The organism is bacterium (Candidatus Blackallbacteria) CG13_big_fil_rev_8_21_14_2_50_49_14, assembly GCA_002783405.1.
GTDB lineage: Bacteria > Cyanobacteriota > Sericytochromatia > UBA7694 > UBA7694.
This window is the reverse complement of record PFGG01000041.1, coordinates 57,672-173,014: the sequence shown is the minus strand read 5'-3', so window position 1 is coordinate 173,014 and position 115,343 is coordinate 57,672. Positions and strand designations below refer to the sequence as shown.

The 115,343-nt window shown below is 47.6% G+C and carries 99 protein-coding genes and 1 riboswitch (2 of these 100 cut by a window edge); of the genes, 60 read left to right on the top strand and 39 right to left on the bottom strand.

Annotated elements, in window-relative coordinates:
- A protein-coding gene (locus COW20_10090; GenBank protein ID PIW48427.1) for a hypothetical protein crosses the window boundary here: on the top strand, window positions 1-472 show its 3' portion. It extends 896 nt beyond the left edge of the window; only the last 472 of its 1,368 coding nucleotides appear in the window; its start codon lies off the left edge, out of view; the stop codon is at window positions 470-472.
- A gap of 103 nt (window positions 473-575) precedes the next feature.
- Here COW20_10090 and COW20_10085 read toward each other — a convergent pair whose 3' ends face one another.
- Window positions 576-1,607 (bottom strand): adenosine kinase, encoded by a 1,032-nt coding sequence (locus COW20_10085; GenBank protein ID PIW48426.1) that lies wholly within the window; start codon window positions 1,605-1,607, stop codon window positions 576-578.
- A 298-nt stretch (window positions 1,608-1,905) separates the two neighbouring features.
- On the opposite strand from COW20_10085, the gene COW20_10080 reads away from it, so the two are divergent.
- Both COW20_10080 and COW20_10075 read left to right on the top strand, forming a co-directional pair.
- Window positions 1,906-3,678, top strand: coding sequence for a hypothetical protein (locus COW20_10080; protein PIW48425.1), 1,773 nt, complete (start codon window positions 1,906-1,908; stop codon window positions 3,676-3,678).
- A gap of 119 nt (window positions 3,679-3,797) precedes the next feature.
- Window positions 3,798-5,183, top strand: a complete 1,386-nt coding sequence (locus COW20_10075; GenBank protein ID PIW48424.1) for a hypothetical protein — start codon at window positions 3,798-3,800, stop codon at window positions 5,181-5,183.
- Here the strand turns inward: COW20_10075 and COW20_10070 are convergent.
- A complete protein-coding gene (locus COW20_10070; GenBank protein PIW48423.1) occupies window positions 5,180-6,259 on the bottom strand; it encodes a hypothetical protein in 1,080 nt (359 codons plus the stop codon). The two genes, COW20_10075 and COW20_10070, sit on opposite strands and share 4 nt — an antisense overlap.
- A gap of 272 nt (window positions 6,260-6,531) precedes the next feature.
- Between COW20_10070 and COW20_10065 the strand changes: the two genes are divergently transcribed.
- The 5 genes from COW20_10065 (at window position 6,532) to COW20_10045 (ending at window position 12,819) form a co-directional block, all read left to right on the top strand.
- Entirely contained in the window at window positions 6,532-7,914 is a 1,383-nt protein-coding gene (locus COW20_10065; protein PIW48422.1) for a DUF512 domain-containing protein, read from the top strand.
- A complete protein-coding gene (locus tag COW20_10060; GenBank protein PIW48421.1) occupies window positions 7,904-8,674 on the top strand; it encodes a hypothetical protein in 771 nt (256 codons plus the stop codon). The genes COW20_10065 and COW20_10060 overlap by 11 nt, the downstream gene beginning before the upstream one ends.
- Window positions 8,671-9,114 (top strand): DNA mismatch repair protein MutT, encoded by a 444-nt coding sequence (locus COW20_10055; protein PIW48420.1) that lies wholly within the window; start codon window positions 8,671-8,673, stop codon window positions 9,112-9,114. Before COW20_10060 ends, COW20_10055 begins: the two co-directional genes overlap by 4 nt.
- Window positions 9,115-9,229: 115 nt before the next feature.
- Window positions 9,230-10,828 carry an acetyl-CoA carboxylase carboxyltransferase subunit gene (locus tag COW20_10050; protein PIW48419.1) on the top strand — a complete coding sequence of 533 codons (1,599 nt, stop codon included), beginning with the start codon at window positions 9,230-9,232 and terminating at the stop codon, window positions 10,826-10,828.
- Window positions 10,825-12,819: a 3-methylcrotonyl-CoA carboxylase gene (locus COW20_10045; protein PIW48418.1), complete on the top strand. Its 1,995-nt coding sequence runs from the start codon at window positions 10,825-10,827 to the stop codon at window positions 12,817-12,819. Before COW20_10050 ends, COW20_10045 begins: the two co-directional genes overlap by 4 nt.
- Here COW20_10045 and COW20_10040 read toward each other — a convergent pair.
- Both COW20_10040 and COW20_10035 read right to left on the bottom strand, forming a co-directional pair.
- The gene (locus tag COW20_10040) at window positions 12,776-13,585 is read right to left on the bottom strand and encodes a hypothetical protein (GenBank protein ID PIW48417.1); all 810 of its coding nucleotides are present in this window, start codon (window positions 13,583-13,585) and stop codon (window positions 12,776-12,778) included. The two genes, COW20_10045 and COW20_10040, sit on opposite strands and share 44 nt — an antisense overlap.
- On the bottom strand, window positions 13,582-14,862 hold the full coding sequence (locus COW20_10035) for a hypothetical protein (protein PIW48416.1): 1,281 nt from the start codon (window positions 14,860-14,862) through the stop codon (window positions 13,582-13,584). The genes COW20_10040 and COW20_10035 overlap by 4 nt, the downstream gene beginning before the upstream one ends.
- 229 nt (window positions 14,863-15,091) lie before the next feature.
- On the opposite strand from COW20_10035, the gene COW20_10030 reads away from it, so the two are divergent.
- Together COW20_10030 and COW20_10025 are read left to right on the top strand one after the other, a co-directional pair.
- On the top strand, window positions 15,092-19,120 hold the full coding sequence (locus COW20_10030) for a hypothetical protein (protein ID PIW48415.1): 4,029 nt from the start codon (window positions 15,092-15,094) through the stop codon (window positions 19,118-19,120).
- 321 nt (window positions 19,121-19,441) lie between these two features.
- Window positions 19,442-19,801 (top strand): septal ring lytic transglycosylase RlpA family lipoprotein, encoded by a 360-nt coding sequence (locus COW20_10025; GenBank protein ID PIW48466.1) that lies wholly within the window; start codon window positions 19,442-19,444, stop codon window positions 19,799-19,801.
- Here COW20_10025 and COW20_10020 read toward each other — a convergent pair.
- Both COW20_10020 and hutG read right to left on the bottom strand, forming a co-directional pair.
- Window positions 19,798-20,496, bottom strand: a complete 699-nt coding sequence (locus COW20_10020) for a hypothetical protein (protein PIW48414.1) — start codon at window positions 20,494-20,496, stop codon at window positions 19,798-19,800. The two genes, COW20_10025 and COW20_10020, sit on opposite strands and share 4 nt — an antisense overlap.
- Before the next feature lie 44 nt (window positions 20,497-20,540).
- Window positions 20,541-21,338, bottom strand: a complete 798-nt coding sequence (gene hutG / locus COW20_10015) for an N-formylglutamate deformylase (GenBank protein ID PIW48413.1) — start codon at window positions 21,336-21,338, stop codon at window positions 20,541-20,543.
- A 265-nt stretch (window positions 21,339-21,603) separates the two neighbouring features.
- Here hutG and galE point away from each other — a divergent pair, with 265 nt between their 5' ends.
- Complete coding sequence (gene galE, locus COW20_10010) at window positions 21,604-22,614, top strand: UDP-glucose 4-epimerase GalE (GenBank protein PIW48412.1); 1,011 nt, start codon at window positions 21,604-21,606, stop codon at window positions 22,612-22,614.
- A gap of 3 nt (window positions 22,615-22,617) precedes the next feature.
- Here the strand turns inward: galE and COW20_10005 are convergent, their stop codons facing one another.
- Window positions 22,618-22,812 (bottom strand): hypothetical protein, encoded by a 195-nt coding sequence (locus COW20_10005; protein ID PIW48411.1) that lies wholly within the window; start codon window positions 22,810-22,812, stop codon window positions 22,618-22,620.
- 6 nt (window positions 22,813-22,818) lie between these two features.
- On the bottom strand, window positions 22,819-23,439 hold the full coding sequence (locus COW20_10000) for a guanylate kinase (protein ID PIW48465.1): 621 nt from the start codon (window positions 23,437-23,439) through the stop codon (window positions 22,819-22,821).
- A gap of 174 nt (window positions 23,440-23,613) precedes the next feature.
- Here COW20_10000 and ybeY point away from each other — a divergent pair, with 174 nt between their 5' ends.
- The 9 genes from ybeY (at window position 23,614) to COW20_09955 (ending at window position 31,304) form a co-directional block, all read left to right on the top strand.
- Window positions 23,614-24,081, top strand: coding sequence for an rRNA maturation RNase YbeY (gene ybeY / locus COW20_09995; GenBank protein ID PIW48410.1), 468 nt, complete (start codon window positions 23,614-23,616; stop codon window positions 24,079-24,081).
- A complete protein-coding gene (locus tag COW20_09990) occupies window positions 24,071-25,144 on the top strand; it encodes a mannose-1-phosphate guanylyltransferase (protein ID PIW48409.1) in 1,074 nt (357 codons plus the stop codon). Before ybeY ends, COW20_09990 begins: the two co-directional genes overlap by 11 nt.
- A gap of 40 nt (window positions 25,145-25,184) precedes the next feature.
- Window positions 25,185-26,549, top strand: a complete 1,365-nt coding sequence (locus COW20_09985) for an amine oxidase (protein PIW48408.1) — start codon at window positions 25,185-25,187, stop codon at window positions 26,547-26,549.
- Window positions 26,550-26,559: 10 nt separating this feature from the next.
- Window positions 26,560-26,787, top strand: coding sequence for a hypothetical protein (locus COW20_09980; protein ID PIW48407.1), 228 nt, complete (start codon window positions 26,560-26,562; stop codon window positions 26,785-26,787).
- Between the two features lie 135 nt (window positions 26,788-26,922).
- Window positions 26,923-27,498 (top strand): hypothetical protein, encoded by a 576-nt coding sequence (locus COW20_09975; protein PIW48406.1) that lies wholly within the window; start codon window positions 26,923-26,925, stop codon window positions 27,496-27,498.
- A gap of 265 nt (window positions 27,499-27,763) precedes the next feature.
- Window positions 27,764-27,838: riboswitch (cyclic di-GMP riboswitch) on the top strand.
- 29 nt (window positions 27,839-27,867) lie between these two features.
- Entirely contained in the window at window positions 27,868-29,331 is a 1,464-nt protein-coding gene (locus COW20_09970) for a hypothetical protein (protein PIW48405.1), read from the top strand.
- An 88-nt stretch (window positions 29,332-29,419) separates the two neighbouring features.
- On the top strand, window positions 29,420-29,953 hold the full coding sequence (locus tag COW20_09965; protein PIW48404.1) for a hypothetical protein: 534 nt from the start codon (window positions 29,420-29,422) through the stop codon (window positions 29,951-29,953).
- A gap of 19 nt (window positions 29,954-29,972) precedes the next feature.
- The gene (locus COW20_09960) at window positions 29,973-30,758 is read left to right on the top strand and encodes an ABC transporter substrate-binding protein (GenBank protein PIW48403.1); all 786 of its coding nucleotides are present in this window, start codon (window positions 29,973-29,975) and stop codon (window positions 30,756-30,758) included.
- A 12-nt stretch (window positions 30,759-30,770) separates the two neighbouring features.
- Complete coding sequence (locus tag COW20_09955) at window positions 30,771-31,304, top strand: hypothetical protein (protein ID PIW48402.1); 534 nt, start codon at window positions 30,771-30,773, stop codon at window positions 31,302-31,304.
- An 8-nt stretch (window positions 31,305-31,312) separates the two neighbouring features.
- Here the strand turns inward: COW20_09955 and COW20_09950 are convergent, their stop codons facing one another.
- A complete protein-coding gene (locus COW20_09950) occupies window positions 31,313-31,702 on the bottom strand; it encodes a hypothetical protein (protein PIW48401.1) in 390 nt (129 codons plus the stop codon).
- An 88-nt stretch (window positions 31,703-31,790) separates the two neighbouring features.
- On the opposite strand from COW20_09950, the gene COW20_09945 reads away from it, so the two are divergent.
- The 5 genes from COW20_09945 to COW20_09925 all read left to right on the top strand — a co-directional run bounded on the left by COW20_09945 (window position 31,791) and on the right by COW20_09925 (window position 39,768).
- Entirely contained in the window at window positions 31,791-33,710 is a 1,920-nt protein-coding gene (locus COW20_09945) for a hypothetical protein (protein PIW48400.1), read from the top strand.
- An 80-nt stretch (window positions 33,711-33,790) separates the two neighbouring features.
- A complete protein-coding gene (locus tag COW20_09940; GenBank protein ID PIW48399.1) occupies window positions 33,791-35,518 on the top strand; it encodes a hypothetical protein in 1,728 nt (575 codons plus the stop codon).
- A 53-nt stretch (window positions 35,519-35,571) separates the two neighbouring features.
- Window positions 35,572-36,351, top strand: coding sequence for a hypothetical protein (locus COW20_09935; GenBank protein PIW48398.1), 780 nt, complete (start codon window positions 35,572-35,574; stop codon window positions 36,349-36,351).
- 126 nt (window positions 36,352-36,477) lie between these two features.
- The gene (locus tag COW20_09930) at window positions 36,478-38,592 is read left to right on the top strand and encodes a hypothetical protein (protein PIW48397.1); all 2,115 of its coding nucleotides are present in this window, start codon (window positions 36,478-36,480) and stop codon (window positions 38,590-38,592) included.
- Window positions 38,593-38,601: 9 nt separating this feature from the next.
- Window positions 38,602-39,768, top strand: a complete 1,167-nt coding sequence (locus COW20_09925) for a hypothetical protein (protein ID PIW48396.1) — start codon at window positions 38,602-38,604, stop codon at window positions 39,766-39,768.
- Here COW20_09925 and COW20_09920 read toward each other — a convergent pair.
- The gene (locus tag COW20_09920) at window positions 39,741-40,325 is read right to left on the bottom strand and encodes an esterase (GenBank protein ID PIW48395.1); all 585 of its coding nucleotides are present in this window, start codon (window positions 40,323-40,325) and stop codon (window positions 39,741-39,743) included. The genes COW20_09925 and COW20_09920 overlap by 28 nt on opposite strands.
- A gap of 198 nt (window positions 40,326-40,523) precedes the next feature.
- On the opposite strand from COW20_09920, the gene COW20_09915 reads away from it, so the two are divergent.
- Window positions 40,524-41,039, top strand: a complete 516-nt coding sequence (locus COW20_09915) for a hypothetical protein (GenBank protein ID PIW48394.1) — start codon at window positions 40,524-40,526, stop codon at window positions 41,037-41,039.
- A 52-nt stretch (window positions 41,040-41,091) separates the two neighbouring features.
- On the opposite strand, the gene COW20_09910 is transcribed toward COW20_09915, so the two are convergent.
- Window positions 41,092-41,796, bottom strand: coding sequence for a hypothetical protein (locus COW20_09910; GenBank protein PIW48393.1), 705 nt, complete (start codon window positions 41,794-41,796; stop codon window positions 41,092-41,094).
- A gap of 299 nt (window positions 41,797-42,095) precedes the next feature.
- Between COW20_09910 and COW20_09905 the strand changes: the two genes are divergently transcribed.
- The 3 genes from COW20_09905 to COW20_09895 all read left to right on the top strand — a co-directional run bounded on the left by COW20_09905 (window position 42,096) and on the right by COW20_09895 (window position 44,745).
- On the top strand, window positions 42,096-43,271 hold the full coding sequence (locus COW20_09905; protein ID PIW48392.1) for a hypothetical protein: 1,176 nt from the start codon (window positions 42,096-42,098) through the stop codon (window positions 43,269-43,271).
- Between the two features lie 101 nt (window positions 43,272-43,372).
- Complete coding sequence (locus COW20_09900; protein ID PIW48391.1) at window positions 43,373-44,272, top strand: hypothetical protein; 900 nt, start codon at window positions 43,373-43,375, stop codon at window positions 44,270-44,272.
- Window positions 44,269-44,745, top strand: coding sequence for a GNAT family N-acetyltransferase (locus COW20_09895; protein ID PIW48390.1), 477 nt, complete (start codon window positions 44,269-44,271; stop codon window positions 44,743-44,745). The genes COW20_09900 and COW20_09895 overlap by 4 nt, the downstream gene beginning before the upstream one ends.
- A 132-nt stretch (window positions 44,746-44,877) precedes the next feature.
- Here the strand turns inward: COW20_09895 and COW20_09890 are convergent, their stop codons facing one another.
- From COW20_09890 to COW20_09865, 6 genes are all read right to left on the bottom strand, one after another.
- Complete coding sequence (locus COW20_09890; protein PIW48389.1) at window positions 44,878-45,660, bottom strand: hypothetical protein; 783 nt, start codon at window positions 45,658-45,660, stop codon at window positions 44,878-44,880.
- Window positions 45,638-45,904, bottom strand: a complete 267-nt coding sequence (locus COW20_09885) for a hypothetical protein (GenBank protein ID PIW48388.1) — start codon at window positions 45,902-45,904, stop codon at window positions 45,638-45,640. The genes COW20_09890 and COW20_09885 overlap by 23 nt, the downstream gene beginning before the upstream one ends.
- Window positions 45,904-46,494 carry a hypothetical protein gene (locus COW20_09880; protein ID PIW48387.1) on the bottom strand — a complete coding sequence of 197 codons (591 nt, stop codon included), beginning with the start codon at window positions 46,492-46,494 and terminating at the stop codon, window positions 45,904-45,906. The genes COW20_09885 and COW20_09880 overlap by 1 nt, the downstream gene beginning before the upstream one ends.
- Before the next feature lie 81 nt (window positions 46,495-46,575).
- Window positions 46,576-47,976, bottom strand: coding sequence for a hypothetical protein (locus COW20_09875; GenBank protein ID PIW48386.1), 1,401 nt, complete (start codon window positions 47,974-47,976; stop codon window positions 46,576-46,578).
- 97 nt (window positions 47,977-48,073) lie between these two features.
- Window positions 48,074-49,078 carry a hypothetical protein gene (locus COW20_09870; GenBank protein PIW48385.1) on the bottom strand — a complete coding sequence of 335 codons (1,005 nt, stop codon included), beginning with the start codon at window positions 49,076-49,078 and terminating at the stop codon, window positions 48,074-48,076.
- A gap of 73 nt (window positions 49,079-49,151) precedes the next feature.
- On the bottom strand, window positions 49,152-51,803 hold the full coding sequence (locus COW20_09865; protein PIW48384.1) for a hypothetical protein: 2,652 nt from the start codon (window positions 51,801-51,803) through the stop codon (window positions 49,152-49,154).
- A gap of 180 nt (window positions 51,804-51,983) precedes the next feature.
- Here COW20_09865 and COW20_09860 point away from each other — a divergent pair, with 180 nt between their 5' ends.
- Window positions 51,984-53,105 (top strand): hypothetical protein, encoded by a 1,122-nt coding sequence (locus tag COW20_09860; protein PIW48383.1) that lies wholly within the window; start codon window positions 51,984-51,986, stop codon window positions 53,103-53,105.
- 51 nt (window positions 53,106-53,156) lie between these two features.
- Window positions 53,157-54,281: a tRNA guanosine(34) transglycosylase Tgt gene (locus COW20_09855; protein PIW48382.1), complete on the top strand. Its 1,125-nt coding sequence runs from the start codon at window positions 53,157-53,159 to the stop codon at window positions 54,279-54,281.
- Here COW20_09855 and COW20_09850 read toward each other — a convergent pair.
- Genes COW20_09850 through rsgA form a run of 3 tightly spaced genes read right to left on the bottom strand, consistent with a single transcriptional unit; the run spans window position 54,258 to window position 56,472 of the window.
- Window positions 54,258-54,812 carry a hypothetical protein gene (locus tag COW20_09850; protein PIW48381.1) on the bottom strand — a complete coding sequence of 185 codons (555 nt, stop codon included), beginning with the start codon at window positions 54,810-54,812 and terminating at the stop codon, window positions 54,258-54,260. The two genes, COW20_09855 and COW20_09850, sit on opposite strands and share 24 nt — an antisense overlap.
- Entirely contained in the window at window positions 54,812-55,363 is a 552-nt protein-coding gene (locus COW20_09845) for a hypothetical protein (protein ID PIW48380.1), read from the bottom strand. The genes COW20_09850 and COW20_09845 overlap by 1 nt, the downstream gene beginning before the upstream one ends.
- A gap of 32 nt (window positions 55,364-55,395) precedes the next feature.
- Window positions 55,396-56,472 carry a ribosome small subunit-dependent GTPase A gene (rsgA, locus tag COW20_09840; protein PIW48379.1) on the bottom strand — a complete coding sequence of 359 codons (1,077 nt, stop codon included), beginning with the start codon at window positions 56,470-56,472 and terminating at the stop codon, window positions 55,396-55,398.
- Window positions 56,473-56,744: 272 nt separating this feature from the next.
- Here rsgA and COW20_09835 point away from each other — a divergent pair, with 272 nt between their 5' ends.
- Entirely contained in the window at window positions 56,745-57,677 is a 933-nt protein-coding gene (locus COW20_09835) for a beta-aspartyl-peptidase (protein ID PIW48378.1), read from the top strand.
- 102 nt (window positions 57,678-57,779) lie between these two features.
- Here the strand turns inward: COW20_09835 and COW20_09830 are convergent, their stop codons facing one another.
- A complete protein-coding gene (locus COW20_09830) occupies window positions 57,780-59,195 on the bottom strand; it encodes a hypothetical protein (protein ID PIW48377.1) in 1,416 nt (471 codons plus the stop codon).
- Between the two features lie 126 nt (window positions 59,196-59,321).
- Between COW20_09830 and COW20_09825 the strand changes: the two genes are divergently transcribed.
- From COW20_09825 to COW20_09805, 5 genes are all read left to right on the top strand, one after another.
- The gene (locus tag COW20_09825; GenBank protein PIW48376.1) at window positions 59,322-60,398 is read left to right on the top strand and encodes a hypothetical protein; all 1,077 of its coding nucleotides are present in this window, start codon (window positions 59,322-59,324) and stop codon (window positions 60,396-60,398) included.
- A 231-nt stretch (window positions 60,399-60,629) separates the two neighbouring features.
- Window positions 60,630-61,238: a hypothetical protein gene (locus COW20_09820; protein ID PIW48375.1), complete on the top strand. Its 609-nt coding sequence runs from the start codon at window positions 60,630-60,632 to the stop codon at window positions 61,236-61,238.
- Window positions 61,239-61,421: 183 nt separating this feature from the next.
- Entirely contained in the window at window positions 61,422-63,002 is a 1,581-nt protein-coding gene (locus COW20_09815) for an ATPase (GenBank protein ID PIW48464.1), read from the top strand.
- Window positions 63,003-63,059: 57 nt separating this feature from the next.
- Window positions 63,060-64,307: a hypothetical protein gene (locus tag COW20_09810; GenBank protein PIW48374.1), complete on the top strand. Its 1,248-nt coding sequence runs from the start codon at window positions 63,060-63,062 to the stop codon at window positions 64,305-64,307.
- Between the two features lie 155 nt (window positions 64,308-64,462).
- Window positions 64,463-64,801, top strand: coding sequence for a hypothetical protein (locus COW20_09805; protein ID PIW48463.1), 339 nt, complete (start codon window positions 64,463-64,465; stop codon window positions 64,799-64,801).
- A 47-nt stretch (window positions 64,802-64,848) separates the two neighbouring features.
- On the opposite strand, the gene COW20_09800 is transcribed toward COW20_09805, so the two are convergent.
- Window positions 64,849-65,364: a hypothetical protein gene (locus COW20_09800; protein PIW48373.1), complete on the bottom strand. Its 516-nt coding sequence runs from the start codon at window positions 65,362-65,364 to the stop codon at window positions 64,849-64,851.
- A gap of 69 nt (window positions 65,365-65,433) precedes the next feature.
- On the opposite strand from COW20_09800, the gene COW20_09795 reads away from it, so the two are divergent.
- The 6 genes from COW20_09795 to COW20_09770 all read left to right on the top strand — a co-directional run bounded on the left by COW20_09795 (window position 65,434) and on the right by COW20_09770 (window position 76,573).
- Window positions 65,434-66,177: a hypothetical protein gene (locus COW20_09795; GenBank protein ID PIW48372.1), complete on the top strand. Its 744-nt coding sequence runs from the start codon at window positions 65,434-65,436 to the stop codon at window positions 66,175-66,177.
- Window positions 66,178-66,258: 81 nt separating this feature from the next.
- On the top strand, window positions 66,259-66,462 hold the full coding sequence (locus COW20_09790; GenBank protein ID PIW48371.1) for a hypothetical protein: 204 nt from the start codon (window positions 66,259-66,261) through the stop codon (window positions 66,460-66,462).
- 56 nt (window positions 66,463-66,518) lie between these two features.
- Window positions 66,519-68,228, top strand: a complete 1,710-nt coding sequence (ggt, locus tag COW20_09785; protein PIW48370.1) for a gamma-glutamyltransferase — start codon at window positions 66,519-66,521, stop codon at window positions 68,226-68,228.
- A 90-nt stretch (window positions 68,229-68,318) separates the two neighbouring features.
- Window positions 68,319-69,443, top strand: coding sequence for a hypothetical protein (locus tag COW20_09780; protein ID PIW48369.1), 1,125 nt, complete (start codon window positions 68,319-68,321; stop codon window positions 69,441-69,443).
- On the top strand, window positions 69,440-71,065 hold the full coding sequence (locus COW20_09775; protein PIW48368.1) for a hypothetical protein: 1,626 nt from the start codon (window positions 69,440-69,442) through the stop codon (window positions 71,063-71,065). The genes COW20_09780 and COW20_09775 overlap by 4 nt, the downstream gene beginning before the upstream one ends.
- Window positions 71,066-71,119: 54 nt before the next feature.
- Window positions 71,120-76,573 carry a beta-ketoacyl synthase gene (locus tag COW20_09770; protein PIW48367.1) on the top strand — a complete coding sequence of 1,818 codons (5,454 nt, stop codon included), beginning with the start codon at window positions 71,120-71,122 and terminating at the stop codon, window positions 76,571-76,573.
- Here COW20_09770 and COW20_09765 read toward each other — a convergent pair.
- Window positions 76,568-78,904, bottom strand: coding sequence for a hypothetical protein (locus tag COW20_09765; protein ID PIW48366.1), 2,337 nt, complete (start codon window positions 78,902-78,904; stop codon window positions 76,568-76,570). The two genes, COW20_09770 and COW20_09765, sit on opposite strands and share 6 nt — an antisense overlap.
- A 251-nt stretch (window positions 78,905-79,155) precedes the next feature.
- Here COW20_09765 and COW20_09760 point away from each other — a divergent pair, with 251 nt between their 5' ends.
- Window positions 79,156-80,160: an alcohol dehydrogenase gene (locus COW20_09760; GenBank protein PIW48365.1), complete on the top strand. Its 1,005-nt coding sequence runs from the start codon at window positions 79,156-79,158 to the stop codon at window positions 80,158-80,160.
- 79 nt (window positions 80,161-80,239) lie between these two features.
- On the opposite strand, the gene COW20_09755 is transcribed toward COW20_09760, so the two are convergent.
- The 3 genes from COW20_09755 to COW20_09745 all read right to left on the bottom strand — a co-directional run bounded on the left by COW20_09755 (window position 80,240) and on the right by COW20_09745 (window position 84,678).
- Window positions 80,240-82,768, bottom strand: coding sequence for a leucine--tRNA ligase (locus tag COW20_09755; GenBank protein PIW48364.1), 2,529 nt, complete (start codon window positions 82,766-82,768; stop codon window positions 80,240-80,242).
- Between the two features lie 151 nt (window positions 82,769-82,919).
- Entirely contained in the window at window positions 82,920-83,453 is a 534-nt protein-coding gene (locus tag COW20_09750; GenBank protein ID PIW48363.1) for a hypothetical protein, read from the bottom strand.
- Complete coding sequence (locus COW20_09745) at window positions 83,446-84,678, bottom strand: hypothetical protein (GenBank protein ID PIW48362.1); 1,233 nt, start codon at window positions 84,676-84,678, stop codon at window positions 83,446-83,448. Before COW20_09745 ends, COW20_09750 begins: the two co-directional genes overlap by 8 nt.
- Window positions 84,679-84,815: 137 nt before the next feature.
- Between COW20_09745 and COW20_09740 the strand changes: the two genes are divergently transcribed.
- Window positions 84,816-85,580 (top strand): hypothetical protein, encoded by a 765-nt coding sequence (locus tag COW20_09740; GenBank protein PIW48361.1) that lies wholly within the window; start codon window positions 84,816-84,818, stop codon window positions 85,578-85,580.
- Here the strand turns inward: COW20_09740 and COW20_09735 are convergent.
- From COW20_09735 to COW20_09710, 6 genes are all read right to left on the bottom strand, one after another.
- The gene (locus tag COW20_09735; protein ID PIW48360.1) at window positions 85,577-86,152 is read right to left on the bottom strand and encodes a chloramphenicol phosphotransferase; all 576 of its coding nucleotides are present in this window, start codon (window positions 86,150-86,152) and stop codon (window positions 85,577-85,579) included. The two genes, COW20_09740 and COW20_09735, sit on opposite strands and share 4 nt — an antisense overlap.
- Window positions 86,153-86,210: 58 nt before the next feature.
- Window positions 86,211-86,723, bottom strand: coding sequence for a cytidine deaminase (locus COW20_09730; protein PIW48359.1), 513 nt, complete (start codon window positions 86,721-86,723; stop codon window positions 86,211-86,213).
- Between the two features lie 77 nt (window positions 86,724-86,800).
- Complete coding sequence (gene rocF, locus COW20_09725) at window positions 86,801-87,718, bottom strand: arginase (GenBank protein PIW48358.1); 918 nt, start codon at window positions 87,716-87,718, stop codon at window positions 86,801-86,803.
- 210 nt (window positions 87,719-87,928) lie between these two features.
- Window positions 87,929-89,038 carry an aminotransferase gene (locus tag COW20_09720; protein PIW48357.1) on the bottom strand — a complete coding sequence of 370 codons (1,110 nt, stop codon included), beginning with the start codon at window positions 89,036-89,038 and terminating at the stop codon, window positions 87,929-87,931.
- Between the two features lie 75 nt (window positions 89,039-89,113).
- Window positions 89,114-89,443 carry an iron-sulfur cluster assembly accessory protein gene (locus tag COW20_09715; protein PIW48462.1) on the bottom strand — a complete coding sequence of 110 codons (330 nt, stop codon included), beginning with the start codon at window positions 89,441-89,443 and terminating at the stop codon, window positions 89,114-89,116.
- 123 nt (window positions 89,444-89,566) lie between these two features.
- A complete protein-coding gene (locus COW20_09710; protein ID PIW48356.1) occupies window positions 89,567-90,559 on the bottom strand; it encodes a hypothetical protein in 993 nt (330 codons plus the stop codon).
- A 153-nt stretch (window positions 90,560-90,712) separates the two neighbouring features.
- Between COW20_09710 and COW20_09705 the strand changes: the two genes are divergently transcribed.
- The gene (locus tag COW20_09705; GenBank protein ID PIW48355.1) at window positions 90,713-91,918 is read left to right on the top strand and encodes a cystathionine beta-lyase; all 1,206 of its coding nucleotides are present in this window, start codon (window positions 90,713-90,715) and stop codon (window positions 91,916-91,918) included.
- 52 nt (window positions 91,919-91,970) lie between these two features.
- Here COW20_09705 and COW20_09700 read toward each other — a convergent pair whose 3' ends face one another.
- Entirely contained in the window at window positions 91,971-92,504 is a 534-nt protein-coding gene (locus COW20_09700) for a hypothetical protein (protein PIW48354.1), read from the bottom strand.
- A 74-nt stretch (window positions 92,505-92,578) separates the two neighbouring features.
- Entirely contained in the window at window positions 92,579-93,826 is a 1,248-nt protein-coding gene (locus COW20_09695) for a hypothetical protein (GenBank protein PIW48353.1), read from the bottom strand.
- Window positions 93,827-94,189: 363 nt separating this feature from the next.
- On the opposite strand from COW20_09695, the gene COW20_09690 reads away from it, so the two are divergent.
- Entirely contained in the window at window positions 94,190-97,003 is a 2,814-nt protein-coding gene (locus tag COW20_09690; protein ID PIW48352.1) for a hypothetical protein, read from the top strand.
- 15 nt (window positions 97,004-97,018) lie between these two features.
- Here COW20_09690 and COW20_09685 read toward each other — a convergent pair whose 3' ends face one another.
- On the bottom strand, window positions 97,019-98,362 hold the full coding sequence (locus COW20_09685; GenBank protein ID PIW48351.1) for a hypothetical protein: 1,344 nt from the start codon (window positions 98,360-98,362) through the stop codon (window positions 97,019-97,021).
- 261 nt (window positions 98,363-98,623) lie between these two features.
- Between COW20_09685 and COW20_09680 the strand changes: the two genes are divergently transcribed.
- From COW20_09680 to COW20_09670, 3 genes are read left to right on the top strand one after another with little or no spacing between them, the layout of a single operon-like run.
- The gene (locus COW20_09680; protein ID PIW48350.1) at window positions 98,624-99,007 is read left to right on the top strand and encodes a hypothetical protein; all 384 of its coding nucleotides are present in this window, start codon (window positions 98,624-98,626) and stop codon (window positions 99,005-99,007) included.
- A gap of 20 nt (window positions 99,008-99,027) precedes the next feature.
- Complete coding sequence (locus tag COW20_09675) at window positions 99,028-99,825, top strand: hypothetical protein (protein ID PIW48349.1); 798 nt, start codon at window positions 99,028-99,030, stop codon at window positions 99,823-99,825.
- A 6-nt stretch (window positions 99,826-99,831) separates the two neighbouring features.
- A complete protein-coding gene (locus COW20_09670; GenBank protein ID PIW48348.1) occupies window positions 99,832-100,731 on the top strand; it encodes a choline kinase in 900 nt (299 codons plus the stop codon).
- On the opposite strand, the gene COW20_09665 is transcribed toward COW20_09670, so the two are convergent.
- Window positions 100,728-102,035: a histidine--tRNA ligase gene (locus tag COW20_09665; protein PIW48347.1), complete on the bottom strand. Its 1,308-nt coding sequence runs from the start codon at window positions 102,033-102,035 to the stop codon at window positions 100,728-100,730. The two genes, COW20_09670 and COW20_09665, sit on opposite strands and share 4 nt — an antisense overlap.
- A gap of 35 nt (window positions 102,036-102,070) precedes the next feature.
- Here COW20_09665 and nadD point away from each other — a divergent pair, with 35 nt between their 5' ends.
- The 4 genes from nadD (at window position 102,071) to COW20_09645 (ending at window position 106,347) form a co-directional block, all read left to right on the top strand.
- The gene (gene nadD, locus COW20_09660) at window positions 102,071-102,712 is read left to right on the top strand and encodes a nicotinate (nicotinamide) nucleotide adenylyltransferase (protein PIW48346.1); all 642 of its coding nucleotides are present in this window, start codon (window positions 102,071-102,073) and stop codon (window positions 102,710-102,712) included.
- Window positions 102,713-102,742: 30 nt separating this feature from the next.
- Window positions 102,743-104,500, top strand: coding sequence for a hypothetical protein (locus COW20_09655; protein ID PIW48345.1), 1,758 nt, complete (start codon window positions 102,743-102,745; stop codon window positions 104,498-104,500).
- A 127-nt stretch (window positions 104,501-104,627) separates the two neighbouring features.
- Window positions 104,628-105,920 (top strand): hypothetical protein, encoded by a 1,293-nt coding sequence (locus COW20_09650; protein PIW48344.1) that lies wholly within the window; start codon window positions 104,628-104,630, stop codon window positions 105,918-105,920.
- Between the two features lie 67 nt (window positions 105,921-105,987).
- Window positions 105,988-106,347 carry a hypothetical protein gene (locus tag COW20_09645; protein PIW48343.1) on the top strand — a complete coding sequence of 120 codons (360 nt, stop codon included), beginning with the start codon at window positions 105,988-105,990 and terminating at the stop codon, window positions 106,345-106,347.
- 103 nt (window positions 106,348-106,450) lie between these two features.
- Here the strand turns inward: COW20_09645 and COW20_09640 are convergent, their stop codons facing one another.
- Entirely contained in the window at window positions 106,451-106,867 is a 417-nt protein-coding gene (locus tag COW20_09640; GenBank protein PIW48342.1) for a hypothetical protein, read from the bottom strand.
- 158 nt (window positions 106,868-107,025) lie between these two features.
- Between COW20_09640 and COW20_09635 the strand changes: the two genes are divergently transcribed.
- From COW20_09635 to COW20_09610, 6 genes are all read left to right on the top strand, one after another.
- The gene (locus COW20_09635; GenBank protein ID PIW48341.1) at window positions 107,026-107,454 is read left to right on the top strand and encodes a PadR family transcriptional regulator; all 429 of its coding nucleotides are present in this window, start codon (window positions 107,026-107,028) and stop codon (window positions 107,452-107,454) included.
- A complete protein-coding gene (locus COW20_09630; GenBank protein ID PIW48340.1) occupies window positions 107,291-108,475 on the top strand; it encodes a hypothetical protein in 1,185 nt (394 codons plus the stop codon). Before COW20_09635 ends, COW20_09630 begins: the two co-directional genes overlap by 164 nt.
- A 163-nt stretch (window positions 108,476-108,638) precedes the next feature.
- Window positions 108,639-110,630 (top strand): methionine--tRNA ligase, encoded by a 1,992-nt coding sequence (locus COW20_09625; GenBank protein ID PIW48339.1) that lies wholly within the window; start codon window positions 108,639-108,641, stop codon window positions 110,628-110,630.
- A 26-nt stretch (window positions 110,631-110,656) separates the two neighbouring features.
- Entirely contained in the window at window positions 110,657-111,247 is a 591-nt protein-coding gene (locus COW20_09620) for a hypothetical protein (GenBank protein PIW48338.1), read from the top strand.
- Entirely contained in the window at window positions 111,244-112,593 is a 1,350-nt protein-coding gene (locus tag COW20_09615) for a phosphoglucosamine mutase (GenBank protein ID PIW48337.1), read from the top strand. The genes COW20_09620 and COW20_09615 overlap by 4 nt, the downstream gene beginning before the upstream one ends.
- A gap of 2 nt (window positions 112,594-112,595) precedes the next feature.
- Window positions 112,596-113,567: a hypothetical protein gene (locus COW20_09610; protein PIW48336.1), complete on the top strand. Its 972-nt coding sequence runs from the start codon at window positions 112,596-112,598 to the stop codon at window positions 113,565-113,567.
- Window positions 113,568-113,574: 7 nt separating this feature from the next.
- Here COW20_09610 and COW20_09605 read toward each other — a convergent pair whose 3' ends face one another.
- Entirely contained in the window at window positions 113,575-114,642 is a 1,068-nt protein-coding gene (locus COW20_09605) for a hypothetical protein (protein ID PIW48335.1), read from the bottom strand.
- Window positions 114,643-114,704: 62 nt separating this feature from the next.
- Window positions 114,705-115,343: the 3' portion of a UDP-N-acetylglucosamine 1-carboxyvinyltransferase gene (gene murA / locus COW20_09600; GenBank protein PIW48334.1), read on the bottom strand. 666 nt of this gene lie beyond the right edge of the window; 639 of the gene's 1,305 nt are visible here — the last part of the coding sequence; the start codon falls outside the window, past its right edge; the stop codon is at window positions 114,705-114,707.

Here is a 115,343-nt window from a genome sequence, read left to right as displayed (position 1 = left end):
GGCCATTCAAGCGTTTGTTTTAAATGGGGGCAAACTGGTGGTTTTGGGCGAATGGGCCGGATTTGGTGGTTTTGATGCTCAAGCTGTCAATTTGCTTTTGGCCCCTTATGGCCTGAGCATGGGTGCGGATAGCTTGCGAGATTCTGGTTCAGGTTATTTAACGGTGGATCAATTCACGCCCCATGCCATTACCCAATCCATCGCGCAGCTCAAATTCTATCAATCAGGGAGTGTCCAGACCACGACCTCTCCCTCAGCTGAAATTCTGGCCCGTTCAAGCAAAAACAGTTTTCGTATTCTCGACAATACGGGTTCATTTGGGGTGGTGCTAAGCGCACTCTATGGTGCAGGCAAGGTCGTCCTGGTAGGGGATAGCTCAATCTTCAGCAGTGAAGATTCAGATGGCAATGGCATTCCGAATTTAAAAGAAGCTGATAATTTACGCCTGGCCAAACAAATTCTGGCCTGGTAAACGCTTTTGTTCAGGCAGAAACCCGTTTCAACTTAAATTTTACCGATAAAAAAGCCCTGAAGTTCAGGGCTTTTCTGCAATATTAACTGATTAAAACGAAGAATTAAGCCTGACTATGAGCCAAAACATGTGCTGAAGTTTTCAGTTCCGCCAAATGGGCCTGGGCTAAATCCAGCAGGTTTTCAGGAATTTTGGCACCTACATTTTGAATTACCGTTTCAGCACAAAATGTAGCCAACTGTCCACATTCCTGCAAAGTTAGCTGGTTCAGATAGCCACAGAGAAACCCACCGGCATACATATCACCTGCAGCAGTGGTATCAACAACCGCGACCTTATTCGAGGGGATGAAAACCTTTTCTTCGCGGTTTTTCAGCCAAGAACCTTTTGAACCACATTTTAAAACCACAATTTCACAGAGTTCGCCCAAGGTTTCAAGACTGCCTTCAAGGTCTTTGCCTGTCAGCATGCTGGCTTCTTTTAAATTTGAAAAAACGATATCTACATATTCATCTAAAATATTCAGAAAGGTTTCACGGTGGCGTTCTACACAAAAAGGGTCAGAAAGATCAAAAGCGATTTTGGTATGGTTTTGTTTTGCGATTCGCAAAGCATGGTTGACGGCTTCAATTTGATTGTTCGTGTCCCATTGATAGCCTGTTACCACCAATATTTCTGAGTTTGCAATATCTGCTTCCGGAATGTCCTGGGTGGTATAACAACGGCTCATGCCCAAACAGGTATTCATGGTGCGTTCCCCATCAGGTGAAATCAAAACGATGGAGGTTCCTGTGCTTCCCATCGAGGCTTTACGGATATTGTTGACAATGCCCAATTCCTGCATCCGTTCGAGGTAGAGTTCGCCATTTTGATCATTGCCGACCATACCGGCCTGACTGACTTTTTGACCCAAGACAGCCAAAGTACGCATCATATTGGCTCCTGAACCACCCATTTCATAGGTCTTTTCACGGTTTTGAAATTTATTCAGGATTTTCTGCTGTGCTTCTTCATCCATCAAGTGCATCATGCCTTTGGCCAAACCCAATTCATCGAGTTCATGGTCATTGACTTTGATCACGATATCTTTCAAAACATTGCATAGGGCCAGTGCATTCAATTCTTTGGTCATCATGAGAAGGGTTTACTCTCGTCAGTCATTTGTTGATACAGGCTCAAAGATCTTTGAGAAGAGTCAATTGTATCACTTACACATTTTACCCCGACTTTTATTGAAATGTGATTTCTTTCCAGTCCGAAACAGAAAAAATGAGATAGTTCTTTCGCTTCATGGCACAAAAGCAAAGGATTTTTCTTCCTTCAATTTAGTTTTTTACCTGTATTTTAGGGGCGAGACTTTGAAAGAAGCGAACCAAAAGCGAAAAATAAAGCTATACTAAACGCAGATAAGCTTGTATTTTATGGAGTTTTGTATGGAATTCCCGTCTTTTCCGTCCTTGCCCAAACTTCCCAGTCTGACTGAAATCAAGGCCCAAGCAGCAGGATTGCTTGAAAATGCGCAATCCTACGTAAGCGGGGAAACACCCCAAGCCGAAGCCCCACCCGCAGAAAATCCGCCCCCCCCCACAACAGAAGTAGATCTCAAACCCAATCTGCAACAAACAGCCGATTTTGAACCGGGCAGCTTTCAAATGCCCAAACGTCAGGAGCCCGGTGTCGTGGAGATTGTTCAACGGGTTCAAAGGCTTGAACAACCCAGCGCAACAGAAGATCTAAGCTCAATTTCACGCTATTTTGAAAGCCAAAACCAATTGGATACCACGGATCCCAAAGCCTTTTTATTGGAAACCGCAGCTGGATATGCCGATTATCTGCCTGTGAGTCTCCAGAAACCCTTGGCACAGGAACTGGAAAGCACCTACCATCAAGCTGTCGAAAATGATCTGAGCTATGTCTTGGATCAGAATTCAGGCGGAAAATTCTCTGAACTCAGTTCAGAACAACAACACCGCGCCCTTGAGATACTGGCATCAAAAGGTGCACTTGATGCGCTCAGCCCCGAAATCCAAGGGGCAGGCGGGGGAACCGCTCAATCAGGCACTGCAGCAGGAGAAAAAGGGCATTATGTTAACAGTCCCATCAGCTCCTTCAGCCAATTGATTCGCGAGGGCAAACTCGACGACAGGCTTTTAGAGGCACTCGAGAAACTGAACACGGGAGAGAACCTGGATCCTGCCCTGAAAAGCCAATCCGAGGAATTGTTTAACAGCGCCCTGCAAAATATTGCTTTCCCTGAAAAGATCAGCCAGCACAGCAAAGGAACCTGTGCTGCCACACGGGTTGAGGCCCTCCTGGCAATGGACAATCCTGCGGCCTACCTGGACACTGTCAGAAAATTGGCAAGCCCCTCTGCACGTGCTCGTATCGATTCAGCCTTTCTGCAGAGGGTCTCCGGCACTGAAACAGGTGATCAAAGTGGTCGTTCTGTTGCCAGCCGTCTGATTCAGCCCGCTCTGATGGAGTATGCCAATGGCAGCCAGCTCGACTACGATAACCAGGCCGATGCACACCAAGCCAAAAGCAGTTTTTTGCCCTCCCCAAGAAATGGAGCGGGTGGCTTGACCGTTCCTGAAACCCTGCATTTAATTGAAGGTGTTTTTGGCAAAGAGCGAATTGACAGTGTCCATTCCATTTACACGGATCCCCCAGAAACGCGTGAACAGGTCCTGAAAGCCACTGAACGGATGGTCTCAGAAGGCAAAACCCCCTTGCTGGTAGACCTCGATTGGGGAGACAGTGCCACAGGGGGGGATGGCGGACATGCCCTGCTTTTGAGCAAATTGGATTCAAAACAGGCCTATTTTATGAACCCCTGGGGAGAACTCGATTCGATGCCCAGAGCAGAATTCGATGCGCGTTTACGGGCTGGAATTGCCTTAAAAAAACCGCCCACTTTGCCTCCCAGAGCGCAATCCACAAGCAGTTATTCAGAATTGGCTCCCGAACGCTATCTGAGAAAGGATCAGCAAGATCTGCGGGCCTTTCAATCTGAGCTTGGGCAACGTGCAGAGTCGATCCAGGACCCGCAACTCAAAGCTGAAGTAAAAGCCTATTTAGCCAAGTTATCCACCCAAGAAGAATTCATGGAATTCGCGCCCACCTTGATCGATTATGTCATGGTTCAAAATGCGGGTGAAAACAGCGAGGTTGAACGTGAAGTGCTTGAATCAGCCTTGGGAAGCTAAGTTGACAGAACTCAATTTAAAAATTAGCAAAATAATAAACAAAGCTTAAATCTGAGTGCTTCAGAACACTCTGTTTTTCTAAGATATAGGGTATATTGAAACCCAAGCGTAGAGGAATTATGAACCTGATTCAAACCATCTCCTGTTCTCTGATTTCAACCCTTTTGATCACGGGTTGTGCCAATTCACCCTTGTCTGCCACAAACCTCAAACCGCTGCCTGCTGTTTTTCAGGCACAGAGCCAGAGCATCAGCCAAGCAGGAGCCTATCAAAATTTTAAACTTCAACCGCTCTTGCCTGTAGGCAAAGAACCCCGCCGTGCCGTCAAATTGACCTATATGATGGCTGACGATGAAGGCCATCAAAGCCCTTGGTCGCAGCAAATGCTTGAAATGATGGACGATCTTCCGCAAAACCAGGTCTACAATCTCGTTTTTCGGGATGGCAATCAAATGGGAGACAGCCGTCTCTATTATCTTCAGGCCGCAGACAATGCTCCCAAAACGGTCAGAGCTCCTCAAAGCGTACTCGCTCCGGGTGTCGGCGAAGTACAGTCGAATAACCCTGCGGTTTTCTCAGAAGTACTCAAATGGAGCCTGGATCATTATCCTGCCCAATACAAATATCTTCAGATTTATACCCATGGCGCAGGTCTGATGGGGATCGGCACAGATAAGGTACAAACCACTCCCCAAGGGCAACTCTTGCCCGCTTCGCAACAACAGAAAACCCTTTCCCCCCCTCAGCTTAACCAAGCCATGCGCCAGGCCTTACGGGGTCGAAAATTGGATCTAGTCTATTTCAGAGCTTGTTTAATGGGCAATTTGGAAGCCCTCTATGAATTGGAGGGAACGGTGAATTACGCTCTGGCTTCAGAGGATGTTTCCTATTCGGTTGAAAACTCCAATCTCACCATGACCCGCAGTTTTGACGAAATGGCGGGTCAGGGAATCGCCCCACGTGAAATTGCCCGTCAACTGTCGATTCAAGCCCTCGCTAAGAATGGGGGCAAAGCCATGGGTTATACCACTTTGGCAGCCTTTGATCTCAATCAGATGCGGGAATTAAAAACGGCGGTCAACCAATTGGCTTTGACCTTAATCGCCAAAATGCCTGCTTTGGGCAGCCAAATCCGGGCAGCCTACCTGTCCGTTCCGGGATTCAAAGAAAACAATGAAGGCTATTATTTACGGGATTTTTATGCCTTTGGCTCAGCGCTGCTGGAACAGGTCAATGATGCCCAAATTGAGGCTGCCGTGCTCAATGCCCGCCGCGCCCAAGAAAAAGTCACCCTGCACGCCCGCGACAGTTTTGGTGCGAAAGCCAATGGCCTCTCGATTCTGATGCCACCCGGTCAAACCCTGACGGATGAAAAGTATCGCAGCTATTTGGGTAAAAACTACCAAGGGCTGCGCTTTGGCAGAGAAAGTGCTTGGGATGAATTTTTAATGTCACTTTCAGATTTCATGCGCGCCACCCCCATGCCACAATTCGATCAAGATTAGACGGTGCTCAAAGGGCCACTGTAATACATATCAGAAAAAGCATCCTCTGAAAGCGCTTCAGATTTGACAGATTCTACCTCTTGCATCAAATCGGCTTTGATTTTAGCGCGGATAGCATCTGCCTGATCTGGCGTGAGCAGCCCGTCCTGAATTAAGCGGGTTTCAAATTTTTGTAGCGGATCCCAATCTTTGACCTGTTCCAGGATCTGGCCCGAAGGATTGCTCGAAGAGGAGTGGTGGCGACCGCGTTCACTGCGCAACTCAAGCAAAAAGGGTTTTCGTTCTCTGCGAATATAGTCAATGGCCGTTTTAGACGCAGCATATACAGACAGAAGATCGGTACCATCCACCAATTTCCAACCGGGTTTGGGACTGTCGAGAAACTGCACTTCAGTCGGCATTGCAGGGCTGAAGCTTTCAACATATTTCAGCAAATCAGGATCTTCTGGGCGGGAAGAAGTTGCAACTTTGCAGGCCAGCCCCCAAGCACTTTGACAGGGAGCAGCCGACCCTTGCTGATAGGGCGTATGAATGCCTGCCCCATTGTTACTGACCAATATCAAAACGGGAAGCTCACGCAGTGAAATTTCCTGCATCATGACCCAAAAATCTGCTTCAGCGCACATGGCGTCTCCCAGATGAACCACCGTTAAAACGGGGGCCTGGCTGTGCATTTTTTGAATCAATGCAGAGGCGAAGCCTTTTCCAGCCTCAACCGTTACGCAGGAAGAGACTGGCATGATATTGAAATCGGGTTCAGAAAAATGATTCACCATCTGCCGCCCCTTTGAAAAAGGGTCAGTTTCAGTCATTGCAGCCTGTTGCATGATCGAACGGGGGGGAACACCCATGCCCAAAACCAGCGGAAGTGAGCGGTAATAGGCTGAGAGAATATCATAATCAATTCCCGAGCCAGAGCGCATTTGAAGTCCCACCGTCACCAAAGGTTCTTCAAAAGTAGAACCGATATAAAAGGGATTGCCCAAATGACGGGTCTGAGCCAAAATATCGTCCAAACTGCGGCACAGAACCATTTTTTCGTAAATATTCAAAAGGGTAGGGGCATCGGCACTCATGGCATTCCTCCGGGTACTTCAGACTTGCGATCGCTGGTGAAAGACCCTTCCAGTCTACCTGATTTTTTTGACAGCCGGAATTCAAATGCTTCAGGCACAAACTGATTTTGAGCCTCACCGGGTCAGTCCTTACTTCAAACCCAACGGAGGCTCAACAGACTCAGAGATTCGCATCTGGCTGAAAGGCTTTTCCGACATCCCATCCCGCTCCCCCAAACGCCTCAAAGCAGTGTAAACTGAGAATTAATCCTGACTGATACCGAGCAACCCAGATGCCCAGACGCCACCGATATACTCCCAAACCCTTTCCCGTTCGTATAACCCCAAATACCCTTGCAGACCAGGCAGGTATTGCCACAGGCGATATTCTCCTACGCATCAATGATGAAGAAGTGGGTGATTTCCTCTCATTTTTTGACCAGACTTCTGACGAAGAACTGGTACTTGAGCTGCGCAGAGCAACGGATGGTTTGGTATACCAAACTCAGATTCTACGGGAATATGGCGAGCCTCTGGGCATGATTCCCAGTCCAGAACCGCTAGAAGATATCGTTGAATGCGAAAACCGTTGTGTTTTTTGTTTTATCCACCAACAGCCCAAAGGCTTACGCCGAACGCTGTTTATTCGGGATGATGATTTCCGTTATTCCTTTATTCAGGGAAACTTCATTACCCTCACCAATTTATCGCCTTCTGATTGGCACAGAATTTATGCAGAACAACTCAGTCCCCTCAATGTATCTGTACATTCGATGAGCCCCAGCGTGCGGCGTAAAATAATTGTCAATTCTCGGGCCGGGCGCATTCGACAACAATTGGAAAGCCTGTTTGAACATGGGATTGAAGTGCATACTCAAATCGTGCTCTGTCCAGGTTATAACGACGGCAAAGACCTGGATCATACCCTGGAAAAACTGATTGCCTATTATCCACACGTTTTAAGCGTTTCGGTCGTGCCCTTGGGCATGACCGATTACCGTACACATTTGCCGCAACTGCCCCCGGTTTCTCCCCAAATGGCCTTAGAGATCATGGCCCAGGTCAAACCCTGGCAAGAAAAAGCGAAAAAATTGCACGGGGATCCTTTGATTCGTCTGGGCGATGAATTCTATTGGATGACGAACCAACCCTATCCGCCCTTTGAACATTACGGCAGTTTTGAACAGATGGAAGATGGAGTCGGGGGGGCCCGCCGTTTTATCGATCAATTTCATCTCAACCAACATCAACTGCCCAAAAGTTTAAAGAAAAAACATCGCATTACGATCATGACAGGCCAAATTGGTGCAGATATTATCGCGCCCCTGCTCAAAGAAGCTGAGCAACAGGTTAAAAATCTGAGCTTTCAACTCTTGCGCTGTCGCAGTCGCTTTTGGGGAGCCGGAATCACGGTTTCAGGTCTCCTAATGGCGCAAGATTTACTCGCCGAAGCAGCAGGTGCTGAGTTGGGAGATGAAATCTGGATTCCAGAAGTGATGGTCAGAAATGAAGAAAAGCGCTTCTTAGATGATATGACCCTGACCGAGTTTCAAGCCTTAATCAGAAAGCCTGTACACGCTATCCCTGAGCGGGCAGAAGAATTGATTCGGGCAATTCGTTTACTGAACCGTCGTGCCCCTGTCAAACCGGAGCTGATCGTCACCCGTGCCGATTAAACTGCTTTCCCTGGCGGGTTTTTATTTCAATTGCCTGAAGGCCTATTTCAGGCCGGGCTACCGTTGGAATCTGGCAACCCCCTGGAGTTTTTTCAGCCGCATGTTGATATATTTCAGCAATTGGTGCTATTTTCTCTTTCTCAACAGCTCAGAATTACTTATGCATTTGGGTCACCCTGCGCTGCTGGCCAGTGAAAAGCTCTTGGCGCGAATTTATCTGTATCCCAGTCAATTCTGGATCGCCCTTACCGAAGGAGTCAAAATTACCGGGCCAGAAACCCTCTACCGCCTGACCTATGGAGAGACCTCATGGTTTGGGATTGGTGCTTCACTCAAAAATATTGAAGCCAGACCGGATGATATCTTTTATGATTTGGGCTGCGGCACGGGTCGGAATGTCTTCTTTGCCCAGGCCGAATATGGCATGAAAGCAGTAGGGGTCGACCTGATCGCCCCCTTTATCAGCAATGCGCAAAGTGTCGTGCAAAAACTCGGCTTAAAAAATATTGAATTTAGACACCAGAATATTTTTGATACAGATTTGCACGAGGCCAGTATTGTTTATGTAACGGCCAACTGTTTGGATCAGGAATGGCTGGAGCGTCTGATTCTCAAATTGAGAGAACTGCCCGCAGAGGCCCGTGTGATTTCGACTGCGCGCCCGATCCCCAGCCCAGAGTTAAAACTGCTCTTTACCCAAAAACAATTCTTTTCATGGGGGCTCGATACGGTGTATTATCACCGTAAGGAGAGCATATGAACGAAAAAATTCCATGTTTTGGCGAAAACTTGCCCCATCTGCCGCTGGTCAAACGTCCAGGGGCCTATGCGCTGATTCTCAACTCAGTGGGTTGTCTTGCCGTTTTGAAACTTCCCGAAGGCTGGTATCTTCCAGGCGGGGGGCAGGAGGGCAAAGAAGGGCTCGAATCTTGTCTTGAACGTGAAGTTCAAGAAGAAACAGGCTATGGCATTGAAATGCTTTGGTACCTCGGACAAGCGGGCCAATATCTGGTGGGACGGGATCGGGTACTGTTTAAATTGGGACATTTTTTTCTGGCTGAATTTAATACAGAAAAGCAAGCAGCGGGCGAAGATCAACATGAATTGCATTGGCTCTCGCTTCCCGATGCGATTGCAAAGCTCAAACATCCTTACCAGGCCTGGGCCGTTGAGAAATTATCGGCGCTGATGGGGGCCTGACCCCCTCTGGGATTTCGAACCTTTTTCTGTTAAAATCAGAGGCATGCACGTTCAAGCTCAAGCATTTTCACATGTCCCCCTGAGAAAACGATTTTCCGGGGAAGATACATAAACCATGCGAACACTCAGCAGTCACCCCCGAAAAAACAGTGAAGCCTACCAAAACAATCAAGAAGCCTGGCAGGAAATTCTCTTCACCTTTCAAGACTATCAAAACCAAGCGCTTTGGCAGGGTGATGAAAAATATTTGAATCGCCACCGCCAACAGGGCAAACTCACAGCACGTGAACGGGTAGAAGGGCTTCTCGATCCAGACAGCTATTTCCTTGAACTCATGCCCCTTGCTGGCCTCAATCAGGCCCAAAGCACGGTGGGGGCCTCCATGGTTGCAGGAATAGGGCGGGTTTCTGGCCGCGACTGCGCGATCAACGCCAGTGTCCCCACCATCCGAGGCGGAGCCATGAACGCCGTCACGGTTCAAAAAGGGTTGAGACTGGATCAAATTGCAGAAGAAAACAAATTGCCTCTGCTCTATCTGATTGAATCTGCAGGTGCAGATTTGACCCACCAGGCTGAAATATTCAATGCGGGCGGTGCTGCGTTTCGCAATATTGCCAGACGCTCCCGCCAGGGCATTCCCAGTATTTCTATCGTTTTTGGCTCCTGCACAGCGGGGGGTGCCTATATTCCGGGCATGTCAGATTTGGTCATTATGGTGCGCAATCAGGCCAAGGCCTTTTTGGCAGGGCCGCCCCTGGTGCGCATGGCCACAGGCGAAAAGGTAGATGAAGAAAGCCTGGGGGGAGCCGAAATGCATGCCCGACAATCGGGCCTTGCTGATGCGATTGCCAACTCAGAGCAGGAAGCTTTGCTTTTGGCACGCGAAGCGGTCGAAACCCTGTTTTTTCAAAATACAGCGTTCTCTCCTCCCCAGCCTGCTGCCCCCCCTCTATTTCCGATAGAAGAACTGCTCGGCTTGATCCCACCCGACCCTCGAAAGCCCTATGATATTCGCGAACTCTTGGCACGTATCCTTGACGGATCGGCATTCGCAGAATTTAAGCCCGAGTACGGCGAAACCCTGGTGACAGGCTTTGGCACAATCTATGGCTATCCGGTCGGCATTCTAGCCAATAATGGGGTTTTGTTTTCACAATCTGCGGAAAAAGGCGTTCACTTTATTCAGCTCTGCAACCAACGAAAAATTCCGTTGCTCTTTTTTCAAAACATCACAGGTTTCATGGTGGGCCGTGAATATGAAGCCGGGGGCATTATTAAAAATGGCGCTAAGCTGATCAATGCCATCTCAAACAGCCAGGTACCCGCAATTACATTTTTGGTAGGGGCTTCCTATGGGGCTGGCAACTATGGCATGTGCGGCCGCTCCTATCAACCCCGCTTCTTATTTGCCTGGCCCCATGCCCGTATCGCTGTCATGGGCCCCGAACAACTGGCAGGAGTCATGACTTCAGTGCAAAGAGAAGCTGCGCTCAAGGCCGGAAAAAACCTGGATGAAAAGAAACTGGCCCAGATGGGAGAACGCCTTCATCAACAGGTGCTTGAAGAATCCAGTATCTGGTACGCTACTTCCCGGATTTGGGATGATGGGGTGGTGCATCCCTGTGATACCCGGCATGTGCTGGGAATTACGCTTTCAACCGTTTATCAGGCAGGCATTGAAGGCAGCGAAGCCTATGGGGTATTCAGAATGTGAGCAAAGCCTTTCAACGCGTGCTGATCGCCAACCGGGGGGAAATTGCCTGTCGCATTATTCGGGCCTGTCAGAGCCTGGGGCTTGAAACCCTTGCGGTTTACTCAGAAGCCGATCGCGAAGCTCCCCACGTAAGCCAGGCAGATCGGGCCTTTTGTATCGGGCCCGCTCCAGCATCCGCATCCTATTTGAACATTCCCCGACTGCTTGAAATCGCAAAGCAGGCGGGAGCAGAGGCCCTGCATCCAGGCTATGGTTTTCTCGCCGAGAACCCCCATTTCGCAAACGCCTGTGCGCAAGCGGGGCTGGTCTTTATTGGCCCTTCTGTGGCAGTACTTGAAAGCATGGGCGCAAAGACAGCAGCGCGGGAAAAAGCCCTCGAAGCAGGCTTGCCTGTGGTACCTGGTTTTGCATTGACGGGGCTTTCTCCTGAGGCGATATCAACTCAGGCAGAGGCCTTGGGGTATCCCCTGCTGGTCAAGGCCGTCGGCGGAGGAGGGGGCAGGGGCATGCGCCTGGTGAAAGGCCCTGAACAGCTTGAAAACGCTTTACAGTCTGCTGCCCAGGAAGCCCAAAAATCTTTTTCAGATGCCAGAATTTATCTCGAAAAATACCTTCACCCCGTTCGCCATATTGAATTTCAAATTCTTGGGGATCAAAGCGGTCAGGTCATTCATTTGGGGGAAAGAGAATGTTCGATTCAGAGACGATACCAGAAAATCATCGAAGAAGCCCCTGCCCCTCATTTTCATCCCAAATTAAGAGAAGCCATGGGTGAATCCGCACTGAAACTCGCCCGTTTACTACACTATGTGGGGGCTGGCACGATCGAGTTTATCCTCGATTCTGAAGATCACTATTATTTTTTAGAGGTCAATCCGCGTATTCAGGTTGAACACCCGGTCACGGAGGCCATCACAGGCTTGGATCTGGTGCAATGGCAAATCCGTCTGGCCCAAGGTGAGCCTCTGCCTTTGAGCCAGGCTGAAGTTCAACTGAAGGGCCATGCCCTGGAGGTCAGAATTTGTGCAGAAGATGCACAAGCAGATTTCTGCCCCGCAACGGGCCAGATGAAAGTTTGGGAATTGCCTGGTCAGCTTCGGATTGAAAATGGCATTCAAGCCGGACAAGTCATCAGTTCTTGGTATGATTCTTTGCTGGCAAAAATGATCAGCCACGCAGACAATCGAGAGCAAGCCCTTGCTCAAATGAAAGCAGCCCTGCGCAAAACAAGGGCTTTGGGTGTTTCAACCAATCTTCAATTTTTGGAGGCAGTCTGCTCTGATCCTGAGTTTCAGAGCGGGAACCTGCATACACGCTGGCTGGAAAGCAAGACCTTCCCCTCCCGCTTACCCGAAGCCCTTTGGATGGCAGCCTTGATCTGGCGATTGAATTCACGCCTGCTCTCCCCCCTGCACCTCCTGGGTCTGCCCAAAGGCTGGCGCAATTTGAAAGGAGCGGCTCAACACGAATTTTTTCGCTACCATGAAAAAGAAATTGCACTTACTTACCGCGATCTGGGCAACCAGCGCATGGAATATTTGAAAGATCAAAGCACTGAAATCTTCGAAATTTTAGGTTTTGACTCAGAAACGCTCACTTTCGAATATCAGAATGAGAGGTTTCATGTCCGCTATTGTTTTCAGGATCAGAGACTGTGGCTCTACCACCCCAGTTGGGGCAATTTAAGCCTCGAACCTCTGGCACGCCTGCGCGTCCAGCCCCCGCAGACGAAAGATACCCAAGATTTTCACGCCCAAATGCCGGGACGGGTTTTGAAAATCGTGGCTGAAATTGGCAAAGTGGTGAATGAAGGCGAGACACTCTTGATCCTTGAGTCCATGAAAATGGAAACCGCCCTCCTGGCACCCGGCTCAGGAAAAATAATTCAATGTTTTGTAGACGCAGATTCACCTGTCACACGCGGTCAAAAGCTCTTGCTCTTTCAACTCAATTCAGAGGACGAAGCGTCTCCCGTATCCCCTCAGGGCTGATATCCATGACCACATAATGCGAATAGGCCCCTCCTTGGGGGGAATAATACAAGGGCATGCGGTAAAGCGGCGCACCAGCCCCCCCTGAGATCAGCCAATGCACCCCATCCTGAATCAACTGATCGTAAATATGGATATGCCCCATAAACACATAATTCACGTGGTGACGGGTAACGACCTCACGCAAGCGATTGGCACCTTCGGAAAAGGCATAAAACCAAATCAAATTCTGCGGTGGATAATGCATCAGTAAAAACTTATAGCGCCGGGGACGTTGTAATACCTGATCTAGCCATTGAATTTGCTCGGGTTTGAGAGCAGCATTTGCATTATTTAAGATTACAAAGCGATCCGGGCCAACATCAAAATAAAAATCTGGGTTGCCAAAATAGCTGCGATACCATTTTTCTCCCCCCTGGTAAATTTCATGATTCCCCATCGCCGCAAAGATCGGGAAAGGCGCGCGGTCTAAAAGCTTGAGCAGGTTCAAATATTCCTGCTTCTGCCCCAAGGCCACAAAATCTCCAGAATGCAACATAAAGTCAGGGTGTTCTTTGGCTGCCTGTTGGAGAATTTGAGCCAAAATTCGATTGCCGTCCCGGTTATCACCCGCCACTACAAAACGGTATGAAGATCCAGGTTGCTTCTGCTTTTTAAGTTGATGATTCAGGCGAACTACGCCCTGCTGGTGCCTTCCAGCTGGAAGTTTTCCTGCCTGAAGGCAAAGACACAGCAAACCTAACAGAAAGCAATTCAGAACTTTCAAGTCTGCGCTTCCAAAACAGGGAGCAAATGATGCCCAAAATCAAGCGAAAGGGCTATTTGCATAAACTCAATCGCATCAAGATCTGAAATTCTATTGATTTTATGCTTTTCTGGCCAATCTCTTCGTTGACCGTAACGTCCTTCTACCAGATTCACGGCCTGGGTCAAATCTTTCAGTTCGATGGGTTTTCCTTTGCGATAGGCATAATAGCTTGCCAAGACCTGAATCATCACAAGGTGCAGACTGAGTTGAAAAAAAGCTTGAAAAAAGCTCAGTTTTTGTTGAAACAAATCCCCATAGGGCAAAGTAATCATTTTTCGAAGCAAATAGTTCTTGATAAAATCATTGAAAAGTAGCAACTCTGGGTCGCCGAGCTCAGGCCAGGGCAAATGCGCATGATAAAGCGCTTGAGCATAATTGAGAATAGGGGTAAAACTGGGCTCAATCAATTTAAAAAACCAGGCAAGAGCAGTTTTTTGATCTGATTGAGAGGGCCCTACCATCAAGGGGATTTCGCTGATTCGCCTTTGTTCTCGGTAAAGCCGTATCAGCTCAGTTTCTTGAATCTCTGCTAAGTTTCGCTCGGAAAAATAGCTCAAACTGAAATTTAAACTGCGTAAATTTTGCAAAGGCGTATTTTGAGGCAGGTTCAGGACATCCAGACACAATCCCAGCCAGAGCAGATTGACTTTTTTTGAGAAACCAGCCCCCTCAAGGGGAGAGGCTTGAGAGTCTGCTCTTTCTCGCTGGGTTTCTTTGGTTTCAAAATAGGCAAAGAAATCATGGTTTTGAGAGATCAATGCCGGTGAAGTCTGGCAAGAGGCCAATAAATAATCTGCACCATATTTCTGAGCCACACGAAGGCTGGTTCTCGGATAGGTTCTGCAGACATTCGACAAGGCACTCGGCCCGTATTCACTGTGAATAAAACACTGGTTATTTTCCTGCAGAAAAATACAGCGGTTGCTCTGTGCTTGGCGACGGATATCTGCATACTGCACATCACTGTCTAAATGAAGCTTCACAAAGGGACGTTTAAACTTTCCCGATGGATGCTCGTCAAAATGCTGATACCAACGCTCGTAATAGTCGCGGTCAATCAGAATTCGCCAGGGCAGAGTACAGCAAACCCCACATTGAGAGCACGTAAAGCGGTCGATATCTCCCGACCTGAGCACAACACTTGCATTGTCTGGCCAAGCTTCAATGAAATTCTGAAAAAATAAAAAATAGGGCTCGGTCACAGGCACCATTTCAGTTGGAAAAATTTCGCCCAAATTGATTAGACCTCAAAAGAACTTGATACCACTGAGATTCAGTATACCTGTATGTGGGAATATAATCAGAAGTGTAAGGGCCTTTGTCTGGGGAGCCATAGCAGTTAACTCAAGAATACGTAATAATTAAATAAATTAAATAGGTGTGTACTATTGATGAGGGGTAGGGTGTTTTGATTTGGAAGACCTAGACAGACTTTTACTGCAATTAAGGCATCCTGGTGCAAATATGCGCGAGAGTGCTGCGCTTGAACTGGCCCTGATGGGAGATGCTCGGGCATTAACCCCTCTGCTTGATGCCCTCAACGACAGAGATCCGGATGTTCGCCGAACAGTGATACAGGCCTTGGCAGGCATACAAACCCCTGAAGCCATGGTTGGGATTTTTGCACTCTTGCAAGATTCAGACCCCCAAGTCGTTCAAGCTGCCTATGACGCAATCGTAAAGTATGGGCAAAGTGCTGTCCCCTTTCTCTTGGAACAATTGAAAAACAGCGATTGGTTGGTTCGCCGCTCTGCCCTTGAAGTCCTTCAATCACTCAAAAAATATTGTCCCCTTGAAGAGATCCTCGAGCAACTTAATGCCCCGGAATGGGAAATTCGAGAGTCTGCAGCACGTTATCTCGGGGGCTTAAGAGATGATTACTCCACTATCGGCGGGGAACGCGACAATCGCGCAAACGCAGCCCTGCTCAATCTCATGCTGAAGGATCCTGATCGAGAAGTAAAAATGGCAGCCTGCAAAGGTCTGGGAAATTCCGGTGACATGCATGCTGTAGAGCCACTTTTGCTCATGCTACGTCAATCTGAAGACGAAATTCTTCAAATGGCTGCAGCAGAGGGACTGGCTCTCTTGGGAGGAATGGTGTCTTCAGCATTGATCAGACAGTCGCTTCAAGATCATCGGCCCAAAGTAAGAGCGTTAGGCGCACAAATTCTCGGCCATGTGCGCGCTGAATCAGCGCTTGCCCCCCTGATGGAATTGCTTCATGACGAAGATAAGGCTGTGCGACTGGCGGCAGCTCTTGCCTTAAGCCAAATTCAACCTGAAGAAGCGCTTTGGGTACTGCTCTACCATGTCTTTTTACATGAGCCAGAAATCAGTCCTGAAGCTGTGATTGAGTTGGGTCAAAGGGAAGATCGCAGAGCTATTCCCTATTTATTGGATGAAATCGTTCGGGTTCCAGCCAGTACTTGGCAAGACAGAATTATAATCGCACTGGGTGAATTGGGAGACATGGAAACCATTCTGCCTTTGGCTGCTTATTTGCGAGCAGAAGAGCCAGAAATCAGAACAGCAGCCGCTCAAGCCTTGGGCAGAATTGGGCATTTATTGGCTCTGGACTATCTCCAAATTTGTCTGGGCGATAGCGATGCTCAGGTTCTTTTACAGGTATTGGATTCCTTGCAAAGACTTGAACCAGCTCAAGAAATCTGGGTTCTCTTACTCAGTGCCCTCTCCCCTGACTTTGAAGAGCGTCTGGAGGCACTTCAAAGCCTCCCTGAAACTTTAGATGAACGCTTGAAACTCTTTTTAATCAATCGTTTACACCAGGAAGATCATTTCGAAGTAAAAAAATATCTTTTGCAACTCTTTCAAAAACACCCAGAATGGTTAGCGCTTCACGATTGGCTAGCGGATTTGGTGGCCTGCGAAAATTTAGAGATGAGACAGGCCTATTTAAAAATTATCAATCTCTATCCAGATCCTGAACCCGAGCCCTGTTTAAAGGTTTTATTGGGCTTAATCGAGGATCGAGAAGAATCGATTCGTCAAGCAGCATGTGAGATCATTCCACGTTTTGGAACACTTGCGGTTGAACCCTTGCTCGAAAAAATGGCACATGAGATCTGGTTTGTAAGAACTTCAGCAATACAAACATTGGGTAAAATTGGAGACATCGAAGCCCTTAAACCCTTATTAACGGCACTTGAAGACCGTGACCGGGATGTACGAAAAGAGGCCGTTCTGGCTTTGGGCAAAATCGGGGATATGCAAGCTGTTGAGCCCTTGGTCTTTGCACTTGAAAACGGCTTTCGCGATGTGCGCGCCGCAGCAGCACAGGCTTTAGGGGAATTGGGAGATCTCTATGCCACTGAAGGTTTGCAGATTGCATTGGTAGAAGACGAAGCTCAAGAAGTCAGGGCAGCAGCGGCTCTGTCCCTTGCCCACTTGGGAGATACCGGAAATTTAGAGGATCTTCTCGAAGCCCTGAAAGACGACGATGACGAGCATGTTCGCGCATCAGTTGCCACTGCCTTGGGAATCCTTTCAGATTCAAGAGCACTCAAAGGCCTGTGTCGGGCACTTGAGGATGAATCTCTGGAAGTCGGTCTGGCCGCAATCAAAGCTTTGGGTTTACTGGCACACCCGGATTCTTTGACTCCCTTGCTGGAAACACTTGAATTTGGTACGCGCGATTTACGTGCAGCAACAGCAGAAGCACTGGGCTGTCTTGGATTGTCAGAAGCCATCCCTGCACTGGCAGAGGCCTTAAACGATGAAGCACAGGCCGTGCGCTTATCTGCAGCAGCGGCATTGGGACAAATTCGCGACCTGTCAGCCCTCGAGCCGCTCTTGAACAATCTGAATATTTCAGATCCTCAACTGGCCGAAGTCACGGTTCAAGCGCTCATAAACCTCGGTTCAGAGGCGATTCAACACCTATTGGAGCAAGTAAATACGCTGACGCCAGAAGTGATTCCTCAATTGATTGCATGCTTAGAACCCTATATCGGTAGCTTTGATCCTTTGCCTGTAATGGAGAAATGGCAGACGCTTCCACTTGAGATTCAAATCAAAGCGCTTAAAAAGCTGGTTGTCTGGCAGGACAATCGCTTGATTCCCCCCTTGATTTCTCAATTACATCGCAGCGAGAACTTTGATTTTCGCAGCATGATTTTTGAGGTCTTAAAACATTTGCATTCCTATTCAGAACTAGAAGATCTGCTTCAAAATTGGGATCAGGATATTCGCAGTCTGACCGTTAAAAGCTTGGCCCATATGGGTGAAAAAGGACTGCTCAGTTTACTTAAAGCCTTTGACAGCAGTGATGAATCCTTGCGTTTGTTAATCTTGCAAATTTCAGCCGAAATCCTTGATCCGCGCATTTTAGCACTTTTACATAAATCTCTTTATTTACCCCATTTGGGATTGTTACAGGCAACGGTTCAAGCGCTTTTTTCTCACGGAGAATCCGCAGTTCCCATCCTGCGTGAGGCCCTTGATCATCCCGAAAGAAGTATTCGCCAAATGGCAGCTCGATCGCTCTTAAAACTGGAACCAGAAAACCCGATCTGGCTCTATTTAGTGGGCATGAACAGCCAGTCTCAGGAACAAAGGGTTCGCTCATCGCTCTCTTTACAGGAATTCCTCCTGCCAGAATCTGTCTCGGCCTTACTCCGTGCAATTTCAGATGAAAGTAAACAAGTGCGTAAACAGGCTATCCTTTCACTTGGACAACTCAAAGCAAAACAATCCCACGCATTGATTCTTGAAGCCTTAAAAGACTGGCACCGGGATGTGCGTGAAGCGGCTGTTGAAGCTTTGGGAAACCTTCAGGATCAAAATGATACAGAAAAGCTCAAAGAAATGTTACAGGATCCTGATATTCGGGTTCGGCAAGCCTGTTTAAGAGCCTTGGCACAATTTCACGAATTTGACCCTATCCACGAAACCTTGTCAGACCCCTATCCTGAGGTGCGGCAGGCAGCATTGGAGGTTTTGGGAACGTATCAACGCCAGGAAAGTTCCCCCCAAATTCTTGAGCTGCTGATGAAAGATTCTGAAAGTTCAGTTCGCGCCCAAGCGGCCAGCAGTTTGGGAATTTTTGCCAGCGGTAAAAATAGTGAAGCCTTGATCCAGGCCCTTGAAGATCCTGCGCTTGAAGTTCGTTGGGCTGCAACTGAAGCACTTGGCAGCTTAAAAGACCCCCAAGCGATTGAACCTCTGATGCAAATCCTGACAGCCAGCAGTGAAGATTATCTTGTCGATATTCGTTTACAGCAACTGGCTATCACAGCACTGGGTAAAATGAGGGCTCAAAAATCCTTGCCGATCATTATCAAACTTGCCCATTCCCCCAGTTGGGGGGACAGCGAACTTCGCGGTCTCGCACTGGCTGCATTGATAGAGATCGATCCAAATCAAGCGGATTTGGTCATTCAAGAGCTCTTGCAATCTTCTGATAGTCAAGCGCTAACGGTCGCTCAAAAAGCATTCCAAACACTGAAAAATTCAGAATACGTAAAAGCCTGAATACCGATCTTGATTTCATGTCGATTGCTGTTCATGTTTTGAAAATTCTTCAAATCACGCTGATCAGTGGGTTGACATACTCATGTGTATGATTGTATACTAACGTTTCAATTACCATTTGTCAGTTCGACAATACCTCGCTTTTGCAGCAAAGCCAAGGGAAAAAGGTGAGGAGAACTTGATTTTCTCATATTTTAAACTTTCTACGACCCTTGGGCACCATCCATTTCCCTAACGGAAACGCGATGCTCAAAATGACTTCAAAGGGTATCTTGTAAAATGAACATACTGAAAACCGGCAAAAATTTTTCAGGTCAAAGAATGCTTTTACCCTTGGTTTGCTTCGTTTTTCTTTGCTCAGCGCTTCCCTCAGTAGCTCGTAAACAGTCTCCTTCTATGGAAGGATTTGCCTCCTATTACAATGCCCGTTTTCATGGGCGCTGTTGTACAGCTTCGGGTGAAAAGGTAAACATCTATTCAATGACAGCTGCGCATCGTACGCTGCCCTTGGGTTCGGTTGTACGCGTTACCAACCTGCGAAATCACAAATCTGTTGTCGTGCGCATCAATGACCGTGGGCCCTATGGCGGTGGCAGAATTATTGATCTTTCAGTTTCAGCATTTAAAAAAATTGCCCTAACCCACAAAGGACTGATCAAGGTGAGGCTCCAGGTCCTTTAAGCTCGTAACCAATGTTTTCTTAAGTGGCTTTCGATTTCTTCCTGAAAAATCCAAATCAGCACACTCAGCCCCCCCAATAGACCTCCCCCCCAATAAACCCAGAGGGGATCTGATTCAAATTGTGTTCCGGCCAGGCACAACAATACCAAACCAGGCAAACGCCCCAAAAGACTGGCCCAAAATAAATCTTTAAGGGGCAAACGCGTTAATCCAGCCAATAAGCAAAGCGCATCATCAGGAAAGGCTGGCAAAAGAAAAATCAGGAAATACGTCATCACCCCTCCTTTTTCAAGCAAAGGCAGCCAGTTATTCAGAAGTTTTTGGGGAAGAAATTTTCTCAGCAGCTTGCCCCCCAAACGTCCGAGCAACATGGTCAAGAGCGAACCCAGGCCCAAGCCCAGACTTGAAAAGAGCAAGCCTTTCCAAAAGCCAAACAAAGCCCCCCCCATCAAGCCCATTAATTGTCCAGGAATCGGAGCAATTACGACCTGCAGGGCCTGTAGCAGGATAAATGCGCCCATCCCCGTGGGCCCTTGAAAAAAGGATTGCAGGGTATTGAATGAGGCATGAAAATTTCCACGAATCAATTCTTGCAAAAAGATTTGAAAAGCCTTGGGTAGCATGGGCAAAACAAATTGTCCTGCCCATGAAAAAACCAACATGATCCCCAAAGCCAACCCCAATAAAGGGATCACAGACCTGAATTTCTGCAGAATCCTACGCCAAAACCATTGCCAATTCAAGAATTCAGCCAATCCAATGCTGACTGCACAACCTTTTTTAATACGGGGATAATCTCCTCGGCTTGGTCCGCTTTCCAAGTTAAGCGTTGGGGGTCAAGATAAGTCGCTTGCGATAATTCAAGTTGAAGCGTATAGATCTGCTCTGGCACCTGATGGTAGGCACGGGTAATATAGCCCCCTTTAAACCGGCCATTTAAAACCCACGAATAGCCCGAGTTTTCAGCAATATTGACCATTCGCGCCTCCAGATCTGAGCTACAGCTTTGCCCTGATTGCGTTCCAAAATTCAAATCTGGCAATTTTCCAGAAAAAAATCTTGGCACCTCAGCAGCAATCGAATGAGCCTCAAAAATCAAAACTTTTCCAAATTCTTGGTGCAAGCGTCGAACTTCCAATTGAAGCGCTTGGTGGTAGGGTTTCCAATAGGTATCAATTCGGGATTGAATTTCTTGATCGTCGGGTTCCTGGCCCGATAAATAGATTGGCCCAGAATCAAAGCGATCCACAGGACAGAGCGAAGTCGTATCTTGTCCTGGATATAAATTGGCATTATCGGCGGGCCTGTTGAGATCGATGACATAACGTGAAAAATGGGGATTGAGCATCCCAATTCCCATTTCTGCAGCAAAAGCATAAAGTCTATCGAGAAACCAATCTGTATCTGGGCTGCTTTGTGCTGCTTGCGTCATCCTTGAACGTAAAGGCTCAGGAATGGCAAATCCATTGTGCGGCATGCTGATCAGCAAAGGAGTATTGCTGGGGTGCAAAGTATAAATGGGCTGAATCACACACATTCTCCTGTCAGTTCAAGACTGATTTGCTTCACTTAAAATAACACAGGGCATGGCTTTTTTCCATCCTCGCCACAAGCTACAAATCGTCTCCTTTCTCCAAAAGCACAAGTGCTTAACCAAATAAAGCGAATAACACATCACCTCACAGCGAAAACCTGCAAGCAACCGTCGCAAGAACAGGCTGCCTGTAAACAAGAGCCTGTGTTATACTTTCCCAATCCAAACAGTTACTACAGAATCTAGCTCATCGAGGAATGCAGGAGAGATGACAGGCATCGCAGTCATGGGTGGGGCCGGATATATCGGTTCTCATGTCGTTAAATACCTGCAAAAACAAGGTTTAGCCCCCCTAATTTACGATAATCTGAGTGGAGGACATGCCCCTCTCAATCCAAACAGCCCTTTTATTGAAGGGGATATTGGCGATTCTGAAAAACTTTCCTATGTGTTTAAAAAATATGCCATCAGTGCCGTCATGAATTTTGCAGGCTTAATCGCGGTGGGAGAATCGGTTAGCTCACCTGATCGCTATTACCAAAACAATGTACTCAAAACCCTCTCACTTTTAGATTCAGTCATTTCAGCGGGAATTCAGAACTTCATTTTCTCATCGACCTGTGCCATCTATGGAACCCCCCAATTTTTGCCTTTGACAGAAGCCCATCCCTTTCTGCCCTTAAGCCCTTATGGCAGAACCAAATTGGCAATTGAAATGGCGCTCGCAGATTATGCCCATGCCTTTCAAAATTTCAACTACGTGTCTCTTCGCTATTTTAACGCCGCAGGTGCAGATCCTGAGGGTGAATTGGGCGAGTGCCACGAACCTGAAACGCATTTGATACCGATTATTTTCGAAGCCATCTCCGGAAAAAGGGAACAGGTCTTTATTCATGGAACAGACTACGATACCCATGATGGCACCTGTATCCGCGATTATATTCATGTCTGGGATTTAGCCCAAGCACATCTTCGTGCCTTAAAATTTTTACGCGAAAAAAAGACAAGCGCTTGCTTTAACCTTGGAAATGGTCATGGATTTTCAGTGAAAGAAGTGATTGCAAGTATTGAAAAAGTGACTGGCCGAGAGGTTCCACTTGTTGAAGGCCCCCCTCGAGAAGGAGACCCCCCTGTATTGGTGGGCTCATCAGAAAAGGCCATGCAAATTTTGGGCTGGAAACCTCAATTTTCCAGGCTGGAAGATATTCTCTCCACAGCCTGGTTGTGGCACAAAAAAAACAATGGCCAATCAACTCTTCCTTTAAAAGAAAAGGGTTAGAGCCTAGCTCTCTTGAGCGCGTTGATTGCGATTTTTACGCATAGCTTCACGAATAGCGGCATGGTTAGATGCCAACGCTGGATTGGGGTCATGCGCCATAATTATTTTGGCCTGCTGAGCCACTGTATTGACCAAATGATAACGGTTTTCGTCACCTTGGCCAGATCTGCCGTTTGACCCTGAATTCGGAGTAGACATGCTTTCCTATTCTCCCGTGGAAGTGGTAATGATTCGCTGACGTTCCGCATCAATAATGCTCGAAACAGCAATGACTGCCTCTTCGAGCTGATCATTGATCACGTAATAATCATAGTCTGGTAAATAGCCCATTTCTTCATTTGCCCTGTTCAGGCGTGCCTGAATGGCAGATTCGGACTCGGTACTGCGCTGACGCAAACGTGACTCCAGATTAGACCAAGTAGGGGGGATTACAAAAAGCAGAACAGAACGTTTATTCCAGTTCTTTCGTACTTGCTGGGCCCCTTGTACTTCAATCTCGAGGATCACGTCTTGACCCTGCGCAATTTTATTCAATGCAAAACTACGGGGAGTGCCATAATATTGCCCATTATAGCGCGCATATTCCAAGAACTCTCCCTGACTGATACGGGTTTCAAATTCATCCTGGCTGACGAAGAAATAATGTTGTCCTTCGATTTCTCCGGGCCGAGGTTGACGGGTAGTCATTGAAACTGAAAGATGCAAGTCTTGATGGCGGGGAAGCAAAGATTGAACAATGGTTCCTTTACCTGCACCAGAAGGTCCAGAAATAACAAAAAGAACACCTTCTCTCCGTTGTTTCAGGGACTCAATAACCGTATCCATTTTCGTTTGCATAGCTTTGCCTATAAATTCATTATACTCCAGACCAGAGAGGGTAAGGGAGGTGGTAGAGCCGGAAAAGCCGAATATCTCAGTTGTTTGCTCTTCAAGGCTTAAATTCTTTTTGACCCAGGGCTCAGGTTATAATGATCAAGATTCAATTTTTTTTGAGGAAACATGGAAATCTTTATTAATCTCGACATCGATCCTGAACTGCCTGCGCGCTTAAATTACCACTTGGATAACCACCGCTTTGTTGCCTATCTGGAAAGCCTAGGCAAAGCCATGGATTGTGCACCCGAAACAACTGTCAGCGTAACCTTCTGCGATAACCAGACGATACACAGACTCAATCTGGAGTACCGTGAAAAAGACATGCCCACAGATGTGCTTTCCTTTCCTCAAGGCATGGAAAACAATCTCTTGGGTGACCTTGTCATCTCCCTGGAAAAAGCAAATGAACAGGCTCAAGAAGTAGGAAACAGCCTGGATCGTGAATTGGCATTTTTGGTCACCCATGGTTTTCTTCATCTGATGGGTTATGACCATCAGGAACCTGAAGAAGAAGAGATTATGTTTAAATTGCAGCGTGAATTATTAGAAGCCCATTTCCCTGAATGTTTTAAACAGGCCAATGTCGGCTGAAAAGTCGATTTATGCAGTCGTCCTGGCTGGAGGCAGTGGTTCACGCTTCTGGCCACGGAGCCGACAGGCCTTGCCCAAACAGCTCCTGAATATTTTTGGCGAAAACACCCTGATTCAAGAGACCCTTTCCCGACTGAAAAACCTGATCCCCCGCAGCCATCAAATTATTATTACCCATGAGTTACAGGCCGATTTAATTCGCGAGCAACTTGCTGATTGGCAGCCTGAAAATCTGATCGCAGAACCCATGGGTCGCAACACAGCGGCATGTATTGGATTGGCAGCCAAACTGCTTTTGGCGCGAGACCCCAATGCACTCATGTTGGTTTTGCCAGCCGATCATATGATTCAAATGACAGACTTATTTATCCAACAGATTCAACTGGCGCTTGATTTCGCTCAAACAGGCCCCTATTTGGTCACGCTGGGAGTTGAGCCGGATCGGCCTGAAACAGGCTATGGTTATTTGCATATTCGCAATCAAGGTGAGGCAATCTGTAAGGTATTGGAATTTGTTGAAAAACCAGATCTGGAAAGAGCTATCCAATACGTATCCTCAGGAGATTATCTCTGGAATTCAGGCATGTTTATCTGGAGAGCAGACACCATTCAGGCCGAAATGGAAAGGCATAGCCCAGAAATCTACACGGCACTGCAAGCCCTACCTGACTCAGTTCTGGCTCCAGATTTTGCTCAAAAACTTGAAGAGGTCTATTCAGATTTGCCTCCCATTTCAATCGATTATGCAGTATTGGAGAAATCAAACCAGGTCTTTACCCTGCGTGGGAATTTTGGTTGGAGCGATATCGGCTCCTGGGAAAGTGTTTACTCACTCAGTCAAAAAAACCGAGAAGGAAATGCTTTGACTGGCGAAGTATTTGTCAAAGAAACACGAAATTCCTATATCTATTCACCGCATAAATTTACCGCCGTGATTGGCGTTGAAAATTTAATCGTCGTAGACACCGAAGATGCACTTTTAATCTGTAATCGCGATCATTCTCAAGAAGTCAGAGCGGCAGTAAAATACCTTGAAATGCAAGGCAAAGATCGCCTGCTTTAGGTCTCAAAAATCGAATCAATCAACGCCTGGAGGCGCATTTTTGAACCGACGTGAGTTCCTCATCTTAATGGGCTGGATTCTTGCGGGTGCTCAAATACCCTTCAAGGCAAGGGCAGCTTCAGCAGAAGAACGTATTCTGATCATAGGGGCAGGCATGTCGGGCCTGGCCGCAGCCCAAACGCTTGTCAAAAAAGGCTATGAAGTAGTGGTGCTTGAAGGGCGCAACCGTTTGGGAGGAAGAATCTGGACCAGTCAAAACTGGAAAGATACACCTCTGGATTTGGGTGCCAGTTGGATCCATGGTGTCAAAGACAACCCCTTAACAGCGCTCGCCGCCCAAATTCAAGCCAAAACAGTTCAAACCAGTTATGATCGCTATTCAATCTATACAAGCGATGGCAAAGCGTTAAATCAAAGTCAGGAGGCACACCTCGAATCACTCTGGCATAAAATCCAAAGCGCGATACAGCAAGCCAACCAGCAAAACAAGGATCAATCCCTCCAATCAGCTGTTTACAAGGGTGTGAAATATCAGTCTCTGTCAAGACAGGATCAGCAGTGGGTTGATTTTTTAATCAGTGCCCGAATTGAGCAGGAATATGCTGGCAGCAGCAAGCTACTCTCTGCCCAATGGTATGAATCCGAAGCAGAATTCGATGGCCCGGATGCTCTTTTTAGCCAAGGCTATCAGATCTTGATTCAAGCGCTTGCAAAAGGCATTCAATATACTCTCAATCAAGAGGTAAAATCGATAGACTGGTCTGAAGACGAAATTGTTGTTAAAACACAAAACAAAACCTATCTCGCCGATCGTGTCTTGGTGACCGTGCCCTTGGGAGTCCTGAAAGCCGGAAAAATTCAATTCAGCCCGGCCCTGCCTCAGGAAAAAACAAAAGCGATCCAAGCACTGGGAATGGGGATTCTCAACAAACTCTATTTGCGTTTTCCTCGTGCCTTCTGGCCTGAACAGTCTGATTGGATCGAGAAAATTCCCCAGGGTCAAGCCGCTTGGACGGAATGGCTCAGCCTCAAGCGAACCTTTCAGCTCCCGATTCTTTTGGGATTCAGCTCAGGTGAAAAAGCCAAAAGCATGGAAAAATGGTCGGATCAGGAGATCGTCTCCAGCGCAATGCAAACCCTTCAGACCATCTTCGGCAAAAATATTCCCAAACCCAGTGATTACCAAATTACGCGTTGGGGAGAAGATCCATTTTCTTATGGGTCTTATTCTTTTAATGCGCTGGGTGCCCTCCCTCCTATGCGTGAAAACCTTGCAAAAAACATCGAAGAGATCCTCTTCTTTGCTGGCGAAGCAACCGAACGCTATCACTTCAGCACCGTGCATGGCGCCTATCTTTCAGGCTTACGCGCGGCTCAAGAAATCAGCAACGCGTCCAATCCTTGAAAGGGCCAATTTGGAATCTCAAGTCTGTCCGAGTTCAGGTGAAGAGGAAGAACCTCTCTGCTTTATTCGAAATCTGGCCCAGAAAAAAGAATGGGATAAACTCAAAAATACCTGGAGCAAAAAAGTCTCCTTCGCCACGCTTGATTATGAAAATCTTAAAGAAGAACATGTTGAGATTTCAAAAAATACTTACGCTATTTTGCTCAAAAAATTAAAGCTGTTTGAAGAAAAGATCTAACGATCTTTTCTGAGGTTTATCAACAAAAAGTTCAGCTTAATAAATTTAAGCTTGGATTAATATTTATTTTTTTGAACAAGAAGCGCCTATTTGAAAGGATAAGTTAAATTATCAAGCTTCAGGAGTCATTCATCAATGCAAATTCAACCCAATCAGAATCATCTGGCCCAAATCGCAAAAACCTCAGGGGGAAGTGAAGCAAAAGCAACACATGCCCAGATCAAAAACAGTGAAAATGAATTTGCCCAAGCGATTCACGCCAAAGACTCACATATCAACTCCATTTTACCCGGAGGTTGTGTCATTCCTCCCGAAACTTTCTTTCACAGCAATAACAAAAGTATTGAAAAAACATTGGCTCAAGCCAGTGCAAAATATCCCGGAGCCCAACGCGATGCCCTGAATTCGTTTCATGAAAACATTGAGGGCATGACCCCTGGTGAATTGGATGATCTGAAAGACAATATCGTCAAACGCATGGGCAGCAATGAGACCTCACAATGGGAACGCGATATTCTCCAAAAAATGTATCAAATCGCCGATGCCGTTGCCGAAAACAGAATTCCACCCCATGTCGGGAAACCCTCTGTAGATCCCTTCCCCCGGATTAAACCCTTCCCCAATCCAATTGAAATTTACAAAAAAACGCCCCAACCAGCGATAGAACCTTTGGATCCCGGTTTTATGAATAAATTGGGTCTTGAAGATTAAGCCTGAATCAAACGAATTTAAATTTACAAATTAAAGAATCTCCTGAAAAGGAGGTTCTTTTTTTCTTACCCCCTGTTTGTGGCAAACTCTGAAGCCCCTCTAAAGCTGAAAAGACAAGCTTCGAGCAAGCAATGCTTAATAAATTTACTTGCCAAATTGTCAAGCTGATCACATTTTTCATGCCAGCAAGCTAACACAAAAGCTGTATTGGAGCGCATCGCAAAGCCCTCTCAAGTTGAGGATAATCAAACTATCCCTCCGCAAGGGAGGAAAAAGGCAAACTCACCGTGAGGTGAGGACGCAAAGCCACGGGACTCAAGCAGTCAGCCGGGTTGCCCAATAAAAAAACCTTAGGGAGAATCATGGATTATGAAAAGATTTCAACTCACTCAAATTTTATGCGCAAGCTTAGCTTGCGCCACGATCACAGGCTGTCAAAATCCTGAGATCCTGCAATCCTTACTCAGTATTCAAGCTCCGCAACAAACACAAACAACACAATCTACCTCCATCCGTTCTGCTTCCTCTGTACAGAATCAGACAGGTTCCAATTCACAAGCAACTTCAAACCCACAGACTGAAATAACGCAAATGCAAGAAAATACAACTGAAAACAAACTTACCCCCACCCCTTATCAAACAAACTTTGCTTCCCCCCTGCCGGATCGTTCAAGTCAGCAAAGTCCTTTGCCCCAAATACTGAAAAGCCCCACTCCCCAATTTACGCCAAAACCTTTGCCCAGCCCTACGCCGAGTGCAATCCCTTACACCGCCCCACGCCCCAGTTCTAGCCCGAGTGGAATTCCAGCCCGTCCCACTTCAGGAACTTTGAATCTGGTCATGGAATTGCATGTTGAAAATGCCATGCTTCCCAATGATCAAGAAACCGATTATCTCATTCAAATCGCAAGAACAGCGCACAATGCAGGGCTGAGCTTGTCGATCGGTTTGGGGAATGATTTTCTTAGAACCTACCAGGGGGAAGCCACCGTTCACACCCCTCTGAATGGAGATTTTAACTTAAACAGTCTTGTGAATTTGCTCCAGAACAGCTATGGCCACCGCGTGAGCCTTCATGCCGATGTGCACGAAAACGCAAGTTATTCAGAAATCGTGGCCTATCTCTCACCGCTGGTAAGTGAACTCAACGCGGCTGGGGCAGAGGGAAACATCGCCTCAGGGGCCTGTAATGAAACTGGCACAGCGGGAGGATGGGTTCAAGGTGCTCTTGATGCGGGCATCAACACCATTGGGGGCGTTGTTGAAGATTGCCAGGCCTCTTTAAGCCAGAGCGATTACCCTGATCTCTGGCTTCCAGCCGATCGGGCCACGCCAGCCAGAAACCACGATGCTGCCCCTCAAGCCAATCCCCAGCAACGTGCCAGGGGCTGGTTTACCCAAGATGTCAACCACTGGATCACGCCATTTTATCCCAGTAGCCAGTCAGAACTGGATCAATCCTTGTTTATTGTGGGCAGTATGGGCAAAGCACATCCTGCCTGTCTGGCCGAAACCCATGCCGGGCAGAGTTGTGGCACCAACCAGACAGAGACAGAAGGCCAAGCCGATGCACAAGCCCTGATCGCGGATCTGGGAGAAGCGTTGGATAACTACCTGAGCGGAGAAAATGGCGATGCCTACCATACGGCTTTCAGTACCAACTTCACAGTCAGCCAAGTCTGGTTGGACGGCTATTTTACCACCTTGGTTGAAGGCCTGCGCAGCAGCACCTCTGCTGCAGGTCAGCCCTTGGGAATAGGCATTCGCTTCAATACCCTCAGTGGCATCGCCGAAATTCACAGACAGGCTCTCAGCACCAGTTTTACTGAATAAATCTCAGCCTTTATCAAACCCTCCAGAAATTCTGGGGGGTTTTCTGCCTGCCGATTCGCTATACTGAAAAGAAAAAGCAGGCATTTTCATGCAAATTTGGATTGCCCTTTTGCGGGGTATCAATGTCGGCAAGCACCATCGGATTGCCATGGCCGATTTGATCCTGATGATGCGCGACTTAGGTTTTGAAAACCCAGGAACGCTCTTAAACAGTGGAAACCTCTATTTTTCAAGCAACGAAGTATCTGAATCCGCCATCAAACAAGCTTTTATTCAAGGCCTGGCTGAGCGCTTCAATTTAAACAATCCAGTCATGGTCTTTCCGCTTCAGGAATTAGAAAATATCTGCTTAGAAAACCCCTTTCCCCCTGAAAACTTTGATCCTGCCAAAGTTCAGATCGGAATTCTCAGCAATCAAAGTGAGCTCTCCCAACTCAAAACTTTGAATGGCGAATCAAAAACTGAGAACTGGCATATCGGTCAACATGCAGTCTATGTCTATTGTGCTCAAGGCGTGCATCAAAGTCAGCTCATCAAAGCGATTGAGTCTAGATTGAAGCAAAAAATTACTTTTCGCAACCTGAATACCCTAAACAAATTGTCTAAGCGGTTAAAGCCATAAGAAAGTTGAGGATAAGATTTTGAAATTGAGTCTCCTGCTAAAAACCTTCGTACTGAGCAGTCTGGTATTTGCCCAGGCTGTCTCTGCCCAGGAAGTTCTCCACGTTTACGGGCCCGGTGGCCCCGCCCCCGCCATGCGCGAAGCGGCCCAAGTTTTTGAACAAAAAACCTCCATTCATGTTGAAATCACGGCTGGCCCCACCTCTGCCTGGCTTCAGCAGGCAAAAGAAAATGCTGACATGATATATTCTGGCTCTGAACACATGATGAGTGACTTTATCCTGGCCCTTGAGGGACAAATTTCGAGCCCAAAAGTCGAACCTTTATATTTAAGACCTTTGGCACTTTTGGTAAGACCCGGCAACCCGAAGAAGATTCGGGGGGTACGCGACCTTTTAAAACCAGGCTTGAATATTTTAGTCGTCAATGGAGCAGGCCAGACAGGCGCATGGGAAGACATGATCGGACGCAGTGGTGAGATTGAAAAAGTGAAGGCTTTGCGTCAAAATATTAAAGTGGCAGCTAAAAACAGCGCTGAAGCACGACAATTCTGGGGTCAAGAACCTCAATTGGATGTCTGGATTATCTGGAATATCTGGCAAATCGCCAATCCAAGTTTGGCTGATCTGGTCAATATTGAACCTGAATATGCCCTGTATCGGGATACTGCCATTGTCCCCAGCACACGCGGAGAAACGAAACCCGCTCTCAAAGCTTTTCGTGATTTCTTAAAGTCTGAACAGGGAGCCGAGATTTTTGCCCATTGGGGCTGGAAAAAAAACTTCAAAGCCGAATCCGCTCAATAGAAAGAAAAGAATATGTCAAAAACAAACTCTCCCCTTCACCTCCTATTTACAGCCCTTCAGCAGGAAGGAGCTGCCATAGAATGGATGCCTGCCTCGCCCGATTGCGAGGTGGAGTCTCTGCTGGTGGCCCTTGAAGATCCTGCTTCAGAAGACCCAAAAGCCTTTCAATTTGTGATTCGACTGTATATCAGCGATGCTCCCGAAAAAGGCAAACAAGGCCCCCTCACATTGCAATTTCAGATGGTTTTGCCAGTTTCCTTTGCAGAATTGGAGACCAGCCGACACCTGGAGAGCTTCCAATGTGTAATGGGATGCAATGAAATCCTGCCCTTTGGGGCCCTCTTCGTTTCTCCTGAGGGCGAAGTCGCCTATCAATACGCCTTGCGCTTTGATAGCTCAAAGATTAGCCTGGACTTGGTTGTCGATACCCTGGAAGTCGTAGGCTCCTATTTGCCAGCTATTTTACCTGCGCTCAAAGGTTTAATTGAATCCAGCCATTCCAGTGAAGACTTACTCAATTCAGTACTGGCTGAGCTCGAAAGCTAAGCAATTATTTATGGAGCTGTTTCGCCCCAAACGATAGTATCTTCAGGGCTGAAGTGGGTAATGATCAGATAACGCAAATCAACTTCGCCCTGATTTTCAAGCACATGCAGGGCTTCTCTACCGGGTTGGAACCCAAATGCATCTCCTGGATTGAGAAGATAGCAATCTTGGCCCACGTTTAAAAGGCCTTGCCCTTCCAAAATGACAAGCATTTCTTCTTTGTGAGAATGATAATGCGATTTTGAAGCTTTGCGTCCAGGGGGCAGGATCTCAAAATAGACCTGAAGTTTCTGCATGTTTAAGCATTGGCTGAGATCAGCGGTATAACTGTATTTTTCTCCCAGCTGTGATTGCATTTCCCTGAGGGGCAGCTGTGAAAGTGAAAGCGGATGTGACATAGGTTCAGACCTTTCAAAGAATTCGCCATGCGTAAAAATCAGTGCTGGTGTGAAAGGGTATAATACAGGAAAAACAAAGAGATATTATATGCGCCATCCCTGGAAAATTGGTCTGGTTCAGATCAACAGCAATGCCATGAATTACCTCCCCTATTCTGTGGGTTTGTTGCAGGCGTATGCCCAGGAACACGCGAGTCAGCCTGATATATTTGAGTTTTTGATTCCCATTCACAAACCCGTTTCCCTGGCGCAAGCCCGTTGGTATTTCCGAGAAGCAGACCTGGTAGGCTTCAGCACCTATATGTGGAATGTCAAACGCACATTGGCAATTGCACAAGCCGTCAAAGAAACGAATCCACAAGCACTCATCGTGTTGGGCGGCCCCCAGGTACCTGACCGGGCCGAAAAATTTCTACGCGAAAATCCGTTTATTGACCTCTGTGTGCATGGCGAAGGCGAAGCGGTTTTTCTACACATTTTAGAACAGCTTGAAACCCGCGATTGGCAAACCATAGCCGGGATCAGTTATCTCAAGCAAAACCAATTTGTTTACCAAGCACCTGGGGCCAGAATCAAAGACATCAATCAAATCCCGTCTCCCTATTTAAAAGGCATTTTTGAACCGCTGATCCGCTCACAAATCAAACCCACAAAGTGGTCTGCAATGTGGGAAACCAATCGTGGCTGTCCATTTTCGTGCAGTTTTTGTGATTGGGGTTCTGCCGTTCAAAGCAAAATCTACAGTTTTGATTTGGAGCGTTTAAACCAGGAAATCGACTGGTTTGTAAAATACCAACTGGAATTTGTCTTTTGCTGTGATGCCAATTTCGGTATTTTGCCCCGTGATGTTGAGCTGGCTCGCCAATTGGCTGCAACCAAAAAAGAATGGGGTTATCCCCGTTTGATGTCGTTTCAGAATGCAAAAAATGCGACAGAACGGGTGTATGAAATTCAAACCCTGCTCTATGGTGCCGAACTCAACAGCGAAGTGACACTTTCAATGCAATCCATCGATCCCCATACACTTGAAAGTATTCGCCGGGAAAATATCTCGCTTGAATCCTTTAAGGTCTTACAGCAGCGTTTTACCCGTGATGGAATTATCACCTATACGGATATCATCGTGGGTCTTCCCGGTGAAAGCTATGACTCCTTTGCTGAAGGTATTAACACCCTCTTGGGCCAAGGTCAGCACAGCTGCATTAAATTTCACAATCTTGCCATTCTTCCCAATGCAGAAATGGGCCACCCAGATTATATTGCCAAATACGGTCTTGAAACTGTTGAGGTCCCCTTGGCCAATGCCCACCGCAAACCCGAAGAAGCCATCGATGGGATTGAAGAAACCCAGGAACTGGTGATTGGTTCAAAATCGATGTCTCGCGAAGACTGGGTTCGCACACGTGTTTTCGCTTGGGTGACGGGTCTGTTTCACTTCCGCAAGGAATGGTTGCAACTTCCCTTTATTCTCCTGGCCAATCAGGCCGGTATTTCTTACCGTGAAAGTCTGGAATGGCTGATTCAAGCTCCTGAACGCTTCCCTCTTCTGCACGCAGGCATTCAGTTTTTGATTCAAAAAGCCCGTTCCATTCAGGCTGGTGACTATGAATTTGTCATGGGAGAAGGGGAATGGGCAGTATTCTGGTTGGCCGATGAATATCTCTTTATCAACTGGATTTTAGCAGGGCAGGTAGATCAGGTCTATGCAGAATCTGAGGCCTGGTTGAAAGAATTACTGAAACAGCGAAATACAGAGTTTTCAGAAGAACTCTTGTCTCAAGCCATTGCCCTCAGCCGCTTGGCCTTTGATTTGGATATGAAGCCTGGCCCCTTTGAAATTACTCTCGATTGGAACCTTTGGGATTATTACCAGGGCATTTTAAAGGGAGAGCCTGTGGAATTAAGACAAATAAAATCAAGCTATCTCAAAGACTGGGAAGGCAAACCTTTTACTTTAGAGAACAAGCTCAAAGCACATGAGAGAGCAGTTTTTCATCCTCAAAGCTAAGATCCACTGGTTACGTTTTGGCCTTTCATCGTTTACAATAGGATACGACCAATCACCACACGAAACGAGGGTTTGCTCCAATGTCGCAAGATTTCCCTGATATGCTGCAGCCTCAGAAATTAGATGCAACAGCGGCTTACCTCAGGAAACTGATGAGCGAAAACATGTTGCGCGACATGGTTATGGAGCGCTATATTCCGGCCGTTCGCTCAGTCTTTGATAATCTCGAATTGCGTCAGATTCATGATCAAATTGTTCAAGAAGTGGTTGAAGAATGCAAAGCTAAAAAGAAACCCTATTGCATTACCCATTTTCGCAATCAAAAAACAAAATCCTCTTTCCCAGGTGATGAATCGATTATCAACGGTGTCTATCTTGAAGTCGCCAACCCGATCACGAATAAAAATATCGTGATTCCCATGGAAATTGTCCATGGCATTACCCAGCACAAAGTACCTGGTTTCCGCGAAATCATGCGCAATCTGGGCGACAGCCCCTTGGGCACCACCGATCAATTCCTTGAAATAAAAAACTTCATGAAAGTGGTAGAGCCCCTCGGCATGCCCGATCAGGTCGGCGATGAATTGGAAGCGATTCGACCGGATATCGAAGAGATCGTTGACAGCCGTTTCCGCTCCATGACCTCAGAAGCCAAAGAACTGGATTTAAGCGGTTTTGAACAGGATGAATACGAGCGGGATCGCGATATCCCTTCGATGTTTAATATTCTCAAAGCCATGGTGCAATGGGGCGCAGATGATATTCACCTCAAAGCAGGCTGCCGTCCGATTGGGGTTTTGCGTGGGGATGTTATTCCCCACCCCGATTTTGAAAAATTCATGGAGCCCGAAGATACCCAGCACTACGCCTACCGACAATTGAGCGAAGAGCAGATTCTTCAGTTTGAAGAAACCCGTGAAATGGATACGTCTTTTTCAGTTCCAGGAGTTGCCCGTTTCCGTTGTAATGTGTATTGGTCTCAGGGTACGGTAGGTCTGGTCATGCGTCTGATCCCCAATGACCCATTGCCCACCCATGTCTTGATTATTCCTCAGATTTTGAAAAAACTGGTATTTGAGCGTTTGGGCCTGGTTTTGGTAACAGGTCAAACCGGTTCAGGCAAGACCACCACCCTGGCGTCGATTATTGAATTTGCCAATCAAAACCGCAAAAGCCACGTGCTCACCCTGGAAAACCCAGTGGAATATGTTTATACCAACAAAAATTCAATTTTTACCCAACGCGCGGTAGAAATTGACTCCCTGTCTTTCCCAATGGGGATGCGCGCCGGCTTACGTCAAAAACCAGATATCATTCTGATCGGGGAAATGCGTGACCAGGATACGATTATTGCAGGCTTGAAAGCGGCAGAAACAGGTCACTTGGTTTTGAGCACCCTGCACACCAATGACGCCGTTCAAACCATTAACCGTATTATCAATACCTTCCCCCCGCATGAACAAGAACAGGTTCGCTTACAGCTATCTGAAACCATCAGAGCTTCGATTTCTCAACGTCTCTTGAAACGCTGGGATCGCCCAGGCCGCGTATGCTCGATCGAAATTCTGTTGATCACCCCCAACGCTCGGGGAGACAATTCCCGCGACTATATCCGCCGCAATGAAATCAATGAGCTCTACAAAGTCATTGAAACCAGCCCTTACGACGGAATGCAATCGGGGAATATGTCTCTGTTCGAATTCTATGACAACTGTGTCATCAGCGGTTCAGACGCCCTGGCCCTTTCAGACAACCCTGAACAGATGAGTCAATGGATAAGACGTGTAGCAGGCAAAGGTCTGTCATAAATCTGCTTAAAACCCTCTTCCTGATAGGCATTTGCCTATTGGGAAGCAGTCAAGTGCTTCAGGCCAAGGTCTTGGTTCATACCGAACTCAGCCCCAATCCTGCCAAACCCGGAGAACCTGTTGTTTTGAGTATTCAACGCATTGTCGATCTCAACCAAAATCAACAGCTCATTCAAGCACCCACTCCACAACTGCCAGAGATTCAAGGTTTAAAACTGCTGGCTACCCAAACAGGTCAAAATATTTCGAGTCTGGATCAAAGCATGCGCATGATTCAGACCTATGGTTTTACGCTGGTAGCAGATAAGGCAGGAGAATACAGAATTCCTGAACTGGCTCTGGGAGATGAAAACGGAAAGGCGATTCAGACCCAAGCCATCAACTTAATTGTTAAAGCCCCAGAGAAGCCATTCACTTGGACATGGATACTCCTCCCCATATTCTTAATTCTGGGCGGAGGAATGATTTTTCTGAAGCAAAAAAAACACACCAAGTCTCAGCAGCCTAGACCCCACTCTATTTCAATCGCACAGAATGCGCATCGCTCATCCATAAGCCAAACAGATGAACCCTTAAGTCTCGAAAATATTAGAAACAGCTTTAAACAAACTTTACTTGACTATGACCCCAATCTGCACAGTGGCATGACTACCCAGGAAATTTGCAATTTTCTAGCCGAAAGTCCGAAATGCCCCCCTCAGCTGCCCAATGAAATTGAAGCGTTTTTAGAATCATTAGATGCCTATCGCTTTCAAGCAATCAAACCAAGTATGGAAGTTTTAAAAAATCTTGAAATGTCGGCAAATAAACTCATTAAGCAACTGAAATCATAAGTGTTTACAAATTACAATAATTTCTTCTGAAATGTGTCAAAGGCTATATTCTCTGATTTAAACTTATGTTATGCTTGTTTGACAGTGGATCATAGGAATCAGGCTCATTGACTGGGATTGCACCCCATGTCAGGTTTCCATTGCCCCGGAATAATCACGTTTGGAATGCACACCCCGGAGAATATGCTGGAAAATACAACTGGCAACCAGGAATGGACTGTTGGAGACTATACCCTTCTTAAAGAACTATCGTCTCATATAGGAAGCCGTCTCTTTCTCGCCCGAAATCTTCAGGGCAAACGCGTCATTCTTAAACAGTATCAAGCCGATAGACGCAGCAACCTCAGTGAAGAAGAACAGATCCAACGCTTTCGACGGGAATGTGAAATTCATCAATTTTTACACCATCCCCGTATCATTCCAGCGATTGAAGTCTTCGAGGCTCAAGGCTTACCCTGCTTGGTTTTAGAATATATTCCAGCCCCCAATCTTGAAGAAAAACTCAAATCAGGACAGCGTTTTACACTCTTAGAAGCACTTGATTTAATTCAACAACTCTGTCAAGCGCTCCATTACCTGCATGAACAAGGCGTCATCCACCGCGATATTAAACCTTCAAATATTTTAGTAAATAACGAAAATCGATTATTTTTAACTGACTTTGGCTGCTCAAGACAGGTTTTTGCGCCCCAATTAACACAAACCAGAATGCTTCAAGGTACGCTTGCCTATATGTCTCCTGAGCAAATCAACTGTGATGTCGATTTAGATTACCGTACAGACTTGTTTTCTACGGGTATTGTTTTTTATCAGCTTCTGACGGGTCAACTCCCGTTTACAGGGGAGGATCAGAATGATTTGGCTCAGAATGTTCTGAAGAGTTCTCCCCCCAGTTTACAAAAACTCAACCCTTGGATTCCAGCTTCACTTGAAAGTCTGATTTTTAAAAGCTTGCAAAAAGATCGAGATTATCGCATCCCCACAGCCCGTAAAATGGCGCAGGAAATTGAACTGCTTTTGGAAGACGCTGATATTTACTACGCCGAAGGCAGAATGCGTCTTGAAGAACTGCATCAAGCTGATGCCGGGCGGGAATACTGCCTCTTGGCCCTACAAAAAAATGGCTACCACTTGCCCTCACTCAAAATGTTGGGGCATATTTACCAAGAGCGAAAAGAATGGCCCCGAGCCCGTCGTTGTTTTGAACGGATTTTAGAGACCGCCAAAGACGATCCTTCGATTTATTTTGCTTTGGGTCAGATTGAAAAAGCTGAGGGCTTTATTGAATCTGCCTGTGTTTTACATGAGCAGGCCTGGAAATTGGATCCCCAAAATAAAAATTATCATTTTGAAGTGGCACACTTATTGCATAAATTGAATCGTCGCTACGAAGCGTTGGCACATTTTCAACAACTGATGCAAACCTGGCCTGATTGGGCTCCTCCCTATGCTGAAGTGGCACATATCTATTATTTAGAGGGTCACCGAGAAACTGCCCTGGATCATTATCGCAAGGCAGCTGAACTGGATCCTGCACACCCCCCCACACGTTACGCGCAAGCCACATTGGCACATGAAATGGGCTTTTACCATGAAGCCCTCAATCTCTATCAAATGTTGCTTAAAGCCCAGCCTGAATCCCATGAGATCCGCCATAATTTAGCCAATCTTTATTATCATCTGGGTGAATACGCTCAAGCCAATAAAATGATTCAGAATTTGTTAAACGAAGCGGAATGGCCTCATCTTCCAGAATGGGAAATGAGTTACCGACTGCAAGGCTTTATTTACGCCCGACTCAATCAACATGAAAATGCGATTGAGGCATTTAAACACGCCATCCTTTCGCGTCCCGATCAATTAGATGCCTATCTTTACCTGGCATTTGCCTACCGTGAATGCCTGCGTTTAGAAGATGCCGTAAAAACATTGGTCTATGTCTCACAGCTCCCCGTCGGAGCCTCTGAGGCAAGTGTTTATTTCCTCTTGGCCCGCGCCTATTATGAGCAAGGCAAAGAAAAAGAGTCGCTGAGAGCACTCGAACAATGCCAGGCATGTACACATACCCTCTCCACTGCCATGGCTCAACAAATACAACAGGATATTCAGTTTTTAAAGCATAAACTCAGTCTTGCAAACCCCGAGAATGATCTGGCACTTCAAACAGAATTGAAAAACACGCGTCAACAAACCCTATTGCTCTTTTCAAAGCCTCTCAAAAACCGTCAAAGCGCTGGTTAATTTTTTTTGATGAAATTGTCTTGCCTCAAATGGGCCGCTCTGCTTCCGCTTATCCTCAACTTAAATGCCTGTTTTCCACAAAACAGTATCAATTTAAGTGTATCCATCCCACTGACCGGCCCAGAAGCGCCGCGCGGTCAAAGTATCGTCAATGCACTGCTACTCGCTGTTGAAGAAATCAATCAATCTGGCGGCATCGCAGGCAATACCATTAGTTTAAATATTCGCGATCACCGAGGCGATCCCACCCTTGCACGCGAAAACAGTCGTGATCTCTTGAAACTAAATTCAAAAGGCCTTTTCTTTTTAGCGGGAGCAGAAATCAGTCAGGAAATTTTACCGCATTACTTAGAAAAAAAGCTCTTGGTTCTGGCCCCAGGGCGCATTCAGCTTGAAAATCCTGGTACGGCACATGGTATCATGCAAAACCTCGCCAACCCCGATCAGGAAGCTCAAAGCCTGATCAATTATCTCGTAAAAAGTGGCTATAAACGCTTCGCAATTGTCACAGAACCCGAAAGTCTTTTTGCACGGGCCTTGCAAAAAGCATATCAACGTCAATTAAATTTCTTTCAACTCAAAACTGTTTCTCAAATAATCCAAAACTCAGAACCCTCACTCAAAAATATTCAAAACCTGCTTGAAAATGAAACCGAAGTTATTTTATATGCGGGAGGTTATTCAGGTGCCGCTCAATGGGCTCAAAATCTTTCCAATCTTAACCTCAATTTGGTATTGGCAGGTCCACAAGACTTATTTGATAAAGAATTCATCCGGCAAGCCGGAAAAAGCAATGTTCAGAATGTTCTTACCGTCTTTCCGGATATGGAAACGCCTGAAGAATTCAGCAAAAAGTATCGGAGCCGTTTTGGAGAGACTTCTCCTTTGGCCACATTAACCTATCTCTCTGCCCACCAGTTATTTACTGCCCTCAAAGCCTCGCCGCAAGCACCAGAAGTCTTCCTCAGCGCTCAGAAATTCAGTCCTGGTCAGGCATTCTTGCATCCTCCCATGGCACGTTTACCAGAAAACTATCTCGTACTCTGGCAGCCCGATTCATTGGGTCAATTCAAGAAACTCCCCTCACCACAAAGGCCTTTATTGCAAAAATCTGGCATCCTGCTGGGAGAAAAAGGACGAAATCGGGTTCAGAAGCGCCCCGCAGCCAAGCGTTGATTTAAATCACCCAAAGCTTCTTGCATATGCTGGAACTGATGATTTCCCCCTGAAAACACTTGGCTGGAAATTTGCCAGGATTCGAGCAGGGCAGCATGTTCTGCAGTGGGCAAAACTTCATCGTCCTGGTCTAGATAGGCCAAAATACGGGAAGAAGCGGCACGTACCTTCTCTGCATTTAACTCCAATTCAAGCAAGGCATTCAATTCGGCTTGCGTCCAGGCATAGCTCTCCTGGGTTTTACAATTCTTCAGCGTTCCCAAATATTGACGCAATCCCCCAGCCACATTCTGCAAGGCCGGATTGATCAAAACTGCCCTGACAGGAAATTCCAAAGCCAAATTCAAGCTATAAAAGCCCCCCAAAGAGGAACCCAGTAAAAAAATTTCTGATTGGGGCAAACGCGAGATCAAGGCCCTTAAAAAAGCCATGGCCTCGGCCGGATCTACTGGCAAAGTAGGATTTAATACAGATTCAGCGCCATAGAAAGCTCTCAAGGCATCAACTTTATTGCCATACCCCGCAGAATTAAAACCATGCACATAGATCCAATACATTTTAATCACCTTGTTTAAAATCTTCTCAGCTGAAGAAACTCAAGTGATTGTATCACGCTCACAGGCAACGCGAACCCTGAGTCATGTTAGAATTCAGGCAGAAATGAAACCTTTTAAGCAATGATAACGTCTGTATCAACACGTGCTGAAAGAGTCTTCAGCCAACTTAATTTGTCTAAAAATATACGAGGTATAACGATGCAACTGAAAAACATTTTGGGAACCCTGGCTCTGGCTGCGATGATTTCACCTTTGGTGGCCTGCGGCCCCACTGCTCCTCTGGCCACAACCTCTACAGGGCAAGAAGTTCAGGGAGATAAGGGAATTTCGGGTGCCGTAACAGGTTCAAAAGTGGGCATTTCCACAAAAATTGCAGTCTATGGCGCGTTTATGAATGTCTCTGGCAATAAAATTGATACCCAGAATAAAACCATTGAAAGTGATACCACTTTAGCGGTTGCCCCCGTAAAAGACGGAAAATACAATTTTGCCTTGCCCAAAGCCCCCCAAAAAGCACAGGGAGCAAACTTTAAAATTTTCGCTTTTAACGATGAAAACGGAAACAGTCTCTACGATGAAAATGAATTGAAGTCCAAAGAAGCCAATGTTGTCTTTGCCGTTGTAGGCGGCTATGCCGGTTCAAAAGATGCTGATGGCAATATCGTACTTGATATTCTCTCTGATTTCAAAGATTTCGACTTCAAATTAGATTAATTTCAACAAATATGATAAGCGTCATAAAATATGGCGCTTATTTTTGTTATCACTAACCAGCAATACGTCTTGCCCCCTGAAAACGCTGCGAAAAATAGTCTGAATCCAGGCGATCATAGGAAACCACACGCCCCGTGCGAGGTGCATGAATAAACTGAGCTTCGCCAGCATAAATGCCCACATGATCGACAATTTTTCCTGAGATGCTAAAAAACACCAAATCTCCTGGCAACAATTCCTGACGAGAAACTGGCTGGCCTTCCAAAAACTGCTCATTGGCCAATCGCATCATACCGATGCCTCTCAGGCCAAAAACATAATGTACAAGACCAGAACAATCAAATCCCTGCTCAGGTGTCTCTCCCCCATAACGGTAGGGTATGCCAATCATTTTTCTGGCAATTTCCACAACAGGCGCAGACTGAGTGGTGGACTCCCAAAACCCCTGTGGCAAACGGTCACTTGAGCGCACGGGCAATTCAGTTAAACCAGAGCTGCTTTGCAAATCAGGTGGTTTTACTTTCCAGTTTGAGGTGTTTTTCGTCTGTTTATACGTTTGAGTTTTCTCAGACTTTAAATCTGTGACTGGGTATTTTCCTGGATCAAACAAGACCAAACGAGGTTTGCCATTGGATTTTTGCAGGCTCACCAATTTGGGTTTGGGTTGATCCCACTCACGTGAAGCAGATTGAAAATGGGCACTGCAGCCTACCAAACTCAGTGCAAAACTCAATAGAATAGAATGTTGAAGTCTCATGATCTTATTTTGCGTGATCTTCAATAGGCAGATTTGTGATCAATATCTCAAAACGGATAAAATTGCTTTTTTTTTGTTCTCAAACTAAACTGTAGTATGTCACAGGGTCTTTTCATAATGCACAAAATTGATTAAAATCAAAGTTTAGAACTGACACGTATCAATTTAATAGTTTGAGATATCAAGCTAAAATTAACTATGAAGCTATGTGACTATTACCTAGAGTCAGTTTGACGAAAAGCCTCTCCACAAAGTAGGTAGGTTTTGCTTCTGCTGCACACAATATAAGGGGAAAAGAAATGCAACAACATGATTTAGAAAAGGCTGTTGAAGTCGCGCCTGATATTTTTTGGGTTAGCCAGAGAGATCCGAACAGCCTTCTGCAAATTAATGTCTTTTTAAGACGCTTTCGAGCGGATGGAAGAGCCATTAATTTTTTAATCGACCCAGGCCCTTCTGATTTTTTCCCAACTATTTCTCGCAAGGTCGGCTCCATCATTTCGGATATCACCCAAGTCCAAATGTACTCAATTAACCATCAGGATCCTGATGTGGGAATGAATTCAACCTTTATTTCAAAAATGAATCCCCGTTCTCTCTGTTTGTGTACTGAGGATACCTGGCGTTTGATCCGTTTCTTTGAAATTCCTTCGAAAACCTATAAAAACATTCACAGTTTTGATCAAAGAAGAGTCACCCTGGCGACGAGTAAACAACATGTTCTGGATTTTGTGCCAACACCCTATGCACACTTTGTAGGTTGTTTTGCCATCTATGATCGTCAGGCACGTGCTTTGTTTACAGGTGATTTGCTCGGCGGCTTAAATCCGCCTGGTAATTTAGATCTCTTTGCAGGAGAGGGACATTGGGACGGCATTAAAACTTTCCACCAGATTTATATGCCATCGAAAAAATCAGTCCAATATGCCATTGATGCGATTCGCGCTCTGGATCCTCCCCCCCTGATGATTATCCCCCAACACGGGGCAATCCTTCAGGGAGAAGTCATGGAGACCTTCCTCAACAGACTTTACAATGTGGACATGGGAATGGATCTCTTCGGTAAACAAAACGAGGAAGAACTCATCCGTGGCTACAGTGATGTGATCGCCACCCTGTATCAGCGCTTCCTGGCCTTTGTTGGCCCCGAAGAAGTGGAATTGCTTTTTGACTTTGCGGATCGCAAACAAGATTTAATGCATCTTGTGGATATGGATATTCAAGGTTTGAAGAAAATTTTCGCTCAGCCGGAACAAGCCTTGGGGCTTTTCCTGAACCGCATCGCTCAGTACCATGACCGCGGCGTCGTCAATGAAATTAAGTCACTTGCGATTAAAGAGACTTTGCAACGCCGTTTGCCCCTGCCCATGGATCATCTCTACCAAGATGCTTTTGAAGACAGCAGTCGGGCTCCTCAGGGCATTCTGGACAATGAAGAAACCCTCTTGGATGGTGACGCCATGTTGATGGGCTAGGTCCATCCCTTCTAGGCCACCTGTAAAGGGTGGCCTTTTTCGTTTCTTCGCTTTCGTCGCTCTTGAAACCAGCCTTAGTCAGTGCCTAGAATATTAAAATCATGAATAAAGATGAGCTTATCGCCTGGATTGCACTGCCGTTTATTGTCTTGCTCGGCTTCCTGCTGGCATGGGCAGGAAGTGACGGGGGAAAAGCCTATGCCTCCCTTCCTGTCTTTTTCTGGTGTGCCATCGTGTCTTTTGGTATTCAGTGGCTGGCTTTTATACCTGCATTCTTCAAACAAACTGAAAAATTTTATGATTTAACAGGAAGTCTGACCTATCTCACTTCCTTAGGCCTTGCTTTATATCTCAGCGGAGATTTTGATTTTTCCTCACTCTTACTCAGTCTCTTGATAACCCTTTGGGCTGTGCGCTTGGGTTCCTTTTTATTTCTGCGTATTCAAGCAGTGGGTGAAGACAGTCGATTTCGTGAAATCAAGAAAAGTTTTCCCCGTTTTCTGGTCGCCTGGAGTCTTCAGGGGTTGTGGGTTATTTTTTCAATGGCAGCTGCTTGGGCTGCCATCACAACGCAAAGCAAAGCAACTCCCAACCTCCTGACGGGTATGGGAATATTGATTTGGTTGATCGGTTTTGGCATTGAGGTGATTGCAGATCAACAGAAAAGTAATTTTCGAAAAAGCCCAGAAAATGCGGCTCAATTTATTCAATCGGGTCTTTGGGCTTGGTCACGACATCCCAATTATTTTGGTGAAATCCTGCTTTGGGTGGGTATTGCCTTGATCGCATTGCCCCAACTCAGGGGCTGGCAAGTATTGACCCTGGTCTCCCCCCTATTTATTACACTCTTGTTAACTCGAATCAGTGGAATCCCCCTTTTGGAAGCAAAATCCGATTTAAAATGGAGTGGTCAAGCCGACTACGAGCACTATAAAGCAACTACGCCAGCCCTGATTTTACGCCCACCAGCCAGAAAATATATCAACAAGGATCCCGAATGACGTATTATTTCAGAAAACTCACAAGCACAGATTTTCCATTGCTCTTAAAATGGTTGAAGCTTCCCCATGTTCTGGAATGGTGGAATGATGGCGATGATACCCTCGAAAAGGTTGCTCAGCACTATGGAACCCCTGAAGCAGGCGTAGAACGCTTTATCCTGATAGAAATCAAGCAGGAGAAGGAACTGCCCTTGGGATATTTTCAATATTATCAAGCAGAAGCTGGAAGCATTGGTATTGATCAGTTTCTTGGCTCTCCGGAGTCCCTGAATCAAGGCCTCGGAACCCAAACCATTCAAGCCTTCATCACCAGAATCAGACAGGAAAAAGGCCCGGTCAGTATTCTTGTGGATCCTGAACCAGAAAACAAAAGAGCCATTCGCTGTTATGAAAAAGTGGGCTTTCAATATGCATACACGGTTCCTTCAGTGGACAAACCTGGGAAGTCAGCTTATATCATGATCTACCCATAATTTTGCGGTATAAAATCGTAAGTCTCACTGCCTCTCGCAATCGAGAGGGGAAATTCAGGCTGAAAAGGGCACAGAAAAAGCCGCTCAACTGATTGAACGGCTTTTCAAGAATCAATGATTGTATTGACTGAATTAAGATCTTCCCACCACTTCAATCTCAGAAAGCCCGGGCGATTGACTGTTGTCTTTGGTAAAGGTCAATCGAACAGAGGTGGCTCCATCTACAGGTTTGCTCAAAACCAGATTTAAATCCGTTTGCTGAGTTGGCAAGGTGATTGTTTCACTGAGCAAAACCCCTTGGGGGCTGCTAATTAAAAGCGAAACCTCTTGAATTGTCAGCCCCTCTAAACGTTCGCGATTGCCCCTGAGATTAATCCCAAAGATTCCCACGGGCTGAGGGAAACTGATCTCAACGGTAGGCAACTTGCCTGTACTGGGCGTATCACTGGCAGATGAAAACCAGGAGGTGGTGAGTTTTCCATCTGTCAGGCGGTTTTTTTCAAAGGTTGGATTGAGCTCACTGCTGACAGAAAGCGAAACATTGGGTTGACGGGCCAAATTCCAATCTACTGAGAGCGGATTGGGATCCTGGGGTTTCACCACATTGATCTTCTGAGCGGTTAAGACAGGTGCTGAGAGGACAGGCGCGGGCTGTGCAGGCAACTCAACCGCCTGAGAAAGATGGGTGGGGGTTGGGCTGGCTGTCGCCTTCGCCGAACTTACCAATTGCTGAAGCAAACCAGCAGCCCCTGAAGCAGGCGTCGCCGAGGGTGAGGGAGCCAAGACCGTTCCAACCGTATTGATCAAATCCAAAGCCTCACAGGCACTGAAACTGCTGAGGGTGATCAAAACTGCAAGAAATTTTAAAACGGGAACTTGATGGTTTTTCAATTTATTTAAACTGGCCACGTTCATTGAGTTTGCTAACACCCTCGGAAGTTGCTTTGGCATAGCCTTTCATTTCAGAAATATCTGTTGCAATGGTACGGGTTTGCTTGGCAAGATCTAAAGTGTATTTCCGAAGCGCCTGGACTTCTTTCAAGAGTTCGGCAGAATTTCCAGCTTGATCAGCGGCCACCAAGGGCTGAACAAAGGCCAACATGCCTCCGGCAACCAGCCCAGATACTACGCCCATGATAAATTTTCGATCTTTCAACATTACGCTTGCCTTTCTCCCGGAATTTTCCGGCCAAAATCTTTAAATTGTAAGGAATCAGACTCTATTTTATACAGTGCCAGAACTTCGCGCAAATTCATGGCCGTTGTATCCTGCATCGAAAAGCCCAAAAGCGCGAGGCCTTGCGTAACGGTTTCTTGATCAGCAGCTTCAACTTCCAGGTAGGGGGGCATACCGGCCCATTCATCTATCTCGAAATGAAGCCCCGGCATTTGCCAGGTCTCTCTGATTTTTTCATCAATTCGGATGCGGACAAAGCCCAATTTCAGTAGAAATGACTCCATCATTTCAGGATCATCAACCAGGGTTTCAGTTTCATCGGCAATTTTAAACTGATCGCGTGAAACCGTTTTTTTGAGTGTCAAAAGACTTTTCTGTCTGCCTGTTGCCAAATCCCGCATCTGACGAATACGGATATAGCTACCATCCTCTTGTTCATAGAGACGCCTGTCATGAAAATCGTACATGCGATTTTGCTGAAACTCATAACCCGTCTGCGTACAACCTGCAGCGCTGAGTTTCTCTCGAATCTCTTGGGGATCAATATTGAGGAGTTTTACTTCGATTTCCATGTTTACCCAGCTGATCTTATCTTCAGTCAGCTTAGCATGTGGGCTTTCAGGGATTCAACAGCTTAGCGGAATGCCCATGCTTTAATTACGCAGTGCATTGTCAAAACTCACCAAGCCATTCCCAAATTGGTCATCGCGACCCACTGCACCCAAGTCAATGGCTGTAGACTCAATTTTCTCACGCACTTCTGCAGGGCTGAGATAGGGATGCAGGCTCCAAATCAGAGCGGCTTGAGCAGAAACCATCGGTGTGGCCATAGACGTACCATTCAGCGTGGCATATTTTTGAGGCAACCCCATTTTATTGGCGGTGACTTCATAGGTTGGAAAAGTTGAAAGAATGCCAACACCCGGCGCAACTACATCCAATTCGGCACCGCGATTTGAAAAGCTCGCCAATTGGTTTTGTTGATTGATGGCACCCACACATAAAAATTTACTGGCAGCGGCTGGATAGCCAATCGCTCCACCATCATTCCCCGCAGCAGCGACAATCAACGCCCCTTTGCGTTCGGCATAACCCGCCAGAAAATTGGCAAGGGTACGCATCACCCCTCCCCCTGGAGGAGAACCCAAACTGAGATTGATGACTTTCGCGCCATTATTGGCTGCATAGGCAATGCCTTTGGCAATGGTAAACAAACTGCCTGAACCATTCGCGTCAAGCACTCTGACAGCCATGATTTTAACCTGGGGAGCCAATCCTGTCACACCTTCAGAATTGTTCATCTGAGCGGCAATAATGCCTGCAACATGGGTGCCATGGCCATGCATATCTTTGGGCTCGTAATCCTTATCAACATAATCAGCCCCTTTGATCACCCGTCCTTGCAAATCAGGGTGGTCATAATCAACACCTGTATCAAGCACTGCCACTGTAACGGCAGCATTACCCAGACCTGTTTGCGTCCAGACTTCAGGCATATGCAAGGCATTTAAATACCACTGATCCCCTGCCAGGGGGTCTTCAGCTCTAACCTGTACAGGCTCTGTTTCAGAACTTGCTGTATAGCGCGTATTCACAGGCATGGCCTTGGCAGAGGTTTCTTCTGTTGAACGGCCAAAGTACTTTTTGACCTTTTCCAAAAGACTCATCTGCACTTTAAAATTGAGATTGGGAATTGCGAATTCTACTGAGGGATCAGCCTGATAAGAAGCCAAAGCCTGTTGCAGATTTGTTTTTTTGGAAATTCGATGCAGTTGGGTGGTTTCATCTGAAGTATTAAAGGTATCGAGCACTTCGGCACCCATGGGAACCGCTTGGGTGCGAAAACCCGGGCGATATTTCACAATCACTTCGTTTTCAATTGGCTTGCTGGTTTCCAGATAAACCTGAGTTTGCGCAGTAGAAGCAGGTGTTTGAGCTTGAATCCCTGTAACCGTTAGATTCGTTTGAACAGGTGCCATAGATTGCATCAGGGAAGGTTGTGATTGACAAGCGGTCAATCCCAGCAGTAATAAAGGCAGTAATTTTGATTTCATTCAGGCGCTCTCTACTGTATTTCTCTATAAAATGTATCGCCTGAATGCCCCTCAAGGTTTCTTAAGAGCAAATTAATCTTTATTAAATTTATGCTTATTACTTCAATTGCTGAAGCTTGAAGCCTTTCGTTTCTAATAGGGACCTCAGACTGCTGGAGCCGCTTAAATGTCCCATGCCCACGGCGACCACGCTGGCCCGCTCTTTTAATACGGGTTCTAAGATTTTAATCCAGTTTTGATTTCGCGCTGTGACAATGGCTTGATAATATTCAGGCTCTTCAGCCCGATCCTCTTGATCAAATTTGGCCAAACTTGCAAGATCGCCAGAATTATAAGCTGTAATCACACGTTTCAGTTCGGCAATGCTGTCTTTCACAGGTTGGCTCAAATTCTTCTTCAAACGGGTAAACTGAATGTCATCACTGACCCCATCAGCCAAGGCCTGAATTTGTTCAGTCAGGGTCTCTAAATAGCCAATTTCAACCCCAGCGGCTTTAGACGTATTCATGAGCACCTGATCCATGATTTGAGCCGGTGAAACTGCGGGATCCGAAGGGGGAGATTCCAACATAAAATTGATAAACCAAGGCCGCAAGCGCATCAATACAGGGTCAGGCAGGTTTTGAGCTGTCAAGCGTGTTTTCAGCGTGGCCCACTCAGATTCACTCAGAGATTTTTGGTTATCGCGCGTGACATCCACTGCAAATTTCTGAATTTCAGAATTGATAGCCGCAGCATTGCTGACATCGGCTTCCATATAAAAACGAGCAGCAGATTTGAGTGCTAAAATAACTTTCTCAGGCGCTTGAAAACTCGCATCAAACGGGGCATGTACGGTTCCAATCAAATATGAAACCGGGGTCTCAGCCTGGGGAGGACGCACCTCCCAGACCAGAATATTTTTAAGGCCGGGTACTGAAACCGCGGTTTGGCTACCCGTATTCGTGATTTCTGAACTTGCCGTTGTTTTCTGATTTGAGCGGGTGAGGTTCTCAGTGGAATTTCCAGTTGTGACGGGCAATTGGGCGCAGGAAAAGCTGGAAAGTGTGAGCGCAAAACCCAATCCAAAAATCATCTGTTTCAACGGCTTCAAAATCTGCATAAACTGCCTCTTTCCTACTGAAAAACTTCGCTCCTGCCATTATACAGGAGCATCTTCTCTGAGTTCCAGCTTCTTAAGCAATCTCAATCAGAAGTCTGAAACCCAGATTCGGAAGCCTGCGCACAGCAGAAAGCCCCACCCTGAGACGGCAGGTACAACCTTCGGCAGGAGTATCAAAGGCCCCACTGCGCACAACGCGTTGCTTGCCATCTTCCGAAGGAGGGGGCTGACCAGGCAAAGGCTGATAGCGATCCTGAACCCATTCTCTGACATTGCCCAAGATATCAAACAGGCCCAAAGGATTGGGACGCTTTAAGCCGACGGGATGGGTCGTTTGATGAGAATTGCCTGCAAACCAGGCATACTGCTCCAAGTTTGCAGGATCATCGCCATAGAAATAGCGGGTAAGATTGCCTGCGCGACAGGCATATTCCCATTCCACTTCAGAGGGCAAACGATAATTCGCCTCCTGAAACTGATTCAAGCGATGAATAAACAGTTGGCAATCATCCCAGGAAACCTGTTCGACAGGCGCCATCGGATCTTGAAATTGAGCGGGTTGATTGTACATCAAAAACTGCCATTGTCTTTGGGTCACAGGTGTGGTTTGTAAATAGAAAGGTTTACGGGCCAGTTCAGAAAAACCGTTTTCTTGGGGCCCTACTCTGAAGACCTGAGAGCCTGAATAGCTGTCTGAACCCTGGTAGGGATGTATCAAAGCAAACTCCATCCCCAAGGAATTGGTAAGACGGGAAGGGTAGCTTGCAGCATGGGCTGAAAAGAGTCGATGGTGTGACTCTGGAATTTCTGAAATTTCTGAAGCCAGACGCGCATAATGGGCATCCAACCCCATGAGATCTGAACTGCTCTCGAAAGATACCTTTGGCTCTTTTTTTTCTGGCAGGGTTTCGAGAATTTTTTCAAGGTTTAATTCTTCTTCTGAAATCTCTTCTAAATCTTCGAGAGCATCCTGGGTCAGCCCTTGCTGTATCTGGCGGCCCAAGGGATCGGGTTTTGCTTCAAGCGGTTGTTGTTCAAGCGGTTCTGTTTTGAGGGCATTCAATCGCTCCTCAAGTTTGCGCAATTCTTCTTCTCGCTGCTTTAACTCCTCTTCACGTTTGTGCAGTTCAGCTTCCATGCGTTCTTTTTCAAGTTGTTGCTTTAGCTCTGCTTCTCTGAGCTTTGACTGTTCTGCTTCCAAACGCTTTTTTTCGGCATCGCGCTCGGCCAGTTCGGCTTCCCACCACAGTTCTTCTTCTTTGCTGCGCAGTTCTTCAAAGCGTTTGAGTTCAGCTTGTTTCCGCTGAATTTCAGCTTCCATTTCCTGTTTTTCAAGCACTTGCTTTTCTTCCGCAGCCCGAATCAAGGCCTGTTCTTGTTCCAAGCGTTTTTTTTCGGCATCGCGCTCAGCCAGTTCAGCTTCCCACCACAGTTCTTCTTCTTTGCTGCGCAATTCTTCAAAGCGTTTAAGTTCTTCCTCTTTGCGCTTAAGTTCTTCTTCTTTGCGTTGCAACTCTTCGAATTGAAAATCATCAGGATCATCGTCAATTCGCTGTGCACCGGTCACTTGCAGTGCGGCCTCAATCAGAAGCTTTACCCGATCCAAAGAAATCTCCATAAATGCTGCAGAAGCTAAAATGGCCTCTTCATCTTTGGGAGTGAGATACTGACGGGTGAGGCGCGGCAGAATGGCACTTTTTGTAAAATTTTCTTCAGCAGTACGGGTTTGACTCTCAGGGTCATTGAGTACAATTTGATTTGAGCGGTTGATCATATTCCGCCAGTTTTGAATACTGTCAGGCCGATTGCTCCAGCGAATCTCCAAGCCTTTCAGTAACCATTCTTCATCCTGCGGAGAAATATCAATGCCCAACTGAGAAGGAAGAATCAACTCAGCATCCCCTAAGAGCCGGTCACCGGGCACAGGTGGCAAGATCCCTGTCAGAGCATAATAGAGCGTTGCCGCCAAAGAATAGATATCTGTCCAGGGGCCTTGAATCCCATTGATTGAATATTGCTCTGCAGGAGCAAAACCTGGCGTCAGAAAGGCCAAAAGGTGAGTGGTTTGGCCTGACAAAGCCTGCCGGGCGGCCCCAAAATCGAGCAAAATGGGCTCTTTCTGAAGTGTCATATAAATATTGTCAGGTTTGATATCCCGATGATAAATCCCCTTTTGATGAACTTCTTCCAGTGCATCCAAAAGAGGCATCAGAAGGGCTTTCACTTCAGCAAAAGGAAGCTTTCCGCCACGGTTGCGGATATATTCTGTGAGGGTATCCCCTTCAAGATATTCCATCACAAAATAAGCTGTATTTAATGCTTTAAAAAACTGTCGGATCTTGATAATATTGGGGCTGCGAAAATTTGCAAGTAAGCGCGCCTCTGAAATAAATTTTTCTTTGCCCGCATTAAATCTTTCAGTCGCTGTGCCCAAGAAAGGCGCAACAGAAATACCATCCGTATCACGGTTTGCGAATTCAATCGGAAAATACTCTTTAATCGCAACCGCCATGCCCAGATTTCGATCGTATCCCAAATAGGTAATCGCAAATCCGCCATGCCCCAAGACGCGCCCAATATAATACTGTTCATTGAGGCGAAAGGGGGGACGCAGATAAAGTGGGCTCTCCTCCTCAAATTGAGGATAATGACAGCGGGTACACTCAGCCGTTTCCCAAGGAAGTATTAAAAAACAATTGATACAATACTTTTTTTTATCAGGCATAGCTTTAAACAGACATCACGCAGTTTCAACATGGTTGAGGATCTTTACCATTATATATGAGTCGGTCTGGGTAGCAGTAAGATGAAATAAGAGCCTAACCGATGTTTAGCACATGCAAGTCACAGAATTCAAAAAAAATATCTGATAAACTGAAGATCAGACTGATTTGGAGTATTTGCCATGCCTTCGCAAGAAGAGACCCCTCAAACCCCACCTTCCCCACTTCCTGGTAGCACACCCCCCGAAAAAAATTATTTTAATAAACAATATCTTTGGCTAGCAGGAGCCCTGATTCCCTTGGCCTTGATTGCTTTCAGCGTCATGAAAAGCGGAGAACAAAACCCAGCTTTGGCTGAAGCCTCCAAACCCCAGCGAATAAGTTTAACAGACAGAGATCTGCGCACATCCCTTCCCGCTTCAGGTCTTGAAGGGCAACCTGTCGAACTGAGCCTTCATCTTTTGCTCGCAAGCCATCAAGCCCCTGTTCAACTCAATTTAAGCTATCAGGATTTCGATTACGCAGGAAAAGCCATCATCGCAGAAAAAAAATTGGAATGGAACGGTTCACTGCTCAAAGTTCCCCTGATTTTTCAAAGCCCCGGACAAAAAGAAATTCAGTTAAAAGACAGCTCCAATCACCTTTTAAAAGCTCTAAAACTGAAAGTTACCCCTTTTCCTGCCAGTGTTTTTCCCAAGAAATGGGAAGAGTTTAAAAATTTGGCCCCCCACCCTGAACGTTTTCATATTTGGGCCAATCTCTTTTATGATGAAAAAACGCACCCCAATCAACGACAATACGTTCAAATCACCCATGAAGACCGTTTGATTGATCGTTTTCTAATATCTTCGGGTGCGGCAGGGCATATAACCCCTGTCGGAGAGTACAAATTGGGTTTCAAGGATTTCTATCCGCGTTCCAGCCGGTATAACAATACGCCCATGCCCTTCTGGAGTGCGATCAATGTCAACGGCAACCAAGGAGAATATGGTTTCCATTCACTTGAAGATGGCGGATATCTCTACCTTTTGGGCAAACCTGCCTCACACGGCTGTATCCGCTTAAGCCGTTTGCCTTCGGTTGAAACGGATCCTCAAACCGGTCAAAAATCGTGGGGAGATCGCGGGGGTGCCCGCTGGATCTTTGACAGGGTTCCCCCTGAAACCCCTGTGACAATCTTCAAACAGCCCTTGCCAGATTTTGAGTTTCAGGACTATGTCGCCTATTTGCAGGAAGCGAATAAAAAGTTTGCCCTGGAGCAGGCGAAAAAAGCTGAAAAGATCCGAAAGGCTTCTGAAGGGTAAGCTCCAACCGTTATACTGAAGTCCAAACTTTAGACCTCAGAAAGAAAATCCATGTTTGAATATGAATTGCAAGCGGTTTGTCCCCAAACAGGTGCCCGTGCAGGCCGCTTTTTAACCCAGCATGGTTGGGTTGAAACACCTGTATTTATGCCTGTGGGCACCCAAGCCACCTTGAAATCTGTTCCCCACAATCCCTTTCTACTTGAAATGGAAACTCAAATCATTCTGGCCAATGCCTACCATCTCTATCTGCGTCCAGGCACCGCCTTGGTCAAGCAAGCAGGGGGCTTGCACCGTTTTATGAATTGGCCACGCCCCATGCTGACAGACAGTGGCGGTTTTCAAATTTTCAGCCTGAATTCCCTATTAAAAATCTCTGAAGAAGGCATCCGCTTTCAATCCCCCCGCGATGGGGCCCATCATTTTATCTCCCCTGAAAAAGCGATGGAAATTGAAAACGATTTGGGCGCAGATATTATGATGGCCTTTGACGAATGCTTGGCTGCCGGGGTGGGCAAAGAAAAAACGCAAGAATCCGTTGCCATGACCTCGCGTTGGGCAGAACGTTGCTTAAAGAGTCACCAACGCCCCGAAGACCAAGCCCTGTTTGGCATCATTCAAGGGGGAATGTTTAAAGAACTCCGTGAAATGAGCGCCCGAGATATTACCTCGCTTAATTTTCCTGGCTATGCCATCGGTGGACTGAGCGTGGGTGAAAGCATGGAGGAAATGCACAAAGTTCTGGATTGGACAGTGCATTTACTGCCCCAAAACAAACCCCGTTATCTGATGGGCGTAGGCACCCCCGTTGACATGCTCAAAGCTGTGGTTTCTGGGATCGATATGTTTGATTGCGTTATTCCCACCCGTTTGGGCCGTCATGGCCAGGCCATGTGGCTCAATGATCGCGTGGTCTTGCACAATGCAAAAAATAAAGAGGATTTTTCGCCCTTGTTCAGTGAGTGTCAATGCCATACCTGTCAGCACTATACCAAGGCCTATATCCGCCATCTGTTTAAAGCAGAAGAACAGCTGGCGGGCACACTGGTCAGCATTCACAATATCCACTTTCTGGTTCATCTCATGCGGGATGCACGTCAGGCCATCTTAGCAGGGCGCTATGGTGATTTTCTCAGCGAGCGGGGGTTGGGCTTAGAAAATACCGTTGAGACCTAAAATATCACCATTGCCGTTGAAGCCCAAACTGATTTCCAGAGGGGCCCAGGGACGCCAGGCCACCTCAAAACCACTGGCTGGAGAAAGAAAAGTCCAGCCATTCGGGGGAAGCGTCAGATAAAAACCAGGGATTAAGTTCAGACGCAAACGCAATTGCTCAGAAAAAAGATACGAAAAACAGGCCCCCATCTCAATCCCAATCGGTGAAATTTCTTCACTAAGGGTGTGCCCAGGCAAATTCAGTTCACCAAAAACGCCTGCCAAACCTGAAATATAAAAGCCATCATTGGCCAGCATCAGATATTGCATATGCGCATAATAGCGGCTGATTCCAAATTGTGCGCCATAGTAAAAAGGGACTGCGCCTCCCGCTCCCAAGCGGATTCTGTCCTGAAAAGGAAATTCAAGGCCCAAAGCAGGGGCTGAACCACTTCCAAGCACCCACTTCTGGGCATCTGCGCCAGGCAGGCTGGAAGCCTGGACAGGCGAAGAAAGAGCAAACAAACTCAAGAGGATCAGGTATCTTCGCATCAGAAGCGGTAATTGAAACCAAAAATATCACCGTTGCCATTAAAGCCACCTGTGACTTCCAATTGTGGAATGGGGTGGTAGCCCACCTCGATTCCCCCGCCAGGCGGGAAAAGACCCCAGCCTGTAGAATTGGGAAAAGCAACACCTGGCACAATATTGACCCGCAAACTGAATTGCTCATTAAAATGATAGGCAACGCCCAAGCCAAACTGAATTCCCACGGGAGAGAGTTTTAAATCTTCACGCTGAGAGGTATTGATATCGCCAAAGACACCCAGAATTACTGAGACATCCATACTTTCATTGTTCATAAAACGGTAGTTGAGATGGCCGTCATAACGTGTAAAGCCAAAAGCACCATAAAAAAAGGGCATGGCCACAGACCCGCCCAGGCTGAAATTTTCAGCCAAGGCAAAGTCCAATGAAAAACCAGGGGAAGTTCCCAGCCCCAATTTAAAGCCAGAAAAATCTGCCTGGGGCATGGTAGAAGCCTGAACAGGTACAGCAATGAAACAAAATAAGCTGAGTAAAGCAAGCGTATATTTCTTCATACCCTCTAGCTTAACCATTCAGCAGGCAGAAATCAATCAGAATAACGGCTGCGTTCCAAATTCCGCTGACGGAACGATTTATGTATTTGCTTCCATCGCTTCTTTTCCTCGATTTGTGCGATTTGACTGTGTTTTCGCTCTTGATGCGCTTCCTCACGCATCAATTTACGATAATTTTGCCAACGTCCAGGCTCCAAAACACCAGACGCCAAGGCTTCCTGAACAGCACAGCCTTTTTCTTGTCCATGCTGACAATTTCTGAAACGGCAGGCTTGAATCAAAGCTTGAATTTCTTCAAAACTATGTTCTATCCCACTTCCCGCTTCCCAAATCTGCAATTCACGCATCCCTGGGGTATCCAAAATCAGGGCTTCCCCTGGCAATTGCAGTAAATCGCGACGTGTGGTGGTATGTTTGCCTTTGTCTTGAAAACTGCTGAGTTCGGAAGTCAATTGTCTGTTTTCTCCCAGCAGTGCATTGACGAGGGTCGATTTCCCCACACCTGAAGAACCTAAAAGCGCCACGGTTTTTCCCGATCCCAACCAGGGATTCAATTGTTCAATCCCTTTTCTTTCAAGCGCTGAAAGCACCAAGATTGGCACCCCTGTAGCAATTCTTTCTATTTCAGAAAGCGCAGCAGTGGGATCTGAAACCAAGTCAGCCTTATTCAGAACAATCACAGGTTGGGCATTGCTTTCCCAGGCGATGGCCAGATAGCGCTCCAGTCGCCTGAGGTTAAAATCATGGTTCAAGGCCATGACCAGAAAAACCGTATCTAAATTTGCTGCCACCACCTGGGCTTGATCGCGGCTACCGGCTGTTCTGCGAATAAAAGCACTGCGTCGGGGCAAAACGGCTTCAATCCGCCGTTGCGCGCGTGAATTGTCTAAAACCACCCAGTCGCCCACGGCAGGAAAATCTTCGCGCCCCATCGCCTGGTGTCTGAATTTTCCGCTGATCTCAAGTAATTCTTCGCCAGCTTCAGAGACCACACGCCACAGATCGGGATACTCACTGATCACGCGTGCAGCCAAAACGGGGTGAGCTTGAAAATCCTGAAAAAAAGCTTGGAAAAAGGGGCTCCAGCCCCAAGAAGATAATACGTGCATGAAAAACTCCTGTAAATTTTGGGAAAGATCCCGACAGGAGCCAGGCTGATTCGCTTAAGCGATCAGAGCGGGCCTGTCAGGTAGATTGTTTGGGAAAAGGATAAAAACACGCATCAACAAGCCCTCCTTTGAATAGAAAAAATGTGTAACCGATTTCTTAGACGGAACACAAAAATTAAAAGTTCCACTCAGTTTGATTTTTTTCAAAAAAATTCACCCCCCTCTGTCAAACTGGGTTATTCTGTTTCAAAACACAGAAAGACACAGGCACGATGGAAACCCACCAGGAGATTATCCTTGCAGTTCATGGCGGAGCAGGCACCCTCTTTAAAGGCCTAATCTCTGAACAAAGAGAACAGGGCGCGCGTGCCGGGCTGGCAGCGTCGCTTGAAGCAGGTCTGAAAGTCTGGCAAGCAGGCGGCAGCTGTCTGGATATGGCCCAGGCAGCGTTGATTGAGCTAGAAAACTGCGAATATTTTAATGCCGGGAAAGGTTCTGTTTTTAACCATGCCGGTGAAATTGAGATGGATGCTGCCCTGATGGAAGGTGAAACCCTCAGCGCAGGTGCTGTAGCAGGCGTGAAAGGGGTAAAAAACCCCATTCAGTTAGCCCGCAAGGTTTTAGAACACTCAGCACATGTGCTCTTGATCGGGGCAGGCGCAGAAGCCTTTGCCCAAGAACAGGGGCTGGAATTTGAACCCCCAGCTTATTTTTTTACAGACTACCGCTGGCAGCAGTTGCTGGTTTTGCGCGATAAACAGCAAACGGCTCTGGATCACGCTGAAGCCCCTCCTTCCTTTGGCACAGTCGGAGCGGTTGCACGTGATGCAAGAAACAACCTGGCATCAGCCACCTCTACGGGCGGTATGACCAATAAACGTTTTGGCCGGGTAGGCGATTCCCCACTGATTGGCGCAGGCACCTATGCCGATAACCGCAGCTGTGCTGTTTCAGCGACAGGGCACGGTGAATATTTTATTCGCAGCAGCCTGGGCCATGAACTTTCCTGCCAGATGAGACTGGCCCAAAAAAACCTGTTCGAAGCCGGTCAGGCAGCGATGCTGGAACTGGCAAGACTGGGTGGAGAAGGCGGCCTGATTGCCCTCGATGCACAGGGAAACTGCATTTTACCTTTTAATACAGGGCGCATGTACCGTGGCTGGCTCAAACCAAATGGAGAACGTGGAATCGCAATTTATCCGTAAATTTTGAATCCTTTTGATTTTCGAGCAGCCACCAGAACAAAAGCGCAAACAGAAGGGCGATCAAGAGCGTCAAAACTTTTCGGATATGCGGAGGAAGAGTTTTCAAGCCCGAAAACTCGCCAAAAGTCTCTGCAGGGCAATCGGGGCGGCCCCTGCTTTTAAACCCGGAATTTCGCCCTGGGTCAACCCCGCAACCGTATCGGCCTGTATCAAGGCGGGTATTTTTCGCTCTGACAGGTAACAAGCGAGACGAAGTTTGCGATGCAATTCCCAAACTGGTCGCTGCGCTTGAATAAAAGCGTCCATTTCTTCAGGGGTTTGGTGAGAGCTCAAGGTCTCTTGAAAGGCCTGCGTCAAATAGGGCTCAGCCACCGCCAGCATAAAGTATTCAATAATTTCTCGTGGATAGGAAGCCTGACCAAAGAGCGACTCATAACGGCCCAAAATACGTTCGAGTAAAGCGAGAAAGGGTTGGCCCCAATTCCGGCTCTGATTAAAATGCTCACCCTGTTCATGATCAATATAGGCCACCGTAATTTCTGGTGCATAACCCACCTCATAATGGGATAAAAATTCAGCCGTTAAGAGCCAATCCCAGGAGCTGAAACCATGCCCCAGCGCTTCAGGATCCGCAGCAGAAAGCTCAAAAAGTTGAGCTTTACGAAAAAGCGCTCCCCCCCCAAAAATGGGGTTGATTAGACCACAACGTTGCAGTTCTTTGCGGGTATCTGCCAGACAGGGTTCAGAATAATAGGGCCCATATTGTTTAAGCCTTAGTTGTGTACCCTTAAAATGCAAATAATAATAGCCCCCGCCTGCCATCGCAATCCAGGGAAATTGCTCAAAAAGCTTCACGGTGCTTTCTAAACAGTTGGGCATCAGGCAATCATCATCCGCCAGGGACATCACCCATTCACTTTCACAGGCCTGATAGAGCATGCCCATGGTGTCATAAACTCCAGAGTTCTGAGCCTTACGAATATACGCAATGCGAGAGTCTGAAGCCGCTAGCATTTCGCACCAGATTTGAGTCCCATCAGAAGAACCATCATCCCCGATGATGAGTTTCCAATCGGAATGGCTTTGAGCCAAGACGCTTTGGACGGATCTTTGCAAGAGAGGCAGCCGGTTATAGGTAGGAATGAGGATCGTCACTTGGCTTGAAGAAACCGGGGAAAGCCAGGTGATCAGTGACGTTTGGGAGAATTCATCTGAAACCCAGGTTTCGAACGCCTGTGGAGCATATTCAATAATAGAATCTAAACTGACGTGTTTGCGTCCCGTCAATAAAAATACCACATGGGCTGGCCAGGCTTGCGCTCGCTCACTAATCTGCTGATAGGCTTCCTTCAGCAAATCCAAGACATCCATTTTCAAACGCGCTTGACCGGGTTTTTGCAGTTCAAGACGCGTCTGCTCTCCCAATGCTGAGTGCCAGTGCTTTTCAAAATCATCAAGCTCTGATGCCAGCCACTGACGACACAGGTCAAGATAGGTTTGAGAGGGAGAGGCTGCCATGACTAATTTCCTTCAAGGCCTGAGAATTCGCTGAGAAGCGAGGACCAGGGTATAATTTACCAGATCTGAAGGGGTCTGCCCAGTTTAGCAGCTAGTCAGAATCAAACAAAAGAAAAAGGGAAACCCATGCCTGAAGCTTTAAAAATCATATCGATTGGGGGAGCCACCCAGGATGTCTTTGTGCGCAGCGAAGGCGCACAAATCATGAAACTCAGCGATCGACTGCATGAAAAAGCCTGGTTAGGTTTTGAATATGGCGCAAAAGTCAATGTGGAGGCCATTCGCTTTACCATTGGCGGAGGGGCCACCAATACCTCGGTCGCTATGGCCAAACTGGGCCTGCATACTGCTTGTTTGGCCAAAATCGGGCCGGATACAGCTGGCCAGAGCGTGAAGAAAGAGCTTGAATCCCATGGGGTCTCGACGGATCTCTTACTGACAGGAAGTTCAGAAACAGGCTACAGCGTGATTTTAACCAGCTATGAAGGAGAACGTACCATTCTCAGTTTTCGAGGGGCAAATCAGGAAATTCTTGCTGAAGAGCTGGATTGGAAAGCCCTAGAAAGCGCTGATTGGCTGTATATTTCATCTTTGAGTGGCCCTTCCTCAGAAATTCTGGAACCGCTTGCAGATCTCTGTCAGAAAAAAAATATCAAAATCAGTTGGAATCCTGGCTCAAGTCAAATCAAAGCGGGCCTTGAAAAGCTAAAACCCCTGCTCAGCAAAACCACGCTGCTGATACTCAATAAAGAAGAAGCCGCTGCCCTGACGGGAATTCCCTTAGAAAAACCTCAACCTGAACATTTACGCCCTCACCAAGCAGTCTCAAGTGGCCGACCAGCCTTTATGTATGATTTAAATGCGCATCTGAAAGCCTTAAAAGCGCTGGGGCCAGACTGGGTGGTCATTACAGATGGACGTTTCGGCGTTCAAACCTGGGATGGAAAACAGGCCTACGCCATGCCTGTCTACCCCTTGGAAGTCGTCGATGTTTTGGGGGCAGGCGATGCCTTTGGAGCAGGTTTGACTGCTGGATGGATCTATTCTGGCAGGGATCCCATTTCAGCCCTGAAACTGGGCAGTGCCAATGGCGCAGGTGTCTGTACGGCAACGGGGTCGCATTTTGGCTTACAAAGCCTGGAAAGTGCAAAAGTTCTGATCGAAAAGCATCCCCAGATCCAGCCTTTGGCCTTTGAAATCTAAATTTGAACTAAAAAAAAACCTTTCCACAAAATAAAATTAGGTTAAGCAAACAACTAAGATCTCGACAAATTGTTTCTATCAAAGACTTTCAACCTAACTCAGCTTAACCTCTCAATAATGATTAACCATTTATTAACCAAATATTAATATTTTCTTTACCAAGTTTTCTTAAGAGGTTCCTATAACCATTCTAAGGAAAGATTAAGTTTAAATTATAAAGAGGACAAAATTATGACACTTGCAATCAATTCCGCATATAGCGCTTATCCTACTCAGGGTGTAGCCACTCCCAATTACACTCCCTATACCGCTTCTGCTCCCGTAGTCGCAGACAGTGGAACTGGTTTCAGTGCCGATTTCACCTCCATTTCTTCTAAACTTGCAGCTGGTGCAGGCGGTGGATTTGCAGCCTATAAACTCGGCGCACAAATGGGCCAAAATATCAAAAGCATTTTTGCAAAACCCGCTCCCGCTCCCAATCCTGGCAGTCAAATTACTGCTGGTGGTTTCATGACGGGTATGAAAAACGTTGCCATCACCGGTTTTAAAGGTGCAGGTCTTTCCGCCCTGGTCGGCGCAGGCGTTTCTGCCGTCGCCAATGGTGTCGGTGTAGCCACTGGCAAAGTAGATTCAAGCCAAGCAGTCTCAAATGTTGTCGGTGATACCATTACCTCCGCAGTCGGTGGTCTGGGTGCTGTGACTCTGGCAGGCCTTGGCAATATGGCGCTGGGCTCCATGGGTGTTGCAGGACTGCCTCTGACCATCGTTACCGTCGGTCTGGGTGCAGCAGGTGGCGTTGGCGCTTCCTTCCTCAAAGACAAAATCATGGGCAACAACTAAATCTTTCCCCTCTTTATAGATAAAGCCCCTGGAATGACCAGGGGCTTTGTTCTTTCTATTCCCCTTCAGGCTGGATATAATACTTGTATTCCTGTGTATGAAAGAAAAAGGTAATTCATTTTGCAGCCGGCCCCTCCCTTATTAGGCACGATCATCGAAGGCTCACTTTCAACTGGCTTGAAAATGCGGCTTGCGCCAGATCAACAGGTTGAGAATATTCGGGTCGGACAATTTGTAGTCGTAGAGGGTCAAATCAACCGTTTTTTCTGCATGATCACTGATGTAGCGCTGACAGCTTCTAATCCCAGTATTTTGCTGAGCCCTCCAGCCCAGACCGATTTTCTGGCTCAAATTCTGCAAGGCACAGGCACCTTGGGCACGGTTTCTCTGCAACCCATGTTGATGCTTGAAAAAAGCAAAGAAAACAACAGCGAAGAGTTGCGCCCCGTTAAAACGATTCCTGCACATTTCGCCCCCGCCCAAGTCGCAGCAGAAAAAGACTTCGCCACCGTTTTTGGCAAAGAATCAGATCCCGGCAAAAACCGATTTTATATTGGCCAACCTCTGGATATGGATATCCCGCTCTGTCTCGATTTGGATCGTTTTGTGGAACGCAGCAATGCGATTTTTGGGAAGTCTGGAACAGGAAAATCCTTTCTCACCCGTTTGGCTCTCTCGGGCATTATCAAAAAACAAGTGGCCGTCAATCTGATTTTTGATATGCACAATGAGTATGGCTGGCAGGCCATGAGTGAAAACAAACATGAAAAAGTAGTCAAAGGCCTGAAACAATTGTTTAACCGGGACGTGGTGGTCTTTACCCTGGATCTCAAATCTTCACGCCAAAGAGGCATCAAAGACGCTCAGGAACTCACCATTCCCCTGCGGCAAATCCAAATCGAAGATTTGGCCCTGATTAAACATGAACTCAATCTTTCTGAAGCCAGCATTGAATCGGCCATGGTACTAGAAGAAGCCCTTGGAAAATCATGGCTCAGCCGCTTCATGGAAATGAACACCCTTGAAATTGAGGAGTTTGTTACCACAGGCAAAGGCCATGCAGGGGCTTTAAAAGCCCTGCAGCGCAAGCTCATGAAAGTCACCCAACTTTCGTATATTATGGATGATGTTTCAACAGACTCCATCGCACAGATCCTCAAATATCTTGAAAATGGCAAACATGTGGTGCTGGAGTTTGGTGGTCAAAACAGTCTCTTAAGCTATATGCTGGCCACCAATATTATTACCCGCCGCATTCACAGCAGCTATGTCGAGAAATCTGATCTCTACCACGCAGATCCCAATCTGAACCCCAAACCCCGCCAATTGGTGATCACGATTGAAGAAGCGCATAAATTTCTGGCACCTGCGATTGCGCGTCAAACGATTTTTGGAACCATTGCCCGTGAAATGCGAAAATATGCCGTCACACTGCTGATTGTGGATCAGCGCCCCTCCAGCATTGACAATGAAATCCTTTCCCAGGTGGGCACCCGCATTACAGCGCTTTTGAACGATGACAAGGACATTGATGCAGTGTTTACAGGGGTCAGTGGCAGTCAAAGCTTGAGAACGGTGCTCTCTCAACTCGACCCCAAACAACAGGCCTTGATTTTAGGCTATGCTGTGCCCATGCCTGTCGTCATTCGCACCCGCTCGTATAATTTGGAGTTTTATAAAGCCATGGGCTATACCGGCGATGATTCCCCCGAAGTGATCGAAAACCGCGCCTTGAACAATATCCGTCAGTTGTTTCCCAGCTAGCCAGAATATGCCATAATAAATCCAATCGCTAGAGAATGATGATGAAAGGTAACTAAGATGCTCCCTGCCCTTGAAATCGACTATAAAAACCTAAACCACGAGGAAGCCCTGAAATTTGTTGAGCGCTTCCAAGTCCTTTTAGAAATCAATTCCAGTATCAATTCTACGATTGAGTTGGATGTGCTTTTGCGTACGATTATTGATGTCGCGAAACTGGTCATGCATGCCGAGGCATCTTCCTTGGCACTGGTAGATCAAAGTACCCATGAGCTCGTTTTTCACTTTGCCCAAGGCGAAGCCGGAAAAGTGGTTGAAAGTATGCGTATTCCTGTTGGAAAGGGCATTGCCGGGCATGTTGCCGAAACAGGGAAACCCACGATTGTTCCCGATGTCAGCAAAGATGAACGCTTTTTTAAAGGGGTCGATGAGCAAAGTAAATTTCAAACCCGCTCGATTATCTGTGTGCCCATGACCCGTTCAGGCAATAAGGTTTTAGGCATTCTTCAGGTTTTAAACAAAAAAGAAGGCACCTTTGACGAAACGGATCTGATTCTCTTTGCCTCTTTGGCCAATATTGCAGCAATTGCAATTGAGAACTCCCAACTTTATCATTTACTCCAGCAAACCCTCGATAAGCTCAAAGAAGACAATACCCGCCTGAATATGATTCTGGAAAAGCTTGAGTCTTCAGAAGCTGAAGTCCGTCAAATGAAAAGTTTGATGGAAAAAGACGACACAGGGGCTGTACGCGGCAGTCTCTCAGTGATTATTCCCCCCAATATCCTGCAAATGTTAGCAAATGACGCAAAAACAGGCAGTGTGACGATCAACAGCAAACCCCAATCCGGTAAAATTTATCTGCAGAACGGTGAAATTCACCATGCTGACACCGAAGGCACCCCCCCATTTTTGACAGGTTCAATGGCAATCTACGAAATGATGGGCTGGACCGAAGGCACCTTTTCGTTTAATGACCATGAAACCCCACCGGCACGCACGATTCAGCAATCCTGTATGCATTTGATTATTGAAGGCCTGCGCCGCAGTGACGAAACCAAAGTCATGCACGAAATGTTTCCCGATGATTTGGTCGTGATAAAACTTGAAGAAAATCCACCGGCAGACTGTGACCCCCATTATGAAGCCTGCTTTTGGGCTTTAACCACAGGTCAGACCCTGGGAGACGTCCGCAGACGGGTTCCGGTTGACAGTTATACTTTTTATTCAGCGGTTAAAAGTTTCAGCGACGGCAAACAAATCCAAGTAGCTTCTGTGGTAGAAAACGCCGAAAGTTCAGACAGTTAAACCCTGTAAAAAACTGTGCCTTCGGATTCAAACTCAGGAATTCATTTTTAACCTAAAATGTTCTATCATGGATTCAATCACATGATAGAAATGAGAATCAAATGTATCAAATAGAAAAAAAATCATTCGGCTTTTTACTGCTCTTTGGTAATCTCATCAAACTGGATGAAATGAAAGAATGGGTAAAAGCTTCTCAAAAAGCGCTGGAAGACGCACCCTCTGAATTTGGCGTTTTTGTAGATATGCGAACCTTGGCTCCCTTGCCACCTGATGCTCAAGAAGCCATGCAGGAAGGTCAAAAACTGTTTAAGCAAAAAGGCATGGTACGTTCAGTGGTGATCGTCAATAATGCAGTTACCAAAATGCAGTTTATGCGTATTGCCAAAGAAACAGGGATTTATGCCTGGGAGCGCTATATAGACGCGGGAACAGTTTCCGATTGGCAAGCAAAAGGTGAAGCCTGGCTGGTAGAAGCAAAAGATCCGGATCAATAAACTCGGTTTACAAATTTTCATTTATATAAATAAACCGCTCCTAAAACCTAGCTTAAGAAATCCCTGATCCGTGTCACGGCGGCATTCAAAAGCAAACGCCCCAGAGGCTCTTCAATCAAAGGTGTTTCAGGTTGGGGGTTTTCCAATTCCTGAATGCGTAACTCCGTCAGATGCAGTTCAACTTGAGCCACAAAGTATTCTGCCTGGTTGCGATCCCGACGATGCAAACGACAGGTATAACGCCCCTGCAAACTGCCCGGAAGTTTTCGCAAAACTTTCAGACTGCGCGTTTGCAAAAGCAATTCTGGGCTGCGCAAGCGATGCGGCAAGAGCCGGATTTCGAGAATTTCTCGCCAGGGAATAAACAGCGACTGCCCTTTGGAACGCATGAGCCCCAGTATATTCTCAACGGTTTGAAACTCAAGCACCAAACCTTGGTATTCAGGTCGCATCAGACCATAAACCTTATAGAGCATAAAGCTGCGTTCAAAGGGCAAGACCAGATTTTCAAATGAATCCAAGCTTTTCTGGCCCCTTAATACAAAATAAATATGGGCTATCATAGCATGCCCAGAAAAGCTGAATCCAGAGAACGCTTGAAAATAGACAGCAAAAAAAGATAAAATAGCCCCATGGAAGAAATTTCTCAAATCTTAGAACAAGGTCATCAGGCCTATGATTTGGGGCATTATCAAGAAGCCTTGAAATTTTATCGTGAAGCCGTCAGCCTTCAACCCCAATCTGAAGCTGCACACTATGATCTCGGCAATACCTTTATGCAGCTCGGTCAGCCTCAGCAGGCCCTTGTACACTTTCAGAATGCGCTTCAACTCAATCCCCAACGCGCCAAAACCTATAACAATATCGGTTTGGTGTATAAGGTTCTTCAAGACTGGAATGAAGCTCAGCTTTGGTTCCAAAAAGCACTCAAAATCGATGCCCAATATTACAGAGCCTGTAATAATCTTGGCAATCTCTTCTCTTTGTTGGGAAATGCCAAAGATGCTGAAACTTGGTATTTGCGCTGCCTGACCCTTGAACCAACCCATCTTTCTGCTCAATTTAATCTCGCCAAACTCTATAGCAGTCAGGAACGCATGGTGGAAGCGGCTCGATTGTTTGGCAGTATTGTCGAGCAGGATTCAGAACATGCCCCCGCCTGGTGTGAATTGGGAATCCTGGCAGAAAAAGCAGGAGATCCCATGCAAGCTCTGGCCTGCTGGCAAATGGCCCTAAATGCAGATCCTGAACATGTACCCAGCTTGATGCAGGTGGCCCGACGTTGCCGGGAGGCCGGGCAAGACGAAATGGCTGACAAACTTTATCAACGGGTTCAATACTGGGGCAATCAAAATGCTGAGATCAGTATGAATTAAGTGCACCATACGTTCGGTCAATTTTCTGAATTTGTCCTATACTGAATCCATTCACAAGTAATTTTTTTAGAGGTTGTACACATGTCTCAAGGTCAAGGATCAACAGGCAATGTCATTGCGGCCCTGTGTAGCTTTTTCGTCCCAGGCTTGGGACAACTGATCCAAGGACGCATGTTTGCAGCCTTGTTTCAATTTATCGTCTCAGGCATTCTCTGGTTTTTGCTTTTGGGGTGGTTAGGCCATCTTTGGTCTACTTTGGACGCAGCCCTGTATAAACCCAGATAAATCCTCACTTTATTCCTTGATCCTGAGAACTTTTTAATATCAGCTGGAGTTGTTCAATGAAATCTTTCACTGCGCTTGCCTTGTTTTCACTCTTGGGTCTTGCTCAACCGTGTTTTGCTGCCGTTCAAGCCCCCTACACGACACAAAATGGCATGGTTGCCAGCGATCATTATTTGGCTTCGCAAGTGGGCGCAGAAATTTTAAAAAAAGGCGGAAACGCGATTGATGCAGCAATCGCCACCTCCTTAAGCCTCTCCGTGATTCGCAATCAAAGCACGGGCATTGGCGGTGGCGGTTTTATGCTGATTCGCATGCACGATGGCCGTACACGTGTTTTGGACTATCGGGAAACGGCACCGGCCCAAGCCCACCGCGATATGTACCTTAACACCCAAGGAGAAGTCATTCCCAATTTGAGTACGATTGGATACAAGGCGGCTGGGGTACCAGGGCTTTTGGCCGGACTGGAAGCGGCCTCGAAAGAATTTGGAAGCCAGCCCCTCAAATCCCTGTTTCAGCCCGCGATTCAAATTGCTGAAAAAGGCTTTGCTTCAGACGCACATTATCTTGAAGCCTCTGAAGTGGCTTTGAAACGGGGAGTCAATCCTGAATTTAAAGCCACCTATTTCTGCAACCAAAAACCCTGTCAAATCGGGGAAACGGTTAAACTGCCCCAATTGGCCAAAACCCTGAAACTGATCGCTGATCAGGGCATTCAGGTCTTTTATCGGGGCAGCCTTGCAAAAAAAATTGCTGCCGCCATGCAAGCAAACGGGGGGTTGATCACTGAAGCTGATCTTGCCCAATACCATCCCAAAATCCGATCCCCGCTGAAAGGCAGCTATCGGGGCTATGAGATTCTCACCATGCCCCCGCCCAGCTCAGGGGGAACCGCCCTGCTCGAAATCTTAAATTTGCTTGAGCCTCAAGAACTGGGCTGGAACAGCACGGGATTCGGATCTGCCGAGCATGTCATGCGTGTCACAGAAGCCATGAAACATGCCTATGCCGATCGGGCAGAATTTCTGGGAGACCCTGATTTTGTAAAGGTACCCGTTGAGGAATTGATCAGCAAAGACTACGCGCTTTCATTATTGCCCAGAATAAAAGCAGGCCTCAAACATACCCTGGCACGTGAAGCCTATGGTAAAAAAGGCCTCAGTTACAGTGCCCTTCAAGCGCCGATTGAAGATCACGGCACCACCCATTTCAGCGTGGTGGATCGCTGGGGCAATATGGTCAGCAGCACGGAGACCATCAATACCTATTTCGGCTCCCTCACACTGGTACCCGGCACGGGTATCCTGCTCAATAACCAGATGGATGATTTTTCAAGCAAACCCGGCAGCCCCAATGCCTTTGGTTTGATTGGCAACCAAGCCAATGCAATTGCACCCGGCAAAAAACCGCTGAGCAGCATGACCCCCACCTTGGTGCTCAAAGCAGGCAAACCCTTTATGTCTTTAGGAGCCTCAGGAGGCCCCCGGATTATTTCAGGCACCCTGAACACCCTGATCAATGTAATTGATTTTGGCATGAATATTGAAGAAGCCGTTTCCTCTCCCCGCTTCCACCATCAATGGGTGCCTGACAGTTTATTTATCGAAAAATGGATGCCTGTGGAGGTGCGCGAAGTTTTAAAAGCACACGGTCACCATTTAGAAATCACGGGCGCAGAAAGCACAGTTCAAGCCCTGTTGCTGGAGAATCAGCAGATTGCAGGTGCTTCCGATCCGCGCAAAGGCGGCCACCCTGCGGGGTATTAACTTCAAGAATTAAAAGTGGATGCCGTGCGAGGGGTACTTGCCCCGCATCTCCCCCCCCCTTAAAATAGAGGCAAGGGATGGAGGTACTCAATGCTCGTACTCGGACTTGATATCGGCAACGCGAAAGTCAAACTTTGTCTGATCCGTTTTCAGGAGACCCTGGAGAATTCAGATATTGTCTGGAAATCGCTCCCCCTTCCTTTTACTGACAATCGTCTATTTGATTTTCAACATGGCCTGCCCTTGCAAATTCTCCATTACTGCTCTTCAGAAGGCATCCATTTTGAGGATTTAGATGCGGTGGTGGTCTGCAGCAGCCACTCGTACAGCTATACTTTTTTTCATGATTCGATTGATCATCTGGCCCAGATTCTGCTCAAAGCCTTTGAAGATACCCCTGTCTATTTCGTTGCGGCAGATGCCAGCCTGACCCCAGCCAAACAAATTGAATCCCTTTCAAAATCTGAAAAATACCGCTTTGTGCTGACCAATTTTGTGGGCTCTGCTCACCTGGCCCGCCGCCTGATCCGCTATGGACTTTCTTTGGATACAGGCACCACCACCACAGATATTATTCCGATCCTGGATGGTCAAATAGATCCCGTGGGTTTAAAAGATCCGGATCAGTACCTCAAATTCAGATACCAGCATCAGCGTATCAATTGGTACGGTCTGACCATTATCCCTTTGCATATGCTCTGTGATCGGGTTGAAATATCCAGCGGCAGTTTTCAGGTCGTGCCCCGTAATTACCGTTCTGATCTGATTTTTTCGATGTTAGAAACCACCGATCAAGAATTGATGGAAGAACACGCCTACGACAATCTCTTTCCTTCACATGTCATTGCCAGAGAAAAAATCTGCCAATTTGTGGGGCTGGATCCCCATCTTTTGAATGATCATGAAATCCGTGAAATTCGCGATTTTCTCTATGCAAAAATCCTTGAAAAAGTGGCGGCAGCTATCAGTGCTGTGGCAATTGAAAGTTTCGGCAAAATAGATCCCGAACTGGATCTTGCGATCTTTGCCCTGGGCGAACAATTGGTCACCACTCCCGCCCTACTTGAAGCTGGCTTTTCACCTGAACACTTCCACTATCTGGATTTAAAACGCGAACAAAAATTATGGAGTGCATCCTCTGCCTTTGCCATGGCCCATTTGGGCTTAGAATTGCTCTCAGGCAAACAGATCAGCCTTAAAACAAAGCAGCCATGAATCTCGTTCCCAACGATAAATTAAAAAACCGATACCAGATTGAAGCCGTTCTCAATCCTTCGCCTTTGAACCCGACCTATTCAGCCATCGATATTGAACGCAATGAGTTTGTCGTGATCAAAGAGCTTAAAATCGAAGTAATCGATGATTGGAAACGGCTTGAGCTTTTTGAAAGAGAAGCACAGACCCTCGCCAATCTGGATCATATTGGAATTCCGCGACTGATCGACCATTTTAGAGATGAAACTGAAACCCGACTGTTTTTAGTCGTTGAAAAAATTTCAGGAATTTCTCTTGCCCAAATGTTAAACAAGGGCTGGAGGCCCACCGAAGCTGCGGTGATTCAAATCGGCAGGCAAATTTTATCCTTGCTGGATTATCTGCACCGTTTAAATCCGCCTGTGGTTCATCGCGATATCAAACCCTCTAATATATTGCGCAGTGCAGATGAAACCATCTCTTTGGTAGATTTTGGCGCAGCCCAATATCTGCTGCATCCAGAAGGGGGACGCACTGTTGTTGGAACCTTTGGCTATATGGCGCCTGAACAATTCGCAGGAAAAGCAGAGCCTGCCAGTGATTTGTACAGTCTGGGTGCGACCATGATTCATATGCTCAGTGGACGCTCGCCCGCTGAAATGCCCCAGTCCGGTCATGATCTACAATTCCAGGAATATCTTGCCTGTTCACGGCATATGATCAATTGGCTGAAAATCATGGTCGATCCCCGCTTAACCCACCGCTTTCGTTCAGCCCGTGAAGCACTTTATGCATTGGAACAGGTCGCAGAGGGCAAAACCATGCGCTTGCCCGAGCCCGAAAGCCTAAGCAACACTGCGCAGGCGCCCTCGAAAAAGGCGATGAAAATAGGAGTTTTCGCACTTCTGGGGGTAAGCCTGCTTGGAGGATTGCTCTATTTATTTGCTCCAAAATCACCTAAACCTGAAGCAAAACCTGTACAGCACGCTTGTTTCGGTGTTCCCCTGCTCAACCTGCCTGCAGAAAAAACGGCTGAAGCAGAGAGTTTTCGCAAAGAATTTTCACAACGTTTTCCCATTCCGCTTGCCTGGGAAAAAGTGATGGCTCCACATTTGAGCAGTGCAGAAGAGCTGAATACGCTCTGGCGCTGCAAGTCCAGCCGAAATTCAGCCGATGCAGAAATGTTTATTGCCGCCCGACAGGCCGTTCTGGATTTCCCCAGCAAAGATGAAACAGTGGTAAAAGGCCTCTACTATATGGTCTTTGCCTATGATGCCTACGCCCAACGCATCGACTTAGAACGCTATACCCTGGATAAGTATTTTTATTTCCAATCGTCTGAGACCTACGACAAACCCGCCAAGGAAATTGCAAGCATTACCACCCATCTTGCGCAGGACTTAAACAAAAAAAATCTCTATGCTGAAACGATTGAACGGGTACAACACCTGCTCTCAGAACGTGAGAAAGAAATCAACGATCATCAATTGCAAACCCTCTCACGCGAACTGGCGCGTGCCTATTGGAAAACAGGCAATAAAAACAAGGCCCTGAAACTGATCGAGCATGCCCTCAAGGCCTATCCAGAAGGCAGTTGGAAGCAAAGTTTACTGGATTTACGCAAAGCCATAGAAGGTTCTTGATCAGATGGGTGGTAACAGCACAGAACTTAACTGTGAGAGGTTCAAGGTAAAACAATGCACCTAGAAATCCCACCCCCAGCCCAAAATTTTGTTGAGCTCTTGCGCTGGCGGGCTCAAACCCATCCCGATCTGATGGCACTGGGATGGTTTGAAAACGGAGAAAGTCTCACAGCAAGTTACAGTTATCTGGAGCTCGATCTTCAGGCCAAAATTTGGGCCCAAAATCTGCGCTTAAGGCATGGAGCAGGCGCTCGGATCCTTTTGGTTTTCCCTCCCGGATTAGAATTTATGGCGGCCTTCGCTGGATGTCTGTATGCAGGTATGGTGCCTGTACCTGCCTACCCACCAGAACCTCACCGTTTAGAACACAGCCTGCGCAGGTTGTTGGCCATCATCGCTGATGCCGAATCAGAAGCGGTTTTAACCCTGCCTGCCTTTTATCAGCAGGCCATGCAATTGCTGCAGGCTTCTGGCCAGGCCAGCCTCCAGAGCTTGAACTGGCTCACGCCAGCCAGCCTTCAGCCTGAACTGGCGCAAGCCTGGTTCCCCCCCCAACTGGAACCAGAAGATCTGGCTTTTTTACAATACACCTCGGGATCAACAGGCGTGCCCAAAGGCGTGATGATCAGCCATGGCAATTTACTCGCCAATATGGAAATGATCAAAACCGCCTTCGAACACGGAGAGCGCGAAAATACACTGGTCTGTTGGGTGCCCTTTTACCATGATATGGGCTTGGTCGGGCACCTCTTGCAATCGCTGTATATCGGGGGCAAAACCCTGATCATGAGCCCCTTGGATTTTTTACGCAAACCCTTGCGCTGGTTGAAATTGATCAGTGAATGGAAGGCCACTTCGACCGGAGCCCCCAATTTTGCCTTTGAACTCTGCGTGCGTAAAATCAAGCCCGAAGAGAGAGACCAACTTGATTTGAGCAGTTTAAGACTGGTTTTGAATGGTGCAGAACCTGTTCAGTACAAGACCTTGATGCGTTTTCTCGACTATTTTGAACCCGCAGGCTTTCCCAGAGACGCGATCTATCCGGCCTATGGCATGGCAGAAGCCACCGTCTTTATTTCAGGCAGTTTGCGCAGCAAACGCCCGGTTTGTCTTGCGGTTTCACGGACAGCGTTTGAAAATAACCGAATTGAAACAGCGCAGGAAGATTCTCACGAGGCCATGATGCTGGTGGGCTCAGGTCAGGTCTGGGGAGAGGAAAAACTCAAAATCGTCAATCCGCAAAGCAGACAGCCCTTGGCTGAAAACCAGGTGGGTGAAATCTGGTTGCGGGGGCCACATATCGCCCAGGGCTATTGGCGCAGAGCAGAGGAAACCCAAGCAGCATTTCAAGCCCACTTGGACGATGGCAGTGCTGAAACCTGGCTGCGCACTGGGGATTTGGGCTTTCAGAAGGCAGGCGAGCTCTATGTCACAGGTCGTTTAAAAGACTTGATTATTATTCGGGGGCGCAATCTTTACCCCCACGATTTGGAACGATGCATTGACAGCCTAAGACCCCGTTTTCCTGTGATACGCCCAGGCTGTGGGGTCGCTGTTGCGCTGGAGGGAGAAGCCACAGAGAGTTTGGGCCTTGTTCAGGAAATCAGCCAGCCTTTTGAAGCCTGTGAAGATCTTGCCCTTGCCATTTCAAGTGCGATTGAAGCCGAATTTGAAGTCAGTCCCCGCAAAATCATCTTTCTGGCGCCTGGCAGCCTGCCCAAAACCTCGAGTGGTAAATTGATGCGACAGGCCTGCAAAGCGGAACTGAAAAAGTCAAAACCCGGCTGGGAAGTGGTTTATCAATGGCCTGCAACCCAGCCCCTCCAAACGCCGCCTACCTTGCCCAGTTTCAGCCAGAGCGCAGAGCTTCCAAAATCAGAACTCGAAGCTTGGATTCGGCAATGGCTGGCCACTGAACTCACAGGCACCCTTGAATCATTCAGTATTGAAACGCCCCTACAGGCCTTGGGCCTGGATTCGGCCCTGGCTGTGAGACTGCATGCCGATCTCGAAGAAAAACTGAATCGCAAGCTGATTCCCTCTCTGCTTTGGGATTTTCCCAATTTGAAACAGTTGGTACCGGCTTTGCTCTCACCCGCAGATCACGCCCCTGTGCCCTCTCGCAAAGCCCAACAGGAACCGATCGCAATCTTGGGCATGTCGTGTCGTTTTCCGGGCGAAAGCCAGGATCCTGAAAGCTATTGGAAAACGCTCAATCAAAACCATGATGCGCTTTGCTCCCCACCCCTCGAGCGCTTTGAAGAAAGCAAAGGACTTTTAAGGGGGGGCTATTTGAATGAGGTGGCAGGATTTGATGCTGAATTTTTTGGCATTTCTGCCCGTGAGGCCGAAAGCATGGATCCCCAACAGCGGATTTTATTGGAATTGGTCTGGGAAGCCTTGGAGCAGGCTGGGATTTTGCCAACCAGTTTAGAAGGCAGCGAAACAGGCATCTTTGTCGCTTTATCAGGCAGTGATTATGCCCAGCGCAGCCTGTTTGGCGGCCCACAAAGCCGGGATGGCACCAGCGTCACAGGTTCAGCATTCAGTGTAGCGGCCGGAAGAATTGCCTACTTGCTGGGTACCGAAGGCCCTGCCCTGACCATTGACACTGCCTGTTCATCTTCCCTGACCGCGATTCACCAAGCCTGTCAAAGTTTGCGCAATGGTGAAATTTCGATGGCAATTGTGGCAGGGGTCAACCTGATTTTAAGCGAGGATTTAACCCAAGCCTTTGTTCAGGCCAATGCCCTCTCGCCCGAAGGAGAATGTCGCTCTTTCAGTGCCCAAGCCAATGGTTATGTAAGGTCAGAAGGGGGAGCCGCCCTGATCCTCAAACGATTGGATGAGCACCAGGCTTCCCAGGAACCCCTTTGGGGTATTATCAAAGCCAGTGCCGTCAACCATGACGGCCGCAGCCAGGGCCTGACCGCCCCCAATGGCCGCTCTCAACAAAAACTGCTCAAACAAGCCCTGGAACTGGCAGGCCTACACCCCCATCAAATCGGATTTCTCGAAGCACATGGTACCGGCACCCCCCTGGGAGATCCGATTGAAGTCAACGCCATTCACGCGGTGTACGGAGAACGCCCAGCCGATCAGCCTCTCTGGATTGGCGCAGCCAAATCAGTGGTGGGACATTTGGAAGCCGCAGCTGGCATGGCCGGTTTGCTCAAAACCCTTTTGGTGCTTCAAAAAGGGATCATTCCTGCCAATTTAAAGGGCCTGCCCCTGAACCCCCGCCTGCTGAATTATCTCGGGCCCTTGCAATTTCCGCAGCAAGCGCAGACATGGTCTGCGCCAGAGCCCCGCAGAGCAGCCTTGAGCAGTTTTGGCATCAGCGGCAGCAATGCCCACCTGATCCTTGAACAGGCCCCCGCGCTTCCCCAACCCAACTCCCCTGGCCCCTGGCTGTTTCAACTGAGCGCCGACAGCTCAGAGCAAGTGAAAGACTATGCCCAGAAACTTCAAAACAGTCTGAGTGCTGAGCCTCCGCTGGCCCAACTGGCCAGCAGCTTAAGCCAGCGTCGAACGCGACCCTGGCGCTGGGCAGGTGTCGCAGCGGATCTGCAAAGTCTAAACGAGGCCTTGGCCCATGTGGAGCCTCGCGAAGCAAAAACGGCCCCCAAGTGGGTCTGGGTTTTTCCAGGGCAAGGGGGACAATGGCAAGGCATGGGATCTGAACTGCTTCAAAACGAGCCAATCTTTGCAAAGGCCTTTGCCGCTTGTTCTGAAGCCTTTCGCCCCTGGTTTCCTGAAGGTTTGGAAAATCTTTTGCAGAGCTGGCAGAGCGACAAAATCGCTGAGATTCAACCCCTATTGTGCGCCTGGCAGATTGCCATGGGTCGTCTTTTAATGGCCTGGGGACTGATCCCCAGCGCCATGATCGGCCACAGCATGGGCGAAGTCGCCGCAGCCCATCTGGCCGGCATGCTCAGCCTTGAGGATGCCGCCCGAATTATTGCTGAACGCAGCCGACTGATGCAAAGCCTTCCCCCCGGTCAGAGCATGCTCTTAACGGATATGAGCTGGAATGAAGCCCAGGATTGGGAAAAAGAGGGTTTGGTCAGAGCCGTTTCAAATGGCCCCAACCAAACAGTCATGGCAGGCCCCACAACTGACCTGAATGTCTTGCAGGCCCAATTAGAGGCTCAGGAGCGCCTGGCCCGCCCAGTTGCCGTCAGCATGGCTTCGCACAGCCCCCAGGTAGACGCTCTGCTTCCTGAGATTGAAAACACATTAACTTCCATTGAGACGAAAGTAGGCCAGGTTCCTCTGTTTTCAACCGTGACAGCTGAAATATTGAGTGGCCCTGAACTGAAGGCCCCCTATTGGGCTCAAAATCTGCGTCAACCCGTCCTGTTTTACCAGGCATTTCAAAAGGCAAACCAAGCGGGTTTTGCCCATTTTCTTGAAATCAGTCCCCACGCTCTGCTCAGCCCTGTTCTGCGAGAACAGGGTGTCTTTGCCTGCGCTCTGGGGCGTAGAAACCAAGCGGAGAAAGAAAATTTATTGCACAGTTTGGCTGAAGTTTGGTGCCAGGGCTCCGATTTGAATGGGCGAGCCCTACAGCCAAAATTTCCACCCCTGCCCTTGCCTCCCAGCCCCTGGAACCACCAGAACTACTGGTTAGAGCCCCCCATATCTCCTGAACCCCTTCGCGTGCAACCAACGGCTCAGCCCAAACAAACAGGCGAAAATTGGCAGCCGCTCTCCCCGCCCAAAGGCCCTCCCCCCCAGAGTTGTCTTTTGACTGGTGGTTCAGACACATTGCGAAAAACGCTTGCGCTTTTGCTCGAAAGTCAGGGCATTCCCTGTGTGCATTTACGTCAGGCCGAAGTTTTAGCCTCGCTTCCAGAGGGCTGGCAACTGAATTTTCAAAGTACCCAGGAGTGGCAGGTTTTGGCAAAAAATCTGCCTGAACTGCCGACGAGAGGCTATCGGGTTTTACTTTGGCTTGAATCCCTTTCTGATTCCCTGCTCTGGCCTTCTGTTGACGCCTTGGAAGGGCTTGAGTCAACTCAAATCTGGATCCCCATTCAAGCCAAAAGCATGGATCTCTCTACATTTTCATGGCCCGCCGCCGCTCAAGACTGGCCTGAAAGCTGGTCAAAATTGGCTTTGGAGAATCTCAGCAACCACAACCTAGGCAAACTGGCCTCCATCTTACGTTTAAACACTCCAGCGGAACTGGTGATTCAGGCATCCCAAGTTTGGAAAAAATCTTTGTACCCCCTTAAAACCAGCTCCGTTATAGAATCAGCTCCATCGCTTGTGAAAGAACTCAAACAGGAAACACTCCAGGCACAAATTGCTGAAATGTTGCGCATTCCCCTTTCAAAAATCAACCCGGATACACCCTTAGACAGTCTGGGGTTTGATTCCCTTTTGGCAGTCGAATTTCGCTCACGCTTGGAAAAACTGAGCGGACGAGACATCCCACCAGAACTCCTGAGACGCAGTATTACCCTGGCTGAAATCATGACCTGGCTCAAGAGGGCATCATGATTGTAAATCACCCCATAGTTCAACCACAAACATAAAACGCACCGAGGGATCCGCCAAAGCAGTCCCCACAATCCAAAAAAACTGGATCCCTTTGAGACCCGGTTTGGCGTTAAAGACCACATGATTCCCCGTTTGTTCAAAGCTTCCTATTGCACTTAAGCCTGGGTCAAACACGGGTGTTGCTTTGCTGAGAGAATTCGTCCCACCGGTGCCGATCCGAGCCAGTTGCCATTGAATTGCCTGGTTGGAGGTTCCAACCACCTCGGTATCAAAGGAAAGACTTCCGCCTGTGTCCTTGCCCACACTGCGGGTAATGATCTCGGGAGTATCAGGATTGGGCGTACTTACAAAATTATTGAAAGCAATGTTTTTTAGTTTGATTTCCAACTTTTCTTGTATCGGCTCAGGCCATTCATGTTCCAGTAGATCGGTCATGGTCACCCGAACCTCTGAATTGGGGTGAATATCCTGATGGCTAAACGCTTGCTCTGTTTTGCCTTCTTCAAGGGGAATTTCCCGTTTAAGAGCTGTACTGCCGATATAAACCGAATACCCTTTTATTTTTTCATGGGGCAAATCTGCAAGTGCAGAAAGATCCCATTTCACACTGCCTTCTTTGATTTCAAGAATTTTGGGGGGCCGCAAAAAATAGAGTTCAAAATCAGCTTTGGCAGTTTCAGTCAGTGAAGTATTGCTGAGAAAAATTTCAAAGCCTTTATTGGGCTGATCTTTGCCAAAATGAGGCACGCTCAAGCTGTTTTCAGTGTAAAGAGAGGTATTGCGATCCACTGCCTGTTTTTTCTGATATTCAGCAGAAACAGTAGCAGGATTTGCAAACGCCAGTGTTTCAATCTCGCTGTTTTTTTCTTTGGCTGCAATCACCAAAAGATTATCCCCGCTGAGTTCAGTGGCATAGACTGCCAGATAATTAGAGGCCAAGGCAGGCAGTTCACGCTTAAAAGGCAAATATATATTTTGATTGATCAGATTGGTGGTGGGCTTATCTAAAAAATTACGCGCCATGCTGCGCATGGCATTTTTAGTCGCGAGGGCAAATTGGGCATCGGCTTCGGGATGTGTAACCAAAAATCTGCCGTATTGATAAATGGCATCTCCCAAACTGTTAAAAGCTTGTGTTGCCTGAAGCTGACTGTTGAGGGCCCTGGAATCTCTGACAGAGCTGGTTTTCAGGATATCGGGTATCAATGATTCACGGGTTTGGGCTGTGGCCCAGTCAAAGAAATGCCCCAGGGCATAATAACTCCGGGCATCACTGGCCAAAATGGGTACACTCAGATAGTGTTCAATATTTTTTGCACCATCGCTGAAAAAATCTGAACGCTCAGCACTGTTCAGATTTAAAGCCCGTGCAGCAAAATACTGGGCTGAAGCTTCAATAAACCATTGATTGGCACGCCCGGTGAACAGGCCCCAAAGAGAGTAATACTGGCCCTGTAAAACATGTACAAGTTCATGGGCCACTGTCTGGCGCATATCCTGCCAAGAGGTGATGGATTTAGCGGAAATAGTAGCGGGGCCTCCCAGGGGAGAATTGCCAAGATCCGTCCCCGTGTCCAGCACATTGAGATCGATTGGGGTTTTCAGTTTTTTAAACAGCGGATTGCCGCTTCCGTCTTTCAGTTCAAGCAAGCTTTGATAAGCCTCATTCAAGGCCTTATCGAGGTCTTCAATATAGTTGGGAATATCAGGTTCAGCATTCAAGCCTGAACCATTCCAGTCAGCATCTTTCTTTACACTGGCTTTATAACCGTAATGGCTGGGATAATAGGTGATCCGAAAATCTGAATCAGGATTTTTAACCGTCACCGCATTGCTGAAAAGATAGACCCGAATCCGGTATTTGACCAATTTAATCAGCGCCGTTGAAAAATTTTCGAGCAGGGGATTTTTCACTTCAAAAGCAACTTGTTTCAGATTGGGATCCCAACCTGCGAGAATCCCTTCAGCGATCCAATTTCCACTGTTTTCATCAAAGCGCTCCAGCTGAAAATCACTTAAGGCAAGTTGAGAGGGCAAAGACTTGGCATCCAGTTGAAACCTAATCGTTTGCTCTTGCAACTGTTCTGAAGAAAATGAGAGCTCGTATTCACCCGAAACGTCTTTGAGGTCTTCAAGAACGGCTCCCGTCGCAGGTCGGATCGCTTGCTGCACCGTGTTGCCTGCCAAAAGGGGATTATTGCCTGCGGATGGGTTGGATGGGGAGGTGGGCAAAGCGCCGTTCATGCCATTCACAGTATCAAAACAGCCTGCCAGAGTAAGTGAAAGTGAAAGCGTAAGAAATATCCGTTGAACTCGCCGAGAGTGAAACATCTTGATGCTTCCTTTGTATTGCTTTGATTTCAGCATAGCCCTCATAAAAGCAAAGCACATTGATGAATACGGTTCATTCGCTTGATACTTATCAACTCAAGCCAAAGTCTTCGAGATGCTAATTCACAAAAAGATGATTCAAACAAAGGAAACAGCCAGAGGAAAGCAAGCAGACTGTATCCTGTGTTAAGCTCAAAATAATAAAATTAACTTCACCCTTAGAACAACACACATAAAAAAAGGTATCCTCCATGATCAATGCCTACGCTGCTTTTGAACCCAAAGCTCCACTCCAACCCTTTGCTTACGACCCCGGCCCCTTGCCCGCAGACCAGGTCGAAATCGAGGTGCTCTACTGCGGCGTTTGCCACAGTGATGTTTCAGTCATCGACAACGAATGGGGCTTTAGCCAGTACCCGTTGGTAGCTGGGCATGAAGTGGTGGGTAAAATTGCCGCTCTCGGCGCAGAGGTCAAGGGTCTTCAAATCGGCCAAACCGTAGGATTGGGTTGGCATGCAGGCTATTGCAATCAATGTGCCTTCTGCCGGAGTGGAGACCACAATCTCTGCAGTCATTCTCAAGCCACGATTGTCGGGCATTATGGCGGCTTTGCAGACAAGGTCAGGGCTGCGGCCAATGCGGTGATTCCAATTCCCGAAGGCGTTGATATCAGCAAAGCAGGCCCGCTTTTTTGCGGGGGCATTACCGTTTTTAACCCTTTGGTGCAATTTGAAATTAAACCCACAGACAAGGTGGCCGTGATCGGCATTGGCGGATTGGGGCATTTGGCCTTGAAGTTTTTAAATGCCTGGGGCTGCGAAGTGACGGCCTTTACTTCAAGTGCTGCGAAAAAAACCGAGGCACACGCTTTGGGCGCACACCATGCCCTGAATTCACGCGATCCCGAAGAAATCGCCAGTGCAGCAGGTCGTTTCGATCTGATCATCTCCACAGTCAATGTCAAACTGGATTGGAACCTCTACCTCAGCACCCTGAGCCCACGCGGACGCCTGCATTTTGTAGGGGCCACCCTGGAACCCTTGGATATCAGTGTCTTTTCACTGATGGGCGGCCAACGCTCTGTTTCTGCCTCGCCTGTGGGCAGCCCCGATACGATTGCAAAAATGTTGGATTTTGCCAATCGGCACCAGGTAGAAGCTGTGGTAGAGACTTTTCCCTTTGAAGAAATCAATGCCGCCTTGGATCGGGTTCGCGAAGGAAAAGCACATTATCGGGTGGTTTTAAGCAGAGCCTAGCTTTTCAGAGTTTGAAAAGCCTGCTGAAACATAAAGGCCGGGGGTGCAATCACCCCCGGCCTTTCAAAATTCTAAAACCTTATTTCACAACCAAATTGAGCATGCGATCCACGCGGTGAATGACCTTCACCACCTGCACACCCTCCAGGTGTTTCTGAATCGCCTCATCGGCCTCGGCAATGGCTCTGACACTGGCTTCATCAGCGCCAACCGGCACGTTGATCACGCCCCGCAGCTTGCCATTGAGTTGAACGGGAATTTCAATATTGCGTTCAATCAGTTTTTCAGGATCATAGACTGGCCATTCGGCCTTGGCAATGCTTTCTGAATGGCCCAGGCTGGCCCAAAACTCTTCGGCCAGATGGGGAGCAAAAGGAGCTAAAATCCTTGCAAAAATAGGCTTCATGGATTCGGGCAAATAGCCAATCCGGGTGGCTTCGTTGACAAAAATCATCATCGTGCTGACCGCAGTATTGGGGTGAATGGCATCCAAATCTTCGCCAACTTTTTGGATCGTTTTGTGCAAAAGGCGTTCCAGTTCTTCAGGAAACTCTGACTCGGCGGGAACTTCTTTTTCAGGGAAATACAGGCGCCAGACCCGTTCCAGGAAACGGCGTACCCCTGCCATGTTTTCAGTTTGCCAGATGGCATTGTCTTCAAGTGGCCCCATAAAGACCTCATAAAGACGCAGGGAGTCCGCACCATAGACTTCAATGGTTTCGTCAGGGGTGACCACGTTGTGTTTGCTTTTGCTCATTTTTTCAACGCGGGTTTCCAAAAGCGTATCGCTGCCTTTGACAAACCACTGCTCTTGGGTTTCGCCCTTAGCCGTTGTATAACTGCGGCATTCAACCTCTGAAGGATAATAATATTTGCCCCGCGAATCACGGTAACTGCGGGCTTGAATTTTGCCCTGGTTAAACAGGCGTTGAAAGGGTTCTTTGGTTGAAACCAGCCCCAAATCATAGAGCACCTTGTGCCAGAAACGGGCATAGAGCAAATGCAAGGTGGCGTGTTCAGTGCCGCCCACATAGAGATCAACAGGCATCCAGCGTTTTTCGAGGGTCGGGTCCCAGGGAGCGTCATTGTTCTGGGGATCTATAAAGCGCAGATAATACCAGCAGGAACCCGCCCATTGGGGCATGGTATTGGTTTCACGCAGACCTTTGCGCCCATCGGGCAGGGTCACTTCGCGCCATTGCGCACCCGCACGGGCCAGAGGGGGCTGCCCGTCTTCAGTGGGATTGATATCATCCAGATGGGGCAGTTCTATCGGCAAATCCTGACTGGAAAGTCCCATCACCGTGCCATCTTCAAGATGCACGACAGGAATCGGCTCTCCCCAGTAGCGCTGGCGGCTGAAGAGCCAATCGCGCAGACGGTAGTTGATTTGGCCTTCGCCATGGCCATGCGCTTCGAGCCAGGCAATGATCGCTTTTTTGGCATCGGCAATATTCAGACCATCCAAAAATTCTGAATCCACATGGGGGCCATCACCGGTATAAGCCGTTTCATGCACATCTCCGCCCTGAACCACTTCAATTAAAGGCAAATCAAAGGTATTGGCAAACTCCCAATCGCGCTCATCATGGGCTGGACAGGCAAAAACCGCACCGGTTCCATAGCTCGCCAGCACATAATCGGCAATCCAAATTGGCACCTGCTGATGGTTGACGGGATTGATCGCATAGGCCCCGGTAAACACACCGGTTTTCTTCGACTCGGTCATGCGTTCGCGTTCAGTATGCTTGGAAGTTTCTTCGATATAGGCTTCTACCGCCGCTTTTTGCGCAGGGCTGGTCAATTGGGGAACCAAAGGATGCTCAGGCGCTAAAACACAATAGGTACAACCAAACAGGGTATCTGGACGGGTGGTAAAGATATCAAAGGCAGAATCCTGATCCGCGACCTGAAAGCGCACGCGTGCGCCTTCAGCTTTGCCAATCCAATGGCGCTGCATTTCTTTCAGACTTTCAGGCCAATCCAGCGTATCCAAATCATCGAGCAATTGATCAGCATAGGCCGTAATTTTCAGCATCCACTGCTGCATCATGCGCTTTTCAACCGGGTCACCGGTTTCTACATAGACGCCGTCTTTGACCTCTTCGTTGGCCAGCACCGTGCCCAAGGCCGGGCACCAATTGACAGGCAACTCAGCCTGATAGGCCAGACCTTTTTCATAGAGTTTGAGAAAAATCCACTGGGTCCAACGGTAATAATCCACCTGGCTGGTATTGATTTCACGATCCCAATCATAGCCCAAGCCGATTTTTTGCAATTGTTTGCGAAAGGTATCGGTATTGCGGCGGGTGACCTCAGCGGGATGCAGGCTCTCTTTATTGGCCTGGCGCTCAGTGGGCAGACCAAAGGCATCCCACCCCATGGGATGCAGCACATCAAAGCCACGCATGCGCTTATAACGTGCAATAATATCACTGCCCACATAGCCCTTGGGGTGGCCTACGTGCAAACCTTGACCTGAAGGGTAGGGAAACATGTCCAAGACATAGTACTTGGGTTTATCTCCCAGGCTTTCGGTTTTGAAGGTTTTGTTTTCAGCCCAATATTGCTGCCATTTTGCATCGATTTCTTGGTGATTATAACTCATGCTGCTATCCTTGGTTTCTTCTCAAATGTATTCATCTTAACCCAGAAGTGGCTAGAGACTAAAGTCGATCGCCAAGGAATTAAAACCTTTAAGCAGAGAGTGCTTGACGACCCACCCCCTGCAAAAGAGGGCTTCAGTCACTTCATTTTTGTCATTTGAACTGTTTCGGGCATTTAGCGGGATCTTTCCAACAGGCCTGCCATTGCGGGTCTTCTGTCAAAAGTGCAGCTTCAGATTCATTCAAAACCCGCTCAGCCAGATCCTGCAAAAACCCTTCCAAATACTGCGCCTCTTTCCCACTGGCTGCCACCTGCCACATCGTACCGCAGGTGGGGGCACAGGCCTTGAGGTCATTTTGCACCAGATAGGCCATCTGCCCCATGGGTTTTAAAATAGCAAGCAACATCTCACGGGGCTTGGTTTTTTGAAAAGCCTGGGCCGGATAATAGCGCTTGAGCATCTCTTCGGCCAAGTTGAGCATACAGTCGCGGTAGCGTTCATTTCCCCGGATCATGTGATGGGTCACCCCACTGTCCCAATCAGGTTTGGCCTGATAATAACAGGCTTGACGGGCCAAAGGGAGATTCCGAGCAAAAGCCAAGGGATCCGTCATTTTTTTTGTTTCTGCTCCAGCAGGCCCAACCAAACAGAACGCCAATCCCAAGCCAAGGATTGTTTTAGTCACGGTATAGCCCCATTTCTGACCAGATTTTCAGAGACGCGAGTAAGGGCTCAGCTTGCAATGTTTCTCCTGGTTGCTTGACTATTTTATCCAATTCAGCGCGGTTCTGAATCAAACCCGGCCGCCGGGTGGTTAAAACCGGCTGTACCAGCCAGGTCGATTGCTCGGGTTTAACAATCAAGCGGCTGAGCGCCTCTTGGTATGCTTTTTTTTCAAGCCGGGCAAACCAAAGCCGGTATTGTGCCGACTGCAACATGGCAAAATCTCCGCTGGAATCACCCGCCACTAAAAAGGGACGCTCATTGGGGCCGGTAATGTATTGGATAATATTGGCCACTTTGCCAGCAAATCCCGTCAAAGGAAAAACCACCTGATTGGTCAATTCATATTGATTCAGTTCATTGGGGTCTTGCTCTTGATAGCGTTTGTTTTCTCTGACCAACCAAGGATCTTTCACCAGACGGCCCGTGCGTTTATCGCGCAAAAGCACTGAAGCCCCAATCACATGATCGGCAGGGAAAACAAACTGGGTGCCCAATTTTTCATTGATACGCTTCATCAGCTCCACGGTCACCATATAGCGCACAGTCCAGACATTTGAACCTGAAACCACATAAATATCATAGCCATGGCGAATCAACTGGCCGACAAAATCGACAATTTCAGGGTTGAAAAAGGGCACGCGGTAGGTAGTATTGCCAGGAGAAGCTTCTACGCGGGTTTCCTGGCCTGTCTTACGATCGCTTTCAGCCCGGTTATTGCCATACACTTCACGGGTAGCTTCAATCACTTCAGTGGGATTCAAACCCTGCATGGCCTGAACCATCCAGGCATAGGAATTGGCAGCCGCCGTCACGTCCTGGGGGTGAGAATCCAGATCCGCGAGTTGATTATAATAGGCGGCAAGGTCAATGCTCGTATCCAAAGAAATATTTTTTCCGCCCATAAAAAAAGCTGGGGAAATCGCCTCCAAGGCTGGGCTGCGTTTGATCTTGCCCTTGCGCTCCAATTGTGCAAAAGTCGCTTCGCCAATATCACGACTGACGAGGGTATTGTCAAAATCCAAAACGACTTTTTTTCCGGCATAACTATTGCTTGTCAGCAGTTTTTCCAGGCGGATACGCAGATCCGGATTCCAATGACCGGGCTCTAATTCAAAAGGCGCAGCCTGCGCAACAGCAGGCAGGCTCAGCAAAGTGGTCAGGGTCAAGGCCAGCAAATGTTTCATGGCAAATCAGCACTTTCGTTTTTACTTCATTGTGACGGGCATCGGCAGGGCATGGCAAGGGGGGCTGAGACGAGAGAAACGGGAACTCAAGCCTCCTCGCTTTCGTCATGCTTAACATTGACCCTCAGGAGGATTGCATGAAATTAAGTCGTCAAGGACGTTTATGGGCTCTCGGAATCAGCTTCGCCCTGCTCAGTTTTACCTCACAAGCGCAGGCCGAACCCAGTTTTAATCTCGAAGTCTTTCAGGGGGCAAAAGCCTGGTACAGCCCGGGCTTCTCTTTTCTCGATACGAGTTCTTTTAACGGAGCAACCGCAACCCAAGGCTATACCAACCTATCGGGGACATTTCTGAGTCAGGGGGGCGGAGCCCATCTGATTCTCGATCGGATCATTTTGGGGGGTTCTGGTTACGCCCTGAGTGGCTTCAGAACCGCCAATGCCACTGGTGAAATTTTATCTGTGAATGGTGGCTATGGCCTGTTTAATCTGGGCTATCTGGTCTATAGCGACCAGAATTTCAGCCTTTATCCCATGTTGGGAATTGGTTCAGGCAATATTTCTGTGAGTGGCTCCAGCAGTTTAAACAAACTCTTTGGGCTTTCGAGTACAGAAGAAATCAGCCGCATGGATTCCAATCAGGTGGTGCTGGATATTGGTCTGGGTGCAGATTATATGATTGATTTTAATGGCGATCCCGCAAATGCCAGCGGTCTTTTGGTGGGGCTCAAACTGGGCTATCTGTTTGTGGCCTCTCCCACCCAATGGGAAGCCAATCGGCGCATTCTGGGAGGGACCAATTTGCCCAATTTGAGCAATCAGGGGCTCTATTTTAATCTGACTTTGGGCGGGGGCACCCAACGCAGCCAGAGTTCACAAATGCTCGGGGAAAGCGGCTATTAGCTGGCTTTTCGCACACCTGAAACCAGGTTTTGAGACAAGGCATCCTGACAAAGCGCATTGAAAATACGGGGAGCCTGTTGAAGCTGGGCCGCAATAGCCATCGCATTGTCTTCAACACTGGCAGTATGGCTGTTGAGCTCCAAGTCATAATCACAATAGCTATGTACCGTTTTGAATTGAGAACGGGCCAGACCAAGCGGACGGTTTCCCCGCATCTGTTCTCTGCGCTCCAGTTCTTCGAGCGGACAGTGAAGCGCCACCATCCAGACCTGATAAGGCGCCAGAAATTTCAAGGTTTTTTCTAAGCAGGCAGGCTCTTCAAAAACCGTATCAATCACCAGGTCAAACCCCTCAGAGGCCCAAAGTGCCAGATTCTGATAAAAAACCTTGCGCAGGCGTTCATAGGGAACCGTATGCAAGGTGGCTCCAGCAGGAAAGGCACGAAAGCAATCATCAATCGAAAGGCGAACCCATTGGTGATTGCTGAGGGCCTGAAAAGTACGTGCTAACGAGGATTTACCAGCACTTGAAGTACCGTTGATAAGAATAATGGATGGACTCATGTGCTTCATTATCCAGCTTAAGAAGCGCAGATGGCAAGACTGAATACGGTGATTCAGCGCACAAATTTCAGAGTGCAGCGGGCTCGTTTTTTTTCACGGTGGCATTCTCAAACATCAATGGCAAAAGCCCTTGAATATCTGCAACCACATAGACGGGGCCTTGTTTTCCCTGCATAATAATCCGAATCGGGTGACCATGCCGGTTGCGGTATTCAGCAATCACCTGACGACAAACCCCACAGGGAGTGACCAGTTCCTGACTGTCTTCAGGCCCTGAAATGGTAGTTACGGCAAGGGTCACAACCGCATCGTTCGGATACTCCGCTCCGGCAGCAAACATAATAATGCTTTCAGCGCAGAGCCCCGAAGGATAGGCAATATTTTCCTGATTGCTGCCAGAGAGCACCTGCCCAGTGGCCAAACGTGCTGCTGCACCCACTTTGAAATTGGAATAAGGGGAATAAGAATTCACTGCAGCAGCGCGGGCTCTTTCAAGCAAGGCTTGATCCTCTACAGGCAAATCTGCTGGTTGATCATAGATTTCCAAGAGCGTTTCTAAACGATGATAGTGTATAGTCATTTTGTTTTCCGAATTTCAGAGTGGGAGGTTATTATAGCCTGCTCACTGTGAAAAAGGGGAGAAGATCTCCAAGCAAATTAAAGAATTCGCTTGCCAAAGGCCGATTGAATCAACTCCACACCCAATTCAGCGGTTTGATTGCCCATATCCAAAATGGGATTTAACTCCACCATTTCCATGCCGATCAAACGCCCTGTCCCCGCGATTTTCTCCATTAAGAGATGTGCTTCGCGGTATTTGATACCGCCTTTGACAGGGGTGCCTACGCCCGGTGCAATTTTGGGGTCCAAGCCATCAAAATCAAAGGAGAGATGAATTCCTGCGGTTCCAATTCCCGCAATCTCAATCGCTTCACGAATAATCGCCGGCATGCCTTTTTCATCGATATCGGTCATGGTATAGGCATGAACACCGCTCTCACGCACAATTTTCTTCTCTTCGACATCGACATCGCGCAAGCCGATAATGACAACCTTTTCAGGTCGAATTTTGGGAGCGAATCCGCCCAAATTTACCAACTCGGGTGCTCCCATGCCCAAACAGACTGACATGGGCATGCCATGAATATTCCCGGTATGCGTAGTGTCTGGGGTATTCATATCGGCGTGGGCATCAATCCAAATCACACCAATTTCCTGACCTTTTTCATGATAAAAGGCACTGATACCGCCAATAGTTCCAATTGCAATACTGTGATCGCCACCCAAGACCAAAGGGAAATGGCCTTTCTGCATGATTTCAAAAACGCGATCGTATTGAATTTGACAGGCTTGGGTAATCTCTTCTAGGAAACGTGCATTTTTCTGACCTATTTCAGAGGCCTCAGGAATTTGCACCGTGATATTGCCTTCATCACAGACCTCAAAGCCCATTTCACGAATGGCATTCACCAAGCCTGCAATTCGAAACGCTGATGGCCCGGCATCTACGCCTCTGTGACCGGCTCCTAAATCGAGTGGTGCTCCCAATATGGAGACTTTCTGATCTTTACGCATGACATACCTCTTGAAAATCCGGCTTGATATGCTCAGTATAGCAAAGGAAAGATCGGGGTTCATGATCTCATTCACAGCTGAAAACCGAAGCCCAAGCGGTTCAAGGGTTTAAAATGAGTGCTGGTTCACGGCAGCGATTTCTCGCCTCAGCACTCATGCTCTATCTTACCCCAAGCTTCAGAAAATCAACAAAAACCGAGTCTATTCAGTTTAAGATTTTTGTAATTGACTCAGGGCTGCTTCAAGCGCCTGCAAAACCGCCCAAATCGTGGGTTGAAACTGATAGCCCAAATGGCCAATTCTAAATATTTGCCCTGTCAATTTTCGTTGCCCCCCGCCCAAAACCATATTGTAGTGTTGGTGAAGATGGGAGCGGATCAAATCTGCTGACAGGCCCTCTGGTGGATAAACAGGTGTCACTGAACAGGAAGCATGGTCTGGATTTTCAATCATTAAGCGTAAACCCAACTGCTCTAAACCCTCTCGAGCCGTATTGCGTAAAAGCAAATGTCGGGCCTGGATCGCTTCCAGCCCCTCTTCACGCATCATCGCCAAGGCCACGCGCAAACCATGAAAAATTGAAATCGGGGGAGTCCAGGGAGTCCAGCCCTGTTCGGCGTATTCCAGCGTCACCGAAAAATCCAGGCTAAAACGCGGCAATTCTGCGCTGCGATGAGCTACCCAGGCTTTTGGACTAAGTGCCACAAAAGCAAGTCCTGGAGGCACCATCAAGCCTTTTTGCGAAGCCCCCAAGACCACGTCCAATTGCCATTCATCCATTTGAACCGGCGTCGAAGTCAAACTGGAAATAGCATCGACAATACTCAGGGCCCCATGTCGTGAAATGATTTCACTTAATTCACGCAGAGGATTCAATACCCCTGCAGAAGTTTCATTGTGAACCACAAGCACAGCTTTGATCTGTTTTTGTGTATCGGCTTCAAGTCGTGCAGACAGTGCCTGGGGAGAAACGATCTCACCCCATTCATAGGCCAGACGCTCGACTTCAAGACCGTAAATCTCTGCCATTTGACCAAAGCGTTCCCCAAAGGAACCATTGCTCAAAGCCAAAACTTTATCGCCAGGAGAAAACAGGTTCGTCAAAGCCGCTTCCATGCCCGTTGTACCAGAACCCGTCAGCATCAAAACCCTGTGCTGGGTTTGAAAGACCCATTTTAAACCTGCTTCAATTTCGCGGAATAATTCGGCAAACTCTGGGCCACGGTGATTGATCATGGGCCCAGAAAGGGCCTGAAGAACGGCTTGAGGAAGAGGCGTTGGGCCGGGTAACATCAAATACTGAGGTAAAATTTGAGACATCTGAAGCGTCACTTTCTGATTAAATCAAGACGCTCCAGCTTAACAAAAAATCCAGACCCAGTTGAGACTTTCAACTTAAACGGAGAACGATTCACCACAGCCACAGGTATTGCTGGCATTGGGATTGATAAATTTAAAACCCCGTCCATTTAGACCATCGTTGAAATCCAAGGTCATGCCTTTGAGATAGATCGCACTTTTACGATCAATTAAGACTTTGATTCCCGCTTGTTCGAGAATATGATCGCGCTCTTTGGGTTCATCGTAATCCAAATGATAGGAAAGCCCAGAACAGCCACCGCCTTTGACCGCCAGACGAATTCCCAGTTGGGCATTGTCCTGACGCGAGAGAAAACGTTGAATTTCAGTTAGGGCTTTGGGCGTCACCTGCACCAAAGGAGGCATTTTACTGGGATCGGTTAGAATCACCCCGGTTGTGGTTTCACTTGAAACTTGGCTCATTGCATCTACCTCAGTCAAACTCATTAAGCTCATTATGCCAAATCCAGACAAATTTATCCAGATTATTCAGCGCTGAATTTCTGTATTGACAGGAAAACGCAAAGAAATAACCATGGGCAGGTGATCTGAACCTACAGGTGTTCCCAAATGCAAATCAACCACCTCCAATTGTTTGCTGACCAGACACTGATCAATCGGAATTCGAGCCACTTCAGGCAAATATGCAGGCCAGGAAGGCAAGACTCCGAATCCTCTGCGACAGTTGTGCAAATCACTGTTCCGCTCAAACTGCTTGTAATAGGGTGAATACATGGAGACATTAAAATCCCCCATTACCAAAACAGGAGGTTCCTTGCTGAGCGCAAATTTTCCCAAGGCATCCAACTGCCGGTTGCGACGAAGCGCAGGTACACGCACAGGTGAATCCAGATGGGTCGAGATCAGGTAAAACTGTCTTTCCCCCAAATCTACCCAGGTACCCAATGTGGGAAGCTCTGCCTGCCCCAGGAACTTCAATTCAGCTCGGTGCAAAGGAAATTTGCTCCACAGACCCAAGCCAAAATAGTTTTTATCACGGGGTTGAAAACGAAAAGGGTAGGCCCGTCCCAAGCCATTCATCAACTCCAAGTGTTTGGGATGAAATTCCATTAAAGCCACGATATCGGGTTGCTCTTGTTTTATCAACGAAGCCAAAGAAGTCACTTCTGGATTGGTATTGAGTACATTCGCCAGCAGCACTTTGATCTCAGAATGTAAAGGACTTGCCAGCGCCTTTTCGTGAGCAACAGGAAGATACCAAGGCAACAGTTCTATGGCATGCAACCCCAAGAGCAACAAGAGCATAACAACCCATTTCCAGCGCCGCATCAGGCCCATCAAGAAGAGGGGAAGCAACAGGGAAAGACTGAATTGCCATTTAAATTGACCCAGAAGGTCAAGCCCGGGATGCAGTCCCCCCCAATAATTGCTCAAGCTGAAAAAACCCAAACACAAACTGAGCCCTACCGCAGGTTTATACAGGGGGGGATTTTTCTTTTTTGGGGGGGGTAAATTTTTCATAAAATTCAAAGGCTTTGCGCTCTTGAAATACGATAACACAATTCTCTGCAGGAATCTGTGCGCAGATCCCCAAAGACTTGATCTATATCATCCCATATACCCCCATAGGTTTGTTACACTCCATTTACTTCGCTGAAAGAAAAGGATCTGGCTATGACATTTGAACCCGCCTCAGAAATACAGGATTACCTCGTTTTTGGAGAATATGGCGAGGTCAATCCTTCCATCAATGACTCTTCAACCTATACCTTCTTAAATCCTGCCACCATGGAAGCACTCTTCGATCATGAAATTGAAGGCTGTTTTCTCTATTCACGCCACTGGAATCCCAGCAATAAATATCTCGCTCAAGCGCTTGCTGCCATGGAAAATACCGAATCGGCTCAGGTCACTTCTTCTGGCATGGGGGCGATCGGCTGCACCCTTTTACAACTCTGTCAGCAAGGTGATGAAATCATTGCCAGTCGTACTATTTATGGCGGAACTTACGCCCTGCTCAAGAATTTTTTACCCCGTTTGGGCATTCAAACCAAATTTGTCAATATTCACAACCGAGAAGAAGTCGAAGCCGCGATTACCCCCCAGACCAAACTGATCTATGGCGAATCGATCAGCAATCCTTTGCTTGAATTTGCGAATATTCCCGCTTTGGCAGAATTAGCCCATGCCCACGGGCTCAAACTGGTAATCGACAATACCTTCAGCCCCCTGATGTTGAGCCCGGTCAGATTGGGAGCAGATATCGTCTTGCACAGCCTAACCAAATTTATCAACGGCACCAGCGACTGTGTGGCTGGAGCTGTCTGCGGCCCCAAAAATCTGATTGACGAACTTTCCAATGTCAACCATGGTGCAACCATGCTTTTGGGGCCCGTTTTGGACAGTTTTCGCTCTGCCAGTATTTTAAAAAATTTGCACAGTCTGCATATTCGAATTCAAAAACACTCAGCCAATGCCCTCATGCTGGCTCAAGCCTTGCAGGAATGGGGTATTAAGGTGCATTATCCAGGCCTTGAAAGCCACCCAGACCATGCCTTGCTCAGCTCTCTGATGAACCCAGGCTATGGCTATGGGGGCATGTTGGTGATGGATGCAGGCGATACCCAGACTGCCAATCAGTTGATGGAGCGCATGCAACAAGAAAAAGTCGGCTATTTGGCCGTCAGCTTGGGATATTTTAAAACCCTCTTCAGCGCACCCGGTCACAGTACCTCGTCAGAAATTCCCCCCGATGAGAGACAAAAAATGGGTCTCAGTGATGGCATGGTTAGAATTTCAGTCGGATTGGACTATGATATGGCGCGCACCTTGGAACGGATCAAAACCTGTTTGCAGGATGTTGGCCTGCTAAAAAAATAAGCAAAAGAAAAGGGCACAGCATGGACTGCTGTGCCCTTAAAAAAATACTTGCTTAACGCACGCTCACAGTGCCTGAACGTGCATCCACCGTAAACCAGCCATCTGAGGAGCGAATTTCCCAACGCAGGAAACTATCAAGCTCCATGCTGTGGACCGGAAAATGTTTCAAACCTTTTTCTTTGGCCGCAGTTAAAGCTTTGTCGCTGTCTATCCGCCAGCTGCTTTCAAAAATCATGCCGCTCAAAAAAGCATCACTCACTTCTTCTTGAAAGCCATTGCTGCTGACTTTCAGGGCTTTATTCTTGCCCAAAGAGGTAAAATAATAATTCCATTCAAAACTGCGCCCATCTTCCTCGACCCAATTGGCTTCTACCTTTGCCAAACGCGCACCAAAATCCCAACGACGGGCCTGCATATCGGCTAAACGATAGGCCCTTTGAGCGGTATCCAGGAATCTGGTTTGATTGGTTTTGGGGCTGGACTGAGCTTGTAAATTGGCCGGGGGCAGGGCATTCAGCGCAGTATTCTGACAGGCACTCAAACTGAGCAGGAGCAAAAGGGGAAATAGCTTGAATCTTTTCATCATCTGACAAACCTTATATGTTCTTAATATATATTTTATCAAATCTTAATAATCAAATCAAGTCCCCCAGCTCATTCTCAAGCAGATCCACGCGGCTGGATGCGAATCGGTATCCCCTGCAAGGTGGCCCAAAAGATCAGATCTGTCTGAGCAGGATCAAAACGTGCTGGCAGCACGACTTCCTCACCGATCGATTTCTGAAGTTTCAAGGCGGGCAAAGATTCTGGTCGAGCCAAGGGCCTGTGAAAGCGCACCAAAGCAGCATATTGAGTGAGCAAGGTAGAAATTTGAGTCAAATCCCCCCGCGCATAATGGGCCTGAACCAAAGCGTGTAAAACAGTGACAAAACTTTCAAGCTGAGCTTCCCATTCAACTTGCCGACGGGCAATCAGCTTAAACAAATCCGCACGTTGAAGCGCGTCTTCAAGAATTTTGGAATATTTTTGAGTATGGGCCCATTGAGACCATAGGATGGCAAGTTCATTGACCGTTTCAATTAAGTCAGGAAAATCTGCAGGTTCGGGCTGGTATTGGGCATTTAAGGCGCTGCACATCTCATTCCAAAGGGTTTCAAAACTTAAGAATGCAGCCTGTTTATTGAGATGAATGCTGTCCAAAGCAAACGACTCGATCCTGCGATTTTGATGGGTAACCTTGGGCCAAATTTCAAGAAAGCGAATGCCGAGAGCCTGCGCCATTTCGCGCAGAAGCTGGTTCATCAAGAGTTGCGCTTTGATACGCGTACGGGCGGGGCACTGGTATTGGTAGATCAGACTGAACTCATGATCATCACTGGTTTGTGGCACCAGATCGTGAAGATAGATTTGATCAAATCCCATTTCCTGCAACTTTTTTAAGCCCCGGTAAAGCGGTTGAATCAGATCCTGCAAATAGAGCCGGGCTGTTTCAAAGGGAAAAACCTGCTGGGCTGAGCTCTCAGGAAAGGCCGCTAAAAGGGTCTCCTGATCAGGAAGATAAAAGTCATTTTCAAGCCCTAAATGGCGTTGAAAGACATTGACCAAATCAGCAGAACCACAAAAGAAAACCAAAACGGGCGAGGCCTTCGAACGGCCCGCCAATAAATTCAAAAGACCGGCCTGGGGACTTTGAAACTGATATAGCGCACGGTTCTCACGATCGAGCAGGCAATCACCCATCAGGGCACGCAGCAGTGTCTCATGCAGTCGGCCCCGTGGATCCGAAAAATTATGAGCGGCCAAACCAGGACAATATTTGGCTTCTGTAATGATTTGCCGTTTTTGCCCTTGGAATTCTGCTTCAAAAAGCAAATGGCTGAAAACAAGGGTTTGACTGTCGCCAATCATGTATATCGGAGCAGCACGCCCCTGAAAATGGGTATTCATGCTCTAGTATTTTACGCGCAAGCCCCCACAAAGCAAACTCCCTGAAAAGACTTTTCAGGGAGTTTAGAGCCTATAAGAGATTGCGATGCGATTGCAATAAATACCAAAGATCCTGTGATGTGGTTTTAGCTTGCATAAAAGCCTCCTTCCCAGCGGGTTGACCGCCTGAAAACAGACATCATCAGAAGGTAAACCTTCTGAGGGTGGTCAGTAGATTTTCTGCTGACATCTTCATAATAACCTACAAAATTAGAATATGTAAGTAGATTTAAGTATATTTTTTACTTATCAGACATATTTCGAATCTGCGACAGTTCTGTTAAAATGAGCCCTAGAATGGCAATATTCGGAGATCTCTTTCAATCGTTTGAACTGGCCGTCAATTACCACCCCTATCAACGCGAAGCGCTTGAAACACTCGTGGGAAAGATTTTGGCCGGCGAAAGGCAGCTGCATCTGGTTGCCCCACCAGGGAGTGGCAAGACCCTGATAGGGCTTGAATTGGCCAGACGCATCGGCCAAAAAACGGTGATTCTTTCGCCCACCACTCCGATCCAACAGCAGTGGGTCGATAAATTTAGTCAGCTCAGTATTGATCTTGAGGCCATCGAAGATCTTCCCGTAGAACAAACGATTATCAGTACCGATCTTGAGAAATCCCCTGCTATTCTTTCACTGACCTATCAAGCCTTCAGTATCAAAGGCCAGGAGGGACAATTCTTGCACCGCCAGGTGGAAAAACTCTTTGTTCAGCTCGCTGAACAAGGTTATCACACCCTCTTATTGGATGAGTGCCACCATTTGCTTGCCCATTGGGCGGCCGCAATTCAGGTCTATCTGCAAAAAGTGCCTGAAGCGATTGTGATTGGCCTAACGGCCACGCCTCCGCTTGATCGCAAAGAAAAAGAGCGCGCAGTCTACTTAGATTTGATCGGCCCCGTCGATTTCGAAGTGCCCACCCCCGCTGTGATTAAAGAGGGGCATTTGGCTCCTTTTCAGGATTTGGTCTATCTGGTCAGACCCACAGAAGCTGAATCCAACTTTGTTTCTGGTGCCCACCAGGCCTTGCACCGTCTCTTAAAAAGCTTGGAAACCCCCCATCCAGACCGTCCCCAACTCAGTATTTGGGCCGAAGACTGCTTGCTTCATCCCACCGATCGCAAAGGCAACCCCATCAAACCCACTGAATTCCTGATTCGGGAACCCGATGTTTGCATTGCCCTGGTACGCTATCTCTACAGTCTTGGCATTTTTCCAGAAGGCATACCCTGGAGCCCAGAAATGGAAGATCCTCCCAGTTTGGAAGATTTGGTGAGCTGTTTGGGAGCCTACGGAGCTGTGCTCCTGAAAGACCGGGAAAATAAAGTCTGGAATGACTTAAAATCAGCTGTTCTGGCCCTGGGATACCGCTATGAACAGGGGCGTTTCAAACGACGTTCGGGAAGCATTGAAAAAATTCTTGCGCTATCAGCAGCTAAATTGCGCGGCTTGGAACAAATCCTGCTGACAGAACAAGCTGCCATGGGTGAAGGACTCAGAGCCCTGGTACTCACTGATTTTGAAACCACCCACGCACCCGGTGGCAGAGCGGCAGAAGGGCTCTTGGATCCAGAAGCCGGCGGAGCCCTGGCCGTGATGCGCTATCTCAGCACACACCCTGAACTTGAAAACCTGCACCCTTTAATGGTGACGGGCCAAACGCTTTTATGCAATGCCCAGGCCTTGCCGGGTTTTCTGCAAGAAGCCAAAACCTGGTTCAGCACCAATCAGCTTGAAGTCAGTTTAAAATCTGAAGCCTGTGACCATTTTTTCAGAATACTGGGTCAGGGCAGCGATTGGAAAAGCAGCGTATATCTGGCTTTGGTGACTGATTTTTTTGAAAAAGGACTTTCCCGTTGTCTGGTCGGCACCCGAGGCCTGCTCGGGGAGGGTTGGGATTGTCGCAGTTTAAATACACTGATTGATCTCACAGCTGTCAGCTCCTATGTCTCGGTCAATCAAATCAGAGGGCGCAGCCTGCGTTTTGACCCTCTCAACCCTTTAAAACTCGCAAATAATTGGGATATTGTGGCCCTGCTCCCTGAACTGGAAGGAGGATTCCGGGATTTAGAGCGTTTTCAGCGCAAGCACCAACGTTTTTACGGGATCAGTGAAGATGGCTGCCTGGAGTTGGGCGCTGGCCATGTACATGCCCTTTTGGGAAAAATTCAGCCCCAGGAATTGCTGGCAGAAATGGCCCATCTGAATCGAGAATGTTTGGAGCGGGCTCAAAACAGGCTCCTCGCCTGGGATCGCTGGGGAATTGGAAAACCCTATCAAGGCAAAGAGCTCAACGGCCTGCAATTGCGAATCCCCAAAACAGAAGTGCCGGGGAAACGCTCCCTTCAAGCCCCCCGTTTGAAGACCCTGCCGCGCACGGTAAAAACACAGTATCAGGCCCTCGAACTCAAATGCAGACAGGCAGATTTCCACCTTCAATCGGCCCGTATACTCGAATCACTCAGCCTTGTCACTTTCTGGATTTTCTGGCCTGGCGAAATAGGATTGGGGCTCAGTCTCAGCCTGATTCTACTGACGGAACTCAGTCTTTTGAAATACAGAAATTCACGAAAAAAAGCCTGGACCCCTTTGCTCAAACAAACTGAAAATGAATATGAAATTATCAAAAACCTGGCCCAGGTGACACTTCAGGCTCTACAGCGAGCAGAAATCATTCTCTCAACCCAAACGCAACTCAGATTCAGTCAACGCAGCGATGGCTCTGTGCGCATTTTTCTGGAACAGGTTAAGCCTGATGAATCAAAATATTTTAGCCAATCCCTCCAGGAAATTTTTGAACCCCTGCAAGAACAGCGCTATCTTCTGGAAATTCCAATTACAGAAATTGAATTTCAAGCGGTTTGGGGCTTCATGCCTCAGATACGCGAAAAACAGCAAGGAAAAGTCATTTTGCCTGTTCCACGGCTGCTTGCACGCAGCAGAGAAAAGGCTGAAATCTTCAAAAGCTGTTTTATGGAGTGGGTCGGCCCCGCAGATTTAATCTATACCCGCCAGGAAAGCGGCAGAGAAAAACTTATGCAAAGTGTTTTTCAGCGCGCCCTTCCCGTTCAAGCACAAAAACTCAAAATTTGGGAATAGCAAAACACCGCAAACCTATTTCACGGGCAGAGTTTTAAGCTCTTTACAACTTGGCTGATAGCCCAATTCACAGGCCTTCTGAAAATCCTGACGGGCTTGCGCATAGCGCTGAAGTTTCTTATAGAGATTGCCACGGTTGACATAGGCAAAATAATGTTGCGGATCAGACAGAATCGCACGTTCAAAATCTAAAAAGGCAAGTTCAATTTTGCCTGCCCCCTGATAGGCCAAGGCGCGGTTATTATAGGCAAGAGTATCCACCGGTTCAAGAGCCAAGGCTTTTGAGAACGAATCAACTGCGGCGAGATATTGTGCCCGCTTAAACTGAATATTGCCAATACTCAGATAGGCGCCGGCATGACTGGGGTTCAAAGCAAGTGTGCGCGTATGTGAACGAAGCGCCTCTTCATACTTGCCCAAATTAAAATAGGCAATGCCCTGATTATGCCAGGCTTCAAAAAACCTGGGTTCTAAACGTATCGCTTGACTATATTCCACGAGTGCCGCAGGATAGGCCTGCCTGCGCAGATAGACATTGCCGCGATTATAATAGGCAGCGGCAAAGTTTGGCGCCAGGCGCAGGGCCTCGGAATAATTCTGTTCAGCTTCAGCAAGGCGATTGAGTCCAAAATAGGCATTGCCACGCTTATTCCAAAGGGCTACAAAGGCTGGATCCAGTGCAAGGGCCTGATCATAGGCCAGCAATGCTTCTGAAAAATTTTTCTGGGCATAGGCCAAATCCCCTTTTTCCATCCATTCTGAGGCACTGAGACGATTCTTAATTCTTTGGCCTTCGCCCTTTTGCAAATCCACAATCCGCTGACGATCTTTCAGTTTTTGGATTTGGGCCTGGTAGGCTTTGAGCTGTTTTTCAAGTTCCTGATTGCGTTTTAGAAGTAATTTTTCCTGTTCAAGTGTTTCGCGCTGCTTGAGCATTTTTTTGATCGCAGCTTCGATACTGAGGGTATCAATGCTAACCTGCGCCGTGACCTCAATCCCAAAACTGTTTTCACTGACAATCGGTTTTTCCTTGAGAATTTTAGATTGTGTAACCCCCCCGGTTAAAGCCAGGATCTCATCTTTTTCAACTTTTGCCTGTTTCACCACGGTCAGAGACTCAATATAGACACCAGCCAATTCAAGTGCTTGGCGTTTGGCTTCCAATAAAGCCAATTCTCTCGCCTCATTGCGTGTTTGATTATCGCCTATAAATGCCTGCGCTGTGACTGTAAAGGTTTTCATTTCAGCCTGAACCGCCGTGCTGAAAAGCAGATATGCGGTAAAAAACAAAGCCCCTATCTTTCGCCCTTGATTCAAAAACACATCAGACCCTTTCCTGGTGCAGCGCCGCAGCCCCATTCATTCATACTGTGAAGTCTAGCCGAACCCAATGACAAATGAAAACTCTTTTCCCAGAAAACCATAGAAAAACGGCAAGGGGACCGTCTGCTTTAGCTCAAACCCCTGCTTTTTTCGCTTGACGCCCAGCGGCTGTCAGATCAACACATTTCCAAAAACGAAATAAGCATCCCTACATTCAATTTCTGCCTGATACTCGCCGAAGAGCGGTATCATACTAAAAGGCATGCAGAAAGTTTAAATACATTGGAAGGACAGAAGATGTACTATATCGTTGAAACAGAAAAATCCTTTGAACAGGCGGCACAGGATCTTGAAGTCGCTGTAAAAAACCATGGTTTTGGAGTTTTACACATCCACAATTTAGGCGAGACCTTGCGCAGCAAGGGCATCGATTTTAAAGAAGACTGTAAAGTATTCGAAGTCTGTAACCCCGTTCAAGCCGCACGCGTACTCAGTTCAGACATGCGTTTAAATATGGCCTTGCCCTGTCGTATTTCTGTCTATACTGAAAACCATCAAACCCGGATTGGCTTGATTCGACCTGAGACAATGCTCTCAGCACTTTCTCAAGACCCTGAACTGCAAACGGTTGCACATGAAGTAGAGCTTAAAACCATTCAGATGGTTGATGAAGCCCGATAATCCTGAAAAATTGAAATTGCATGGCTAGAAAAAAATCAGAATCAGAACAAGAAGCCTCAGACAGCCTTGAGGAATTGAGTGCTTTATTCAGTCAGAAACTGGATGAGATTCCCCTGACTGAAATTGTAAAACCCGTACGAAAAGTCCCCCGGCCTGAAAGAATGAAAACCAAAGCCCAGGTCAAGGGCAATGCTTATCACCACGGGGATCTGTATGAAGCGCTGCTCACGGCCACACTTGAACAAATCGTGAAACACGGGGTTCAAGGCATCAGCCTGCGGGGAATCGCACAGCAAGTGGGCGTCAGTGCGGCCGCTCCCTACCGACATTTTGCCGACAAACAGGAAATGATTGCCGCTGTAGCAACCCGCGGATTTGAAATGATGGCCTCCGAAATGCAGGCCCTGGATCTGAGTCAAACTCAGGAACTGAGTCACCCCCTTGAAGCTTTGCGTCAATTGGCCCGGATCTATTTTCAGTTTGCCTACCAATACCCCACCTATTTTGATCTGATGTTTGGCTCTGCGATTGAGAACAAAGAGCTCTATCCTGAATTAAAAACGGCCTCAGAAAAAACCTTTCTGAATTTTATTTCGGCAATCAGCGCAGCCCATCACAAGGGGCAACTCAAACCCTTTCCCCCCGAACAGATTGCGCTGGCATTTTGGGCCCAGTTACATGGCTACGCCAATTTAATGGTGCACCAGCAAATTCATTGGAAAAACCTAGGAGCAGACTCTCCTGAAGCCCTGCTCGAGACCTTGCTGAAGATGCTCTTTCAAGGGCTGCTTCAATCGCCTGATACACAGGCAGATTAAACACAGGTGTCTTTGTCCTGGCGTGAAGCACTTCTGAGTATTATGGGTGCAGAAGCCGTTTTGCGAGCAGAAAAAATTCAAACCCTGTGGGGTGGGTATGGACAATTGCTCAGAGTGCATCTTCAGGGAGGAAAAACCCCCAGCTTGATTCTCAAGCAGATCGCTCCGCCCCCTGCCCCCCTACCAGGAACTCCAGCAGCCACAGCCCATGCCCGCAAATTACACTCCTATACAGTAGAGCGCCATTGGTACCGGCATTGGCAGGTACAGGCAGCTGAGAACGCCCGAACTGCCTGCTTTTTGGGGGAAATCCATTCGGATGCAGGTCTGATTTTTTTACTTGAAGACCTCAACGCGGCCGGTTTTCCACGCCGAATCCGCCGCCCCAACAGTACAGAGACCCAAGCGCTTCTGCATTGGCTGGCCGTGTTTCATGCCCACTATTTAGGGGTCAAACCAGAGGGGCTTTGGGAAACAGGTACTTACTGGCATTTGGCCACGCGACAACATGAATGGCAAAACATGCCCGCTGGCAGCTTAAAAGAAAAGGCCCAAGCTTGGGATCAGGCCTTGCATTCAGCCAATTTTCAAACCCTGGTGCATGGCGATGCCAAACTTGCCAATTTCTGCTTTTCTGCCACGGGAGATGCTGTCGCAGCCGTGGATTTTCAATACTGTGGCGGCGGCCCCGGTATTCGAGACCTGGCCTATCTGCTCTCAGAACTTCTGCCCAACCCCCTCAAGGACGCAGAAGCCCACCTGGCGTGCTATTTCATGTATTTGCAAAGGGCGCTTGAACAAGCTGGGAAGGGTGCGCTCTTTAGCGAGCTGGAAAGCGAATGGCAGGAACTCTACCCCGTGGCCTGCCTCGACTTTGAACGATTTTTGGCAGGCTGGGGCAGTTAACGCTTGCCCAAATGATCTTGTAACCAGACTGCCAGCGATTCCATCTGCACCTGTTCCTGCTGACCTGTGCGCAGGTTTTTCACGGTGACCACTTCCAGCACGGCTTCATCGGGGCCCTGCAAAAGCACCAGCGGAATACCCTTTTTATCTGCCAGTTCAAACTGTTTGCCCAGTTTTTGAGGTTTGAGTACCGTCTCGACCTTGATGCCCTGAGCGCGCAGCATCCGGGCCAATTGCTGGCTTTGCACCAGCATTTCAGCGTTGAAAAGGCCTACCAGCACATCCACATGGGCTTCGGTTTCAGGCAGCAAACCGTGGGTCTGCAGAAAATCCACCAGGGTCACGTCCCCCATGCCAAAGCCCACGCCAGGGATTTGAGTGCCGCCAAACATCCCGACCAGGTTGTCATAACGGCCCCCACCAAAAATCGCGCGGCGGTTTTCGGGGTGTTTGTCAAAGAGTTCAAAGACCATGCCGGTATAATAATCCAGCCCGCGCATAACAGAGGTATTAAAACGACAGACAGGCCCCAAACCCAGCGCATTGATCGTATCAAAAAAGCGGATCAGATCCTGATAGCCCTTGCTGTCTTCACAGAGCTTGCCAATTTCCAGCAGGGGGGCCGTGAGAATATGTTCCAGACCTGAAATTTGCTCAGAACTGCACCCCGCTTCTTCGAGCAGGGTTTGAAAGGCTTCAGGCGAAATTTTTTCTTTTTTATCAATTGCGCGGGCCACCGCTTTGATTTGAGCAGGCTCCAGCTTGAGCACGCTTTCAAACAGATCATTCATGAGCTGGCGGTGGTTGATCATGATTTCAAAATCAGCGGGCGAAGCCCCAAAACCCCGCATCATATCAATCGCAACCTGAATGATTTCGATTTCTGCTTCTACACCGTCAACACCCAGCAAATCGACATTCAGCTGCCAGTGTTCGCGCAGGCGCCCCCGCTGCGGCCGCTCATAGCGCCAGAGATTGGGAATACTGAACCAACGCAAAGGCTTTTGCAGACTTTGACCTTTGGCAGCCACCATTCGGGCCAGGGTGGGTGTCATTTCAGGACGCATCGCCACTTTTCTCCCGCCCCGGTCTTCAAAGCTATAGAGCTGTTCATTGACTATTTCTTCACCGGTCTTGGCAGCGTAAATTTCAAAGGGTTCAAGCATCGGGCCATCATATTCCTGATACCCATATTGCCCCACAACTTGACGCATTTGCTCAAAGAACCAACGTCTTACCTGCATCTCGCTGGGATAGAAATCACGGGTGCCTTTATAGGGTTGTGTAGAAAGCCTGTCTGTCATGGGCCATTTTTCCAATCTTGTGATTAAATGAAATTATGCCACACCCTGTTGGACTTCTGGGAGGAACCTTTGACCCGATTCATATCGGGCATCTCAGCATGGCGCAATGGAGTGCCGATGCCCTGGGACTGAGTGAAGTCTGGCTGATTCCTGCCGGACAGCCTCCCCACAAGGCCGACCGCGCCGTCACGGCAGCTCAGGACCGGCTTAAAATCTGCGAATTGGCCAGCGCAGACAATCCAAAATTGAAAGTTTGCGCACTTGAAATCGAAAAGAACAGTGCAAGTTATACGATCGAGACCCTGGAAAGCCTGTCTCCTCGCTTTCGCGAAAAGCCTTGGCTGATCATCGGTTTGGATTCGCTTTTAAACCTCCCCAGTTGGCACCGTTGGAAAGAGTTTGGGAAGTACTGCAAACTTGCCGTTTTGCCCCGCCAACATGGATGGATTCACGATGCCGCCAGTCTGCAAACCTGGTGCGAAGAAAATCTTGCCGAAGCAGCGCCTGAAATCCGCTGGCTGGATCTGCCTCAGGTGGATATCTCCTCGACCCTCTTGAGACGGGTTCTGAAGCAGGGGTATGACTGCCGTTATGCCCTTCACCCCAAAGTCTGGGACTATATCAAAAAAAACCGTCTCTACCAGATTGAACATATTCCTCCTGAAACGTGTCATTAAATTGACCTTCCTGACAAGGTGGCTAAGGCATTGAGCAAGCACACACACTTATCTAAAAATTGGCTTCTGGTGCTCCTGAGTTGGAGCTTTCTCAGCGCTTATGCCAGGGCCGCAGAATATCCGGCTACCGGCTTAGAATGGGCAAGCCCAGAACAATTGCGGGCGGTTCCCTTGGCCTCAATGCCCTACTCAGGGGTAGAATTGCCTGAGCAGGTGGATCTTTCAGCGCATATGCCCCCGCCTGGCGATCAAGGCCGTCAAAACTCCTGTGTAGGTTGGGCCACGGCCTATGTGCTTAAATCGTATCAAGAACAAATTGAATTCAATCACCCCTTGGCCCAGCCCGACGGTTCCCCCAATTGGAACAAGGTCTTCAGCCCTGCATATGTCTATAATCAACTCAACAACGGGCGCGATGGGGGCATTACCTATATCGACGCACTCAACCTGCTTTCAGGCCAGGGGGTGGTTCCTTGGGCTGAAATGCCCTATTTAAGCGATGATTATCGGCGCAAACCCTCACATGCTCAGCGAATAAAAGCCCGTCCCTGGCGAATTGATTTTTGGCGGCAGATCAATGTTTTGGATCACAAAGAGATCAAGGCCCATCTGAATGCAGGCTATCCTGTTATGGTCGGCGCCCTGATCGATGAAGGCTTTTTCAAGGCCCGCAAAGGATATATCTGGAAAAACGCCAAAGGCAAAGCCCTGGGGGGCCATGCTTTTGTATTGGTGGGTTATGACGAAAGCAAACAGGCCTTTAAACTGATCAATTCCTGGGGAAAAGATTGGGCCGACCATGGCTTTGGTTGGATAGACTATGCCTGGTTTCCCCGTGTGGTACGCGAAGGATTTGTGGCCAAAGACGCCTTGAATGGCTCCCCCCCAGCCCCCAGTCCTGTGGCAGCCACCCAGCCCATGGATCGTTTGGGAACTGAACATCGTAACCGAGAGTTGCCCGTTCAGGAAGAGGAATTGGAAGTGGATGCCCTTTCTGAACCAAACTTACAGTCTCCACCCTCCGCTTTGGAATTGAAACCGATCGTCTATACACCTGGAAAAAGCCTGAATTTTAAAATGGCGCTGAGCCAGCCTGTTGCGTTATCCAGAAATACACGTCTGATTCTGAATATATATTCTGCTGAAAAAACAGAACCTTCGCAGAGACTCAAATCCATAGAATTAGCGAATAGCTCCTCACCCGCCTTTCAAAATTCACGGTCTCACCCTAAAGATTTTGATTTTAACGTGCCGATCAGTGAACTGGGGCTCGAAAACGGTTTTTGGGGAGACGCGGCCATTCCACTCGCGTTTGAAATCGTGGTTTTTGAAAATGGCTTTGGCATTTTCAAGACTCCCATGCAAGAGATTTCACTTTTGGCAAAAGAAAACCCCAACCCAATTTTGAGCCAAGCGCAAACCCTTCAGGCATTTCAAGAAGCTTTGCAAGCAGAAGATGCAAAAAGAATCTGGCATCTGCTCAGCACGCAAGCCCGCCAGGAAGCACTGATACGTTTGCGGAAAGCACTCCAGGCAGACAGCTTTTCAGATCAGCAGCTGAGAACACTTTTGGCAGAAGGGCACCCCCTCACACTGAAATGGATATGGCATCAAAAAAAAGCGCCGACAGCAGCCTCACCCAAAGCTGAGGCGAATCTTCAGGAGGGACTGCAAAAGCTCGACAGTCAAGCCCCCGCAAAACCTTCAAAGAGTCCAAATCCAGAGGTTCAATTGGTTCAGGATCAGGGGCGTTGGAAAATTAAAAGTTTAGACGCTTTTTTTGAATAGTTGCTTAGAGCCGACTATGCTCTAGATCACGTTCTGAGCGTGACACACGCCATTCTTACCCTCAAAAATTCTGGGCTATACTGCTGCTCATTCACTATAACGAGAGCAAAAAAGGGGTGTTAAGCATATGAAAAACTGGGGCGCCTTCATTTTCAGCCTGGCCATCCTGGCCCAACTCAGCAGTCCCGATCTGGTGCTTGCAATGGACAAAAACCAAAAAAAAGCCTTGAGCCGAGCCGAAAAAATTGAGCAGCAACTGGCCAAGGATTTGGCAAAATATACGCCTGAACAACTGAGAACCAATATCAACAGCCAAAACAACTATATGATTCTTTACAAGGGCATGCAGCGTAAAATCAAAGAATTGGATGAAAAACTGGCGAGCTTGCCTGCTGATGACAGCCAGGTACAGGCCCTGATTCAAGAAGCAGAAAAGTTGAAAAATCTGGCAGAAGACCTGCGTAAAATTGTAGAGGGAAAACAGGCCCAGAAAGAGGCCCAGGTAGAAGCCACCAATGCCTATTTCCAGTCTGAAGAAGCTGAAAAAGACAAAAAAATTCTGGACCGAATTGAAAAAAGCCTGGACTATGCCTCTGAATTTGAAATTTCAACCGAAAAGCATCTCTATCACTATACCGATCATGCCATCGAAGAGGCACGCGAGCTAACCCAGGAATACCTTAAAGCCGAACAAGATCTGGATGCCATGATCAAAAAACGGGATGGTTTGGGCATCAAACACAGAACAGTTGAAGAATTTGCCCAAGATCTTCAGGAAGGTCAAAAATGGCTCAAAGAGATCCGTAGCAAGGGCGCAGAACTCTTGAAACCCCTTCAATCTGCGGCTGAAACTGCCTTGATGAAAGCGGCTAGCACCAAGAACTATCAAAGCCTGAGCGATTTTTCGAGTGAATCCTCACGCATGATTCGCCGCGTTCAGGTCAGTGGTGAAATTATCATGGCCATCAAACCCGAAGCCAGCGCAGAAGTCAAAAACCTGATCCAGGCTTTGAAAAAGAAACAGAGTGATCTGATTGCAGGCATGGCTTCCGAGATCATTGCTGCCAATCGTTTTGCCGCGGATAGTTATTCTGGCCAAGATGCGGGCAGTTTAAAAAACTTTGTCCAATCTCAATGGAAATCACAATTCAAACAAGACAGCCTTCTCAAAGTGCGTCTTTCCAGTGATTGGCAACGTACCACCCGTTGGCAATGGAATGAGAGTGCGCGAAGCTGGGATTGGAAAGATTATTCGGTCATGCATGGCCATGTCTTGGTCAAGCATGAAAAAGACCAGGCAGTCTCCTATTATGTTCGAATTATCAAACGCCACACGCAAAACAATCAGCTGGATTTGGCCTGGGATCGCAATACCCATCTCTCCCCAACACAAATCTATCTTCTGAAAAATATAAAATAAGTTCAGAAAAGCCCAGCAGATCAGCCATCATAAATGAATCCCTATTCTAGGTCTGACGTAATACAAAATGCTGAAAACCTTATGCATTACCATTTTCCAACTGGCTGCAGTCCTACAGATCGGCTTGTTTTTTGTGGCCTACTGGGCCCATAAAGGCTGGTATCTGCTGGGCCTTTGCCTGGTGGAACTGCTGCTGGCAAGCTATTTGGCCTTGAACAGCGCGAACTTGCTTGCCGATTATCGCGGGGGATTTGAGGCTTTGTGGCTCAATGCCCCTGGCTGGCTTTTTTACGGTTTGTTTTGGGCCGCCTGGTCCGGAAAATTGGGCCTCTGGGCACAACGCCCCCTGGTTTTAGGCCTGGTGGTGATTTTAAGTTTACTTTCGTTTGGATTTAGCTTTTGGGCCCAAGCTCTAGGCAGTGCCTAGATCAAGTTCTTGAAAGAAAGACGCTGTATCATTTGTGTTCTTTTAAAACAGTTGATTTGAGACGGGGTTCAGCTTTTCAGCGCTGAACCCCTTTTTGTTGGATTTAGGGAGAAATCAGCATTTCGTTTAAATGCCCGTTTCGTTCCTCAGTGAGTTGGTTCAGACAGCGGTTTAGCAGGTATTTTTTATCATCTCCTGTCAAACGCTCCGTCAAAAAACCACAATGCGCATCCCGAAATTTAAGCCAGGCCAATTGCGCATTCAGCAGAGATTTTTTTCCCTTGGCATCTTGGTTTTGCAAAACTGCCTGGTACAGAGAATTGAGGCGTTTGTCTGTTACTTGATAGGCTGAAACCGTGCATTTGGCCATGCCTGTGGTATTGGCAGCCTGCTCCAGACAGGTATCAAGCGTTTGCTCTGCTTGCGCCGCGGGCAAGCTCAACACAAAAAACGAACAAAAGATCAATGCGAATTTTTTTGAGCGCATCACACAACCTTTCAGATTTAAACTTTCAAACATTTGGCAGACATTATATCAGGGATAGCTCAGGATTCCCCAGCGAGAAACCTGTTGATCCAAAGGAAACTTAAGATTAAATAAATCTATTATTTACTACCTTGCAATACAAGGTAATATCTATTACAATTATCCTATTAAAGTAAGGTTCTAAATCATATATGCATCAAGAGTTTATCAAAAACTGGCAGTCTCAGTTGCTTAAAGGCTCATTGGAGCTTTGTATTTTAAGCTTGATCGGCGAAAGAACCCGTTACGCTTTTGAAATGATTCAAGAGTTAAACGATTTTGAAGGACTGAGTATCAGCGAAGGCTCTATTTATCCATTGCTGAAACGCTTACAAAAAGAGGGTCTGATTGATACTTTCTGGAGTGAATCCAGTACAGGCCCTCCTCGAAAGTACTATCGCTTGACAGAAAAGGGCCATGAAATACTCACGCGAATGCGACTGGAGTGGCTCAAATTTTCAGACTTCCTCAATCATCTTATGCAAAGGACAGAAACTTCCCATGAAATCGGTCACACACCATCCCCAGATCACCCGCTACCTCTCACAGTTAGAAAAAGAACTGAAGATCTTGCCCCCTGAAGAACGTGAGGATACCCTCAAGGAAATTCGCAGCCATATTTTTGAACAACTTCAGCCTGAAGATTTTGCAGATGATGAGCGAGTCCAAGCTGTCTTAAATCGGTTAGGGGCTCCCAAGAGCTATGCCCGCAGTCTCGTCGGTGAGCATCTGCAGGATGTGATAGAACATGGTGCAATGCCGACTCAATTCGCACTCTTTATGAAACAGGCCATGCTTCCCATGCTAGGAGTCACTCTGCTTTTTACAGGCCTCATGCTTTCCAATACAGCTTTTATCTTTGCAGAATTGATCTCTCAAGGAAAAATTGGCTGGGAAACCACCTTCTGGATGTTGTTTTGGAATCTACCCGCAATACTGGTCGTGGTATCTCCCATCGCCGTCTTATTTGGCGTAGCGCTCTATGTCTATCGCAGTTTGGGATTGAGATCGGAATGGAATAAATTGGTTCGCTCATTTAAACTGTGGGGAGTCATTTTGGGAATTGGTCTCGGTTGCAGTGGATTTATTTTTATTCTTCAAGACCAAATCGTTCCTTTTGCCAACCAACAAACGGTTCGCATATTAAAAGACATGATGCAAACCCGGGCCCAACAAGAACAAAAAGCCCCCCTGTTCTTTAGTGAACAGAAGGATATTCGTCAGATGGGCAGTGTAGAAGCTTATCACTATCTGAAAACCCAACCTGAAGGGGTAAAAAAACAGATTCGTGAACAATACGATTTTTATACGAAGTTTTCTTTGCCTTTATCCAATCTGAGCAGTGCACTCCTGGGGGGCATGATTGGTGTATTGATGGCTTCAGGTCTTTTTCAGCCGCTTTATACCCTTGTGGTTCTGGGAGGAATGCTCACGATCTTATTTTGGTATCAGCTTTATGCCTTAAGCGCAAGTGATTATTGGCTGAATGCCCACAACATCGTCTGGATGTCTTTCTTGCCCGATCTGGTATTGGCAGGAGTGGCGTTGTTGGTTCTGACTGGAATTTGGTTAGGCCCTAAACCTGAATCTCAAACTGAATGAACTTAAGCTTTTAAACTCCTGACTTAGCAAAGTCAGGAGTTTTTTGTTTCGTATCAATTTCTCTGAACCCCCCTGTTTTGGCAAGTTCACAGGTTTGAAACTGAAGCCCACGCAGAACACAAGCGGGTAATTCCCTCCCCGTCTCTCTGCGATGGCCGGTATAATGGCAAAAGGATATTTCAGGAAGGATGCCCCCATGAGCGAAAGTCGCTATTACGTCACCACTCCGATCTACTATGTAAACGATGAAGCCCATATTGGCCATGCCTATACCACCACCCTGGCCGATGTGCTGATGCGCTATCACCGGATCATGGGCGAGGAAACCTTCTTTCTGACCGGTTTGGATGAACATGGCCAGAAAGTGCAACAGGCCGCAGAAAAATTGGGGATCAGCCCCCAAGAACATTGCGATCGGATGGCCCCTCGTTTTCAGGAGCTTTGGGCCAAAATGGGCATTCAACCCGACGATTTTGTACGCACAACCCAAGCCCGGCATCAGCAAATCGTGACCCAAATCCTTCAGAATATCTGGGACAAAGGGCTGATCTATGATGCCACCTATGAGGGCTGGTATGAAGTTTCTGAAGAGCGCTTCCTGACAGATAAAGAAATCGAAGAAAAGGGCTATACCCCTGAGAGCCCTGAAATTACTTTTATCAAAGAAAAAAACTATTTCTTTAAAATGTCGCAGTTTCAGGACTGGCTGATTGAACATATCCAAAGCCATCCAGATTTTATCCGGCCAGAAAGTCGCCGCAATGAAATTTTGGGATTTTTGCGCCAACCCCTGGGAGATCTGTGTATCTCACGTCCCAAATCCCGTTTGAGCTGGGGAATTGAACTGCCCTTTGACCGGGATTACGTGACCTATGTCTGGTTTGATGCTTTGATCAACTATATCTCTGTCCCCCTGGCCAGGGGCGGCACCGAAGAATTGCAAAAATGGTGGCCCCATTCTGTACATTTGATCGGCAAGGATATTCTGACCACCCACTGTGTCTATTGGCCCACCATGCTCAAGGCCGCGGGCTATGAACCCCCCAAGACCATTCTGGCCCATGGCTGGTGGCTTATCGATGCCGCCAAGATGAGCAAATCCAAAGGCAATGTGGTGAAACCCCTGGAGTTGATGGATAAATACGGGATTGATGCCTTCCGCTATTTTCTGATGCGGGATATGAGCCTGGGAGCTGATAGCAATTTCAGTGAAAAAGCCCTGGTCGATCGCATCAACAGCGATCTCGCCAATGATTTTGGCAATCTACTCAACCGCACCATCAACCTGCTCAAACGCAATTTTGAAGGGGTGATTCCAGCCCCTGCTGAAAAAGGAGAGTTGGAGCTTGAGCTTGAAACCCTGGCACACACAACCATCAAACAGGTGCGCGAATGGGTGCTCGATTATAAACTGCACGCGGCGCTTGAAGAAACCCTGCAATTGGTACGTCGCGCCAATAAATATATGGAGCAGACGGCTCCCTGGAAAACCGCAAAAACAGACCTGCCCCGTACAGGCACCATTCTCTGGCATGTATTGGAAATTTTCCGTCTCGCAGCCGCCTTGCTGGCCCCTGTGATTCCCGGAAAAATCAACGACCTACTCGAGCAATTGGGCCTGCAGGAAACAGACCTGAAACTAAGTTGGGGTGTTTTACCCGCGGGTACACAGACCCATGAACCGCGCGTATTGTTCCCCCGTCAAGAATTTATTCAAGAGGAAAAGAAAATGGAAAACACTGTCACAGAAGCTCCCGTCACCCAAGCCCCTCCAGCGCAAGCATCTGCCCCAGCCGCCCCTGCACCAGCCAACGAAGACCAAATAGGAACCAATCTGATTGGTATCGAAGATTTTGGCAAGGTTGAATTGCGTGTGGCCCAGATTGCTGAAGCTGAACGGGTTCCCAAAACAGACAAACTGATGCGCCTGATCGTAGATTTGGGCACTGAACAACGCCAGATCGTTGCGGGCATTGCAGCCCACTACAGCCCAGAGCAGTTATTGGGCAAAAAAGTAATTGTCGTCGCCAATTTAAAACCCGCAAAACTGCGCGGTCTGGAATCGCGCGGCATGCTTCTGGCTGCAAAAAACGAAACGCAATTCAGTATTCTCACTGTATTAGATGACGTCGCACCGGGTGCGCGCGTCAGTTAATTCTTTGTCGGGAAAGGAAACAACCAATGATTGAACTTGAAATTTTATTCGCCAGTGGTCAAGGGATTATTATCCCCATGGAAGACCGTGAAACCGCACTGCGCTTTATGAAACACGCCATGGACTCTCGCCACGATAACAGTCTGGGGCTCTTTCATCTTTCCACCACTTACGATGAAATTCTGATTGATCTGACAGATATCAGTTTTTTGCGTATCCAAAAAGAAAACGTGCCCCTGATCGGCGCAACACTCAAAATTCCAGCCGTCAGTGCCACCCGTTTACAGGCTGAGGCCGCAGAAAACGACGGTGTCGCTCCCAAAGTGGAATCAAATGAAGAGCAAGCTGAAGCCAAACCAGAAGCAGCGAAACCAGATCCTCTGAAAGCTGAATACGATAATCTGCAATCCCAACTACACAAAGCCGAAGATCAATTTCACAAAGCAGAAGAGCGTCTGCGCAAAATCGAAGAACAGCGCAAACGGGTCGAAGCCCAATTGAAACAAGAACGTGAAGCTTTAGAAGACAGTGCAAAAGAAGCAAAATTGAAGTCTTCAATTGAAGCGATCGAAATTGACAAAGAAATTGAACGTATGAAAGAGAAACCTGGGGCATGAGAAAATTATTTGGTACCGATGGGGTCAGAGGTCTGGCCAATCGGGATCTCACGCCTGAAATGGCACTTCAATTGGCCCAAGCCTTTATTCAAACCCTGCCAGCTCAAGAGACCGCTCCTCGGGTCTATATCGGCAAAGACTCCCGTCTGTCTGGGGATATGCTTGAAGCAGCCCTGATCGCAGGATTTACCTCCTTGGGGTGCCAAGTCGAAACCCTGGGAGTGGTGCCCACCCCAGCCGTAGCCTGGGTCGTAAGACACAGCGACGCGGCGGGAGGCGTCATGATCTCAGCCTCACACAATCCCGCCCCTGACAACGGCTTGAAGTTTTTCAACAGCAAAGGTGAAAAACTAAGTGACGAGCGTGAGTTGGCGATTGAAACGCTCTTGAAAAACCCACTCAGTTTAGCAGCGGGCCGCCCCACCGGTGCAGGCGTGGGAACGGTATCACAAGCCTCTCCTCTGACGCTCAAGCCCTATCTTGAAGCTTTAATGGCGACCTTGCCTGTCTCTTTGAAAGGCACACGTGTTTTATTGGATACGGCCAATGGTGCCACCAGTTTTATTGCCCCCACTCTTTTCAAAGAGAACCTGGGCATGCAGGTTGACGTTCTCAATCACACCCCCGATGGTTTGAATATCAATCAGGATTGTGGTTCTACCCATTTAGAGGTCTTAAAAACAGCCCTCAAAACGGGAGATTATGATCTGGGAATCGCCTTTGACGGCGATGGGGATCGCTGTCTGGCCGTCACCCCTGAAGGTCAAGAAATCGATGGCGATAAAATCCTCTATTTTTGTGCCCGCTATCTGCCCGAACTGCAAACCCAGACAGAAATTGTCGCCACCGTCATGAGCAATCTGGGCTTTGAGAAAGCGCTCGAAAAAGCAGGAAAACATCTGCTGCGCACCCAGGTCGGTGATCGCTATGTTTTGGAAGCCATGCGCGAAAAAAATCTGGCCTTGGGCGGAGAACAATCCGGCCATGTGATTTTTCTCAAACACCAAATAACAGGAGACGGCTTACTGACTGCCTTGCAATTACTCAGTGCCTGGAAACTCAGTCAGAAATCCTGGGCTGAATTGCTCGCTGAAGTTCCTTCTTACCCCCAACTCTTGAAAAATGTCGTGGTATCTGCAAGTGCCCATCGTACCTGGCAAGAAAACCCGGTTTTACAAGCTGCGATTGAAACCTGCACACGCCAGATGGAAGGTGAGGGGAGAATCTTGGTACGCGCCTCTGGAACAGAGCCCAAAATCAGGGTCATGGCTGAAGGACGCGAACTTCATACGGTGCATGCTGTTGTCGACGAATTGGTTGCCGTTGTTGAAAAGGAACTGGTCTAAATATGCAGGCCGGGCAAGTCTTAAACAGGCTTGCTCCAGAGTATGCCTGGCCACCCGATGCACTTGAAGCAGAACCCTTGCTCCCTTTGAGCTGGAGCTGGGGCCAACGGAACGAAGCTCAATTTAAGACCGTTCAGCTTTTTTTTTCAAGAAGAACCTGGATTCCCTTCGCCGACCTGCCGCCCTGGGAAACCATGCACGCTCTCACGCATTCGCTGCATACCTATGGTCAGAATGGGTTCGTCATCCGGGGCTGCCCCCCTGGGCTGGAACACCAATTGCTGCAAAGGGGAGGCCAAAGTCTGATATCTGGCCGCGAAGCACTGCTTGATCTTCAAGGGGCACATTTTCAGAAACGTTCCTTGAAGGACTTAATTCGCAGAGGGAGAAGGCATGGAATCCCCTATGAAGTTTTAACTCCCGCACAGTATCAGGACAAGCGTCTCAAAGATTTCATTCAATCCATCAGCCAGAACTATCCGACCACCTTGCGCTTTTTATACCTGCGTGAACTCGAACAGGCACAAAGAGTCTTCGTTTTTGAATCAAATAAGGGTCAGATTTTGGGTCTGGTCAGTCTTTCACGGAGTGGCAGACAAAGCTGGCATGCAGAATTGATGCTCAGACACCCCCAAGCACCGATCGGCCTGATGGAAAGCTTAATCTCTGAAATATTTATAAAATTGCGCCATGAAGGTTATTTGTGGTGGAGTTTGGGAGAAGTCCCCTTTTATCCCCTGGCCAAACCCCAAGGCTTGAAAGAACAGCTTCTGCATCAGGCAGGGCGCTCTCTCGAACCTGTTTTTTCAGCAGAAGGTCTCTACCGTTTTAAAGCCAAATTCAGACCCTTCTGGCGGCCTGTCTTGCTCTATGGCTACCCAGATCTGAACTGGCGCGTGCTTTGGGATATGTTTCAGCTCAGTCAATGTGCCCAATTGGCCTGGCAAGCCTGGATGCCTACATTTTTTACTTAAAAGCAGGCTAAAACCAGCGAAAGATTTTCGAGAGCCCTTGAAAACAGCCTGCATCTCTTGACAGGATTCGCTGACGACGCGCCTGCATCGCCCCTTGAAAGGCCGGATCGTTGCAGTGCTCAGCTGCTATTTGTTGCATCAGATTGTAGACAAGTAAATCTCGCCAACGCATAAACAAAGGCAAAACCGTATCAAATGGGGAGGGCCATTCAGCATGCAGTTGGTATCCTTGTTTTACTGATGTGAGAAAACGTTGCGCCAACCCAATATGTTCTTGAGGTGGCGTTTTAAGCAAAAAATAATAAAGCCCGATGGCAAGATCATTGGCAAACCAATGGAATTCGCTGTCGTCAAAGTCAAAAATCTGAATTTGATGCAAGGGGATTAGGGCGTTTGTATCCACGAAAAAATTTCCGCTGTGCAGATCGCCATGGATCAAACCGTAGAGTTGTTTAGCTTTTGGCAATTGCAAAAGCTCAGCTTTTGTTTCTTGGGCAATGCCTAAAATTTCAAAATCTGTTGGAGGCAGTGCAGACTCAAAATTCAACTTGGGATTTTCATACCATTGAGGCCTTATCAACGGGGAAGCCAGATGCTCATGAACTTCCTGAGCGGCAAGATGCATCAGCGCATAAATTTCCCCCAAAATGCGCAAGAAAGCTGGGGTTATATGGTTCACTTGAAAAAGCTCACCCTTTAGTTTTTCAAAACAGACCCCTACGAAGCCTTGAGATAAAATCTCAAACAACTGCTGGTTTTGAGAAGGCAAGAGTCCCGGCACGCGAAGTCCCCGACGGCCTAAAAAACGAATCCACTCCAGTTCAGAGGCAATTTCTTCCAAGCTGCGATGACTTTCATGATATAGCTTGAGAATCCACGCTTGCCCAGACTTCTGCCCCCAAAAGACCAACGATTCAAATCCCTTGATGAATTCTGATTCCGAAACAGAATCAAGACCAAAAATGGCTTTTGCTTCTCTCAAAACCTCTGGTTGGTAAGCGGCTTTCATTTCTGCTTTCATTTCTTCACATATTCCACTGATCATTTTTTTAAGCAGGAGGTCAAAGACACTCAAATTCCCAATAAAAAACAGCCTCTGAAAATCAGAGGCTGTTTTTTAAATATTTCCTGCTGAGTTTACATCGTCAGCAGGACTTCTTCCTTTTTTTCAGCTTTAACCGCAATCCTGCAAATTCTTGCGCCCAAAGCAGCCAGTTTGTGTTCGAAGGCTTCGTAACCGCGGTCGAGGTAGCAGAGATTGGCCACCAGGGTTTCACCATCGGCAACCAGACCGGCCAGAACCAGAGCGGCAGCAGCACGTAAATCAGTGGCAATCACAGGAGCTCCAGAGAGCATCGGTTGACCTTTGATAATCGCTGTATTGCCTTCAATGCGAATTTGAGCACCCATGCGTTGCAGTTCATCTACATACATAAAGCGATTTTCGAATACGGTTTCAGTCAAAAGACTGGTGCCTTCAGCCATCGACATCATGGCAGCGTATTGCGCTTGAATATCAGTGGGGAATCCGGGGTGTGGCATGGTCCGTGCATCACGGGCCAAAATCCGAGAGCCACCGCGAACACGCAGGGTTTCTTGATCCAAAGCGTCAAAGTGAACACCCGCTTCTGTCATTTTAGAAATCAAAGCACGCAGGGATTCAATCGGACATTTTTCAAGCGTAATATCACCGCGGGTCATGGCCGCAGCAATCATAAAGGTACCGGCTTCAATTCTATCGGGCATGACGCTGTAACGGCTGGGGGTATCCAATTT

Coding starts and splice junctions, on each gene's coding strand:
- COW20_09635 (PIW48341.1), top strand. CDS start 107,026: ATGCATCAAGAGTTTATCAAAAACTGGCAGTCTCAGTTGCTTAAAGGC.
- COW20_09735 (PIW48360.1), bottom strand. CDS start 86,152: ATGAAGCACATGAGTCCATCCATTATTCTTATCAACGGTACTTCAAGT.
- COW20_10025 (PIW48466.1), top strand. CDS start 19,442: ATGCTTTTACCCTTGGTTTGCTTCGTTTTTCTTTGCTCAGCGCTTCCC.
- COW20_09835 (PIW48378.1), top strand. CDS start 56,745: ATGGAAACCCACCAGGAGATTATCCTTGCAGTTCATGGCGGAGCAGGC.
- rocF (PIW48358.1), bottom strand. CDS start 87,718: ATGCGTAAAGATCAGAAAGTCTCCATATTGGGAGCACCACTCGATTTA.
- COW20_09755 (PIW48364.1), bottom strand. CDS start 82,768: ATGAGTTATAATCACCAAGAAATCGATGCAAAATGGCAGCAATATTGG.
- COW20_09865 (PIW48384.1), bottom strand. CDS start 51,803: ATGCCTGATAAAAAAAAGTATTGTATCAATTGTTTTTTAATACTTCCT.
- COW20_09720 (PIW48357.1), bottom strand. CDS start 89,038: ATGTCTCAAATTTTACCTCAGTATTTGATGTTACCCGGCCCAACGCCT.
- COW20_10080 (PIW48425.1), top strand. CDS start 1,906: ATGGAATTCCCGTCTTTTCCGTCCTTGCCCAAACTTCCCAGTCTGACT.
- COW20_09665 (PIW48347.1), bottom strand. CDS start 102,035: ATGACAGACAGGCTTTCTACACAACCCTATAAAGGCACCCGTGATTTC.
- COW20_09740 (PIW48361.1), top strand. CDS start 84,816: ATGAAATTAAGTCGTCAAGGACGTTTATGGGCTCTCGGAATCAGCTTC.
- COW20_09830 (PIW48377.1), bottom strand. CDS start 59,195: ATGGCAGCCTCTCCCTCTCAAACCTATCTTGACCTGTGTCGTCAGTGG.
- COW20_09945 (PIW48400.1), top strand. CDS start 31,791: ATGCGCCATCCCTGGAAAATTGGTCTGGTTCAGATCAACAGCAATGCC.
- COW20_09970 (PIW48405.1), top strand. CDS start 27,868: ATGAAAAGATTTCAACTCACTCAAATTTTATGCGCAAGCTTAGCTTGC.
- COW20_09700 (PIW48354.1), bottom strand. CDS start 92,504: ATGATGAAAAGATTCAAGCTATTTCCCCTTTTGCTCCTGCTCAGTTTG.
- COW20_09975 (PIW48406.1), top strand. CDS start 26,923: ATGCAAATTCAACCCAATCAGAATCATCTGGCCCAAATCGCAAAAACC.
- COW20_09875 (PIW48386.1), bottom strand. CDS start 47,976: ATGAAATCAAAATTACTGCCTTTATTACTGCTGGGATTGACCGCTTGT.
- COW20_09820 (PIW48375.1), top strand. CDS start 60,630: ATGACACTTGCAATCAATTCCGCATATAGCGCTTATCCTACTCAGGGT.
- COW20_09890 (PIW48389.1), bottom strand. CDS start 45,660: ATGAACGTGGCCAGTTTAAATAAATTGAAAAACCATCAAGTTCCCGTT.
- COW20_09915 (PIW48394.1), top strand. CDS start 40,524: ATGCAACTGAAAAACATTTTGGGAACCCTGGCTCTGGCTGCGATGATT.
- COW20_09965 (PIW48404.1), top strand. CDS start 29,420: ATGCAAATTTGGATTGCCCTTTTGCGGGGTATCAATGTCGGCAAGCAC.
- COW20_09850 (PIW48381.1), bottom strand. CDS start 54,812: ATGCGAAGATACCTGATCCTCTTGAGTTTGTTTGCTCTTTCTTCGCCT.
- COW20_09745 (PIW48362.1), bottom strand. CDS start 84,678: ATGAAACATTTGCTGGCCTTGACCCTGACCACTTTGCTGAGCCTGCCT.
- ybeY (PIW48410.1), top strand. CDS start 23,614: ATGGAAATCTTTATTAATCTCGACATCGATCCTGAACTGCCTGCGCGC.
- COW20_09905 (PIW48392.1), top strand. CDS start 42,096: ATGCAACAACATGATTTAGAAAAGGCTGTTGAAGTCGCGCCTGATATT.
- COW20_09900 (PIW48391.1), top strand. CDS start 43,373: ATGAATAAAGATGAGCTTATCGCCTGGATTGCACTGCCGTTTATTGTC.
- COW20_10075 (PIW48424.1), top strand. CDS start 3,798: ATGAACCTGATTCAAACCATCTCCTGTTCTCTGATTTCAACCCTTTTG.
- COW20_09715 (PIW48462.1), bottom strand. CDS start 89,443: ATGCCTCCTTTGGTGCAGGTGACGCCCAAAGCCCTAACTGAAATTCAA.
- COW20_09610 (PIW48336.1), top strand. CDS start 112,596: ATGCAGGCCGGGCAAGTCTTAAACAGGCTTGCTCCAGAGTATGCCTGG.
- COW20_09780 (PIW48369.1), top strand. CDS start 68,319: ATGCTCGTACTCGGACTTGATATCGGCAACGCGAAAGTCAAACTTTGT.
- COW20_09855 (PIW48382.1), top strand. CDS start 53,157: ATGTTTGAATATGAATTGCAAGCGGTTTGTCCCCAAACAGGTGCCCGT.
- COW20_10030 (PIW48415.1), top strand. CDS start 15,092: ATGCGCGAGAGTGCTGCGCTTGAACTGGCCCTGATGGGAGATGCTCGG.
- COW20_09650 (PIW48344.1), top strand. CDS start 104,628: ATGAAAAACTGGGGCGCCTTCATTTTCAGCCTGGCCATCCTGGCCCAA.
- COW20_10055 (PIW48420.1), top strand. CDS start 8,671: ATGAACGAAAAAATTCCATGTTTTGGCGAAAACTTGCCCCATCTGCCG.
- COW20_10085 (PIW48426.1), bottom strand. CDS start 1,607: ATGATGACCAAAGAATTGAATGCACTGGCCCTATGCAATGTTTTGAAA.
- COW20_09825 (PIW48376.1), top strand. CDS start 59,322: ATGCCTGAAGCTTTAAAAATCATATCGATTGGGGGAGCCACCCAGGAT.
- COW20_09675 (PIW48349.1), top strand. CDS start 99,028: ATGGCTAGAAAAAAATCAGAATCAGAACAAGAAGCCTCAGACAGCCTT.
- COW20_10050 (PIW48419.1), top strand. CDS start 9,230: ATGCGAACACTCAGCAGTCACCCCCGAAAAAACAGTGAAGCCTACCAA.
- COW20_09775 (PIW48368.1), top strand. CDS start 69,440: ATGAATCTCGTTCCCAACGATAAATTAAAAAACCGATACCAGATTGAA.
- COW20_09990 (PIW48409.1), top strand. CDS start 24,071: ATGTCGGCTGAAAAGTCGATTTATGCAGTCGTCCTGGCTGGAGGCAGT.
- COW20_09910 (PIW48393.1), bottom strand. CDS start 41,796: ATGAGACTTCAACATTCTATTCTATTGAGTTTTGCACTGAGTTTGGTA.
- COW20_09800 (PIW48373.1), bottom strand. CDS start 65,364: ATGATAGCCCATATTTATTTTGTATTAAGGGGCCAGAAAAGCTTGGAT.
- COW20_09640 (PIW48342.1), bottom strand. CDS start 106,867: ATGTTTGAAAGTTTAAATCTGAAAGGTTGTGTGATGCGCTCAAAAAAA.
- COW20_09705 (PIW48355.1), top strand. CDS start 90,713: ATGACATTTGAACCCGCCTCAGAAATACAGGATTACCTCGTTTTTGGA.
- COW20_10070 (PIW48423.1), bottom strand. CDS start 6,259: ATGAGTGCCGATGCCCCTACCCTTTTGAATATTTACGAAAAAATGGTT.
- COW20_09895 (PIW48390.1), top strand. CDS start 44,269: ATGACGTATTATTTCAGAAAACTCACAAGCACAGATTTTCCATTGCTC.
- COW20_09870 (PIW48385.1), bottom strand. CDS start 49,078: ATGCAGATTTTGAAGCCGTTGAAACAGATGATTTTTGGATTGGGTTTT.
- COW20_09885 (PIW48388.1), bottom strand. CDS start 45,904: ATGTTGAAAGATCGAAAATTTATCATGGGCGTAGTATCTGGGCTGGTT.
- COW20_09925 (PIW48396.1), top strand. CDS start 38,602: ATGAAATTGTCTTGCCTCAAATGGGCCGCTCTGCTTCCGCTTATCCTC.
- COW20_09955 (PIW48402.1), top strand. CDS start 30,771: ATGTCAAAAACAAACTCTCCCCTTCACCTCCTATTTACAGCCCTTCAG.
- COW20_09950 (PIW48401.1), bottom strand. CDS start 31,702: ATGTCACATCCGCTTTCACTTTCACAGCTGCCCCTCAGGGAAATGCAA.
- nadD (PIW48346.1), top strand. CDS start 102,071: ATGCCACACCCTGTTGGACTTCTGGGAGGAACCTTTGACCCGATTCAT.
- COW20_09930 (PIW48397.1), top strand. CDS start 36,478: ATGTCAGGTTTCCATTGCCCCGGAATAATCACGTTTGGAATGCACACC.
- rsgA (PIW48379.1), bottom strand. CDS start 56,472: ATGCACGTATTATCTTCTTGGGGCTGGAGCCCCTTTTTCCAAGCTTTT.
- COW20_09645 (PIW48343.1), top strand. CDS start 105,988: ATGCTGAAAACCTTATGCATTACCATTTTCCAACTGGCTGCAGTCCTA.
- COW20_09880 (PIW48387.1), bottom strand. CDS start 46,494: ATGGAAATCGAAGTAAAACTCCTCAATATTGATCCCCAAGAGATTCGA.
- COW20_10005 (PIW48411.1), bottom strand. CDS start 22,812: ATGTCTACTCCGAATTCAGGGTCAAACGGCAGATCTGGCCAAGGTGAC.
- COW20_09765 (PIW48366.1), bottom strand. CDS start 78,904: ATGTTTCACTCTCGGCGAGTTCAACGGATATTTCTTACGCTTTCACTT.
- COW20_09845 (PIW48380.1), bottom strand. CDS start 55,363: ATGAAGAAATATACGCTTGCTTTACTCAGCTTATTTTGTTTCATTGCT.
- COW20_09795 (PIW48372.1), top strand. CDS start 65,434: ATGGAAGAAATTTCTCAAATCTTAGAACAAGGTCATCAGGCCTATGAT.
- COW20_09760 (PIW48365.1), top strand. CDS start 79,156: ATGATCAATGCCTACGCTGCTTTTGAACCCAAAGCTCCACTCCAACCC.
- COW20_09695 (PIW48353.1), bottom strand. CDS start 93,826: ATGATTGGCGACAGTCAAACCCTTGTTTTCAGCCATTTGCTTTTTGAA.
- hutG (PIW48413.1), bottom strand. CDS start 21,338: ATGTGTGTGATTCAGCCCATTTATACTTTGCACCCCAGCAATACTCCT.
- COW20_09680 (PIW48350.1), top strand. CDS start 98,624: ATGTACTATATCGTTGAAACAGAAAAATCCTTTGAACAGGCGGCACAG.
- COW20_09710 (PIW48356.1), bottom strand. CDS start 90,559: ATGAAAAATTTACCCCCCCCAAAAAAGAAAAATCCCCCCCTGTATAAA.
- COW20_09620 (PIW48338.1), top strand. CDS start 110,657: ATGATTGAACTTGAAATTTTATTCGCCAGTGGTCAAGGGATTATTATC.
- COW20_09790 (PIW48371.1), top strand. CDS start 66,259: ATGTCTCAAGGTCAAGGATCAACAGGCAATGTCATTGCGGCCCTGTGT.
- COW20_09730 (PIW48359.1), bottom strand. CDS start 86,723: ATGACTATACACTATCATCGTTTAGAAACGCTCTTGGAAATCTATGAT.
- ggt (PIW48370.1), top strand. CDS start 66,519: ATGAAATCTTTCACTGCGCTTGCCTTGTTTTCACTCTTGGGTCTTGCT.
- COW20_09630 (PIW48340.1), top strand. CDS start 107,291: ATGAAATACTCACGCGAATGCGACTGGAGTGGCTCAAATTTTCAGACT.
- COW20_09690 (PIW48352.1), top strand. CDS start 94,190: ATGAGCCCTAGAATGGCAATATTCGGAGATCTCTTTCAATCGTTTGAA.
- COW20_09685 (PIW48351.1), bottom strand. CDS start 98,362: ATGGGGCTGCGGCGCTGCACCAGGAAAGGGTCTGATGTGTTTTTGAAT.
- COW20_09920 (PIW48395.1), bottom strand. CDS start 40,325: ATGTATTGGATCTATGTGCATGGTTTTAATTCTGCGGGGTATGGCAAT.
- galE (PIW48412.1), top strand. CDS start 21,604: ATGACAGGCATCGCAGTCATGGGTGGGGCCGGATATATCGGTTCTCAT.
- COW20_09625 (PIW48339.1), top strand. CDS start 108,639: ATGGCAAAAGGATATTTCAGGAAGGATGCCCCCATGAGCGAAAGTCGC.
- COW20_09770 (PIW48367.1), top strand. CDS start 71,120: ATGCACCTAGAAATCCCACCCCCAGCCCAAAATTTTGTTGAGCTCTTG.
- COW20_09615 (PIW48337.1), top strand. CDS start 111,244: ATGAGAAAATTATTTGGTACCGATGGGGTCAGAGGTCTGGCCAATCGG.
- COW20_09815 (PIW48464.1), top strand. CDS start 61,422: ATGCGGCTTGCGCCAGATCAACAGGTTGAGAATATTCGGGTCGGACAA.
- COW20_09940 (PIW48399.1), top strand. CDS start 33,791: ATGTCGCAAGATTTCCCTGATATGCTGCAGCCTCAGAAATTAGATGCA.
- COW20_09860 (PIW48383.1), top strand. CDS start 51,984: ATGCCTTCGCAAGAAGAGACCCCTCAAACCCCACCTTCCCCACTTCCT.
- COW20_10000 (PIW48465.1), bottom strand. CDS start 23,439: ATGGATACGGTTATTGAGTCCCTGAAACAACGGAGAGAAGGTGTTCTT.
- COW20_10065 (PIW48422.1), top strand. CDS start 6,532: ATGCCCAGACGCCACCGATATACTCCCAAACCCTTTCCCGTTCGTATA.
- COW20_09810 (PIW48374.1), top strand. CDS start 63,060: ATGCTCCCTGCCCTTGAAATCGACTATAAAAACCTAAACCACGAGGAA.